General features: G+C 65.2%; 106 protein-coding genes (2 of these 106 only partly in view). 57 read left to right on the plus strand and 49 right to left on the minus strand.

Annotated elements, in window-relative coordinates; genetic code table 11:
- On the minus strand, positions 1–328 hold the beginning of the coding sequence (locus CS1BSM3_RS05570; RefSeq protein WP_072386035.1) for a tetratricopeptide repeat protein. The gene continues 809 nt to the left of window position 1, outside the view; 328 of the gene's 1,137 nt are visible here — the first part of the coding sequence; the start codon lies at positions 326–328; the stop codon falls past the left edge of the window.
- Complete coding sequence (locus CS1BSM3_RS05575; RefSeq protein WP_083528314.1) at positions 325–945, minus strand: thiamine phosphate synthase; 621 nt, start codon at positions 943–945, stop codon at positions 325–327. Before CS1BSM3_RS05575 ends, CS1BSM3_RS05570 begins: the two co-directional genes overlap by 4 nt.
- Positions 946–1,336: 391 nt before the next feature.
- Here CS1BSM3_RS05575 and miaB point away from each other — a divergent pair, with 391 nt between their 5' ends.
- The 7 genes from miaB to CS1BSM3_RS05610 all read left to right on the plus strand — a co-directional run bounded on the left by miaB (position 1,337) and on the right by CS1BSM3_RS05610 (position 7,885).
- A complete protein-coding gene (gene miaB, locus CS1BSM3_RS05580; protein WP_072386036.1) occupies positions 1,337–2,692 on the plus strand; it encodes a tRNA (N6-isopentenyl adenosine(37)-C2)-methylthiotransferase MiaB in 1,356 nt (451 codons plus the stop codon).
- Between the two features lie 182 nt (positions 2,693–2,874).
- Positions 2,875–3,861, plus strand: a complete 987-nt coding sequence (locus tag CS1BSM3_RS05585; RefSeq protein ID WP_244540464.1) for a PhoH family protein — start codon at positions 2,875–2,877, stop codon at positions 3,859–3,861.
- A gap of 94 nt (positions 3,862–3,955) precedes the next feature.
- Complete coding sequence (ybeY, locus tag CS1BSM3_RS05590) at positions 3,956–4,447, plus strand: rRNA maturation RNase YbeY (protein WP_244540429.1); 492 nt, start codon at positions 3,956–3,958, stop codon at positions 4,445–4,447.
- Positions 4,448–4,535: 88 nt separating this feature from the next.
- Positions 4,536–5,564 carry a hemolysin family protein gene (locus CS1BSM3_RS05595; protein ID WP_072386038.1) on the plus strand — a complete coding sequence of 343 codons (1,029 nt, stop codon included), beginning with the start codon at positions 4,536–4,538 and terminating at the stop codon, positions 5,562–5,564.
- A 106-nt stretch (positions 5,565–5,670) separates the two neighbouring features.
- Positions 5,671–6,348 (plus strand): CoA pyrophosphatase, encoded by a 678-nt coding sequence (locus CS1BSM3_RS05600; protein WP_072386039.1) that lies wholly within the window; start codon positions 5,671–5,673, stop codon positions 6,346–6,348.
- Complete coding sequence (locus tag CS1BSM3_RS05605) at positions 6,345–6,611, plus strand: DUF6111 family protein (protein ID WP_072386040.1); 267 nt, start codon at positions 6,345–6,347, stop codon at positions 6,609–6,611. Before CS1BSM3_RS05600 ends, CS1BSM3_RS05605 begins: the two co-directional genes overlap by 4 nt.
- A 14-nt stretch (positions 6,612–6,625) precedes the next feature.
- Complete coding sequence (locus CS1BSM3_RS05610; RefSeq protein WP_083528321.1) at positions 6,626–7,885, plus strand: CCA tRNA nucleotidyltransferase; 1,260 nt, start codon at positions 6,626–6,628, stop codon at positions 7,883–7,885.
- A gap of 293 nt (positions 7,886–8,178) precedes the next feature.
- Here the strand turns inward: CS1BSM3_RS05610 and CS1BSM3_RS05615 are convergent, their stop codons facing one another.
- Complete coding sequence (locus tag CS1BSM3_RS05615) at positions 8,179–8,877, minus strand: haloacid dehalogenase type II (protein WP_072386041.1); 699 nt, start codon at positions 8,875–8,877, stop codon at positions 8,179–8,181.
- A 140-nt stretch (positions 8,878–9,017) separates the two neighbouring features.
- Here CS1BSM3_RS05615 and CS1BSM3_RS05620 point away from each other — a divergent pair, with 140 nt between their 5' ends.
- From CS1BSM3_RS05620 to dnaE, 3 genes are all read left to right on the plus strand, one after another.
- Positions 9,018–9,533, plus strand: coding sequence for a YeeE/YedE thiosulfate transporter family protein (locus tag CS1BSM3_RS05620; protein WP_072386042.1), 516 nt, complete (start codon positions 9,018–9,020; stop codon positions 9,531–9,533).
- Between the two features lie 22 nt (positions 9,534–9,555).
- On the plus strand, positions 9,556–10,182 hold the full coding sequence (locus tag CS1BSM3_RS05625) for a YeeE/YedE thiosulfate transporter family protein (protein WP_072386043.1): 627 nt from the start codon (positions 9,556–9,558) through the stop codon (positions 10,180–10,182).
- Between the two features lie 146 nt (positions 10,183–10,328).
- On the plus strand, positions 10,329–14,048 hold the full coding sequence (gene dnaE, locus CS1BSM3_RS05630) for a DNA polymerase III subunit alpha (protein WP_072386044.1): 3,720 nt from the start codon (positions 10,329–10,331) through the stop codon (positions 14,046–14,048).
- 146 nt (positions 14,049–14,194) lie between these two features.
- Here dnaE and CS1BSM3_RS05635 read toward each other — a convergent pair whose 3' ends face one another.
- From CS1BSM3_RS05635 to CS1BSM3_RS05645, 3 genes are all read right to left on the minus strand, one after another.
- A complete protein-coding gene (locus tag CS1BSM3_RS05635) occupies positions 14,195–15,181 on the minus strand; it encodes a Bug family tripartite tricarboxylate transporter substrate binding protein (RefSeq protein ID WP_072386045.1) in 987 nt (328 codons plus the stop codon).
- A 94-nt stretch (positions 15,182–15,275) separates the two neighbouring features.
- Positions 15,276–16,775 carry a tripartite tricarboxylate transporter permease gene (locus CS1BSM3_RS05640; protein WP_072386703.1) on the minus strand — a complete coding sequence of 500 codons (1,500 nt, stop codon included), beginning with the start codon at positions 16,773–16,775 and terminating at the stop codon, positions 15,276–15,278.
- A 206-nt stretch (positions 16,776–16,981) separates the two neighbouring features.
- On the minus strand, positions 16,982–17,461 hold the full coding sequence (locus tag CS1BSM3_RS05645) for a tripartite tricarboxylate transporter TctB family protein (protein WP_072386046.1): 480 nt from the start codon (positions 17,459–17,461) through the stop codon (positions 16,982–16,984).
- A 231-nt stretch (positions 17,462–17,692) separates the two neighbouring features.
- Between CS1BSM3_RS05645 and CS1BSM3_RS05650 the strand changes: the two genes are divergently transcribed.
- Positions 17,693–18,466: an FkbM family methyltransferase gene (locus CS1BSM3_RS05650; protein WP_072386047.1), complete on the plus strand. Its 774-nt coding sequence runs from the start codon at positions 17,693–17,695 to the stop codon at positions 18,464–18,466.
- Between the two features lie 70 nt (positions 18,467–18,536).
- On the opposite strand, the gene CS1BSM3_RS05655 is transcribed toward CS1BSM3_RS05650, so the two are convergent.
- Complete coding sequence (locus CS1BSM3_RS05655; RefSeq protein ID WP_244540430.1) at positions 18,537–18,905, minus strand: DsrE family protein; 369 nt, start codon at positions 18,903–18,905, stop codon at positions 18,537–18,539.
- Positions 18,906–18,996: 91 nt separating this feature from the next.
- Here CS1BSM3_RS05655 and CS1BSM3_RS05660 point away from each other — a divergent pair, with 91 nt between their 5' ends.
- Entirely contained in the window at positions 18,997–19,992 is a 996-nt protein-coding gene (locus CS1BSM3_RS05660) for an AraC family transcriptional regulator (protein WP_244540431.1), read from the plus strand.
- Positions 19,993–20,000: 8 nt separating this feature from the next.
- Here CS1BSM3_RS05660 and CS1BSM3_RS05665 read toward each other — a convergent pair whose 3' ends face one another.
- From CS1BSM3_RS05665 to CS1BSM3_RS05675, 3 genes are all read right to left on the minus strand, one after another.
- Positions 20,001–22,175, minus strand: a complete 2,175-nt coding sequence (locus tag CS1BSM3_RS05665) for a TonB-dependent receptor (protein WP_072386050.1) — start codon at positions 22,173–22,175, stop codon at positions 20,001–20,003.
- Between the two features lie 171 nt (positions 22,176–22,346).
- On the minus strand, positions 22,347–22,946 hold the full coding sequence (locus tag CS1BSM3_RS05670) for a glutathione S-transferase family protein (RefSeq protein ID WP_072386051.1): 600 nt from the start codon (positions 22,944–22,946) through the stop codon (positions 22,347–22,349).
- Between the two features lie 36 nt (positions 22,947–22,982).
- Positions 22,983–23,555: a TetR/AcrR family transcriptional regulator gene (locus tag CS1BSM3_RS05675; RefSeq protein WP_072386052.1), complete on the minus strand. Its 573-nt coding sequence runs from the start codon at positions 23,553–23,555 to the stop codon at positions 22,983–22,985.
- Positions 23,556–23,729: 174 nt separating this feature from the next.
- On the opposite strand from CS1BSM3_RS05675, the gene CS1BSM3_RS05680 reads away from it, so the two are divergent.
- The 6 genes from CS1BSM3_RS05680 (at position 23,730) to CS1BSM3_RS05705 (ending at position 30,513) form a co-directional block, all read left to right on the plus strand.
- On the plus strand, positions 23,730–24,518 hold the full coding sequence (locus CS1BSM3_RS05680) for an oxygen-binding di-iron domain-containing protein (protein WP_072386053.1): 789 nt from the start codon (positions 23,730–23,732) through the stop codon (positions 24,516–24,518).
- A 248-nt stretch (positions 24,519–24,766) separates the two neighbouring features.
- Positions 24,767–25,261, plus strand: a complete 495-nt coding sequence (locus CS1BSM3_RS05685) for a c-type cytochrome (protein WP_072386704.1) — start codon at positions 24,767–24,769, stop codon at positions 25,259–25,261.
- Positions 25,262–25,500: 239 nt separating this feature from the next.
- Complete coding sequence (locus CS1BSM3_RS05690) at positions 25,501–26,478, plus strand: Bug family tripartite tricarboxylate transporter substrate binding protein (RefSeq protein WP_072386054.1); 978 nt, start codon at positions 25,501–25,503, stop codon at positions 26,476–26,478.
- Between the two features lie 77 nt (positions 26,479–26,555).
- On the plus strand, positions 26,556–27,035 hold the full coding sequence (locus CS1BSM3_RS05695; RefSeq protein ID WP_072386055.1) for a tripartite tricarboxylate transporter TctB family protein: 480 nt from the start codon (positions 26,556–26,558) through the stop codon (positions 27,033–27,035).
- Between the two features lie 10 nt (positions 27,036–27,045).
- On the plus strand, positions 27,046–28,548 hold the full coding sequence (locus tag CS1BSM3_RS05700; protein WP_072386056.1) for a tripartite tricarboxylate transporter permease: 1,503 nt from the start codon (positions 27,046–27,048) through the stop codon (positions 28,546–28,548).
- A gap of 357 nt (positions 28,549–28,905) precedes the next feature.
- A complete protein-coding gene (locus CS1BSM3_RS05705; RefSeq protein ID WP_072386057.1) occupies positions 28,906–30,513 on the plus strand; it encodes a DUF3300 domain-containing protein in 1,608 nt (535 codons plus the stop codon).
- Positions 30,514–30,554: 41 nt separating this feature from the next.
- Here CS1BSM3_RS05705 and mntR read toward each other — a convergent pair whose 3' ends face one another.
- Positions 30,555–30,998 (minus strand): manganese-binding transcriptional regulator MntR, encoded by a 444-nt coding sequence (gene mntR, locus CS1BSM3_RS05710; RefSeq protein ID WP_072386058.1) that lies wholly within the window; start codon positions 30,996–30,998, stop codon positions 30,555–30,557.
- Between the two features lie 177 nt (positions 30,999–31,175).
- On the opposite strand from mntR, the gene CS1BSM3_RS05715 reads away from it, so the two are divergent.
- Positions 31,176–32,471, plus strand: a complete 1,296-nt coding sequence (locus CS1BSM3_RS05715; protein ID WP_072386059.1) for an Nramp family divalent metal transporter — start codon at positions 31,176–31,178, stop codon at positions 32,469–32,471.
- A gap of 130 nt (positions 32,472–32,601) precedes the next feature.
- Positions 32,602–32,964 carry a hypothetical protein gene (locus tag CS1BSM3_RS05720; RefSeq protein WP_072386060.1) on the plus strand — a complete coding sequence of 121 codons (363 nt, stop codon included), beginning with the start codon at positions 32,602–32,604 and terminating at the stop codon, positions 32,962–32,964.
- Between the two features lie 91 nt (positions 32,965–33,055).
- Here CS1BSM3_RS05720 and CS1BSM3_RS05725 read toward each other — a convergent pair whose 3' ends face one another.
- Positions 33,056–33,376, minus strand: coding sequence for a hypothetical protein (locus CS1BSM3_RS05725; protein ID WP_244540432.1), 321 nt, complete (start codon positions 33,374–33,376; stop codon positions 33,056–33,058).
- Between the two features lie 282 nt (positions 33,377–33,658).
- On the opposite strand from CS1BSM3_RS05725, the gene CS1BSM3_RS05730 reads away from it, so the two are divergent.
- The 11 genes from CS1BSM3_RS05730 to CS1BSM3_RS05785 all read left to right on the plus strand — a co-directional run bounded on the left by CS1BSM3_RS05730 (position 33,659) and on the right by CS1BSM3_RS05785 (position 44,319).
- Positions 33,659–34,054 carry a VOC family protein gene (locus CS1BSM3_RS05730; protein ID WP_072386061.1) on the plus strand — a complete coding sequence of 132 codons (396 nt, stop codon included), beginning with the start codon at positions 33,659–33,661 and terminating at the stop codon, positions 34,052–34,054.
- A gap of 172 nt (positions 34,055–34,226) precedes the next feature.
- Positions 34,227–34,631 carry a hypothetical protein gene (locus CS1BSM3_RS05735; protein WP_083528329.1) on the plus strand — a complete coding sequence of 135 codons (405 nt, stop codon included), beginning with the start codon at positions 34,227–34,229 and terminating at the stop codon, positions 34,629–34,631.
- 131 nt (positions 34,632–34,762) lie between these two features.
- The gene (locus tag CS1BSM3_RS05740; RefSeq protein ID WP_072386062.1) at positions 34,763–35,572 is read left to right on the plus strand and encodes a class I SAM-dependent methyltransferase; all 810 of its coding nucleotides are present in this window, start codon (positions 34,763–34,765) and stop codon (positions 35,570–35,572) included.
- Between the two features lie 167 nt (positions 35,573–35,739).
- Positions 35,740–36,825: a hypothetical protein gene (locus CS1BSM3_RS05745; RefSeq protein ID WP_072386063.1), complete on the plus strand. Its 1,086-nt coding sequence runs from the start codon at positions 35,740–35,742 to the stop codon at positions 36,823–36,825.
- Positions 36,826–37,190: 365 nt separating this feature from the next.
- Positions 37,191–38,165 carry a hypothetical protein gene (locus CS1BSM3_RS05750; protein WP_072386064.1) on the plus strand — a complete coding sequence of 325 codons (975 nt, stop codon included), beginning with the start codon at positions 37,191–37,193 and terminating at the stop codon, positions 38,163–38,165.
- A 51-nt stretch (positions 38,166–38,216) separates the two neighbouring features.
- The gene (uvrA, locus tag CS1BSM3_RS05755) at positions 38,217–41,252 is read left to right on the plus strand and encodes an excinuclease ABC subunit UvrA (protein ID WP_083528331.1); all 3,036 of its coding nucleotides are present in this window, start codon (positions 38,217–38,219) and stop codon (positions 41,250–41,252) included.
- A 7-nt stretch (positions 41,253–41,259) separates the two neighbouring features.
- Entirely contained in the window at positions 41,260–41,586 is a 327-nt protein-coding gene (locus CS1BSM3_RS05760) for a DUF4258 domain-containing protein (RefSeq protein WP_072386065.1), read from the plus strand.
- Positions 41,583–41,798, plus strand: a complete 216-nt coding sequence (locus CS1BSM3_RS05765; protein WP_083528333.1) for a hypothetical protein — start codon at positions 41,583–41,585, stop codon at positions 41,796–41,798. The genes CS1BSM3_RS05760 and CS1BSM3_RS05765 overlap by 4 nt, the downstream gene beginning before the upstream one ends.
- Positions 41,799–41,801: 3 nt before the next feature.
- Positions 41,802–42,209 (plus strand): cupin domain-containing protein, encoded by a 408-nt coding sequence (locus CS1BSM3_RS05770; RefSeq protein ID WP_072386066.1) that lies wholly within the window; start codon positions 41,802–41,804, stop codon positions 42,207–42,209.
- Between the two features lie 114 nt (positions 42,210–42,323).
- Positions 42,324–42,680 (plus strand): hypothetical protein, encoded by a 357-nt coding sequence (locus tag CS1BSM3_RS05775; protein WP_143149087.1) that lies wholly within the window; start codon positions 42,324–42,326, stop codon positions 42,678–42,680.
- Between the two features lie 1,276 nt (positions 42,681–43,956).
- Positions 43,957–44,319, plus strand: coding sequence for a hypothetical protein (locus tag CS1BSM3_RS05785; RefSeq protein ID WP_143149088.1), 363 nt, complete (start codon positions 43,957–43,959; stop codon positions 44,317–44,319).
- Positions 44,320–44,330: 11 nt separating this feature from the next.
- Here CS1BSM3_RS05785 and CS1BSM3_RS05790 read toward each other — a convergent pair whose 3' ends face one another.
- The 7 genes from CS1BSM3_RS05790 to CS1BSM3_RS05820 all read right to left on the minus strand — a co-directional run bounded on the left by CS1BSM3_RS05790 (position 44,331) and on the right by CS1BSM3_RS05820 (position 48,509).
- Entirely contained in the window at positions 44,331–44,807 is a 477-nt protein-coding gene (locus CS1BSM3_RS05790) for a nuclear transport factor 2 family protein (protein WP_072386070.1), read from the minus strand.
- 62 nt (positions 44,808–44,869) lie between these two features.
- Positions 44,870–45,340 (minus strand): nuclear transport factor 2 family protein, encoded by a 471-nt coding sequence (locus CS1BSM3_RS05795; RefSeq protein ID WP_072386071.1) that lies wholly within the window; start codon positions 45,338–45,340, stop codon positions 44,870–44,872.
- Positions 45,341–45,512: 172 nt separating this feature from the next.
- Positions 45,513–46,127: a GNAT family N-acetyltransferase gene (locus tag CS1BSM3_RS05800; RefSeq protein ID WP_072386072.1), complete on the minus strand. Its 615-nt coding sequence runs from the start codon at positions 46,125–46,127 to the stop codon at positions 45,513–45,515.
- On the minus strand, positions 46,127–46,624 hold the full coding sequence (locus CS1BSM3_RS05805; protein WP_174263630.1) for a nuclear transport factor 2 family protein: 498 nt from the start codon (positions 46,622–46,624) through the stop codon (positions 46,127–46,129). The genes CS1BSM3_RS05800 and CS1BSM3_RS05805 overlap by 1 nt, the downstream gene beginning before the upstream one ends.
- Positions 46,625–46,720: 96 nt before the next feature.
- A complete protein-coding gene (locus CS1BSM3_RS05810) occupies positions 46,721–47,242 on the minus strand; it encodes a nuclear transport factor 2 family protein (protein WP_072386074.1) in 522 nt (173 codons plus the stop codon).
- Between the two features lie 30 nt (positions 47,243–47,272).
- The gene (locus CS1BSM3_RS05815; protein ID WP_072386075.1) at positions 47,273–47,800 is read right to left on the minus strand and encodes a nuclear transport factor 2 family protein; all 528 of its coding nucleotides are present in this window, start codon (positions 47,798–47,800) and stop codon (positions 47,273–47,275) included.
- A 190-nt stretch (positions 47,801–47,990) separates the two neighbouring features.
- The gene (locus CS1BSM3_RS05820; protein ID WP_072386076.1) at positions 47,991–48,509 is read right to left on the minus strand and encodes a nuclear transport factor 2 family protein; all 519 of its coding nucleotides are present in this window, start codon (positions 48,507–48,509) and stop codon (positions 47,991–47,993) included.
- Between the two features lie 170 nt (positions 48,510–48,679).
- Here CS1BSM3_RS05820 and CS1BSM3_RS05825 point away from each other — a divergent pair, with 170 nt between their 5' ends.
- Both CS1BSM3_RS05825 and CS1BSM3_RS05830 read left to right on the plus strand, forming a co-directional pair.
- Positions 48,680–49,459: an SDR family oxidoreductase gene (locus CS1BSM3_RS05825; protein WP_072386077.1), complete on the plus strand. Its 780-nt coding sequence runs from the start codon at positions 48,680–48,682 to the stop codon at positions 49,457–49,459.
- A gap of 453 nt (positions 49,460–49,912) precedes the next feature.
- Positions 49,913–50,368: a pentapeptide repeat-containing protein gene (locus CS1BSM3_RS05830; RefSeq protein ID WP_072386078.1), complete on the plus strand. Its 456-nt coding sequence runs from the start codon at positions 49,913–49,915 to the stop codon at positions 50,366–50,368.
- A gap of 325 nt (positions 50,369–50,693) precedes the next feature.
- Here the strand turns inward: CS1BSM3_RS05830 and tcuA are convergent, their stop codons facing one another.
- Positions 50,694–52,205, minus strand: a complete 1,512-nt coding sequence (gene tcuA, locus CS1BSM3_RS05835) for an FAD-dependent tricarballylate dehydrogenase TcuA (RefSeq protein WP_072386079.1) — start codon at positions 52,203–52,205, stop codon at positions 50,694–50,696.
- Positions 52,206–52,471: 266 nt separating this feature from the next.
- Positions 52,472–53,260 carry an SDR family oxidoreductase gene (locus CS1BSM3_RS05840; protein ID WP_072386080.1) on the minus strand — a complete coding sequence of 263 codons (789 nt, stop codon included), beginning with the start codon at positions 53,258–53,260 and terminating at the stop codon, positions 52,472–52,474.
- Positions 53,261–53,671: 411 nt separating this feature from the next.
- On the opposite strand from CS1BSM3_RS05840, the gene CS1BSM3_RS05845 reads away from it, so the two are divergent.
- From CS1BSM3_RS05845 to leuD, 3 genes are all read left to right on the plus strand, one after another.
- Positions 53,672–54,166: a hypothetical protein gene (locus CS1BSM3_RS05845; RefSeq protein WP_072386081.1), complete on the plus strand. Its 495-nt coding sequence runs from the start codon at positions 53,672–53,674 to the stop codon at positions 54,164–54,166.
- Positions 54,167–54,324: 158 nt separating this feature from the next.
- Entirely contained in the window at positions 54,325–55,746 is a 1,422-nt protein-coding gene (gene leuC / locus CS1BSM3_RS05850) for a 3-isopropylmalate dehydratase large subunit (protein ID WP_072386709.1), read from the plus strand.
- Positions 55,747–55,757: 11 nt separating this feature from the next.
- Positions 55,758–56,384 carry a 3-isopropylmalate dehydratase small subunit gene (leuD, locus tag CS1BSM3_RS05855; RefSeq protein WP_072386710.1) on the plus strand — a complete coding sequence of 209 codons (627 nt, stop codon included), beginning with the start codon at positions 55,758–55,760 and terminating at the stop codon, positions 56,382–56,384.
- Positions 56,385–56,469: 85 nt separating this feature from the next.
- Here leuD and CS1BSM3_RS05860 read toward each other — a convergent pair whose 3' ends face one another.
- Positions 56,470–57,090: an ABC transporter substrate-binding protein gene (locus tag CS1BSM3_RS05860; RefSeq protein WP_072386082.1), complete on the minus strand. Its 621-nt coding sequence runs from the start codon at positions 57,088–57,090 to the stop codon at positions 56,470–56,472.
- A gap of 439 nt (positions 57,091–57,529) precedes the next feature.
- On the opposite strand from CS1BSM3_RS05860, the gene CS1BSM3_RS05865 reads away from it, so the two are divergent.
- On the plus strand, positions 57,530–58,522 hold the full coding sequence (locus CS1BSM3_RS05865) for a polysaccharide deacetylase family protein (protein WP_072386083.1): 993 nt from the start codon (positions 57,530–57,532) through the stop codon (positions 58,520–58,522).
- A gap of 91 nt (positions 58,523–58,613) precedes the next feature.
- On the opposite strand, the gene CS1BSM3_RS05870 is transcribed toward CS1BSM3_RS05865, so the two are convergent.
- Both CS1BSM3_RS05870 and CS1BSM3_RS05875 read right to left on the minus strand, forming a co-directional pair.
- A complete protein-coding gene (locus CS1BSM3_RS05870; RefSeq protein WP_174263631.1) occupies positions 58,614–59,204 on the minus strand; it encodes a peroxidase-related enzyme in 591 nt (196 codons plus the stop codon).
- A 24-nt stretch (positions 59,205–59,228) separates the two neighbouring features.
- On the minus strand, positions 59,229–59,927 hold the full coding sequence (locus tag CS1BSM3_RS05875; protein WP_072386084.1) for a DsbA family protein: 699 nt from the start codon (positions 59,925–59,927) through the stop codon (positions 59,229–59,231).
- A gap of 341 nt (positions 59,928–60,268) precedes the next feature.
- On the opposite strand from CS1BSM3_RS05875, the gene CS1BSM3_RS05880 reads away from it, so the two are divergent.
- Entirely contained in the window at positions 60,269–60,544 is a 276-nt protein-coding gene (locus tag CS1BSM3_RS05880; protein ID WP_072386085.1) for a PilZ domain-containing protein, read from the plus strand.
- Here CS1BSM3_RS05880 and CS1BSM3_RS05885 read toward each other — a convergent pair.
- On the minus strand, positions 60,541–60,891 hold the full coding sequence (locus CS1BSM3_RS05885) for a GFA family protein (protein ID WP_072386086.1): 351 nt from the start codon (positions 60,889–60,891) through the stop codon (positions 60,541–60,543). The genes CS1BSM3_RS05880 and CS1BSM3_RS05885 overlap by 4 nt on opposite strands.
- 131 nt (positions 60,892–61,022) lie before the next feature.
- Here CS1BSM3_RS05885 and CS1BSM3_RS05890 point away from each other — a divergent pair, with 131 nt between their 5' ends.
- Together CS1BSM3_RS05890 and CS1BSM3_RS05895 are read left to right on the plus strand one after the other, a co-directional pair.
- Positions 61,023–61,277 (plus strand): hypothetical protein, encoded by a 255-nt coding sequence (locus CS1BSM3_RS05890; protein ID WP_072386087.1) that lies wholly within the window; start codon positions 61,023–61,025, stop codon positions 61,275–61,277.
- A gap of 181 nt (positions 61,278–61,458) precedes the next feature.
- Positions 61,459–62,718 carry an aminopeptidase gene (locus CS1BSM3_RS05895; RefSeq protein ID WP_072386088.1) on the plus strand — a complete coding sequence of 420 codons (1,260 nt, stop codon included), beginning with the start codon at positions 61,459–61,461 and terminating at the stop codon, positions 62,716–62,718.
- Positions 62,719–62,732: 14 nt separating this feature from the next.
- Here CS1BSM3_RS05895 and CS1BSM3_RS05900 read toward each other — a convergent pair whose 3' ends face one another.
- The 6 genes from CS1BSM3_RS05900 to CS1BSM3_RS05925 form a co-directional block, all read right to left on the minus strand.
- Complete coding sequence (locus CS1BSM3_RS05900) at positions 62,733–63,113, minus strand: phasin family protein (protein ID WP_072386089.1); 381 nt, start codon at positions 63,111–63,113, stop codon at positions 62,733–62,735.
- 183 nt (positions 63,114–63,296) lie between these two features.
- Positions 63,297–64,640 (minus strand): hypothetical protein, encoded by a 1,344-nt coding sequence (locus CS1BSM3_RS05905; protein ID WP_072386090.1) that lies wholly within the window; start codon positions 64,638–64,640, stop codon positions 63,297–63,299.
- A 738-nt stretch (positions 64,641–65,378) separates the two neighbouring features.
- Complete coding sequence (locus tag CS1BSM3_RS05910; RefSeq protein WP_072386091.1) at positions 65,379–65,696, minus strand: monooxygenase; 318 nt, start codon at positions 65,694–65,696, stop codon at positions 65,379–65,381.
- A gap of 49 nt (positions 65,697–65,745) precedes the next feature.
- On the minus strand, positions 65,746–66,348 hold the full coding sequence (locus CS1BSM3_RS05915; protein ID WP_072386092.1) for a glutathione S-transferase: 603 nt from the start codon (positions 66,346–66,348) through the stop codon (positions 65,746–65,748).
- Between the two features lie 287 nt (positions 66,349–66,635).
- Entirely contained in the window at positions 66,636–67,265 is a 630-nt protein-coding gene (locus CS1BSM3_RS05920; protein ID WP_072386093.1) for a class I SAM-dependent DNA methyltransferase, read from the minus strand.
- On the minus strand, positions 67,262–67,639 hold the full coding sequence (locus CS1BSM3_RS05925; RefSeq protein ID WP_072386094.1) for a VOC family protein: 378 nt from the start codon (positions 67,637–67,639) through the stop codon (positions 67,262–67,264). The genes CS1BSM3_RS05920 and CS1BSM3_RS05925 overlap by 4 nt, the downstream gene beginning before the upstream one ends.
- 150 nt (positions 67,640–67,789) lie before the next feature.
- On the opposite strand from CS1BSM3_RS05925, the gene CS1BSM3_RS05930 reads away from it, so the two are divergent.
- Positions 67,790–68,617 (plus strand): alpha/beta hydrolase, encoded by an 828-nt coding sequence (locus CS1BSM3_RS05930; protein WP_072386095.1) that lies wholly within the window; start codon positions 67,790–67,792, stop codon positions 68,615–68,617.
- 15 nt (positions 68,618–68,632) lie between these two features.
- Here the strand turns inward: CS1BSM3_RS05930 and CS1BSM3_RS05935 are convergent, their stop codons facing one another.
- Entirely contained in the window at positions 68,633–68,905 is a 273-nt protein-coding gene (locus CS1BSM3_RS05935; RefSeq protein WP_072386096.1) for a hypothetical protein, read from the minus strand.
- A 307-nt stretch (positions 68,906–69,212) separates the two neighbouring features.
- Between CS1BSM3_RS05935 and CS1BSM3_RS05940 the strand changes: the two genes are divergently transcribed.
- Positions 69,213–70,061: a metal-dependent hydrolase gene (locus tag CS1BSM3_RS05940; protein WP_072386097.1), complete on the plus strand. Its 849-nt coding sequence runs from the start codon at positions 69,213–69,215 to the stop codon at positions 70,059–70,061.
- Between the two features lie 86 nt (positions 70,062–70,147).
- Here CS1BSM3_RS05940 and CS1BSM3_RS05945 read toward each other — a convergent pair whose 3' ends face one another.
- The 6 genes from CS1BSM3_RS05945 to CS1BSM3_RS05970 all read right to left on the minus strand — a co-directional run bounded on the left by CS1BSM3_RS05945 (position 70,148) and on the right by CS1BSM3_RS05970 (position 76,876).
- Entirely contained in the window at positions 70,148–70,777 is a 630-nt protein-coding gene (locus CS1BSM3_RS05945; RefSeq protein ID WP_072386098.1) for a TetR/AcrR family transcriptional regulator, read from the minus strand.
- 295 nt (positions 70,778–71,072) lie between these two features.
- A complete protein-coding gene (pdxY, locus tag CS1BSM3_RS05950; protein WP_072386099.1) occupies positions 71,073–71,870 on the minus strand; it encodes a pyridoxal kinase in 798 nt (265 codons plus the stop codon).
- Positions 71,871–71,901: 31 nt separating this feature from the next.
- On the minus strand, positions 71,902–73,065 hold the full coding sequence (locus tag CS1BSM3_RS05955; protein WP_072386100.1) for an NAD(P)/FAD-dependent oxidoreductase: 1,164 nt from the start codon (positions 73,063–73,065) through the stop codon (positions 71,902–71,904).
- A gap of 24 nt (positions 73,066–73,089) precedes the next feature.
- Positions 73,090–75,186, minus strand: coding sequence for a molybdopterin-containing oxidoreductase family protein (locus CS1BSM3_RS05960; protein ID WP_072386101.1), 2,097 nt, complete (start codon positions 75,184–75,186; stop codon positions 73,090–73,092).
- 104 nt (positions 75,187–75,290) lie between these two features.
- Complete coding sequence (locus CS1BSM3_RS05965; protein WP_174263632.1) at positions 75,291–75,971, minus strand: outer membrane protein; 681 nt, start codon at positions 75,969–75,971, stop codon at positions 75,291–75,293.
- A 188-nt stretch (positions 75,972–76,159) separates the two neighbouring features.
- Positions 76,160–76,876: a Crp/Fnr family transcriptional regulator gene (locus CS1BSM3_RS05970; RefSeq protein WP_072386102.1), complete on the minus strand. Its 717-nt coding sequence runs from the start codon at positions 76,874–76,876 to the stop codon at positions 76,160–76,162.
- 218 nt (positions 76,877–77,094) lie between these two features.
- On the opposite strand from CS1BSM3_RS05970, the gene CS1BSM3_RS05975 reads away from it, so the two are divergent.
- Complete coding sequence (locus CS1BSM3_RS05975; RefSeq protein ID WP_072386103.1) at positions 77,095–77,832, plus strand: response regulator; 738 nt, start codon at positions 77,095–77,097, stop codon at positions 77,830–77,832.
- Between the two features lie 151 nt (positions 77,833–77,983).
- Here the strand turns inward: CS1BSM3_RS05975 and CS1BSM3_RS05980 are convergent, their stop codons facing one another.
- Together CS1BSM3_RS05980 and CS1BSM3_RS05985 are read right to left on the minus strand one after the other, a co-directional pair.
- A complete protein-coding gene (locus CS1BSM3_RS05980) occupies positions 77,984–79,828 on the minus strand; it encodes an ABC transporter transmembrane domain-containing protein (RefSeq protein ID WP_072386713.1) in 1,845 nt (614 codons plus the stop codon).
- A gap of 306 nt (positions 79,829–80,134) precedes the next feature.
- Positions 80,135–80,464, minus strand: coding sequence for a phasin family protein (locus tag CS1BSM3_RS05985; protein WP_072386104.1), 330 nt, complete (start codon positions 80,462–80,464; stop codon positions 80,135–80,137).
- Positions 80,465–80,920: 456 nt separating this feature from the next.
- Here CS1BSM3_RS05985 and CS1BSM3_RS05990 point away from each other — a divergent pair, with 456 nt between their 5' ends.
- From CS1BSM3_RS05990 to CS1BSM3_RS06015, 6 genes are all read left to right on the plus strand, one after another.
- Positions 80,921–82,387 (plus strand): D-alanyl-D-alanine carboxypeptidase family protein, encoded by a 1,467-nt coding sequence (locus CS1BSM3_RS05990; protein ID WP_244540433.1) that lies wholly within the window; start codon positions 80,921–80,923, stop codon positions 82,385–82,387.
- 20 nt (positions 82,388–82,407) lie between these two features.
- Positions 82,408–83,064 carry a hypothetical protein gene (locus tag CS1BSM3_RS05995; RefSeq protein ID WP_072386106.1) on the plus strand — a complete coding sequence of 219 codons (657 nt, stop codon included), beginning with the start codon at positions 82,408–82,410 and terminating at the stop codon, positions 83,062–83,064.
- 133 nt (positions 83,065–83,197) lie between these two features.
- Positions 83,198–84,043, plus strand: coding sequence for a lytic murein transglycosylase (locus CS1BSM3_RS06000; protein WP_072386107.1), 846 nt, complete (start codon positions 83,198–83,200; stop codon positions 84,041–84,043).
- 94 nt (positions 84,044–84,137) lie between these two features.
- A complete protein-coding gene (locus CS1BSM3_RS06005; RefSeq protein ID WP_072386108.1) occupies positions 84,138–85,652 on the plus strand; it encodes a DHA2 family efflux MFS transporter permease subunit in 1,515 nt (504 codons plus the stop codon).
- Positions 85,653–85,835: 183 nt separating this feature from the next.
- Positions 85,836–87,800, plus strand: coding sequence for a Clp protease N-terminal domain-containing protein (locus CS1BSM3_RS06010; RefSeq protein WP_072386109.1), 1,965 nt, complete (start codon positions 85,836–85,838; stop codon positions 87,798–87,800).
- A gap of 253 nt (positions 87,801–88,053) precedes the next feature.
- Positions 88,054–89,406 (plus strand): NAD(P)H-dependent oxidoreductase, encoded by a 1,353-nt coding sequence (locus tag CS1BSM3_RS06015; protein ID WP_072386110.1) that lies wholly within the window; start codon positions 88,054–88,056, stop codon positions 89,404–89,406.
- Between the two features lie 147 nt (positions 89,407–89,553).
- On the opposite strand, the gene uvrB is transcribed toward CS1BSM3_RS06015, so the two are convergent.
- Both uvrB and CS1BSM3_RS06025 read right to left on the minus strand, forming a co-directional pair.
- Entirely contained in the window at positions 89,554–92,403 is a 2,850-nt protein-coding gene (gene uvrB / locus CS1BSM3_RS06020) for an excinuclease ABC subunit UvrB (protein ID WP_072386111.1), read from the minus strand.
- A gap of 179 nt (positions 92,404–92,582) precedes the next feature.
- Complete coding sequence (locus tag CS1BSM3_RS06025) at positions 92,583–93,239, minus strand: glutathione S-transferase (RefSeq protein ID WP_072386112.1); 657 nt, start codon at positions 93,237–93,239, stop codon at positions 92,583–92,585.
- A gap of 154 nt (positions 93,240–93,393) precedes the next feature.
- Here CS1BSM3_RS06025 and phaZ point away from each other — a divergent pair, with 154 nt between their 5' ends.
- The gene (gene phaZ / locus CS1BSM3_RS06030) at positions 93,394–94,596 is read left to right on the plus strand and encodes a polyhydroxyalkanoate depolymerase (protein ID WP_072386113.1); all 1,203 of its coding nucleotides are present in this window, start codon (positions 93,394–93,396) and stop codon (positions 94,594–94,596) included.
- Between the two features lie 661 nt (positions 94,597–95,257).
- Positions 95,258–96,244 (plus strand): SDR family NAD(P)-dependent oxidoreductase, encoded by a 987-nt coding sequence (locus CS1BSM3_RS06035; protein WP_072386114.1) that lies wholly within the window; start codon positions 95,258–95,260, stop codon positions 96,242–96,244.
- Positions 96,245–96,584: 340 nt separating this feature from the next.
- Here CS1BSM3_RS06035 and CS1BSM3_RS06040 read toward each other — a convergent pair whose 3' ends face one another.
- The gene (locus CS1BSM3_RS06040; protein ID WP_072386714.1) at positions 96,585–98,000 is read right to left on the minus strand and encodes a short-chain fatty acyl-CoA regulator family protein; all 1,416 of its coding nucleotides are present in this window, start codon (positions 97,998–98,000) and stop codon (positions 96,585–96,587) included.
- Positions 98,001–98,124: 124 nt separating this feature from the next.
- Here CS1BSM3_RS06040 and CS1BSM3_RS06045 point away from each other — a divergent pair, with 124 nt between their 5' ends.
- From CS1BSM3_RS06045 to prpB, 4 genes are read left to right on the plus strand one after another with little or no spacing between them, the layout of a single operon-like run.
- Entirely contained in the window at positions 98,125–98,541 is a 417-nt protein-coding gene (locus tag CS1BSM3_RS06045) for an acyl-CoA thioesterase (RefSeq protein ID WP_072386715.1), read from the plus strand.
- On the plus strand, positions 98,538–100,046 hold the full coding sequence (locus CS1BSM3_RS06050) for an MmgE/PrpD family protein (RefSeq protein ID WP_072386115.1): 1,509 nt from the start codon (positions 98,538–98,540) through the stop codon (positions 100,044–100,046). Before CS1BSM3_RS06045 ends, CS1BSM3_RS06050 begins: the two co-directional genes overlap by 4 nt.
- 6 nt (positions 100,047–100,052) lie before the next feature.
- A complete protein-coding gene (gene prpC, locus CS1BSM3_RS06055; protein ID WP_072386116.1) occupies positions 100,053–101,219 on the plus strand; it encodes a bifunctional 2-methylcitrate synthase/citrate synthase in 1,167 nt (388 codons plus the stop codon).
- Positions 101,220–101,233: 14 nt separating this feature from the next.
- Complete coding sequence (gene prpB / locus CS1BSM3_RS06060) at positions 101,234–102,154, plus strand: methylisocitrate lyase (RefSeq protein ID WP_072386117.1); 921 nt, start codon at positions 101,234–101,236, stop codon at positions 102,152–102,154.
- Positions 102,155–102,233: 79 nt separating this feature from the next.
- On the opposite strand, the gene CS1BSM3_RS06065 is transcribed toward prpB, so the two are convergent.
- From CS1BSM3_RS06065 to CS1BSM3_RS06085, 5 genes are read right to left on the minus strand one after another with little or no spacing between them, the layout of a single operon-like run.
- Positions 102,234–104,555, minus strand: a complete 2,322-nt coding sequence (locus CS1BSM3_RS06065) for a xanthine dehydrogenase family protein molybdopterin-binding subunit (protein WP_072386118.1) — start codon at positions 104,553–104,555, stop codon at positions 102,234–102,236.
- A 6-nt stretch (positions 104,556–104,561) separates the two neighbouring features.
- The gene (locus tag CS1BSM3_RS06070) at positions 104,562–105,638 is read right to left on the minus strand and encodes an ABC transporter ATP-binding protein (protein WP_072386119.1); all 1,077 of its coding nucleotides are present in this window, start codon (positions 105,636–105,638) and stop codon (positions 104,562–104,564) included.
- A gap of 11 nt (positions 105,639–105,649) precedes the next feature.
- Positions 105,650–106,477: an ABC transporter permease gene (locus CS1BSM3_RS06075; RefSeq protein WP_244540434.1), complete on the minus strand. Its 828-nt coding sequence runs from the start codon at positions 106,475–106,477 to the stop codon at positions 105,650–105,652.
- A gap of 1 nt (position 106,478) precedes the next feature.
- Entirely contained in the window at positions 106,479–107,354 is an 876-nt protein-coding gene (locus CS1BSM3_RS06080; protein WP_210188745.1) for an ABC transporter permease, read from the minus strand.
- 36 nt (positions 107,355–107,390) lie between these two features.
- A complete protein-coding gene (locus CS1BSM3_RS06085) occupies positions 107,391–108,461 on the minus strand; it encodes an ABC transporter substrate-binding protein (protein WP_072386121.1) in 1,071 nt (356 codons plus the stop codon).
- A 159-nt stretch (positions 108,462–108,620) separates the two neighbouring features.
- On the opposite strand from CS1BSM3_RS06085, the gene CS1BSM3_RS06090 reads away from it, so the two are divergent.
- Positions 108,621–109,367, plus strand: a complete 747-nt coding sequence (locus CS1BSM3_RS06090; protein WP_072386122.1) for a response regulator transcription factor — start codon at positions 108,621–108,623, stop codon at positions 109,365–109,367.
- Here the strand turns inward: CS1BSM3_RS06090 and CS1BSM3_RS06095 are convergent.
- On the minus strand, positions 109,346–111,574 hold the full coding sequence (locus CS1BSM3_RS06095; RefSeq protein WP_072386123.1) for an ATP-binding protein: 2,229 nt from the start codon (positions 111,572–111,574) through the stop codon (positions 109,346–109,348). The genes CS1BSM3_RS06090 and CS1BSM3_RS06095 overlap by 22 nt on opposite strands.
- A 527-nt stretch (positions 111,575–112,101) precedes the next feature.
- Here CS1BSM3_RS06095 and CS1BSM3_RS06100 point away from each other — a divergent pair.
- Positions 112,102–112,530 carry the 5' end (the start) of a GNAT family N-acetyltransferase gene (locus CS1BSM3_RS06100; RefSeq protein WP_072386124.1) on the plus strand. The gene runs 471 nt beyond the window's last position, so 429 of the gene's 900 nt are visible here — the first part of the coding sequence; it begins with the start codon at positions 112,102–112,104; its stop codon lies off the right edge, out of view.

The raw sequence follows: 112,530 nt of genomic DNA on the forward strand, positions 1-112,530 counted from the left end.
CGAGCTCGAAAGCCGTATAGGCCGGATCGTTATCGGGCTTGCTCGGCTCGCTCGCGGCCTGCCCCATGGGCTTCAATTTGGTCGAAGGCCCCGGCGCTGCCGTCGTCTTCACGGATCGCGCCGGTCCCTTGCCGGCGCCGGTCTGAGCTGGCGCCGCGCGCGGTGCGGTGGCCGTCGGCGGCGCGCTTTTGGCCTTGGGTGTGCGCTTCTGGATGGGCTCGGGCGTGACCGTATGGCTCCAGCTACTCGTCTGCGCATTCACCGCGACGGGCGCGACGGCCCCAGCACAGAGTGCGGCACCAAGGATGTACGGCAGGCTCACTTTCATGCGACCGCCTCTGCAGCAATGGCAGCGCTCACCGCCCGCAGAAGCTCGCCGGAGACAGCCGGCGGCTCGCGCGACGGCAGTGTCAATGCAATGAAGTCCGCGCCGGCCGCAGCCAACTGGCCGGCTTCCTCGGGCGCCGTGACATCGAATGCGACCACGGGAATCTCGAAGATCTCCGACCACCAGGCAATGAGCTCGCAGCGGCGCCGATGCGCCTTCTCGCGGTCGTCGACGTGATCGGGAATGCCGAAGGCGACGTACTCGGCGCCGGCCTCGCCGGCCACCATCGCCTCATGGCGCGAGCGCCCCGCATCGACGCCGACAATGCCGCGGCTGCCGATGATCTCCCGTGCCTCGCCATAGGCCTTGCCGTTGCCGGCCGACAAATGGACGCCATCGGCCTTGAGGGTCCGCGCCAGGCGCGCATCATCGCGCACGAGGGCTGCGGCACCGGCCGCCTGAGCAGCGCCGATGAGCGCCTGCACGTCCGCGGCAGGCGTGCCTTCGGGAACGGTGATCACGACCGAGGTAATGGCGCCCGCGGCAAGCGCCGCGGCGAGCCGCGCGGGCGCGCCGGCACCCGTCTCGATCACGGCCATGATCTTGCAGTCTGCCACGAGGCCCCCTTTTCGCGTTTACCGGCAGCGTATCATGATTGAATGGGGCGGAAATCCGGCCCCGGCGGCGAGCTTCCCACGTCAGGCGACTGTGGCTCCATATTGCAACTCTTTAACCGATTGGTGCATTGCAGCAAGCGGCAGACATTGCCATAAAGGGCGGCCGTCCGCCGTGGCAGGAAGTTTGCAGGCCCGGCGGCGCTAGTGTGATGATCGAGAAATTCGCCATACCAGGCGGCACGGTACCGAGCGAATTTCCCGATCTGAATCACACTAACAAGGTTATGATTCTAGTGCCCCTTTTGCTTCCGAAGTTCGCTCGCGACGTCAGCATCAAGGTGGGCGAACTTCGGAAGCGGGGCACTAGTTAGGGTGCGGAGTAAGTTGAGACATGGCGCCGACGAAGAAGGTTTTCATCAAGACCTACGGCTGTCAGATGAACGTCTATGACAGCGAGCGCATGGCCGAGGCGCTGGCCGGCGGCGGCTACGCGCCGACCGACGCCCCCGACAACGCCGACCTCATCATCCTCAATACCTGCCATATTCGGGAAAAAGCTGCGGAGAAGGTTTATTCCGAGCTCGGCCGCCTGCGCTCGATCAAGGAGGAGCGCGCCCGCGCCGACCAGGAGACGGTCATCGCCGTCGCCGGCTGCGTCGCCCAGGCCGAGGGCGACGAGATCGTCCGCCGCGCCCCCGTCGTCGACCTCGTCGTCGGGCCCCAGAGCTATCACCAGCTCAACACGCTGATCGCCCGCAACCGCACGACCGCGCGCCCCGTCGTCGAGACCGAGTTTCCCGAGGACGACAAGTTCCGCCACCTCCCCGCCCGCGCCCCCGCACCAGCGCGGACACACACCGCGAGTGCCTTCCTCACGGTTCAGGAAGGCTGCGACAAATTCTGCACGTTCTGTGTCGTCCCCTACACGCGCGGCGCGGAGTATTCGCGCAGCGTCGCGGCCATCGAAGAGGAAGCGCGCCGCCTCGTTGCTGCCGGCGTGCGCGAGATCACGCTGCTCGGGCAGAACGTCAATGCTTATCACGGCGAGAACAGCAAGGGTGGGACGGCGTCTCTCGCCGACCTGCTGCGCCATCTGGCCGCGATCGAGGGCCTCGAGCGCCTGCGCTACACGACGAGCCATCCGCGCGATATGAGCGAGGACCTCATCGCCGCTCACCGCGATCTTGCGACGCTCATGCCCTACCTGCACCTGCCCTTCCAGGCCGGCGCGGACCGCGTGCTCGCGGCCATGAACCGCAAGCATACCGGCGCGGAATACCTCGACATTGTCGCCCGCATCCGCGCCGCCCGCGCCGACATCGCCCTCTCGACGGACATCATCGTCGGCTTTCCCGGCGAGACGGACGAGGAGTTCGAGGCGACGCTCGACATCGTACGCAAGGTGCGCTTCGCCCAGGCCTATTCCTTCAAGTACAGCCCTCGCCCGGGCACACCCGCCGCCACCATGGAGCGCCAGGTGCCCGAGCCGGTGAAGATCGCGCGCCTCGCCCGCCTCCAGGCCCTGCTCGAGGAGCAGCAATCCTCGTTCAATGCCGGGTGCGTCGGCCGCGTCCTGCCCGTCCTGTTCGAGCGCCAGGGCCGCCGCGAAGGCCAGCTCATCGGCCGCTCGCCCTATCTGCAGTCCGTGCACGCCGATGCGGCACCCGGCCTCATGGGGCGCATCATTCCGGTTGAAATCGCAAAGGCGGGTCCCAATAGTCTTTCTGGTGTGATCAGGGCGGCGTGATATGCTGCTAGGGACTCAGGCGCCGATCGGGTTGCATCGGCGCTAAGTCGACCGTCAACAGGCCAGGAGAGCCACATTTGACAACTGCGCGCGGGTCGGCGGCCGCACGGCCGTCCAAACCCGAGAGGTCCCCGGAGAGCGCGAGAGAGGCTCATCGTGAGGGAACCCGGGCCAAGCACCGCATCGTCGTGCCTTTCGACGACAACCGGCTGCTGGCCCATCTGCTCGGCGAGTATGATTCCCACCTCGCCCTCATCGAGAGCAGACTTGGCATCGAAGCCCATGCCCATGGCAACGTCGTCACGCTGACAGGACCGCAACCGGCCTGCGAGATCGGCCGCGAGGTTCTGAACGCCATTTATGATCGCGTGCGCAAGGGCGAGAGCGTCTCAGCCGGCGACATCGACGGCCTCATCCGCCATGCCCGCTCGGGCGCCCCGCGCAATGACGGTACGGCCCAGATTCGCACGCGCCGCCGTATAGTTACGGCCCGCACGCCGACCCAGAGCGACTATATCCGCGCCCTCGACCGCCACGATCTTGTGTTCGGCGTCGGCCCTGCCGGCACCGGCAAGACCTACCTCGCGGTCGCGCAGGCCGCCTCGTACCTGGAGCGCGGCCTCGTCGAGCGGATCGTGCTCTCGCGCCCGGCCGTCGAGGCCGGCGAGCGACTCGGCTTCCTGCCGGGCGACATGCGGGAGAAGGTGGACCCCTACCTCCGCCCCCTCTATGATGCGCTCTATGACGTTCTGCCGCCCGAAAAGGTCGAGCGGGATCTCGAATCCGGGATCATCGAGATTGCGCCCCTCGCATTCATGCGAGGCCGCACGCTCGCGCACTCGTTCGTCATCCTCGACGAGGCGCAGAACACCACGAGCATGCAAATGAAGATGTTCCTGACCCGCCACGGCGAGGGATCGCGCATGGTTGTGACCGGCGATCCCACCCAGATCGACCTGCCTCCTGGGCAGAAATCGGGTCTCGACGAGGCCGTGAGCCTCCTCGAGGGCGTCGAAGGCATCGAGGTGACGCACTTCACCGCCGCCGATGTCGTGCGTAGCGAGCTCGTCGCGCGCATTGTCGCGGCCTACGACGGCGCGCCGACGATGTCGGGGCTCGGCTCCGGCGTCGCCTCGACTCTCGCGCGGGGTCAGGCCCGCACGGAATAGGACAATGAATACGGTTTTGGATCAACCCGCAGTTCCCGGCGGCGATGCCGCCAGTGGCGAAGACCGATCTTGTGACGAGGAGCCTCCGTCGCGATTGCGACTCGTACTCGAACGTGTGGACGACGACGGCGATTGGGATACCTTCGGGCCCGTCGACGACTTGATTTTGGCTGTCGGCCGTGTGCTGGCCGAAGCCCCCGAGCTTGCCGACGGCCTGCCGGCCTCGGCGGCCGTCGCGCTGAGCAGCAATGCCGCCGTGCGCCAATTGAACGCCGCCTACCGTGGCAAGGACGCCCCGACGAACGTCCTTTCTTTTCCGGCGCCGGAGCTCCCGCCCGGCATGACCGCCGAGGATGCGCGCGAGCTCGGCGATGTCGTGCTCGCGCTCGAAACACTCATCGACGAAGCCAAGGCCGCAGGCATCCCGCCTGCACACCACTTCCAGCACCTGCTCGTCCACGGCGTCCTGCATCTCATGGGCTACGACCACGAGACCGATACCGAAGCCGAGCACATGGAGGCCCTCGAGACCGCGCTCCTCGCGCGTCTCGGCATTCCAGACCCTTATGCGGAGGCACGCCCATGACGCGCAAGCGGCCCCGACCCAAACCCATTGCGTTCACATCTACGACTTTATGAGCCCCAGACTCTTGAACCATGACAACTCTTGAACCATGACACTCGCTGACGATACCGGTCCCCGCCCTGAAGGCACTAATGGTGCCGAGACTACGAGGAATGCCGAAGGCTGGCTTTCCGCGCTGCGCAACCGTCTCGGCCTCGGCACGCAGCCGACGCTGCGCGATACGCTCGACGAGACATTGCGTGCGGAGGATCAGACCGGCACAGGCTTCTCGGCAGCCGAGCGGGAGATGCTCCTGCGCCTCCTCGAGTTCGGCACCGCCAAGGTCGAGGACGTCATGGTGCCGCGCGCGGACATCACCGCGATCGACGAGAGCGCGACGCTGGCCGAGCTGCTGCATCTTTTCGACACCTCCGGCGTCTCGCGCATTCCGCTCTTTCACGAGACGCTCGATGATCCGCGCGGCGTCATCCACATCAAGGATCTGATGGCCTACCTCACGCGCGGCGGTCTGCCCGCGCCGCGGCCGACGACGCCGCCCGCCGAAGATGCAACGGACGCTGCCCTGCCGCCGATCGATCTTGCCAAGGTCGATCTTTCGGTGACGATCGCCTCCGCCCAGCTTCGCCGCCGCGTGCTCTATGTGCCGCCCTCCATGCCGGCCGTGAACCTGCTCGTGCGCATGCAGGCGACGCATGTCCACATGGCCCTCGTCGTCGACGAGTACGGCGGCACCGACGGCCTCGTCACCATCGAGGACCTCATCGAGCAGGTCGTCGGCGAGATCGAGGACGAGCACGACGTCGCCGAGGCCGCGAACATCGTCGAGGACCCCAAGCAGGGCCTCATTGCCCAGGCGCGCACGCCCATCGAGGAGCTCGAAGCCCACCTCGGCGTGAAGCTCCTCAAGAATGGCGAGGAAGAGGATATCGATACGCTCGGCGGCCTCGTCTTCACGCTGGTTGGCCGCGTGCCGGCGCTCGGCGAGATCGTGCGCCATGAGAGCGGCATCGAGTTCGAGGTCATCGACGCCGACCCGCGGCGCGTGAAGAAAGTCCGCATCCTCCGCCCCGGCCCGAGCGACGACACCAGCACCCAGACGCCACCCGCCACAGGCTGAGCAGGCAACGCGGCCTCGTAGCCCCATCGGGCCGTGAGGCCGCCCGAACGCACACGCGAAACACGCGATTGCCAACGCACGCGAGTGGGGCCATATCTCGTGTGCCATGACCATCATTCACCCGGTGCCGCCGACCATCTACACGGAGCCCGAGTTCCGCGTACGGGCCACCTCGCGGCTGTTTCACAGCCCGAGCGAGAGCGTGTTCGATCCGCGCACGGGCCGCGCATGGTCGCGCAGCGACTGGGATCTCAATCCCGAGATGCTCGCCGATTTCGAGGTCATGGCGCCGCCGCGGCCGGCCGCCGTGCTCGTGCCCGTCATCGCGCGCCCCGAGCTGACCGTCCTGCTGACCGAGCGCACCGCGCATCTTTCGACTCATGCCGGCCAGGTTGCCTTTCCGGGCGGCAAGGTCGAGGCTTCGGACATCGACGCCGTCCACACGGCGCTGCGTGAAGCCGAGGAAGAGATCGGCCTCTCGCGCACGCTCGTCGAGCCACTCGGCTTTCTCGATGGCTACCGCACCGGCACCGGCTTTCTCGTGACGCCGGTCGTCGCGCTCGTGAAGCCTGATTTCGTCCTCGCGCTCGATCCCGGCGAGGTGGCGAGCACCTTCGAGGTGCCGCTCGCCTTCCTCATGGATCCGGCCAATCACAAGCATCATTCGCGCCCCTGGCGCGGCCGCGAGCGTCACTACTACGCCATGCCCTTCGGCGATCATTACATCTGGGGGGCGACGGCGGGCATGCTCAAGAACCTTCACGAAAGGCTCTACGGGGGATGATCCGCGTCGTCGTCGAGAACATCGTCCTATTTCTTCTGCCGACGGCAATCTACGTCATCTATGTGCTGCTGACGCGCAAACAGCACGAGAAGGCCGGCGTCCTGGACGACGCGCCGTTCTTCTGGCTCATGCTCGCCGGCACAGGGCTCGTTTTTCTCGTGCTCGTCGCGTTTGGCACGACGTCGGGCGGCAAGCCGGGGCAAGTCTATGTCCCGCCGCACCTCGGCACGGGCGGCAAGATCGAGCCTGGTGAATTGAAATAAGCTGGTCAGGTGACATGCCCCCTGCAGTCCCCGCCACGATCCCGACCTCACTCGCGGGCGCACCCTGGCTCGAGCGGCCGGAAACGCGCGCGGTTCTCTCCGCGCTCGCAGCCGCCGGCCACGAGGCGCGCATCGTCGGGGGCACCGTGCGCAATGCGCTTCTCGGCGAGCCCGTAACGGACATCGATATCGCGACCACGGCCACGCCCGACGAAACCATGGCGGCCGCGCGCGCGGCCGGGCTCGATGCGATCCCGACGGGCGTGAGCCACGGCACGGTCACCGTCGTCGCCCATCACGTGCCTTTCGAGGTCACGACTTTGCGCGAGGACGTCGAGACGTTCGGCCGCCACGCGCGTGTTGCCTTCACGGCCGACTGGGCTGCGGACGCGCGCCGCCGCGACTTCACGATCAACGCCCTCTACTGCGATGCCAATGGCACGATCAGCGATCCGCTCGGTGGCCTTGCCGACCTTGCTGCGCGGCGCGTCCGTTTCATCGGCGATGCCCGCGAGCGCATTCGCGAGGACGCGCTGCGCATCCTGCGCTTCTTCCGCTTTCACGCACGCTACAGCGCCGAGGCCATCGACGCGGAAGGCCTCGCCGCCTGCGCCGCCGAGCGCCATCTGCTCGCCAAGCTCTCCGCCGAGCGTGTACGCGCCGAGCTCCTGAAGCTACTCGAAGCGCCCGGCGCCGCGCGCGCGATCGCCGTCATGGCCGCGTACGGTTTCATCGTCGAGATCCTCGGCCGCGCGCCCCGCATCGGCCTCCTGGCGCGGCTCGTCGCGCTCGATGCCGATCACCGACGCGTGCCCGATCCGCTCCTGCGCCTCTCCGTGCTCGCCGTTGCCGTCGAGGAGGACCGCGATCATCTCGCCCAGCGCCTCCGCCTTTCACGCGAGGAGGCCCGCGACCTCCTGGTGATCGACCCGCGTCTCATGGCGCACATCGATCTCGACGCTGCCGGCCGCCGCCGCGCGCTCTATGCCGTCGGGCCGGAGCGCTGGCGCCGCATGGCCATCGTCGGCGCCGCAAGTGCCGAAACGCCCGATGAAATCGCCGCTTGGGACACACTCGGCGCGCTCGCCGAAACCTGGGAAATCCCGAAGTTCCCACTCGCCGGCCGCGACGTGCTCGCCCTCGGGCTGGCACCAGGCCCACGCATCGGCGCGCTCCTCGCCGAGATCGAAGCTGAGTGGATTGCCGGCGACTTCGCCGCCGACGCCGCGGCGCTCAAAGCCCGTCTCGCATCGCGAGCGCGCGAGTCGCATTGAGCGCGCCGGAGCAAAAGTCATGCATTGCGGAAGCTTATGAACTGCAAAGAAGATTCGGCCTGAACAGACGCCACGCGCCTATACGGAGCAGCGTATCGGCGCAACCTCTTCCTGACCGGCTAAGTCTGCAAACTGTGGATAACTCAATCTCGCCTTAGTCTGTTAATGGACGAAGGTCGTGGATAACCGTACAAGAGGATTACTGAATATCTCGTTCGGCAATTCCCCCTCTCCCCCTGAGCGCCAGCGAGATTAGAGCCCCGGCTTGCCACGCCGGGGCTTTTCTTTTTGTCTCAGCAGCTCATGCGCGCGGCCAGCTCCTCGAAGCCGTCGACGACGAGATCGCACGCCGGGTTCGGCGTCGGATCGGGCGGCCCCGCCGGCCCCCATTCCAGCGGCCGCTTCACGAAGCACGTCTTGAAGCCTTCCTTGCGCGCCGCATCGAGATCGAAGTTGTGGCACGCGACCATCAGGATCTCGGCCGGCTTCAACTGCAGCAGCTTCGCCGTTCCCTGATAGGCCTCGGGCCGCACCTTGTAGACGCCCAGCATCTCGCAACTGATGATGCAGTCCCACGTGATGCCATTGCGCCGCGAGACGTCGATCACGAGCCGTGGCGTCAGCAGCGTGAATGACACGCACGGATATTTCACGCGCAGCCGATCGAGCCCCGGCACGAAGTCCGGCCAGGCATCGAGCGCGAACCACGCCCGCCAGATCTCGTCGCGATCCTCTTTCGTCAGCGCGCCCAGGCCGAAGTCCGCCACCACGCGATCGAGCTGGTCGCGATGCACGTCGTCGAAATTGAAGCGCGGCCCGAGCTGATTGACGATCGCGCCAAGCGAACGGCGCCGGTACTCGTTCGTCGCAGCCGCCCAGTCGGCCTTCAAACCCCTCCGCCCCGCGACCTCTGCGAGCTTGCGCGAGATCCCGCCGTGCCAGTCGAGGATCGTGCCGCCCGTGTCGAACGTCAGTGCCTTGATGCCGTCCATGCTTCGCTCCTGCCGGCTCGGCGCCGTGCCTCGCGGCGCCCCGAAAGCACTCTCCCGCTCTGCTTGACCCAGATCAAATTATTACATTCGAATATTGGAATATAAGAGGCCATCCGCATCCCTCTCAAGGAGAGCTAGGCATGTGCCTCATGCATCGAAAAGCGTGGCCGCCCTATCTGGCGGGCATCGCGATCGGGCTTCTGCAGATCCCGACCTTCCTGCTCATGAACACGGCGCTCGGCGCCTCGTCCTCGTTCGTCACCGTCGCCGCCCATATCGCCGCCTTCTTCGATCCGGGCATCGCGACCATGAAGTACTTCGCGAGCCACATGTACGGCGCCAAGAACTGGTGGCAGGTCGCCGTCGTCGTCGGCATCGCGATCGGCGCCTTCATCTCCATGCGCCTGTCGGGTGCTCGCCGGCAGACGATCTCGCCCGTCTGGGAACGCGCCATGGGCGTCCGCTCGCTCGGCGCGCGCGCACCGATCGCCTTCGCTGCAGGCTTCATCATGCTGTTCGGCGCCCGCATTGCCGGCGGCTGCACGAGCGGCCACGGCATTTCCGGCATGGCCCAGCTTTCGGTCGGCTCGACGCTCGCGGTTGCCGCCATGTTCGCCGGCGGCATCCTCACTGCCATGCTCATGAAGCGCGCCTGATCTCATTCGACGGAGAAATCCCATGTCCCTGATCACTGCCGTCCTGATCGGTCTCGCGACCGGCATCGCCTTCGGCTTCGCGCTCGAGAAATCCCGCGTCTTCGAGCCGGGCATCATTGTCGGGCAGATGCAGCTCAGGAGCTTCATCATGCTCAAGGTCTTCCTTGCCGCCGTCATCACCGGCCTCGTCGTCCTCGCGGTCCTCAACGGCATCTTCGGCGTGCCGCTGCAGTTGAAGCCGCTGCTGCTGCGTGCCGACATCGTCGGCGGCCTCATTCTCGGTGCCGGCATCGCGCTCGCCGGCGCCTGCCCCGGCACGTCCATGGCTCAGCTCGGTGCCGGCTATAAGGATGCCTGGTTCATCGTCCTCGGCGGGATCTTCGGCGCCATGGCCTACGGCTATTTCTACGAGCCGATCATTGCGCTGCTGCCGGAGAAGGGGGACAAGATCAGCTTCGACCAGCTCCTCGGCCTGCCCTTCTGGATGGTTGCCCTGGCACTGGCGGCCGCTCTCGTCGTCTTCCTCGTCGTGCTCGAGCGCTTCACGCCATGGCAGGACGAGATCGGCGCCGACGTCGATGGCCTCGCGCCCCTACCGGCCGAAAGCCCCAAGCGCATGGACGCCGCCGCCACGGCCCGGCGCGCCTAGAGGCACTTTGAGCGAATCACCTGCCCGAGGGGCCGGCACCACCGGTCCCTCAATACGTTTGGCATCGTTTTGCGCCTTCTCCACCGCTCCTGCCCGCACGCCTTCGCCGCGTTGGTCGGCGCGGCGCGATGGAGTAGCCTTCGCGCATGACCCAAGCGATTCCCTCCGCCCCCGGCGCGCCTTCGTTCGTGCACCTCAAGGTGCATTCGGCCTACTCGCTGCTCGAAGGCGCGCTGCCGATCAGCGCGCTCGCCAAGCGCGCGGCCAAGCTCGGCTTTCCGGCCCTCGCGCTCACTGACACGAACAACCTCTTCGGCGCCCTCGAATTCTCCGACAAGCTCGCCGGCTCCGGCATCCAGCCGATCGTGGGCATCAGCCTCGCCGTCGATTTCGAGGAAGCGAACAAATCCGGCCCCGGCATCGCGGGTCTGCCCGCCCTGCCGCCCCCGCATCGCGATGGCCTGCTGGCACTGCTCGCCATGAGCGAGACCGGCTACGGCAATCTCATGAAGATCGCGAGCCGCGCCTACATGGGCACGAGCGATGGCGAGACGCCGCACGCCAAGATCAGCCACATTGCCGCCCACGCCGAAGGCCTGATCGCACTCACCGGCGGCCCCGACGGCCCGATCGACAAGACCATCGCCGACAACCACGGCGCGACCGCAACCGCGCGCGTGAAGACGCTCAAAGACATCTTCGGCGACCGCCTCTATGTCGAGCTTCAACGCCACGGCCTTCCCCAGGAAAAAGCCGTCGAGCCGCAGCTCATCGACCTCGCCTACGCCGAGGATCTGCCGCTCGTCGCGACCAACGAGTGCTACTTCGCCGAGCCCGAGGACTACGAGGCCCACGACGCACTCCTCTGCATTGCCGAAGGCCGCTACCTCAATGAGGACGACCGCCGCCGCCTCACGCCCGAGCACCACTTCAAGAGCGCCGAGGCCATGGCCAAGGTGTTCGCCGATCTGCCCGAGGCCCTTGCCAGCACCGTCGAGATCGCGCGCCGCTGTGCCTATCGCCCGCGCGGGCGCAAACCCATCCTGCCGAACTTCGTGCAGACCAAAGCCGACGCGACCGCCGAGGAGCGCGCCGAAGCCGAGGCCGCCGAGTTCGCACGTCAGGCGCAGGAAGGCCTCGTCAAGCGGCTCGCCGTCAATCCGCTCGCGCCCGGCTTCACCCAGGAGGACTACGAGAAGCGCCTCGCCTACGAGATCGACATCATCAAGGGCATGAAGTTCCCGGGCTACTTCCTGATCGTTGCGGACTTCATCAAATGGTCCAAGGCGAACGGCATTCCCGTCGGACCGGGCCGCGGCTCGGGCGCCGGCTCGCTCGTCGCCTGGGCGCTCACCATCACCGATCTCGATCCGCTCCGCTTCGGCCTGCTCTTCGAGCGCTTTCTCAATCCCGAGCGCGTCTCGATGCCGGACTTCGACGTCGACTTCTGCCAGGACCGGCGCGACGAGGTCATCCGCTACGTGCAGCAGAAATACGGCCACGATCGCGTCGCGCAGATCATCACGCACGGAAAGCTGCAGGCGCGCGCCGTGCTGCGCGACGTCGGCCGCGTGCTGCAGATGCCGTACGGCCAGGTCGACCGCCTCTGCAAGCTCGTGCCGAACAATCCGGCCAATCCGGTTTCGCTCCCCGATGCCATTGCCGGCGAGCCCAAGCTGCAGGAGGAGCGCGACAGCGAGCCCGTCGTCGCGCGCCTGCTCGAAATCGCGCAGAAGCTCGAAGGCCTCTACCGCCACGCTTCGACGCACGCCGCCGGCATGGTGATCGGCGACCGCCCGCTCGACCAGCTCGTGCCCGTCTATCGCGATCCGCGCTCGAACATGCCGGTCACGCAGTTCAACTGGAAGTTCGTCGAGGCGGCCGGCCTCGTGAAGTTCGACTTCCTCGGCCTGAAGACGCTCACCGTCATCCAGAAGGCACTGGAGCTCATCGAGCGCGGGCACGGCGTCAAGCTCGACCTCGCCACGCTCGCCGTCGACGACAAGAAGAGCTACGAGCTTCTCGCCAGGGCCGATACGGCCGGCGTGTTCCAGCTCGAAAGTACGGGCATGCGCGAGAGCTTGAAGCGCCTCAAGCCCGACCGTCTCGAGGACATCATCGCCATGGTGGCGCTCTATCGCCCCGGCCCCATGGACAACATCCCGACGTACATCAACCGCAAGCACGGCGACGAGCCCGTCGACTACCTGCATCCGATGCTCGAAGGCATCCTGAAAGAGACCTACGGCGTCATCATCTACCAGGAGCAGGTCATCCAGATCGCGCAGGTCATGGGCGGCTACTCGCTCGGTCAGGCCGACTTGCTCCGCCGCGCCATGGGCAAGAAGGACAAGGCCGAGATGGCGCGCCAGCAGGCGCGGTTCGTCGAGGGCGCGAAGTCCAAAGGCGTGAAAGAAAAGGACGCCGCCTACATCTTCGAGCTGGTCGACAAGTTCGCAGGCTACGGCTTCAACAAGAGCCACGCCGCCGCCTATGCGCTCGTCAGCTACCACACGGCCTATCTCAAGGCGAACTTCCGCGAGGAGTTCCTCGCCGCGTCCATGACGCTCGACATGGCCAACACCGACAAGCTCGCCATGTTCGTCGGCGAGGCGCGCAAGGCCGGCATTGCCGTGTTGCCTCCGTGCGTGAACGGCTCCGATGTCGAGTTCACGGTCGAGTTCGAGAAGAGGCCGGGCATCCCCTCCCCCCTTGTGGGGGAGGGCAAGGGAGGGGGGGATCGCAGAGCATCTGCGATTGAAGCTCCCTCTATCGGCGGGATTCCCCCCACCCCTAACCCCTCCCCACAAGGGGGAGGGGAATTGCCCTCCAATGCCGACGGCCCGCGCGGCGCGATCCGCTATGCCCTCGCCGGTCTCAAGAACCTCGGCCGCGGTGCCGTCGAAACGATCGTGGAGAGCCGGAGGGCAAAGGGTCCCTTCGCATCGCTTGCGGACTTTGCCGCCCGCCTCAACTCCAAGGCTGTCAACAAGCGCGGGCTCGAGACCCTCGCCGCCGGCGGCGCGTTCGACACGTTCGATCGCAACCGCGCGCTCGTCCACGCGAATGTCGAGCAGATCCTGAGGGAGGCCGGAAGCCGGGCCGACGACGAGCAGTTCGGGCAAGGCAGCCTGCTCGGCGGCATGCAGAACGAAGCCACGCCTGTCGTGCTGAACTTCAGGACGGCAAAATCCTGGACGCCGATCGAGCGCCTGCAGCACGAGTTCGGCGCCGTCGGCTTCTATCTCTCGGGCCATCCGCTCGATGCCTACGGACGCGTGCTCGGCAAGCTCGGCGTCAAGCGCTTCACGGACTTCGAGCATACGGTCGGCCTTGCCGCGGGCCGCCTCGCCGGCATCGTCATTTCCGCGCGCGAGCGCCGCTCGGCCAAGGGCAACAAGTTCGCCTTCGCCATGTTCTCGGACTCAAGCGGTCAGTTCGAAGCCGTGATCTTCTCGGATACGCTCGCGCGCTGCCGCGAGATCCTCGTCGCAGGCACGGCCGTGCTCATGTCCGTCGAGGCCGAGCGCGATGGCGAGACCGTCAAGCTGCGCGTGCAGAACCTCGAGCCGCTCGAGTCCGCCGCCGCCAACGTCCAGCAATCCCTGAAAATCGTGCTCGACCGGCGCACGGTCCAGGCGAGCAACGGCGGCGCCATGGCCGAGCTGCGTGCCCTGCTCGACAAAGCACCGGCGAACGGCAAGGGCGGCGAGATCCGCCTCGCCATGGAAGTGGAGAGCGTGCCCGGCCGCCGCGGCGCGCCGCGCGAGATCGAGTTCAAGCTGCCCGGCCGCTTCGACATCGGCCCGCGCCAGCAGGGTGAGCTGCTCACGATCCCCGGCGTTCTCGATGTGATGGAAGTTTAAGTCAGGGGAGCCCCCACTTCCCCTTCTCCCCGTGCTTACGGGGAGAAGGTCGGGATGAGGGCGGCCCACTTGCTGACGTCGGCGTCTGCCGCCGCCCCTCACCCTAACCCTCTCCCCGTGAAGGACGGGGAGAGGGGATCCTCGCATCACTTCTGCGGGCGGTTCTTCGCCCACTCGGTGTACTTCTTCGCCTTCTCGTGCGTCTCGTTGTAGTACTTCACGTACTCATCACCGACCATGATCTTGATCGCGAGGCCCGCATCCTCGAGGCGCTTCACGTGATCGGGATCCTTCATCGCCTGCGAGAACACATCCTGCAGCTTCTTGACCACGGCCGGGTCCATGCCCTTCGGGCCACCGATGCCGCGCGTCGAGCTCGAGATCACCGTCGGCATGCCGAGCTCCTTGGTCGTCGGCACGTCGGGCAGGAACTTCGAGCGCTCGGTGTCCATGACCGCGAGCGCACGGACCTGCCCGCTCTTCACCTGCGGAACGATGCCGCCGACATTGTCGAACGACACGTCGATATTGCCGCCGAGCGTCTCCTTCATCTGCGCCGCACCGCCGAGCAGATGCACGATGCGGAAGTTCACGCCCGGATTGACCTCCTCCACCATCAGGATGGCGAGGTGATCATCCGACAGAATGCCCGTCGTTGCCGCGCGGATCGTGCCCGGCTTGGCCTTGGCCGCGTCGAGAAGATCCTTCAGCGTCTTGTAGGGGCTGTTCGCCGCGACCCAGATCACGCCCGGATCGAGCACCTGGTTCGCGATCGGCGTGAAGCTCCCCTCGTTGAAGATCGCTTGGCGCTCGGGATCGAGGATCGTCGTGTTGGTCGCCGGCAGATTGAGGAAGCCGATGGTGTAGCCATCGGGTTTCGCGCGCGCGAGCTCCGTCCAGCCGACCTGGCCGCCGGCACCGCCGCGGTTCACGACGACGATCGGCTGGCCGAGGATCTTTTCAGCGAGCCCCGCGACGACGCGCGCGCCGATGTCCGTCGAGCCGCCGGCCGGGAATGAGACGATCATGTTGATCGGCCGCGTCGGATATTGCTGGGCCGAGGCCGGAGCCGAAACATGCGTTGCGACGAGCGCCACCGCCGTCACGGCCATTGCCAGTCTGAGCAGTCTCATGAGTGGTCCTCCGCTACAAATCGCCAACTGAATTGGCTCAGTTTAGCACGCCAACCAAGTTGGCTGGGCTAACACGCCAACGGCGCTGGCTGGGTTAATCGGCATTCGGATCCCTGATCTCTTTGGGTGCATACTGCATGGCCGCAAAGGCGAGAATGACGACGGCAAGCGCCAGCAGTGAGGCCGACAGCGGCCGCGTGACGAAGATCGAGAAATCGCCCGCCGACATCTCGAGCGACGTGCGCATGGACTTCTCGATCTGTGGTCCGAGAATGAGGCCGAGCACGAGCGGTGCAAGCGGGAAGTTCAGCTTGCGCAGGAGATAGCCGATGATGCCGCAGCCGAGCATGACCCAGAGATCGAAGATGCTCTGATTGATGCTGTAGGCGCCGATGATGCAGAACAGCAGCGTGCCGGCACAAATGTACTGGTACGGAATTTCCAGGATCTTCGCCCACAGCCCGACGAGCGGTAGATTGAGGATCAGTAGCAGGACATTCCCGATGAAGAAGCTCGCGATCACGGCCCACACGAGATCGGGGCGCTCCTGGAACAGCAGCGGTCCCGGCGTCAGACCATTGATGATGAAGGCCCCCATGAGCACCGCGATCGTCGGCGAGCTCGGAATGCCGAGCGTCAGCAGTGGCACCATGGAGCCATTGGCATAGCTGTTGTTGGCTGTCTCGGGTCCGGCGACGCCCTCGATCGCGCCGGTGCCGAATGTCTCGGGATGCTTCGAGAGACGCTTCTCCAGGATGTACGACATGAACGTCGGGATGATGGCGCCGACCCCCGGTATGAGGCCGAGGAAGAATCCGAGCCCCGTGCCGCGCCAGATGGCCCCCATGGAGCGGTGCCATTCGTCTCGCGATGGGATAAGCCCCCGCAAGTTCGTCTTGATGACCTCGCGATAAGGCTTCTCCGCCGTCGCCAGAATCTCGCCGACGCCGAACAGCCCCATGACCACCGGAATGAAGCCGAGCCCATCGAACAGCTCCGGCAGACCGAACGTGAAGCGCGGTGCGCCACGCACTGGATCGAGGCCGATCAGCGAGATGAGCAGCCCCGTGACCGTCATGAGAATGCCGGCGATGAGCGAGTTGCCGGCAAGGCTCGTCACGAGCACGAGCCCGACAATCATGAGCGCGAAGAACTCCGGCGGACCGAAGCTCAGCGCCAGCCGCGAGAGCGGTGTCGCGACGACCACGAGCAGCACGGTCGCGATCACGCCGCCGATGAACGAGCCGATGGCGGCAATGCCGAGCGCAGCACCAGCGCGCCCCTTCTTCGCCATCGCGTGGCCATCGAGACACGTGATCACGGACGCCGCCTCGCCCGGCACATTGATCAGCACGGACGTAATCGTGCCGCCGTACATCGCGCCGTAGTAGATGGCCGCGAGCATGATGATGGCGCCCGTGGCATCGAGCTGAAAGGTGAGCGGAATGAGGATCGCGGTGCCCGCCGCCGGACCGATGCCCGGCAGCACGCCGATGAGCGTGCCGAGAAAACATCCGATGAAGGCGAAGGTGAGGTTCGTCGGCGTCGCCGCCGCGGCAAAGCCCGCCATGAGGTAATGAAAGGTATCAACCATCGGCGCCATTCCCCCCTAGTGTGGTGGTTCCGAAGTCCGCCACCCCTTCGCGGCAGGTGTCGGAGGCGGACTTCGGAACCTGAACCACACCAGATCCATAGACTTGCTAGTGTCCTTTCGATCGCGAAGTTCGTTCGAGAGCCCGCCGCAGACGGCGACGAACTTCACGATCGGGGACACTAGCCCGGATGCAATGAGTTGCAGCTTCACAGCCCGAATGCTCCGATGGGCAATGGCACCTTCAGCCAGTAGTAGAAGCTGTGAAACACACCGAAGCTGAGTGCGAGCGCGACGAGCGCGATGGCGATGTAGTTCCGCACGCCGAGCACCAGCAGCAGGAGCGTGATGAAGACCAGTGCGGTCAGGCGATAGCCGAGCGGATCGAGAGCGGTGAAGGCCGCGAGCAGCAGGACGATGATGCCGGCGATGCGGAACATCGCCGAGCGATCCGGGACGAGATCATCGCCCGCATCGGGATCGGGTGCGCCCACCGTCGCATCCGGCTGGCGCACGAGCTGGACGAGCAGCACGAGCGAGAGCACTACGCCGAGCAACGCCAGGATCAGCGGAAAGAATCCGGGACCGGGTCCCAGTGCGTCCAACAGAGGTAGTTTGGACGACAAATAAATCGTGCCGGCAAACAGGACCAGAAAGGTCCCTGCCGCGACAAGCCACCCGCGCCTCAAGATCGCGTCCTCCCTTGACGCAATTTCTTTTTATGGGTCGAGGCTAGCACAGGATCGGGGGTGCGCAATGCCTTAAGTTCGCGGGCGTTCGCGCTCCGCGCGGCCGGACGTGGTTGACAACCTCCCGTCCGGGCCGCTCTTTTCCGGCTGTCCGGACGCGCCCATGGCGTTGCCGCAATGGTCGGTCATGACCCTCCCACCACTAACGCCGCCCGAGCCAATAGAGATGCCATGTCCCTTGCCGAACGCCTCGCCGGATTGAAGCGCGACCCCGCCCTCGAGAGCCTCAAGCGCTCTCTCGACGTCTACTACGGCGACACCGCGCGCGAGGCGGCCATGGACGCGCTCTATGCGCGGTTCGTGCAGCCCGGCGACCTCGCCTTCGACATCGGCTCGCACGTCGGCGACCGCATTGGTGCCTTCCGCCGCCTCGGCGCGCGCGTCGTCGCCCTCGAGCCGCAGCCGCTCTGTGCCCACGCCATTCGTGCGATCTACGCTGGCGACACCAACGTTACACTCGTCGAGAGCGCATGTGGCCCGGCCGCAGGAAAGATCAGCCTGCATGTGAACACGGCCAACCCGACGGTCACGACCGCCTCGCGCGATTTCGTCAAAGCCGCGGACGGCGCCGGTGGCTGGGAAGGCCAGGTCTGGGATCGCGAGATCGAAGTGCCCGTCACGACACTCGATGCGCTGATCGCGGCGCATGGCGCGCCGAACTTCGTGAAGATCGACGTCGAAGGCTTCGAGGCCGATGTGCTCGCGGGCTTGAGCCAGGCGCTCCCCGCGCTCTCCTTCGAGTTCACGACCATCCAGCGCGATGTGGCCTATGCCTGTCTCGCCCGCATTGCCGCGCTCGGCGACTACGGCTTCGACCTTGCGCTCGGCGAGAGCCAGACACTCGATCTCGGCCGCTGGGTCACGGCCGATGACATGCGCGCACACATCGCCGCGCTGCCGCACGCGGCAAACTCCGGCGATGTGTACGCTGTGCGGCGGAACTAAAGCGTCGGACCTTAAATGCGACCCACGCCTGTGCCGAACTCAAAATCGCATTTAAGGTCCCAAAGACGCTTTAGAACGAGAGCGTCGCCGCGCCGGCCTTGAGCTCGGCGTGCATGACGCTCGCACCCGTGATGACCACGCCCTCGATGAAATCGGCCTGCTCGTAGCCGCGCGACTTCACGCAAGGCGTACAAGCCCAGATCACGCCGCCGCGCGCCTGGAAGTCCTTGATCAGCGCAGCAAGCGAGTCGAGGGGCGCCACCTGTGTCATGGTCTGTCCGCCCTTGCGGACGAGGTCGATGCCCGTGCTGCTCAGAAAGATATAGACTTTCAGGCCGGCGGTAATGCCTCCGTTGGCTATGGTGAACGCCACCGACGAAAGTTCGCTTTCGATGCCTTTGGTTACCAGGATTACCAGCTTGTCCGTTACATTCGCCACGTTTGCCTCCATGCTCTATGATCAGTGAAAACGTCGCTTGACCTAATGCTGAAGCGTTCTTCCGTCATTGGCCGCAATGCCGAGATCCTTGATGCAGAATCCAGCCATCGAGAGCTCCGACGTCGGCGATCTGCTTTCGGAGGCGCTGCGCAGGATCCGCATTACCGGTTCTCTCCAGTACTGCTACATGCCGAGCGGCAACTGGATTACGGACGCGACGCCCTCCTCCTACAAGCCAGCCGATGCCATCGGCTTTCACATCGTGGCAGGCGGCACCTGCTGGCTGGAGATCGAAGGCCGAAGGACCACCCTCGAGAAAGGCGACATCGCGGCCTTCCCGTTCGGCACGCCGCATTGGATCGGTGTCGGCGTCGACGGCCGTCTCATCGATCCCGGTGTTGATCTGCCGCCCGCGCCGTGGCGTGAGATCCCCACTCTTCGCTATGGCGACTTCGAGAGCCGGATGCGCATCCTCTGCGGCTACATCCAGTGCGAAGCCATGAACTTCGCGCCTTTCCGGGATCTGCTGCCGAAGTTCATCCACGTGCGGACACTGAACGGCGAGCGGTCGGACTGGCTCGCCTCGACCATCGAGCAGATCGTCGTCGAGGTCGACAAGCCACAGCGTGGCGGATCATCGGTGCTCGAACGCCTGACCGAAGTGACTTTCATCGAGGTTCTGCGCCGCGAGTTCCTGCTCAACGAGCCGACCTCGACAGGTTGGCTCGCCGCAATCCGCGATCCGGCGCTCGGGCGATGCCTCGCGTGCCTCCACGCCGATCCGAAGCGCGAATGGACGATCGAGGCTCTCGCGAAGGCGTCGGGGCTTTCGCGAAGCGCCCTAGCCGGGCGCTTCACCGCGACCCTGCAGATCTCTCCCATCCGCTATCTACGCGACTGGCGCCTCTATCTCGCCAGCGTCGAATTGAAGACGAGAGACAAAGCCATCAGCACCATTGCTCTGGATGCGGGCTACAGTACAGAATCCGCCTTCAACCGCGCCTTTGCGCGCTACTTCGGAACACCGCCCGCCGAATGGCGCCGCACGGCGACGAAATCGACGCGGGGAGATTCCCCGCAGGAATAGCGCGTCGGCTACCACTGCATGGTCGCCGAGAGCCGGAACGAGCGCGGCTCCACGGGATGGAAATGCTTGTCCTCGACGCCGCCCGCCGGCTCGCCCGGCAATCGCGAGGCGTAGAAATAATCGATCTGGCTCGCTTTGGCGTCGAGCAGGTTGAAGCCGTCGAGGCGCACGATCAGGCCGCTCGCGAACTTGTAGCCGAGGCGTGCCGACACGGTCGTCGTGGCCTCCGAGCGCTCGCTGTTGTCCTCGATGAGCGGCCGCGGTCCGAAGTAGCGCACCTTCACGCCACCAAACCAGCCGCCGAGCACGTCGTTGAACGAGAGCCCCGCAGCCACGACGCCTTCGACGGCGCCCGGAATGTGCCGGCCCGGCGCATCGGGATCATCCTCGCGGAAACGCGCCTGCGTGTAGGCGGCGCTGAAGTCCGCCGTCAGCCAGGGCGCGAGCTTCGCGTTGAAGGTCAGCTCGCTGCCGAGACGGCGGCTCGGCCGGCTCGCCTCGGTATTTCCGGCATCGCCGACGAACACGATCTCGGAATCGAAATCGAGCACGAAGAATGAGAGCGTGCTGAGAAAGCCCTTCCAGGGTTGCGTGCGCAGGCCGACCTCAGCTCCCTTCGAGCGCACGAGGAACGGTGTGCGCGCGGCCGGGTCGCCGCTGACCGGATCGATGGTCGTCACGGTGCCGCGCGCGTCATTGCTGTGAAAGCCCGTGCCCGCATTCAGATAGAGCTCGGTCTTTGCCCAGGACCCGAGCACGAGACCCGCCTTCGGGCTCAGGATCGCATCGCTGTCGCGACCCGAGTTCGCCGCGATATTGCTCGCGACATCCGTCCAGTACACATCGCCGCGCAGCCCGACGGTCGTGCGCAGCCAGTCCGTCCAACGCAGCGTGTTCTCGCCGAAGACGCCCGCACTCGCCTCGCGCACGCGATCATCGCGCACCGTCGAGAGCATCACACGCTCGCGCGTATTGAAGAGGCCGACCGCGATGTCGTCGTAGCGCGTCTGGATGCCGACCGTCGTCTCGCTCCTGACGCCGAAGGCCGTACCAAAATATGTGCGGCTCGCGTTCGCACCGACAATCACGCGATCATCAGACTGCTTGAACTGGTCGCCGTTGACGGGATCATTCAGGAAGTACGTGAAATTATGAAAGAGCTTGAGATCGCTCTTGATGGCATAGGCATTGATCCGCGTCGCCGTCGTCGCCGTCGTCTCATGCCAGCGGCCCGAGAGACTGAAGCGCTGCGCCTCGCCATAGTCGGTCGGATCGAGATTGCCGAACCGTCCGATCAGCCCACCATCGACGGCGCGCAGCGGAATCTGGCTCGTCGCATTCCACTTGCCCGAGTACGCCATTGCCGTCAGCGCAAAGCCATTGTCGTATGTGCCGCGCGCAAAGCGCATCACGCCATTGAGCTTGCGCAGCTCGTCGGGGTGCTCCCACGGGCCATTGAAGTGCTGAAGCTCGCCCGCGACGAGCACTATGCCATCGACACCGACCGGCGCCGACATGCCCGTCACCGCGCGGCGATGGCCGAAGCTTCCGACCTCGACCTGCGCAAAATTCCGCTCCAGCTTGTCGACGATATCGAGGTGGACCGCGCCCGCCGAGGCGAAGTCACCTTCGGCCGCGAAGTACGGCCCCTTTCTGAAAGCAAGCCCGCGCATGATCTCCGGGATCATGAAGGCCGTATCTGCGTAGCCCTGCCCGTGGCCGTGCGTGCGCATGTTCACCGGCATCCCGTCGATCGTGATCGCGATATCCGTGCCATGGTCGAGATTGAAGCCGCGCAGGAAGTACTGGTTGGCTTTGCCTTCGCCACTGTGCTGCGTGACGATGAGACCGGGCACCGCCTCGAGCACTTCGCCCGTGCGGTAGGCCGGCGTCGCAAGCAGCACCTCGGCCGGCACAGTGCCCTGGCTCGCAGACTGCGCGATCCCGACGTCATTGGCGCGCGGATCGATCGCCAGCACGGCGCCGAACTCGGATGGGTCAGCAGGCGCGACCGCAGGTGCCGATGTCACCGGAGCAGCCTTGCTCGCCGCCGCTTTAGGCTTGGACTTTACCTTCGCCGCCGGGCTCGTGACGGTGATGCCCGGAAGCTGAACCTGCTGCGCGGCGAGCGGTCCCACTGACGCAATGCTCAGGGCAAGCGCGACGCCTGCTCTCTTCCCCATTTCCCCGGCCCAACCCTGACATCACCACCCCGCAATCCGAGGCTATTGAGGGCACAAGGGCAATGTCCAGCCTGATTGCTGACGATGGCGATCGAGTTTTCGCCTCATGAGGCCATCGCGCAACGCGGCGTGTTTTCGATAGCGGTCTCGCCGGAGGACTTTTCGGACTGACTACTGCGGGCAAGCCTTGAATTCGGGCCGCGCTTCACATGCCCCGCTCAACCGATCAAGCCATGAGTAGCGCGCGCCTGAAACGGCATCCGGCTCGACGCGCCTGATGTAGGCATACGCGCAAACGGCCGTGATCTCCGTCTGCATGAGGGGCTGCATATCCGCGAGTTCCAATCGGAAGGCCTCGAGCTCCTGAAGGGCAGCATCCAATTGCATCCGACACCGGTCAATCCAATCGGCATGGATCAAATGAGCCGGCCGACGCCGCTCGTAGTTGATGGCTATGGCCTTGTCGCAGGCGGCCGTCGCAGATCCCAATATCCTCAGGGCTCGCCTGCGCGGCGCGCCCATCGACGGGATAAGCGCCCGCGTATGTCCTGCGATTTCATCCAAATGATCTAGGATCGCGGCACTCTCGATGAGCGTCTCGCCGTCATCGAGTACAAGCGCCGGCATCCTGCCGACAGGGGCAAATCGCCGGAACTCAGCCGCCTGCGAGAATGGCGAAAGCGGCACATGCTCGAACGGCAGCGCCAGCACATGAAGCGCCACACCGACGCGGCGGACATACGGCGAGTCGTAGCGTCCAATCAGCTTCATAGCTCTCATCGCGGACGGTCGCAAAACCAGCCGCCCTCACTTCACGCCGTTGATCGCAAGCACCATCGTCTCCACGGCCGCGCTCGTCTTGAGGCCGCTCGCGCGCACCAGCGACCGCCATGTGTAGAAATCGAACGCGAGGTGCAGCATGGCCTTCTGCCGTTTGCCGAACCCGGCTGCGAGCACGCCCTCGCACGCCGCGATGGGCGCTCCAATGCGGAGCCCCGCAACCTCGCGGACGATCTCATTGACCTCGATGTCGCGCAGCACGCACCCGGCAAGAGCCTCATTGCGCGCGTACCAGCCGTACAGCGCCCCGATCCCCATGCGCAGCCGCTCGTCGCGATCTCCGATCGCGCGCCACGGCTCGGGATCGGGCAGCGGTTGGCGCTCAAGATGCAGACTCGAGCAGGCCATGAGCAGACTTCGCTCGTCCGGGAAGTGCGCATAGAGCGTATGGCGCTGCACGCCCGCGCGCTCGGCAACCATGCTGAAGCTCGAACGCGCCGGGCCGACGGTACCGTGAAGATCGATCGCGGCCTCGACGATGCGCAGGCGCGTTTCCGCCTGCTGATCGGCGCGCTTCGTCATATTATATGCGCGCGTCATGAAAATTCCACTGCACACATACGTGCAATCATATTGACAACAGCTCCCGGTTCCGCTACACGCCCCGCCTAATTTAGATACACATATGTGTATCACGAAATTGCCTGCACGTCCACCATCACGTCCGCGGCACACCGCTGCGGCGAACATCCCTACTTTGCCTGGAGAAAAGCGATGACCACGACAGTCAGCGAGATCGCAGACGGCATATTCCGGCTTTCGACCTTCGTGCCCGAGATCGGGCCGCCCGCCGGCTTCACGTTCAATCAGTTCCTGGTGCTCGGAGAAGAACCCCTCATGTTCCACACCGGCCTGCGCAAGATGTTCGCGCTGAACCGCGAGGCGCTGAGCCGCATCATCCCACCGGAGCGCCTGAGGTGGATAACGTTCGGTCATTTCGAGGCCGACGAGTGCGGCGCCATGAACGAGTGGCTCGCCATTGCGCCCAACGCTACTGCAGCCCACGGCCAGACCGGCTGCATGGTCTCGCTCAACGACTTCGCCGACCGTCCCTCGCGCGCGTTGAGCAACGGCGAAGTCATTGATCTCGGCCGCGGCAAGCGCGTGCGCTTTATCGATACACCGCACACGCCGCACGGCTGGGACGCCGGCGTTCTGTACGAGGAAGGTACGCGCACGCTCATGTGCGGCGACCTCTTCACGCAGCTCGGCAATGGCCCCGCACTTACGGACGGCGACATCGTCGGCCCGGCCATCGCGGGCGAGGACCTCTTCCAATATTCCTCCCTCAATCCTTGCATGGGCAGGACGCTGCGCGAGCTCGCCGCGCTCGCACCGCGCACACTCGCGCTCATGCACGGCCCATCGTTCATGGGCGATGGTGGTGCGGCGTTGCGCACACTGGCGGACGACTATGACCGGCGCGCTAGTGTGATGATCGAGAAATTCGCCACATCCCGGGGCCACGGCACCGAGCGAATTTCTCGATCTGAATCGCACTAGCAAGATTTCGATTCTAGTGTCCCCTCTGATTCCGACGTTCGCTCGCGACACCAGCATCGAGGTGGGGCGAACTTCGGAATCGGGACACTAGAGCGCGCGCCCCCAGCGCAACGCTGGGACAGGCAGCATAAAAATGAAGAGCGAACGGGGAAGCTCCAATGACACTCAAGGCAAGGTCTCACGCGACGAAAGGCGAGCCGCGTCCGTCGCGCGGCGCGCGCACCGCACTTCTGGCGGCGCTCGGAACCATGGCAGCCGTGCTGGCGATCGCACTGCCGCCGGGGCCCGTTGCGGCGCAAGATGCACAGATTGCCCGCGGCAAGTATCTTGCGGGTTTCTCGGGCTGCAATGACTGCCACACACCGGGCTACTTCTTCGGCAAGCCGGACATGCAGCGCTTTCTCTCGGGTTCCGAGGTCGGCTTCGAGATCCCGGGCCTTGGTGTGTTCCATGGTCCCAATCTCACGCCGGACAAAGAGACGGGCCTCGGCAAGTGGTCGGCGGAGCAGATCCGCGTCGCCCTCACCGAGGGCAAGCGGCCCGACGGCCGCGTGCTTGCGCCCATCATGCCGTGGCACGCCTTTGCGAGCCTCACGCGCGAGGACGCCGATGCGATCGTCGCCTACCTGCGGAGCCTGCCGGCGATCCAGAACAAGGTGCCGGGCCCCTTCGGCCCCAGCGAGGCGCCGACGTCCTTCGTGATGAAGGTCGTCCCGCCGGCTGCCGCGACGGCCAAAAAGTAAGGCCCGAGCCTCGATCATTGGCGGGCGTGGCTCCTTTTGGCGGCCACGCCCGATCCAATTGCCCGATCTAATTGAACACCTGCACACCACCCCGTTCGGTCGATTGTGTGGATCCCGTGCCTCTGGGCGACGCACGCAAACGCCGGCCCGGAGCGAGAGATCTTGACAGAAATCAAACGGCGCCCGAGAGACGAGCGGACCTGCCCGACCAGTCTCAAAGTTAACTCCCGGAGGAAACAATGCTAGGGAAGCTCACCGGCGCAATGGCTGCCGCGTGTACAGTGCTGCTCATCGGCTCGCCGGTCGTTGCGAAGCCTGGCAAGACCGAGTGCATTGTCGGCGCCAAGCCGGGCGGCGGCTTCGATCTGACCTGCCGGCTTCTCGGGGGCACGCTGCAGTCGGCGAACCTGGTCGAGACGCCGATGGCGTACACCTACATGGAAGGCGGCGTCGGCGCGACGGCATACAATCACATCATCGGCACGCGTCCCGGCGAGGCCGGCACGGTCGTCGCCGCATCCACCGGCTCGGCCCTTCTGCTCGCGCAGAAGAAGTTCGGCGCCCATGACGAGAACGCCGTCCGCTGGGTCGGGGCGCTCGGCGCCGAGTTCGGCTCGGTCATCGTGGCGCAGGACAGCCCGTACAAGTCGCTCAAGGACCTCATCGAAGGCATCAAAGCCAAGCCGCAGGACTTCTCGGTCGCAGGCGGCGGCGCCGTCGGCAGCCAGGACTGGATGAAGGCCGCGCTCATCTTCAAGGCGGCCGGCCAGGATCCGAAGAAGATGCGCTACATCGCGCTCGAGGGCGGCGGCCCCGTCGTCACGAACGTGCTCGGCGGGCACGTCAAGATCGGCTCGAGCGACGTCGCCGAGTTCATGCCGCACCACACGTCCGGCAAGGTTCGCATCCTCGCCGTCATGTCGCCGGAGCGCCTGACGGGCGATGCCAAGGACATCCCGACGGCGAAGGAGCAGGGCTACGACATCCTCTGGACCGTCTGGCGCGGTCTCTACGTCGGCCCCAAGGTGTCGGATGCGGACTACCAGTGGTGGGTCGAGACGCTCGAGAAGCTGAGCAAGACACCCGACTTCAAGAAGGAGCAGGAGGCGCGCGGCCTCTATCCCTTCCCGTCCTACGGCAAGGCCTTCGCGGATCACGTCAAAGCTGACGTTGCCCGCTTCAAGATCCTCGCCCAGGAAGCCGGCCTCATAAAATAAGCTCTCGTGCGCCTCTCTCCGCCCGGAGGGAGGCGCACGTTCCTCCATCGCGCTCACCCTCATTCCGGGAGGCAGCCTTGTCCGATTCTTCTCACGAGGATGGGCACCGGCAGGACGGACTCAGCGGCCGCGTGTCGGCTGCGGTCCTGCTGGTATTTGCCGCTGTCTTGGCCATTGCCACGGGCCAGATCGAGTACGCCTTCTCGTCCGATCCGCTCGGGCCCCAGGCCTTCCCCTACATTCTTTCGGCCTCGCTGGCGGTCTGCGGAACCTGGTACTTCCTCCGCCCCGGCAGTGCCGACCCGTGGCCGGGCTCCGAGCTGCTCCGGAGCGCGGTGGGCCTCATCGCGGTGACCGCGATCGCCATCGGGCTGATGGACTATATCGGCTTCCTTGCCACCGCCTTCATCGTCTGTGGTTGGGCCGCCTACCTCTTCGGCGCCTCCGCCATGTCGGCGATCGCCATAGGTGCTGCACAATCCGCCTTCTGGTTCCTCCTCTTCAAGTATGGCCTCGGGACTTATCTTCCCGCTGGCTCACTTCTCTTTCCCGGCTGAGGGGCTCTCCATGTCACTCGACTATCTGTGGACCGGCTTCGCCGTCGCCCTCACGCCGAGCAATCTTCTCCTTTCGCTCCTCGGCTGCTTCCTCGGCACGCTGATCGGCGCGCTCCCCGCGATCGGTCCGATCAACGGCATCGCGCTGATCCTGCCGATCGCCTACACCATGAAGCTGCCGCCCGAGAGCTGCATGATCCTGCTCGCAGCCATCTACTACGGCGCCGAGTACGGCGGGCGCATCACGTCGATCCTCATCAACGTTCCAGGTGACGCCGGCGCGGTCATGACGGCCTTGGACGGCTATCCGCTGGCGAAGCAGGGCCGCGGTGCCGAGGCTCTGACCATGAGCGCGCTGACGTCGTTCGTCGGCGGCATGCTGGCGGTCGTCGGCCTCACATTCTTTGCGCCACTCCTCGGCAGCTTCGCGGTCAGGTTCGGCCCTGCGGAGTACGTCGCGCTCATGATGTTCGCGTTCGCGACGCTGGCCTCCATGGTCGGCGCTGAGCCCGTGAAGACACTCATCGGCTGCCTGATCGGCCTTCTCCTCACGACCATCGGTCTCGATCCGACCTCCGGCGCCTATCGCTTCACGTTCGATCAGCCCGAGCTGCACGACGGCATCGAGTTCATCATCATCGTCATCGGCCTCTTCTCGATCAGCGAGATCCTGCTGATGCTGGAGCATCAATTCAAGGGCACTCTGAAGCCCATTCCGATCGGCAAGGGCTTCCCGAGCTGGTCGGACATAAAGGCCTGCTGGTGGCCGACGATCCGCAGCTCGGTCTCGGGCTTCATCATCGGCGTGCTGCCGGGCACTGGCGCCTCCGTTGCAAGCGCCGTCGCCTACACCACGGAGAAACGCCTCCTCGACAAGGGCACGTTCGGCAAAGGCGACATGCGCGGGCTCGCGGCGCCTGAGGCCGCGAACAATGCAGCAGCCGGCGGCGCATTCGTGCCAATGCTGACGCTTGGCGTGCCCGGGTCGGGCACGACAGCCGTGATGCTCGGCGCGCTCATGCTCTACAACATCACGCCGGGCCCGCAGCTCTTCACGGAACGGCCCGAGCTCGCAGGCGGCCTCATCGCGTCGATGTACATCGGCAACATCATGCTGCTGATCCTGAACATCCCGATGGTGCGCATCTTCGTGAAGATGCTGCAGGTGCCGAATACCTGGCTCATACCGGCGATCCTGCTCCTCTCCATCCTCGGCGTGTACACGGCCTACTCGAGCGTCATGAGCGTGCTGCTCATGCTGGCGATCGGTGTCGGGGGCTGGGCGCTCAGGAAACAGGGCTTCGACATGGCCCCGATCATCCTCGGCTTCGTTCTCGGCAAAGTTCTCGAGACGAACCTGCGCAACGCGCTCGCGCTCTCCGGCGGCGACATCTCGATCCTCTTCCAGAGCACCATCTCGAATTCGCTTTGGGTCATGGCCGTGCTGATCGTGCTGCTCCCCTGGTGGCTTGCCCGCCGGACCAAGGCACGCGCGAGCGCCGAAGGGGCTTAGGCGACGCGCCGAGCCCCCTCGCACCACAATCTTCTCCACACCTCGGCCTGTGGTTCCCGCGGGCACGACGCCCTTGCGTCATCCCTCTTGTCTGAGGGCGGACCGGGATGAGCTTGGGGGTTTGTCCCGATTGTGGGCGGATTGTTCGAGCGCGAATACCTAGACGGCTCAACGTGCTGACTTCGAAAGCCTGTTTCTAAAGCCCGCTCCTAGAGCCCAGAGCCTGTGCCAGACACGCCGGGGCTCGGGCCCGGTGGGCGCGACCATCCCCTGTGGCGCGCCCACTTATCTGCGCCGCTCGCGCTTGCGCGCGCGGCGTTGTCATCGAGTTCACTGTTGCCACAAGAGGGCGAACCAATGCCTGTCTTAGTGCTCTTGCTTCTCCTGGTCTTTCCCCTCAGTGCGCACGCGCAGACCACACCCCAGCCGGCACCCCCTCCAGCGGCAAGCCCACCACCGACGGCAAGTCCGCCAACAGCAAGTCCCGGCGAGGGCCTTCTGCGGCGCGAGCAGCTCGAGGCGCTCGTCGCGCCGATCGCGCTCTACCCGGATGCCCTGCTCGCGCAGGTTCTGATGGCGTCGACCTACCCGCTCGAGATCGTGCAGGCCGATCGCTGGGTCACGGAGAACAAGGATCTCAAGGGCGATGCTCTGAGTGCGGCGCTCGCAAAGCAGAGCTGGGACGATAGCGTCAAATCGCTCATCCCGACGCCGTCCGTACTGGCGATGATGAACAAGAAGCTGGATTGGACGCAGAGGCTCGGCGATGCCGTCCTCGCGCAGGAAGGGGACGTCATGGATGCCGTCCAGCGTCTGCGCGCAAGAGCCCAGGCGACGGACAAGCTCAAGACAACCAAGGAGCAGAACGTCACTGTCACGAAGGAGGGCGGGACGCAGATCATTGCGATCGACTCCGCGGACCCCAACACGGTCTACGTACCCTACTACGATCCCGCGGTCGTCTATGGAGCGTGGCCCTATCCGGACTATCCGCCGGACTACTACTACCCCGATGACTACTGGCTGCCCGGCGGCATCATCGCGACCGGCATAGCCTTCGGCACCGCCTACGCCCTCTGGCGATGGGCCTCAGGCGGCTGGTGGGGCCACATCGACTGGCGTGACCGCAACCTCGACTTCAGGCGCGGCGACCGCGTCGAGCACTGGCGGCACAATCCCCAGCATCGCCGCGGCGTTGCCTACAACAACCCCAAGGTTCGTCAGCAGTTCGCCGGTGCCACAGGGCGTCCCGGTGACCGCGCCAAGGGAGCCAAGGGGGCCGGCGATCGCGGCAAGCAGGCGGGCGGGCCCAAGGGCGGAGCCAGGCAGGCCGCCAAGGGCGGTGGCAAGCAGGCGGCCAAAGGCAAGGGCGCGGCCCAAGGCAAGCGTACGGCGCAAAAGGGTGCCGGCCAGGGCAAGCGCACAGCCCAGGGCAAGGGTACCCAGGCGAGGCGCACGGCGCAGACGAACCGGGCGAACCAGGCCAGGCGCACGACGCAAAATCGCTCGGCGCGGAACGTGCAGCAGCGCTCACGTAACGTCGCCCGTGTGCAGCGTCAGAGCTTCGGACCGCGGGGTGGCGGCAGATCCTTCGGCAGGAGCTTCGGCGGCGGTGGCCGCAGCTTCGGCGGTGGCTTCAGAGGCGGCGGAGGCTTCCGCGGCGGTGGTGGACGCGGCGGACGTCACTCCGACATCAGGGTCAAGCACGACATTGTGCTTCTGGGCCGCCTCGGCAATGGGCTCGGCTGGTATCGCTTCGCCTATACGGGCGGCACCAAGACCTATGTCGGCGTGATGGCGCAGGAGGTGCAGAAGATTGCGCCCTCGGCGGTCATGCGCGGCTCTGACGGCGTCCTCAGCGTCGACTACGGCAAGCTCGGACTGAAGTTCCAGTCCTATGACGAATGGATCGCCCGGGGCGGTCAGATTCCGGGGGCGGCGCGCGCCTTGCCCTCCGTTCGATGACATGCGGGGCGGCGCGCCGAGACCGACGCACCGCCCTGCGATCACGCCTTCTTCCGCAGGTACGCCTTGAAGGCTTTCAACGTCGCGTCGGACACGTGGTGCTCCATGCCCTCGGCATCCAGCTCGGCCGTCTCGCGCGGCACGCCGATCGCCACCAGCACATCCACGACAATGCGATGGCGCGCGCGCACGCGCTCGGCCAGTGCCGCCCCCGCATCGGTGAGAAAGACGCCGCGATAAGGGCGTGAGCTTGCGAGACCCTCCCGCTTCAGCCGCGCGATGGCCTTGGTGGCCGTCGGATGCGTGACGCCCACGCGCTGCGCAATATCCGCAATGCGCGCCTCTCCGAATTCGGCGATCAAATCGCTGATCAGCTCGACGTAGTCCTCCGTGAGCGCCATGGCCTGGGCGGCACGGGCGCGCCCGAAGCGCTCCGGCAATCGCGCTCCGTCGATCTTTCGACCTTCCTTGCCCTGGCGCGGCATTTCGGCTTCCTCCCCTGCACCTTGCTGAATGTCCACCCTGGCTGGCCCGCATCGTACAGCGGCGGCCCTTGTGTGAGAACCCATCCCATGCGTCCTATTGTCTCCGATTGAAAATAATGAAGCATAGGCTACATTTATTAGTCAGTGGATTAATAGCCCTGCCGGGGCGCGGCACCGATGGAACAATCTCTGACAGATCGCACACGAAGCCGGATCACGCTGGCTCTTTCGGGCGAAGTGCGCGGGCTGCGCTCGGCTCTGCTCTTCGCCGGCCCTGCGATCATCGCGTCCGTCGCCTACATGGACCCCGGCAACTACGCGACGAACATCCAGGCGGGCGCGGGCTACGGCTATGCCCTCCTGTGGGTCGTGGTGCTCGCCAATCTCATTGCCATGCTCTTCCAGGCCCTTTCTGCCCGCCTCGGCATCGTGACAGGCAAGAACCTGGCCGAGCTCTGCCGCGATCACTTTCCGAAACCGCTCGTGTGGGCCATGTGGGCGGCGAGCGAGATCGCCGCCATGGCGACGGACCTCGCCGAGTTTCTCGGCGGCGCGATCGGGCTCGCGCTCCTCTTCAAGATGCCCCTGCTCGCCGGCATGGGGATTACTGCGTTCCTGACCTACGGCTTGCTGATCTTCGAGCGCGGCGGCTTCCGGCCCATGGAGCTGATCATCACCTTTTTCGTCGCGGCGATCGGGCTCTGCTATCTCGTCGAGCTCGTCATCGCCCCCATCGATTGGGGCAGTGCTGCGCGCGGGATGGTCGCGCCCTCCATTCCCGATAACCGGGCCCTGATGATCGCGGTCGGCATCATCGGCGCCACCATCATGCCGCACGCCATCTATCTCCACTCTGGCCTCACGCAGAACCGGGCGCCGATCCGCAACGAGCGTGAACGGCGCGCGCTCGTGCGCTTCTCGGATATCGAGGTCGTCATTGCACTCGCCATCGCAGGGCTCATCAACATCGCGATGGTGATGATGGCGGCCGGCGCTTTCCACGCCGGGCACAAGGATGTTGCGGAGATCGAGAGCGCCTATCACATGCTGACGCCACTGCTCGGATCGGCAGCCGCCGGCGTGTTTCTCATCTCGCTCATCGCATCCGGCATCTCGAGCTCGGTCGTCGGCACCATGGCCGGCCAGCTCATCATGCAAGGCTTCCTGCACGTTCGCGTGCCCATATGGCTGCGGCGGCTGGTGACCATGGTTCCTGCCTTCGTCGTCGCCGCCATCGGCGTGAACGCCACTGACGCGCTCGTCCTGAGCCAGGTCGTTCTAAGCCTCGTGCTCCCCGTCCCCATGATCGCGCTCATCATCTTCACGAGCCGACGCGACATCATGGGTGCGTACCTCCCAGGTCCCGCGCTTCGTGCTCTGACCCTTGCCGGCGCGTCCGCGGTGCTGGGCCTGAACACAATTCTCATCCTGCTCTCGCTCGGCGTTCAAATTCCCGGCCTCGGCGCCAACTGACGCGCCGGCATCGCGAAAAGTTGAGGTTCGCTGACGCTCGTTCATGCAAAGCGAGGGTTAGAGTGCAGCAGGCTGCTTCTCACAGCGCCACAGGCCTTTGGGCAGTCTTGTTCAAGCGGCGAGGTAATTCATGGCGACCCCCACGAGCTCGAAACATTCCCAGCATTCCCATCATCCTCACGTGCACGGCCCCAAGTGCGGCCACACCGCCGTCCACCACGGCGATCACGTGGACTACCTGCACGACGGGCATCTTCATCACGTGCACGGCGACCACGTCGATGAGCACGTGATCGAAGTCACGGACAAGAACCCCGACCGGTGCACGCCGCACCATCGCTGCGCCGGGCACGCCCCGGATCATGTGCATGGGCCCGGCTGCGGACACGAAGCCGTGCCGCATGGCGATCATGTCGACTACCTCGTCGAAGGCCACCTGCACCATCCGCACGGCGATCACTGCGACGACCACGGGCCTCTGAAGAAGGCCTGATCCGCGCACGCCCGCCCTTCACGACGCGCCAGCTCGGCGATCGGGTCGGGGTTCGCGCGGTGTCAGCGCGGCTTCGGCTGAGGACGCGCTGCTATTTGATGACCTCGACGCGCGACTTCATGTCTGGAATGAGCGTCACGCGGTATCTGGCGTTTCCGCAGCTCAGGACCCAGACCGTCACATTCGGCTTCGACGCCTTTGCGTCACGCTCGGCGTTGCGAGGCTCGTCGCAGGCGAACCCCTGCATGCGAATGTGAGCCATGAGGATGCCCACGGGCGTCTCCTGGGCGAGACAGGCGCCTCCGGCTCCGAGGCCCAGGGCTAGACAGATGATCCCGCACCGCCACGTGCCCGCTTCCAGCGGGCGGCAGCCCGTGACGAACGCTCCGGCCACATGCTCATTGCTCGCCATGGGCAGCCCCTGCGCAAGCTCAATGTCCACAAATGCTGCACGATTGGGCGTCCACGGAGCTAGGTAAATCAGGAAAAATAATTAAGAGCCGGCGGTGCTTCACTAGCACGCATGATTATCCGTGAGCCACCCAGGCTTCGCCACGGGGATGCACCCCATGGAACTTGCCGCCTCGCACGCCCTTCTGGCGGGCCGTCTCACAATCGACCCTCTCCTCCCCTATGGTGCCGCGATCCTGCGCCGCGACGCGCGCCCACGCAGCAACGAAAAGGATCCCGACCCATGCCGCAATCGATCACGACGTTCCTGATGTTCGAGGGCCGGGCGGAAGAGGCCATGCGCTTCTACATGTCGCTCTTTCCCAATTCCGAGATGGTGCAGATGAGCAAATACGGCCCGCAGGGTCCGGGCCCGGAAGGTTCCGTCATCCACGCGATCTTCACGCTCAACGGCCGGCAGGTCATGGCGTCCGACAGCTACGTCAAGCACGCCTTCACGTTCACGCCCTCGACGTCGTTCTTCGTCCAGTGCGAGGACGCGGCGGAATTCGAGCGGCTGTACGCGGCGCTCTCGGAAGGCGGCTTGGATCTGATGCCGCCGAACAACTACGGCTTCTCGCAGCAGTTCGGCTGGTGCAATGACCGCTTCGGCGTGTCCTGGCAGATCAACCTGCCGTAGCGGGCCCGCAGCCGCCTCTGAGCCGAGTGGCGGGATGCCGTCTCTGCGACATCGCGGATCATTGCCGGTGCCGGCGCTTGTCTGGTTTCTAGCGCTTCCGAGCGCCCTCGCAAGCGCCGGCACTGCCGGCGGCAGTCGCAGGCAGTGATCCATCTCATCGACGGGGGATCACATGATGAGGTTTTTCAGCGTTACGCTGCCGCGCGTGGCAGTCGGTGCGCTCTTCCTGCTGAGCGCCGTCGACGGTTTCTATTTCATCGCGACGGGGCAGAACCTCATCCATCCGCCGAAAACGCCCCAAGCCGCGCAGTTCGAAGCGGCTCTCATTGCCAGCGGCTTTCTGTGGCCCTTGCTGAAGATGGTGAACCTGATCGGCGGGCTGAGCCTCCTTGCCAACCGCGCACCGGCCTTCGGCCTTGCACTGATCCTGCCGGTGATCACCGTCATCGTCGGCTTCCACCTGTTCCTGAACCCGCAGGGCCTGCCCATCGCAGTTCTCCTGGCCGTGTGCAGCCTCCTCCTGATCCGCGCCTACTGGCCGCAGTACTCCGGGCTGTTCGCGGCGGAGAGGGTGTGAGGCTGAATAACGAACGGATAGCCGTTTCATGAGTCAGTGAGCCCCCTACGGACGTTTGGATGCGTGAGCACCGCCAGCCTGCTATGCTTCGAGCCTTGGCGTATTCATTCAAACATTTCGCTGGAGCCGACATGGCAGCCTCTTCGACCTTCGTTGCGGCGGATGGCACTGGCTACGAGATACAGATGGGCCGATGGAGCCGCATTTTGGCGCCACGTTTCATCGCGTTCGCAGGTGTGGCGAGCGGCGACCGCGTGCTGGATGTCGGATGCGGCACGGGCAACCTCAGCTTCGCGCTCGCTGAAAACTCCCGCATCGGCGCCGTCGTCGGCGTCGATTTCTCGTCCGCTTATGTCGACTACGCCCGCAGCCGCAGCAATGATCCGCGGATCGCATTCCATCAGGGAGATGCCTGCGCACTCGCTTTCGCCGACGGCTCGTTCGACCATGCATTCTCGATGCTGGTCCTGCAGTTCATCCCTCAGCCCGAGCTGGCCGTGCGCGAGATGCGCCGCGTGACACGACCGGGCGGCACCGTAGCGGCGGCGACATGGGATGCGCGCGGCGGCTTCGTCGCCTACCGTCTGTTCTTCGATACGGCCGCTGCCATCGAACCGGGCGCGATGGAGCGCAGGAAGAGAATGTATACGCGGCCGATGTCCCGTCCCGGCGAGCTGGAGAGCGCCTGGAAGAGCGCCGGGCTCACCGATGTCGTCCAGGACATGGTGACCATCCGCATGGATTTCGCGTCGTTCGCCGATTTCTGGGCCCCCAATGAGGGCAAGGACGGGCCGATTGCCGAGTATGTCGGCACACTGTCTGCCAGCGACAGAGTCAGGGTCCGGGAAGGTGTCGAACGGGCCTACCTCGATGGCGAAGCCGACGGTCCCCGCTCCTATACCGCCACCGCGTGGGTCGTGAAGGGCAAGGTGCCGGGGTAGCTCACCCGATCCGCTGCGGAATCAATGGCGCCGCGCGGCGACTGCTTCCGCTTATGACCCGCTACAGACCTTCGGAAGGCCCGGGTCATGCAACGGGGTAAGTCGTTGCATTCTGAGTGCATCCGAAACAAAATCCACAGGCCGGTCGACCTGATGAGGGACAGAATTTGAGCATCACAGTCCACACGCTCGACGCCCGCAACAACGTCATGCTCGAAGTGATGCGCGACCACTTCAAGCTGTCGCCCGACATGATGCACCGGGAAATTCAGGAGGTCGCGCGCGCCACGTCGGCACTTTTGAGAAAGAAGGGCATCGATTACGGAGCCTTACGGTCCGCCCTCGTGCCGCAGCAAGACCGCCACGAGATGGCCCTGCTCTTCAACATCGATTTCAAGTCGTCGGGTTCGTACAGCTACCCCGTTCACCAACGGCTCCTGCGCCTGTTCAATCGTCAGAGCAGCCACTCTCTCCTCCATGGCGACGTCACTGACAAGGGCTGGGGAGCTTTCGAGGAGGCGGCCCGGAATCTGGTGCGCGTAGGAGAGCGCCGTTTCAAGAGCCCGATGCTGTACGCGGTCTACGTCAACAACCTCACCGATCAGATGCTGGCCGACATCCACCGGGGGATGGAGGATTACCCTCTCTATATCGGCTACGTGGACACGACCTACGGCTCGATGTTCAAGGCTCTGCTCTCGACGCAATTGATCCATGCCTACGTCCAGTACAGGGATATGACCATCGGCCAGCACGAGGACGACCGCCACGAGGACGAGAATGTTGACCTCGTTGGGCTGGGCCTGGACGAGCACGGCTACAAGATGCGCAGCGTGCCGGGCACGAACTTCATGCTGCTGCTGAGCTACAAGATTGAGCGGCCCGTCGTGGAGGGTTACGAGGCGGACACCGAGTTTTCGCTCAACGCCATCAGCCCCATCGCCCTGCCGCTGGAGAGCTGCGAGATCGAGATCGATCCTCGAAAGTTCGAGTACCTGTCGAGCAAGAAGGCGAAGAGCCTGGAAGGGCTGGGCCTCCTCGACGGCCACGTGGACCAGCTCAAGTTGATGATCCAGGAGCGCATCAGTGGCAACTACATCTACAGCATGACCCAAGACGACACCCACGGCGTCAGCCGCTTCAACATCATGATCGAAGCGAGGCCAGCGGATACGGGGCGGTGGTTTCGAGCGCTGGTGGGCTTGGAATACAAGCCCGAGGAAAAGCGCTTACGGCTCATCACCGTGATGTAGCTGAGGGACGGAGTGATGCCGCACCCCGTCCCTCAGCTAGATCGGGTGCAAGCGAAGCGGCGCCTTTGTGGGAAGCTGACGAAGAGGACGATAACGGCAAAGGCCCAGCGGACGGGAACTGGGACGATGAGGCGTCGTGGCAGCCTTAGCTCTGCCGGCCGGATTCCAGGGATGGCGAGCGTCCGGTCCCAACGTCCGCTCCTGGCCCATACCAGCCCGTGCTGCACCCCCTTTGCCCGTCTCCCCTTCATCTATAAAAGACGGGGGTCCGGGGGTGTCCCCCGGTCGGGGCGTGGGGCCGAGGCCCCACTCGCGCCGCAGGCGCGACCCGCAACCGCTGAACCATCCTCCACCCGGCGCAATCCATGCCAACTCAACTCGTCCGCGCCGGTCGTCTGTTCCTCCTGCTCACGGTGATGCTAATGACCGCCACCCTCGCCCGCGCCGGCAGCCACGACGATCTCGCCGTGAGCGTGACGAACGGCTCGGATCCGGTCCTGTGCGCGGAGAAAGACAACATCTCGATCGACTTCTCGTCGGACCTCGTCCGCAGCTTCCGCATCGAGGCGGCGCATCCGGCCTACATCACGTCCATCCAGCGCGACAGCTTCGAGGCGGACTGGACGGATTGCGACATGAGCGGCGATCCGGTGCACCACAGCGGCGTGAAGGTGCCGACGCGCAAGACCATCTACGAGGAGCCGGACATCTGGCTGGTCGGCTGGACCATGCCGACCTTCTGGCGCCCCTCGACGGCGACCGTGCGCATCGGCGACCGCGTGGAGAGCGGGCTGCACCTCGTGCAAGTCTGGATGATCCGTCCCATGGGCGGCGAGGAGGTGCTCGTCTTCTATCCGCAGGACGGGTACTGGCGCATGCGGCCCAAGGCGCCGGCCGGCCTAGCCCCCACGGCCTTCGGCTCGTCCATGCTGATCGGCCCCATCGAGATGGACGGACGGCCGATTGTCAGGATCAAAGAGATCGCCTTCGATCCCACGGCGCGGACCTTCACGCTGCAGTTCGCGCTCGGCGGGTCGGCGACCATCAAGCTCGCGCATATCGACCAGAACCGGCAGACGCTTGAAGTCTCCATGGACAAACCCATATCCGGGAGGCCCTTTGCCGGCCTGCGCTCCATGTACGTAACGGAGTTCAACAACGACGTGGCGCGGATCGCGGTGCGTGAGCCCGGCGCCAAGGGCTGGCGCGAGGGCCCGATCCTGGACTTCCAGACATCTACTGCCAGTGCTGTGTGGATGGGGCGCACCACCATCTCGCGACACAACACATCGTCCCCGGATATCGTTCTGAACGGGTTCTCGGCGGCGCCCCGTCCGTAGTAAGCTCGGGCTGGAAAGTGGCGCCCCTAACCGCCCGGCCGAGCCCAAATCATGAGCAAGACACCACGTAAAGCCGCCCCCGCGGCGGCCAAGTCCTCGTTTGAGCCCAAGACTGGGCAGCCCGTCGCCAGCTCGCCTGGCAGCGTACGACCGGACCTGCACAAGACGATCCACGTCCGCGGTGCGCGCGAGCACAACCTGAAGAACATCGATCTCGAGATTCCGCGCGACGCGCTCGTCGTGTTCACCGGGCTCTCGGGCTCGGGCAAGTCCTCGCTCGCGTTCGACACGATCTATGCCGAGGGCCAGCGGCGTTATGTCGAGAGCCTGTCCGCGTACGCGCGCCAGTTCCTCGAGATGATGCAGAAGCCCGACGTCGATCATATCGACGGGCTCTCGCCGGCCATCTCCATCGAGCAGAAGACGACCTCGCGCAATCCGCGCTCGACGGTCGGCACGGTGACGGAGATCTACGACTACCTCCGCCTCCTGTTCGCGCGCGTCGGCGTGCCGTACTCGCCGGCAACGGGCCTGCCCATCGAGAGCCAGACGGTTACGCAGATGGTGGACCGCGTGCTGGCGCTCGCCGAGGGCACGCGTCTCTATCTGCTGGCGCCGGTCGTGCGCGGGAGGAAGGGCGAGTTCCGCAAGGAGCTGGCCGAGTGGCAGAAACGCGGCTTCCAGCGCGTGAAGATCAACGGCACGTTCTATGAGATCCCGGACGCGCCGAAGCTCGACAAGAAATACAAGCACGACATCGATGTCGTGATCGACCGCCTCGTCGTGAGGAAGGACATCAAGACGCGCCTCGCCGACAGCTTCGAGACGGCACTCGCGCTCGCCGACGGCATCGCCGTCATCGAGTTCGCGGACAAGCCGCTGCCGAAGTCCGAGACGGAAGGCCCGAACAAGTCGAAGAACGAAACGCACGAGCGCACGGTGTTCTCGCAGCGCTTTGCGTGTCCGGTCTCCGGCTTCACCATCGAGGAAATCGAGCCGCGGCTCTTCTCGTTCAACGCACCTGCCGGCGCGTGCCCGACCTGCGATGGCCTCGGCACGGAGCTCAAGTTCGAGGCCGATCTCGTCGTGCCCGATCGCTCCGTCGCGATCGGCGACGGCGCCATCTGGCCCTGGGCGCGCACGGGCAATACCTCGCCCTACTACGAGCAGACGCTGCGCTCGCTCTCCAAGCACTACAAGTTCGACATGGCGACGCCGTGGGAAAAGCTCCCGCGCAAGATCCAGGACGCGATCCTCTTCGGCTCGAACGGCGAAGAGATCACTTTCACGTACGAGGACGGGCTGCGCACGTACAAGACCGTGAAGCCCTTCGAAGGCGTGATCCCGAACATCGAGCGGCGCTGGCGCGAGACGGACAGCGAGTGGGTGCGCGAGGAGCTTTCGCGCTATCAGGGCTCGCATCCGTGCCAGGCATGCGGCGGCTATCGCCTCAAGCCGCAGGCGCTGGCGGTGAAGATCGGCGGCAGGCACATCGGCGAAGTCACGGATCTCTCCATCCGCATCGCCAATGAATGGTTCGCCGAGATCCCTAAGACCTTCACGCCGCAGCAGACGGCCATCGCGACGCGCATCCTGAAAGAGATCCGCGACCGCCTGAAGTTCCTCAACGACGTGGGCCTCGACTATCTTACGCTCGCGCGCGGCTCGGGCTCGCTCTCGGGCGGCGAGAGCCAGCGCATTCGTCTTGCCTCGCAGATCGGCTCGGGCCTCACGGGCGTGCTCTATGTGCTCGACGAACCGTCGATCGGCCTGCATCAGCGCGACAACGCGCGGCTGCTCGACACGCTCAAGCACCTGCGTGACCTCGGCAATACCGTCCTCGTCGTCGAGCATGACGAGGATGCGATCCTGCACGCGGACTACGTCGTCGACATCGGTCCGGGTGCCGGGGTGCACGGCGGCCAGATCATCGCGCACGGCACGCCCGCCGAAGTCATGGCGACGCCGGGCAGCCTCACGGCCGAGTATCTGACGGGCGCGCGCGAGATCCAGATGCCCTCGCAGCGGCGCAAGATCGATCCCAAGCGCCAGCTCAAGGTCGTCGGCGCGCGCGCGAACAACCTGAAGGACGTGACCGCCGCGATCCCGCTCGGCGTGCTCACCTGTGTCACCGGCGTCTCGGGCGGCGGCAAGTCCACCTTCCTCATCGACACGGTCTACAAGGCCGCGGCGCGCAAGCTCAATGGTGCGCGCGAGGCACCGGGCCCGCATGAGCGCATCGACGGTCTCGAACTGCTCGACAAGGTCATCGACATCGACCAGTCGCCGATCGGCCGCACGCCGCGCTCCAATCCCGCGACCTACACGGGCGCCTTCACGCCCATTCGCGAGTGGTTCGCGAACCTGCCCGATGCGAAAGCACGCGGCTACGGCCCGGGCCGCTTCTCGTTCAACGTCAAGGGCGGGCGCTGCGAGGCCTGCCAGGGCGATGGCGTGATCAAGATCGAGATGCACTTCCTGCCGGACGTCTACGTCACGTGCGATCAGTGCAAGGGCAAGCGCTACAATCGCGAGACGCTCGAAATCCTCTTCCGCGAAAAATCGATCGCGGACGTGCTCGACATGACCGTCGAGGAGGGAGTCTCGTTCTTCAAGGCCGTGCCCGCCATCCGCGACAAGCTCGAGACGCTTTTCCGCGTCGGGCTCGGCTACATCAAGATCGGCCAGCAGGCGACGACGCTCTCGGGCGGCGAGGCCCAGCGCATCAAGCTCGCCAAGGAGCTGTCGCGCCGCGCGACCGGCCGCACGCTCTACATTCTCGACGAGCCGACGACGGGCCTGCACTTCCACGATGTGGCGAAGCTGCTCGAAGTGCTGCACGAGCTCGCCGACGCCGGGAACACGCTCGCCGTCATCGAGCACAATCTGGAGGTCATCAAGACGGCCGACTGGATCATCGACCTCGGCCCCGAGGGCGGCGACGGCGGCGGCAAGATCGTCGCGGAAGGCACGCCCGAGGACGTCGCGCGCGTCAAAGAGAGCTACACCGGGCAGTTCCTGAAAGAGCTGCTCGCGCGCCGCGCGAAGGGCAAGACCGGGAACGGCCGGCGTCAGGCGGCGGAGTAGTGAGCAAATGAGCGAGACGCTGACCAGGGTCCGGGAGCACGTCAGGGCCGGCAGTGTCCGCGTCTCGCAACATGCGATTGAAGAGCTGTTCGACGACGGGATTTCACTTGAAGCCGTCGTCGACGGGGTTGAATCGGCGTTGGTTGTGGAGGACTATCCGCAGCACGCGAGAGGCCCTTGCGTTCTGTGTCTCCAGCGGGTCGAGGCGGATCGGCCTGTGCATGTCTTATGGGGCATCGCGGCCCAAAACCCAGATATCGCAACGCTGATCACGGCGTACCGACCAGACCCCGAACGCTGGATGGACGATCTTTTGACGAGGAGGCCACGATGAGCCGCATGGTCAAGCGCCTGGTGCACGTTGGCAAATACGTTGCTGAGGTCGAGGTGGAGAACATCCCCGATGATGATGCATGGGGACCGTATCTCTCGCTTGCCGACGCCCTGAAGTTGGAGCGCGTCGAGAAGGCCCTGAAGGCCGGCGATCTCAAGGCGGTCGGCAGAGAGGCCCGTGTCTACGAACTAAAGCCAGTCGCGGCTGAATAATCGATGGGATCAGACAGGCTTCCACCACGCGCGATCTTCCTGCCGCCGGACGGCGGGCGCCGCTACGACATGAAGACCATGAGCGCGGTCTTCAAGGCCGATGGCGATGAGACCGCCAACCGCTACAGCATCTCCGAGTGGTGGCTCGATGCGATGAAGCCCGGGCCCGGCGCGCACAAGCACGACGACAATGACGAGGTCTTCTACGTGCTCGAAGGCCGTCCCTCGATCCTGCTCGGCGAGCGCTGGATCGACGCGCCGAAGGGCTCGTTCCTGCTCATTCCGGCAGGCGTGATGCACGACTTCGAAAACCGCACGGATCAGCGGATCGGCTTGCTCAACTTCTTCATGCCCGGCGGCTTCGAGCCCATGATGCCGATGATCGTGAAATGGTTCGATGAGAATAGGTGAGGGGGGACGGGTGGCAGGCGTCCCGAGCCGCGCTCTTGACATGCATGATACGGTGCCGACTGTAATTGCTATCTCTTATCTCGAACTGCGTCCCATTATGTCGGGGGTATGGATATGCAGCAGCGAGTGTCTTCAGTAGAAGTGTTTCCGAACCGCTCAGAACTCCAGCGCATGGGCAGCCAAGAGCTGTGGGATTTAGCTAAGAGCAACTGCCAAAACGAAGCGTTGCTCATGATCATTCGCGACATTCTTTATCCACGCAAGACGGGTCTTGCCGCGTCAGCGGTTCGCTCGGTCGATGCACAGTTAGTGCTGCTTAGGTCTTCTCGGCCGTGCGAACCGCCTAAGCCTCGGTGGAAACTCACGGCTCTGATCGCGGCCGGTGCAGTTGCCATTTTCGGCGGCATTGCTCACGGCGCTGGCGTTTCTATTTGGCACGCGCTGATCAAACCGCTTTTTCCTGGCAGCTAAGACACCGGAGGAATGCTGCAAGACAACGACGGCAAGCAAACATGCAGCCTGCCGCACGCCGTATTGGATCAACTCGTGTGGCAAGCTCGAGCACAAGTGTAGCAGCCATTAGCCGTCCGATATTTCCTCTTCGCGACGGTAACAGCGGCGTCGCAATTATTGTGATCGCCGAGGTAAGTTTTCCTTGAAGGCATGAATTGGCACCCCTCTTTGTGCACCTCATGATCACCGTTGGGTTGCGCAACGTCATTTACGTAGTAGTGGGCCATGGTGATATCTCCACGTAACAATTGGCAGGCAAGAACGCGTGGAACATATCAAGAACGTACGGCGTAATCAATACCACCACTCCCCCACGCTCACGTAGCGGTCCAAGCCGAAGGCTTGGCGCTGATGCGCGACGCGCGGCGCGCGCGCCGACCGCTACGTGAGCGTGGGGGCGTTCGGTGAAGGCACGGGCGTCTCTCGTTCAAGTTCGCGCCTGCGGCGCGAGCGGGGCTAGCCCCGCACCCCATCGGGAGGGACACCCTCCCGAACCCGCCCGTCTTTATGGACTTTGAGCGAGCCGCGAGTGCGACAGGTCCCTTCTCCCCGTCCCGACGGGGAGAAGGTTAGGATGAGGGGCAGCCACTTGCGTGACGCCGGCGTGTGCCGCCGCCCCCCACCCTAGCCCTCTCCCCGCGCGCGGGGAGAGGGGATCAAATGGCGCTCGCGGCTAGCTCCAAGTCATAAAAGACGGGGGCTCCGGGGGTGTCCCCCGGGCGGAGCGCGAGGCAGCAGCCTCGCTCGCACCGAAGGTGCGAAGCCGGCCGCCGCAGGTGCGACCACACAACTGTCCTGCACGCACCATCGCGCCCGCAACGCTCCCGCGCCGGGCTCTTACAACAACAAAGGGGACGGGGCGGCGACGCCAGTCCGATGTGCAAAAGGAAGCGGCGAGCACCGCCCCGTTCTGCCGCTCGCTTTCTCCACCTGGCATCGCCGGTCGGCTCCAGCTCGCGCACGTGCATCATGTGCGGAGGCAGCAGGCCGGAGGCGATGCTCCGGGAGCGGCGCTCAGCGGCGCGACTTCGGACGCCTCCGGAGGGCCCCCTTGGTGCCGCGAGCGCGATGAAGATACGGCCGGTCGATGCGGGCGGGGATAAGCGCGCCTCATGTCGGCGGCCACAGGTCGAACAACAACCGCTCCGGCGGGTCGCGTTCGAGGTGGCTCCGCCGATGCTCTCTGCGTATGCTGATCGCGGCAACAAATCACCACAGCAGATCGGGGGATCACATGCGCACACAGGTGGCTTTGGGTGCCGCGCTCGTCGTCGCCTCACTCTTTCTCGGCACGAGCTCGGCCTGGGCACAAGCCTATGTCGGCACTTGGGGCTCAAACGCGGTGCAGTGCGTGATCGACCAGAGCCTTCAGGGCGCGCCGATGATCGTGCGGCGCAATGGCTATGATCAGCACGAGACGCACTGCCGGTTCGCGAGCCTTCGCAAGACGGGGAAGGCGTCGTGGCGCGTGCGGGCGCGGTGCAGCGTGGAAGGCAATCGCCAGACGCACACGTTCACGATGTCCGTGCAGGACAACTACATGACCATGCGCGATGGCCGCGGGGCGCGGAACTTCGTGCGCTGCCCTCGGCCCTAGGCGCACCAGCCCTAGGCGCCAGCGCCCGACTTCAGCCGGCCGATGTGGAGATCGAAGGGATCGAGGACGTCGATCGGCGCCGGGGCCTCGCGGCTCATGCGCATGAAGGCCTCGAAACGGAGCGTGTCCTCGTAGCTGTCGATGCGATAGATGAGGCCGTCCTTGACCTCGAACACGAGGCGCCGCGAGCCTTCGATGACATTGCCGGTCGTGCGGTGGCGATAGCGGAAAAATACCTGCGCGCGCACGATGTTGTCCTCGACGCTGACGATCGTCGGCTCGTAGGTGAGGTAGTCGAACTCGGCGAGCATGGCATAGCCGAGATCGCGGCAGCTTTCGGGGCCGCGGTAGACGCCCGAAAGCGGCGCGGCGTCCTGGCCGTTATGAATTGTATAAACGACGTCCGGGTGACCGTGCGCGACGGCCATCTCGAGATCCTGCACGCTCCAGCACGCGAAGAACGAGGCAACGACCGACCGACTGTCCATCCCCCGCTCCTTCTCCGAGCTCGCGCCCCCACCGTCGTGAAGTCCGCGAGCCCCTTCGTGTGCTAGGCAGAGCCCTGCCGCTCGCGCCGCGGCAGTTGTGGTGCCTTGGCAAGTTGCTTGGTCGCCAACCTGTACTCGGTAAGGCGCATGAAAGCCTCGACGAGCTGCGCATCGTGATATCCGTTGACGCGCACGATGAGGCCGTTCTTCACATTGAACACGAGCCGCCGCGTGCCTTCGAGAATGCCGCCCGTGCGCCGGTGCTGATACCTGAAGCTGACCTGGGCGCGCACGACGCTGCCCCTGACGCTGATGATGGTCGGCTCGTAGCGCAGATAGTCGAATTCCTCGAGCAGCGAGAACAGCGCATCGCGGCAGGCGTCGACCCCGCGCCATTCCCCGCCGAAGGGCAACGTCGAGCTCGTGACGTGAAGCTTGTATGTAATGTTCTCGTGGAAGAGCGCGGCCGTCATTTCGACGTCCTGCACGCCCCAGCGCTCAAAGAAAGCCTCCACAACCTCGCGGCTGCTCATCTCTCAACCCCGCGTCCTTCCCCCAAATTGAACGTACATTACTCCGACTAAATATCAAACGCTGCGATGGTCGCAGATGCGCGGCGTATCCGCACGTACGCCGCCGGATGATCAGGCGCCCCTGCCCGGCTCAGCCGGGGCGCTTTTGCCTGAAAACATTAGGTCTGCAAAATCAAACAATTGGGATCTGGGGCGCTGCCTGTTTTGGCATCAGCCCCTCGAGGCGCGGGTCGGGGTAGCACTCGATGCCGCGCGCATAGGGAACGAAGCCGGAGCGGACGTAGAATGCCAAGGCATCTGGGTGATCGTTCGTGCAGGTATGGACCCAGAATCGGCTGATCCGCGGCGCGCGGCTCCAGGCCCGCTCGGTGGCCCGGTTCATCAGGTACCGCCCTGCACCGATGCCGATCGCTTCCGCCACAACGCCGAAGAACGCGAGCTCGCACGCTCCGGCACTCCGAAAGTCGAGCTGGAGGAGCCCGATCCCGTCCGCACCCGCATATAGCGTGTAGGTCTCCACGGCGTCCGAGGAAAGAACGGCGCCGAGCTCGGCATCGCTGCGGCGCAATTGCGAGGCCCACAGCCAGGGCTCACCGACGAGCCGGAAAATCCGCCGGTACTCGGCGACATCGGCGGGCATCCTCCTGAGCGCGAGCCCGCCGGCCGTATCGGGACGCGGCGGCGGAGGCGTCAGCATCTCGAGATAGGTGACGACCTCGGCGATCCACCCGGGCGGGAGCATCTGCGAGCGCTGCGGCGGGAGTTGCGTGGCACCATCCTCTGCCATCAGCTCTGCCCCTCCCTGTCCTGCGGCGTCGCGCATGTCCGGGCACGCCCTTTCGGCAGCTCCGGCGGCGCCTGCACCTCGTTCGCGGCCTCGCGCTGCTGCGTCAGGCGCATGAAGGCCTCGACCAGCCCCGCATCATGATGCTCGTCGACACGCGTGATCAAACCATCCTCGACCGCGAATACCATGCGCTTGGTGCCGGCCAGCAGGCCGCCCGTGCGCCGATGATGGTAGCGGAACTCGACCTGGGCGCGAACCACATCGCCGTCCTCGCCGACGATGGTCGGCGCGTAGTGCAGATAGTCGAAGTCGGCCAGCACCGCGTAGAGGACCTCGCGGCATCTTTCGCGCCCGCGGGTCTCGCCTCCATGAGGGACCGCTGAATTCGACAGATACAGGTTGTACACGACGTCCTCGGCAGCCAGCGAAAGCGCCATGTCCACATCCTGCGCCTTCCAGTACTCGAAGAACAACGCGACGACGTCTCGCCTATCCATGCCGCGCTCCATGGGGCTTCCCGCGACCTCGCCCCTCTGCCGGCTGCCTCGACCATCCCCGCGGCACCCGCCGCCACAAACGCCACACCAACACCTTTACCTGCACTCCTCCTTCTCGCACGGCCTCTTGCTGCCGGCCGTGGCCACAGGCTCCGGCCGCCGCTCGCCGAACCTCGGAATTTCCGGCGGCTGCACGACTTCGCCCGCGGCCTCGCGCTGTTGCGTGAGCCGCATGAAGGCTTCGACGAGCCCCTGGTCGAGGTACTCGTCGCACCGCACCACCATGCCATCCTTCACCCGGAAGACGGTCCGCATGGTGCCTTCGAGATTGCCGCCGGTCCGACGATGATGAAACTTGAATTGCGTCTGCACGCGCACGACGTCGTCGTCCACGCCGACGATCGCCCGGTCGAACCTCAGATAGTCGAACTGCTCCAGCATCATGTGGAGCGTGGCCCGCATCGCATCCTTGCCGACGGTCACGCCGCCGAACGGCACGGCATCTTCGGAAACATACAAGGCGTAGAACACATCATCGCTGCAGTGCGCGAGCGTCGTCTCGACGTCCTGCGTATTCCAAGACGCGATGAGGGATTCGATCACGGAGCGCGCATTCATCCAAACATCCCCGTCGCGCCAGCCCTCCAGCTATTCACAGTGCTTTTCATCGGGCGTCTCGGGGACAGAGGTCGGCCGCGCCGGTCCGCCGGCGCTCCCCTTCGGCGCCCGGGCCGGCAGGCTCGGCGGCACGAAGATGATGTTCTCGGCCTCGCGCTGGCGCACCAGACGCATGAAAGCCTCGACGAGGCTCTCGTCGAGGTACTCCTCGCAGCGTGCCACCAATCCGTTCCGCACCGTGAAGACCGAGCGCATCGAGCCTTCGAGATTGCTGCCCGTCCGCCGGTGATGGAGCTTGAATTGCGTCTGCACGCGCACGACGTCACCGGCAACGCCGACGACCACCTGGTCGAACTTCAGATAGTCGAACATCTCCAGCATCAGGTGGAGCGCGGCACGAACGGCGTCCTTTCCCTCCGAGGTGCCAGCGAAGGGGGCCGCCTCTGCCGCGATGTTCACCGAATAGACGACGTCGTCACTGCAGTGCGCGAGCGTCGACTCGACATCCTGCGTGCTCCAGCTCCTGATGACCTGCTCCACGACAACGCGCGGGCTCATGCCTGTGCTCCAACTACGGACTGCTACTCGTGTGATGATCGAGAAATTCGCCACATGTCGCGGCACGGTATCGAGCGAATTTCTCGATCTGAATCACACGAGCAAGTTTATGCTTCTAGTGTCCCTTTTTGATTCCGAAGTTCGCTCGGAACACCAGCATCGAGATATGGCGAACTTCGGAATTGGGACACTAGCAGCCCTCCTCATCATGAACCTTGGAGGCCATCGAAAGCGGTGGCCTCATGACTTCGACCGGCGGCCGCTTCGGAAATGCCGGCGGCGGCACGATGTCGTTTGCAGCTTCGCGCTGCCGCACCAACCGCATGAAGGCTTCGACGAGCCCTCTGTCGACGTACTCCTCGCAGCGGACGACCAGGCCATCCTTGACCGTGAAGACCGTACGGTAGGACCCTCCGATGTCCGATCCGGTGCGGCGATGCCGATACCGGTATCGCGTATGGACCCGCACCACATCACCTTCGACACCCATGATGGTGGGCTCGTACTCCAGATAGTCGAACTCCTCTATCATCTTGTAGAAAGCCGCCATCATCGCATCGCGGCCTTCTGTGACGCCGGCAAAAGGCGCCAGTTCCTCGGCAATATACAGCGCGTAGACGACATCCTCGGCCGTGAAAACGAACGTCGACGCGACATCCTGCGTTCGCCAGCGCTTGAGAACCTCCTCGATGACGGACCGCGGATCCACCAGAATGCTCCAAATACGGAATAATTTCCCTGGAGCGTATATTGACTGTCGCATTTGTCAAAAGCGCGGGCGGGAGCGGGCCGCACGGCCCCGCTTTCCGACCGCCGGCGCATGCGGTATCACCGCAGCAAGGGCATTGATCTCAAGCAAAACGACACAGGAGTGACGCCATGGATCTCGGCATCAAGGGCAGGACGGCGATCGTGTGCGCGGCCTCGAAGGGCCTCGGAAAGGGCGTCGCGACGGCGCTGGCCCAGGAGGGCGTGAACCTCTTCATCACCGCCCGCACCAAGGCCGACATCGAGGCCGCGGCCGACGAGATCCGCAAGGCCACGGGCGTCAAGGTGACCCCGGTCGTCGGCGACATCACCACCGAGGAGGGCCGCCAGCAGGTGCTCGCCGCCTGCCCCAATCCCGACATCCTGATCAACAATGCCGGGGGCCCGCCGCCCGGCGATTTCAAGGACTTCGACCTCGACGACTGGCGCAAGGCCGTCGAGTGGAACATGATCACGCCGATCGCGCTGATCAAGGCGACCGTCTACGGCATGATGGACCGCGGCTTCGGCCGCATCGTCAACATCACCTCGCAGTCCGTGAAGGCGCCGATCGCCTCGCTCGAGCTCTCGAACGGCGCGCGCACCGGCCTCACGGGCGCCATCGCCATCATCGCGCGCAAGGCCGTGCGCAACAACGTAACGATCAACAACATCCTGCCCGGTCCCTTCGACACCGACCGCCTGCGCGGGACGAGCAAGAAGATGGCCGAGGCCAGGGGCGTTTCGTTCGAGCAGATGTCCGAAGAGCGCAAGAAGGCCATTCCCGCCGGCCGCTTCGGCAATACCGTCGAGTTCGGCGCCGCGACGGCGTTCCTCTGCTCCGAGCATGCCGGCTTCATCACCGGTCAGAACCTGCTGCTCGACGGCGGCATCTACCCGGGCTCGATGTAACTGTTCGCGCCGTCGGCGCGACGGGCAAGGCTTTTGGTTGCGCGCCTCTGGCGCGACCGCCCCTGCTCCCAATCGGGGGGGACACCCTCCCGAACCCACCCGCCTTTATAGATTTCGACTTCGCCGCGAGCGCACCACTGTCCCCTCTCCCCGTGCTTACGGGGAGAGGGTTAGGGTGAGGGGCGGCGGCACGCACCAACGTCAGCGCAAGCGGTCGCCCCTCATCCCGACCTTCTCCCCATTGAAGGCAATGGGGAGAAGGGGAAGTGGGGCGCCTCATACGCTGCGCTGTCGCTATGGCCGCCGCGGGCATAGCACTACAGTGTGGTTGCGAAGCACCCCTTCCCAGCAGCCCACGGCACTCAAACAAACCACTGTCGCGGGCATGGCACCACAGTGTGATTGCAAAGCACCCTTTCCGGCAGCCCGCGGCACTAAAACCAGAGCGATCCCATGCTGATCGAGGATGCACTCTTCAACGAGGACCTTGCACCTCAGCCACCGCAGGAGTGGCGCGACTGCGTCGTCCGCCGCACGGTATTCGACGCACTCGAGCTTGAAGGGCTGAGCTTCGAGGGCGTCATGGAAGGCTGCGCCGTCACGAGCACCGAATTCTACTGGGGGCTCTTCAATTGCGCCCTGGTCGCCGGCACGCGCTTCGAAGCCTGTCGTTTCCGGAGCACATCGTTCCGCGGCTGCACGTTCGTCGATTGCGAGTTCGTCGATTGCCGCTTCGAGCTCGACAATCTCGGCGGCGATTGCACGATCGACGATTGCCTGATGGCCGCGTGCCGTTTCGTCGGCTGCACCTGGACGACGCGGGCGGGCGACGGCAAGCGCGACATCACGCGAACGCGCTGGCTCGGCTGCACGCACGAGCGCTGCGAAGGTTTCGATGGGATGTTTTGAGTTTGGCGCGTGTTTGGCGTGAGCGTCTGTTGAGCGCTTCACCGGCGCCGCAGGCACGACATGTCCCTTCTCCCCGTCTTATACGGGGAGAAGGTTAGGATGAGGGGCGGGAGCTTGCGCGACGTAAGCGTATGCCGCCGCCCCTCACCCCGACCCTCTCCCCATTGAAGACAATGGGGAGAGGGGGAAGTGGGGCGCGTCATAGGCCGCGCTGTCGCTCTGGCCGCCGCGGGCATGGCACTACAGTGCGATTGCGAAGCACCCCTTCCCGGCAGCCCGCGGCACTAAACAAACGCGGCACTAAACAAAATCGCGCTGCCCTTCCTCACCCCGCCCGCTGGCCCGCACCGAGCGCACAGGCAGCCGCACCTTCGCCCGCGATCTTGCCGAACACGGCACCCGACGTGAGGCCCGTGCCGCCCGGATAGTTGTGATAGAAGAGCCCGCCGACCAGTTCGCCCGCCGCATAAAGCCCCGGGATCGCCTGGCCGGCCGTATCCTCGACCTCGCAGCCCGTCGAGATCTTCAAGCCGCCGAACGTGAAGGTCAGCCCGCACGTGACCTGATAGGCCTCGAAGGGCGGCTCATCGAGCACGTTCGCCCAGTTCGACTTCGCGACCTTCAGACCCCGCGTGCCGCGCCCGTCCTTGACCGCAGGATTGAACGGCACGTCCGTCATGACCGCCGCGTTGTAGGCCTTCAGCTCCGCGAGGCACTTCTCCGCGTCCACGCCTTCGAGCTTCTTCACCAGATCCTCGAGCGTATCGGCCGAGACCTTCGTCACGCGGCGAATGCGATACTCGTCGCGCAGCAGGTGCAGCACCTTCTTGTCGAAGATCTGCCAGGCCATCATGTCGGGCTGGTCTTTGATCACGTGGCCGTAGCGCGCGTACGTGTAATTGCGGAAGTCGAAGCCTTCATCGACGAAGCGCTCGCCGCGCGCATTGACCATGATGCCGAGCGGATAGCTGTGCTTCTGGAAATTGTCGCCGACGGAAAGATCGCCGAAGGGCGGCGCGTTGTAGTCCCAGCCGACGGCATGGCCGCTCGACCAGTGACCCCACGGCATGGCACCGATGTCGAGGGCCATCTTGATGCCGCCGCCGGTGTTGTAGCGCGTGCCGCGTACCTTCGCGAGCTCCCAGCCCGGGCCCATGTAGCGCGCGCGCATTTCCGCATTCGACTCGAACCCGCCGCACGCCAGCACCACCGCGCCCGCACGCAGGTCGCTCGTCCGCCCCTTGTGGCGCACCTTCACGCCCGTGACGCGCCCCGTATCGTCCGTCAGCAGCGACACGCCCGATGTCTCGTAGCGGATGTCGATGCCCTTCTTCTGGCAGATGTCGTGCTCCATATCGACGAGGCCCGGCCCGCCGCCCCAGATCTCGACGCAGAGCCCGCCCCAGAACTTGAACTTGCCGTCGACCTTGAAGGCTTGGCGCCCCTGCGAGGTCTGGAACTTCACGCCCTGCTTCCTGAGCCACTGCCAGGTCGAGAGGCTGTTGTGCACGAGGATGTCGCAGAGCTCCGGGTCCGTGCGGTACCGCGTCATGCGGTACATGTCCTCGAAATACTGCTCCTCGGTGTACGTGCCGAAGTCCATGCTCGCGAGCTCGGCCTTGGAGAGATCGACGAGCGAGGTCACATCCTCGACGCTGTTGTAGACGAGGCGTGTCGCGCCGGCCGTATAGGTCGAGTTGCCGCCGCGCTCCTCGATGGTCGCGGCCTCGAGCATGATCACGCGCGCGCCCGCATCGCGCGCCGCCAGCGCCGCCGAGGCCGCTGCATTGCCCGCGCCCACAACGATCACGTCCGCATCAAGCGTCTCTTTCGACATTCCAGTCTGCTCCTCACTTGGGCGCACACAGGGCGCCCGTCAGTCATCATGGACGCCACCGGGCTAGTGTGATGATCGAGAAATTCGCCACCTCCCGCGGCGCCGCATCGAGCGAATTTCTCGATCTGAATCACACTAGCAAGTTTATGATTCTAGTGTCCCTTTTAATTCCGAAGTTCGCTCAGAACGCCGGCATCGAGGTGCGGCGAACTTCGGAATTGGGACACTAGCCGACGGCGCCTTCTGCTTCCAAAAATCTGCGCGGCCTATTTCTTCCGCGCGGCTTCCTGCTGCTGCTGGCGCGCGCGCATCTGGCCGATGTAGCCGCGATTGTGCGTCGGGCTGATCACCACCTCGTTGATGCACACGTGCTGTGGCTGCATCGCCAGATAGACAATGAGATTGCCGAGGTCCTCGGACTGCAGCATCCGCGCGAGCGCCTCGGGCGGCTCCGGCGGATCGCGCTGCTGCATGATCGGCGTCGCGACCTCGCCGGGGCACACGACCGTCGAGCGAATGCCGTGCTGGCACTCCTCGAGATTGATCGAATGGCTCATGGCGACCACGCCGTGCTTCGCCGCGATGTAGAGCGGCCCCGGCACCGGCCCGACATAGCGGCCGGCCCACGAAGCCGTGTGAATGATCAGCCCGTCCTTCTGCGCGCGCATGACCGGCAGCACGGCGCGCGCCACGTAGGCCGCGCTCGAGAGATTGCCGTGGATCAGCGTGTCGATGCCGTCGGGCGAGATGCGGTGCCAGCTCCGGTCGGGGATGTTCACGCCGGCATTGTTGACCAGGACGTCGATGCGCCCATGCTTCTGCTTGATGTTCGCAACGGCCTTCTCGACCTCGGACGCCTTCGTGAGATCGACCGCCAGCACCTCAGCCGAGCCGCCATCCTCAGCAATGCGCTTCGCCACCGTCTCGAGCGGCGCCGCCCGGCGCCCGCTCAGCACCACATGCGCGCCCTCCGCCGCAAGGCCGATCGCCCCTGCCTCGCCGATGCCCGTCCCCGCGCCCGTGACCCAGGCGACCTTTCCCTTCATGAGTTTCATGGAACGTTTCCTTTCCCTTCAGCCACGCTTCGGCGGGGCGTGCTCGGAAGCTCGTGTAATGATCGAGAAATTCGCCACCTGTCGCGGCCGGTATGGAGCGAATTTCTCGATCTGAATCACACGAGCAAAATTATGATTCTAGTGCCCCTTTTGTTTCCGAAGCTCGCTCGGAACGTCAGCATCGAGGTGGGGCGAACTTCGGAAACGGGACACTAGATCAAACGTCCGGACATGTCACCGTCCCCCCGCGCGCCCCGGCCTTGCGGCCCCGGTGTCACACCCCCATGCACCATCGCGCCATTCGCACCACGCCACGGGTATCACTGCCGGCAACGGCTCTCTATAGTCCTCAGTGGACGTGCCAACCACCGAGGCGCGCACGGGGAACCCAACCAGGAAGCCCAGGAAGTCATGAGCGAGAACCTCTCGCCCGAGGAGATGATCCGCGCCAATGCCGAGATGGTGCTCGCCGTCGCGCGCAACGAGTTCCAGCAGGACATCGGCTTCGATGCCGCGGGCGTGCGCTGGCTCGATAGCTACATCCAGGGTCTCGTCGACAAGGGCGAGGTCGATACGAGCGAGACGCTCTGCGACAACCTCGGCTCCTTTCTCGGCACCTGCATCATCGAGGCTTACGGCGGCAGATGGCAGGACACGGAGCACGGCTGGGCCGTCGTCCTCGACGGCGATCTCGCCGTCTTTCCCTTCAACAAGGTCCTCAAGCATCTGACCGAGGGCGCGGAAGACTCCGTGCTGAGCCTGTTCAACGGCATCCCTGCGCTGAGGGCGCACGCCAGCGGCGCGGGCGATGCGACACCGGCCGCGATCATCGAGCCCGCCGAGCCTCCCGAGCCTGGCCCCCAGTCCCTCATGAGCAGGATCGGCGGTCTCTTCCGCCGCCGTTGAAAGCTTCGTCCGGACACCGCATTGCACGCAGACCAGCCCGCGCCCGCCGCGGCTGGACGCCCCTGGCCCCTCGTGCCATCAATTAGAACAAGAACAAAATCCGCTCGGGCTCGGCATGACCGATCCCAAATCGCGGCCCAATGGAGGAGCGCAGCAGCATGGCTGAAGCACAGGGCGCCACAGCGGCGACCATGTTCGAGAAGATCTGGCGGCGTCACGTCGTCGTCGACCGCCCCGACGGCTACACCCTCCTCTATATCGACCGCCACCTCCTCCACGACGGCTCGTACAATGCCTTCCGGCGCCTCGCCGCCAACGGCATGAAGATCCGCCATCCCGAGCGCTCCTTCGCAACGCCCGACCACTACATGCCGACCAACACGCGCGACAAATCCACGATCGCGGATCCGAACCACAAGCGCATGGTCGTCGGCCTCGCCGAGCACGCCGCCTCGACCGGCGTGACCATCTTCGACATCGGCGACCGCCGGCAGGGCATCGTCCACGTCGTCGGCCCCGAGCAGGGCATCACGCTCCCCGGCATCACGCTCGTCTGCGGCGACAGCCACACGTCCACGCACGGCGCGCTCGGCTGTCTCGCCTTCGGCATCGGCTCCTCGGAAGTGACCCACGTCCTCGCCACGCAGTCGCTCTGGCAGCGCAAACCCAAGGCCATGCGCGTCAACATCGACGGTCCGCTCGGCTTCGGCATCACGGGGAAGGACGTCATCCTCGCCATCATCGCGCGGATCGGCGCCGCCGGCGGCACCGGCCACGTGCTCGAATATGCCGGCAGCGGCATTCGCCAGCTCTCGATCGAGGGCCGGCTCACGCTCTGCAACATGTCCATCGAGGGCGGCGGCCGCGCCGGCATGATCGCCCCCGACGACAAGACCTACGAGTTCATCGCCGGCCGGCCCTATGCCCCCAAAGGCGAGGCCTGGGACCGCGCGCTCGCCTTCTGGCGCACGCTGCCGACCGACGATGGCGCCACCTTCGACCGCGAGGTCACGCTCTCCGGCCCCGAGATCGCGCCCATGGTCACCTGGGGCACGAGCCCCGAGGATGCAGCCCCCGTCACCGAAGCCGTGCCCGATCCGGCCAGCGCATCCGACGCCGCCCGCCGCGACGGGCAAGCCCGCGCGCTCGCCTACATGGGCCTCGAGCCCGGCACGCCGATCGCCGAGATCCCCGTCGACCGCGTGTTCATCGGCTCGTGCACCAACAGCCGCATCGAGGACCTGCGCATGGCCGCCGCCGTCGCCAAGGGCCGCAAGGCGCAGATACCGAGCTGGATCGTTCCCGGCTCCGGCATCATCAAGGAGCAGGCCGAGGCCGAGGGCCTCGACAAGATCTTCACCGAAGCGGGCTTCGAGTGGCGCGAAGCGGGCTGCTCCATGTGCGTCGGCATGAACGGCGAGATCGGCAGGCCCGGCGAGCGCATTGCCTCGACCTCGAACCGCAATTTCGTCGGTCGGCAGGGCAAGGGCGTGCGCACGCACCTCGTCAGTCCCGCCATGGCTGCCGCGGCTGCCGTCACCGGCCGCTTCACCGACGTCCGCCGTCTGCTGCCGGCCTAGGAGACATGAACATGAGCACCGAGCACAAGCAGCAGTCTCGCCCCTTCGACCGGCTGACCGCGACGGCCGTCGCCATCGACCAGCCGAACGTCGATACCGACCAGATCATCCCGGCGCGCTTCCTCGCGCTCCCGCGTGCCGAGCAGGTGCCGCATCTCTTCAATGACGTGCGCTATCGCGAGGACGGCTCGCCGCGCGAGGGGTTCGCGCTCAATGCGCCGACGGCCAAGGGCGCGCAGATCCTCATTGCCGAGCGCAATTTCGGCTGCGGATCGAGCCGCGAGCACGCCGTCACCGTGCTCGTCGACAACGGCTTTCGCGTCTTCATCGCGCCGAGCTTCGGCGACATCTTCCACAACAACAGCTTCCAGAACGGCGCCCTGCCGATCCGCCTCCCCGCCGAGCGCATCCGCGAAATGCTCGACCACCTCGCGCGGCGCCCGGATGCCAGCATCACCGTCGATCTCGAATCCCAGACCGTCACCGGCCCCGACAACTGGACGCAGAGCTTCGAGATCGACAGCTTCCGCAAGCAGTGCCTCCTGCAAGGCACCGACGACATCTCGCTGACGCTCACCTACGCCGATGCCATCGCCGCTCACGAGCGCCGCGCCGCCGCGGAATGCGACTGGCTCTGAGCCCCGCGCGCACAAAATCAAAAGCGCCGGTCCCATATGAGGGCCGGCGCTCTTTCTTTGTCGGCTGCGCGTCGGTGTGGTGGAACTACCGGTTCAACACCACCACCAGTGCCTTCACGTCGCCGCCCTGCTCACCGATGTAGGTCTCGAAGAGCTGCTTCAGGAACGGCGTGACCCAGAAGCCATAGACCATGGCATCGCGCACGCGATACGTGTTGCCGACCTTCACCAGCAGCCAGCGCACGTCGTACTGCGAGCCGTCGCGCAGCGTGATCTTGCTGTCGACCATGATGCCGGAGCCGCCCTGAATGCTCGGGCTCATGAGCTCGTACTTCACGACCGGGTACTTCGGCACCTGGGTCGCGGCATAGCGGCCGATGAAGCGGACCATGCCGTTGAGGTAGATCGGGCGATCGGCCTGCGAGAGCTTGGCCCGGTACGTGCCGAGCGAGTACGAGCCGATGTAGTTGACGTCGCCGTACCGCTTGACCGCATTCGACAGCAGGATCGGCGACTGGGTCCGCGCGCCCGCCAGCAGATCACGCGCGACCTGCTCCATGAAAGCGACCGCCGGATCGGCCGGCTTGCCGGAGGACGGCCGGGCATCGGCCGGCGCCTTGACCAGCGACAGGGCCACGAGGGCCGCCAGAGCCATCCCGGCCCAAGCCTTCGCCGGCAGGCATGATCGATTGAACCACGTGCGCATCCCTCGGCCTCGCAACTGGTCGGGTTGTATTCGGATGGGCGGATACTAGTCCCGAAAATGTGGATAATAGGTGACCGGCCGTCCCGCTCCGCCACATATGCCGCGCGCCGCGCAGCGCGGTCAAAGGTCCCCGCTCCACATGATGAATAGGCCCGGCCATACCGTGGCACCGGCGCAACGCCCGCGCGTTTCTGCCCCGATCCCGCCTCTTTTGGCCCGATCGAGGGCCACCCGCGGCATCCCGGTCATTGGATATTCATGCGCCGTATGATCAAAGTCCTGCTGTTATGCGTCGTGCGAGGGCTCGATTCTCGCACCGTACGGGGACACGAACGTGGCCGCACCCGAATCGGCATGAACGGTGCACTGTGGTGCCGAAATGAAAAACGGCGCCGGAACGAAGAACACCGGTTCGGCAAGCGGTACCTGGAGAGACGGCATGATAAGGGCGGGGCTAGTCACGCGGTGGGCCGTCGCGGTCATAGCAATCGGAAGCATCGCGGCGATCCAGTCGGGGGTATCACCGCTCGCGGCGCAGCAGGATGCGCAGCCACAGTCCAAGTGCAAGGCCGGTCCCAATACGCTCGGTGTCTCGCGCACGGTCGAGATCGATACGACCGGCGGCCCCCGCTTCGGGCGGCTGCAGTACCGCGATCATGACTTCCTCCAGGAAGGCGAAGTCGTCCTGACGTTCGACGACGGCCCCCATCCGTCGTTCACGCCCATGATCCTGGATGCGCTCGACGAGCAGTGCACCAAGGCGACGTTCTTCGTCCTCGGGCAGCGCGCACTGAGCTTCCCCGCGCAGTTGCGCGAGGTCGGCCGGCGCGGTCACACGATCGGCACGCACACCTGGGCGCACGCCAATCTCGGTCGGAGCAGTGCGGCACAGGTCGAATCCCAGATCGAGCTCGGCATCAGCGCCGCCCAGCTCGCGCTCGACGGCCCGACCGCCCCCTTCTTCCGCTTTCCCTACTTGAGCGATCCCGGCGCGGGACAGCGCCATCTGCAGAGCCGCGACATCGCCAACATCTCGATCGACGTCGATTCGCACGACTTTCGCACCAAGAGCCCGTCGCGCATGATCGCCAACGTGCTGCGCGGCCTTCAGGAAAAGAAGAAGGGCATCATCCTCTTCCACGACATCCAGCCTTCGACGGCGCACGGCATTCGCCAGATGCTCGTCGAGCTGAAGTCGCGCGGCTATCGCATCGTGCACATCAAGCCGAAGCAGAGCCAGTCGACGGTCGCGGAGTACGATCAGCGGCTCGAGCGCGATCGTCATGCGCGCCCGCCGCGCGTTGCCGCCGTGCGCCCGAGCTCGGCCCCGGCGGCGAGGCCGGCGCCTCAGCAGGCGGAGGCGCCCGCCGCCTCGCAGCAGCGCATCCGCGATACGCGCGACTGGCGCGACACGATCTTCGGGCGCTGGTGAGCTGACGTCGCGCTGCTATTGCGCGGCATTTCCTGAGATCAATGGACTCCCCTTCCCCTTCTCCCCGTAAGAACGGGGAGAGGGGAAAGCCTTACCGCCCCAGCTTGTAGAACTCGTCGTTCGGGCGCATGGCCGTGAGATTGGCCATGCGGTTCGAGAGCGCGAAGAACGCCGCGATCGCGCCGATATCCCAGACCTCGTCGTCGCTGAAGCCCTGCTTCTTGAGCCCCTTGAAATCCTCGTCCCCGACCGTCTCCGCCTCGAGCGCGACCTTCATGGCGAAGTCGAGCATGGCGCGCTGGCGCGGCGTGATGTCCGCCTTGCGGTAGTTGATCGCGATCTGATCGGCAACGAGCGGGTTCTTCGCGCGGATGCGCAGGATGGCCCCGTGCGCGATCACGCAGTACTGGCACTGGTTGGCCGCACTCGTCGCGACGACGATCATCTCGCGCTCGGCCTTGGTGAGCCCCTCGCTCTTGTCCATGAGCGTGTCGTGGTAGGCCATGAAGGCGCGGAACTCGTCCGGGCGATGGGCCAGCACCAGAAACACGTTCGGAATGAAGCCGGACTTCTCCTGCACGGTCTCGATGCGCGTGCGGATGTCCTCCGGCAGATCCTTGAGCTTCGGCACGGGGAAGCGGCTGATGGGCAGCATGTTGCTGGCGGGCGATTGCTTGTTCATGGCCTCGAGTGATCTCTGCTGGAATTACTGCTCTTGCTTCGCCGCGTGAACGGGCGCGCCGGCCGCGAGCCACGACTCGATCGCCTCGGGCAAGCCATCGAGCGGACGAAAGCCGCTCGTTACGAGCGCATAGCCGCCGGCCTCGGTGCCGGCCGCGAGCAGCGGGAAGCCCTGCACGCCCGCCTGTTGGCTCGTGAGAAAATCGCGGAAGGTCTCGTTGCGCGCCTCGGCCGAGAGCATCTCGAGCTCGAAGCGTTCCGCATCGATGCCGAACTCGGGCGCGAGCGCGGCCAGCACCTTCACGTCGGTCGTGTCTCGGTTCTCGCCGTAGAAGGCGCGCGAGACGCGGGCCTTGAAGGCGAGCGCGTTCTCCGGCGCGAGGCGCCGCATGGTGACGACGGCGCGGCACGCGGGCTCGGTGTCGTAGACGAAGTGCTCGCGCTCGAAGAACGAGAAGTCGAAGGGCTGGCCCGAGGCCTCGCCGACGCGCGTCCACGCCCCGCGGATGTACTCGCGATCCTTCTCCGTCATCTCCTTCGTGTTGCCGGCTCTGAGACCGCCCATGACCATGCGCACGGGCAAGCGCCCTTCGAACTGCTGCGCGAGCGCGCGGATCACCGGCGCGAAGCCATAGCACCACGAGCACATGGGATCGGCGAAGTAGATGAAGTGCAGCCCTTCGCGGCCGCTGCCGTCCGCCGACGGAATTGCCGTATCGGTCATTTTGGGACCTTTCCCGGGGCGCTCGACAGCCCCGTTGCATCACGCTAAAGCGTCGGACCCTCAAATGCGACCCACGGTTCGGATCGGGCTCGATATCGCATTTGAGGTCCAAAGACGCTTTAGAGTCAAACAGTCCTAAAGCAACTTTGGACTTGAAATTCGCTCCCTGCCCGCCGTCGACGTGAGGCGAATTTCAAGTCCGTTGCTTTAGTGAGCGAGCAAGACCAAGTCAAACAAGCGCCCGCGTACGCTCACGCCGGCCTCACGATCGGACGCCCACACCCCGGAACCATCAGCCGCCTCGCTCGTATCACCATCAGGCGATCGAGCATTCAAAAAGCATGACAGAAGAAAAGCGAATCATCAGGCGCCAGCGCGTCCTCAAGAGCGGCAAGATCATCTTCGCGGAAGGCAACTCCGTCGTGGACTGCATCATCCGCAATCTCTCCGTGACGGGCGCGCGGCTCGAAGTGCCGACGACCGTCGGCCTCCCGAGTGAATTCACGCTTCTCGACGCTCACGCCAACCGGCAGTACGCCGCGAAGGTCGTGTGGCGGCGTGGGGAGACCATGGGCGTCGAGTTCACCGACCCGCCCGAGGACGCGGACGAGGACTAGCGGCTCGCGCCGTCGAAGCTCTGCACCGTCAGGCTGTCGAGATCGATCGAGGGGACGCAGCGCAGATTGACCGCGCGCACCGGCGAGCCGTCGGGATTGGCGCCGTAGGCGAACGCCTCGGTGCCGCATGTCGCGCAGAACTGATGCTCGATCTTGTGAGTATTGAAGGTGTAGGGCCGTAGCGCGTCCGCACCGCTGATCAGCGTGAAAGCCTCCGCCGGGTAGAACGCGAGCAGGAAGCCCTTGCGGCGGCAATGAGAGCAATTGCAGCTCACGGCATTGGCCGGCGGATCCGCATCGACTGCGAAGCGGACGGCGCCGCAGTGACAGCTACCTTCGAATGCCATGGCACATGCTCCCGAATGAACTTTTCCGCGCATCACCGCGACAGATGATTGGCAGTCCCCGACACTGCCGGCCGGCGCCGGTCCCCGATCCTCGGAGCTACCCGATCTTTCGAGCTGAATGAGACAAGACCATGATGCGTGCCGCTCCCATCGCGCTCGCGCTTTCATTCCTCTCGCCCGCTTCGCCCGGCTTCGCCAAGGGCGGCCCGCGGACGCTCTCGGACTACAATATCCAGAAAGAATATCTCGGGTCCGGTCCGACGCTGCGCGCCAGATACTTCAACGGCATGACAACGCGCATCCAAATCGGCGCGCGCAGCAAGGGCCGCGGCTTCTTTCCCGGCCAGACCCGATATCCGACCGTCAGAATGCAGCGCGCGCGCTGAAACGCGGCGTGCACGGGCCGATTGCCGCAGCGCGCGGCAGGCAGGTGGCGGGTGTGTATGCTGCGGATCAGAGAGTTTTGAAGCTGGCAGGGGCGGCGGACTTCGGAATCACCACACGAGGCGCCGCCGGGCCGGCTATAGTCGCCGACAGTCATCATTCCCAACTCGTCAGGCTTTGCGCATGCCCACACCTCCGAGGAACGACGCCACCGCCATCGATCCCGTCAAGCTCGACCGCCTCGCCGAGGTGGCCGTGAAAGTCGGCCTGCAGCTCCGGCCGGGCCAGGATCTCTTCTTGACCGCCCCGGTCACCGCGCTTCCGCTCGTGCGCCGCATTGCCGAGCACGCCTACAAGGCCGGCGCGGGCCTCGTCACCACGCTGCTCTCCGACGAGGAGATCACGCTCGCGCGCTACCGCAATGCGCCCGACGCGAGCTTCGACCGCGCCGCCGGCTGGCTCTACGAGGGCATTGCCAAGGCCTTCGACAACAACACAGCGCGCCTCGCCGTGGTCGGCGACAACCCCATGCTGCTCGCCGGCGAAGATCCTTCGAAGGTCGCGCGCGCGAGCAAGGCGAACTCGATGGCCTATCAGCCGGCGCTGGAAAAGATCGCCGGCTTCGACATCAACTGGAACATCGTCGCCTATCCCGGTCCGTCCTGGGCCAAGCTCGTCTTTCCAGGCGAGGCGGAGGATGTCGCCGTCACCAGGCTCGCCGATGCGATCTTCTCAGCCTCGCGCGTCGATGGCACCGATCCCGTCACCGCCTGGGCCAAGCACAATGCCGCGCTCCAGAGCCGCACGGCATGGCTCAACGGCCAGCACTTCTCGGCCCTCCACTTCACCGGCCCCGGCACGGACCTGATCGTCGGCCTCGCCGATGGCCACGAGTGGCAGGGCGGCTCGTCGACGGCCAAGAACGGCATCACGTGCAATCCGAACATCCCGACCGAGGAAGTCTTCACGACGCCGCACGCGCGCCGCGTCAGCGGCCACGTCTCGAGCACGAAGCCGCTCTCCTATCAGGGCACGCTGATCGACAACATCGCCGTGCGCTTCGAGGCAGGCCGCATCGTCGAGGCCAAGGCCTCCAAGGGCGAGGAAGTGCTCAACAAGGTTCTGGATACGGACGACGGCGCGCGCCGTCTCGGCGAGGTGGCGCTCGTGCCCCATTCCTCACCGATCTCGAAGAGCGGGCTGCTCTTCTACAATACGCTCTTCGACGAGAATGCCGCCTGCCACATCGCGCTCGGGCAGTGCTACTCGAAATGCTTCATCGATGGCAGCAAGCTTAGTCCCGAGCAGATCGCGGCGCAGGGCGGCAACAAGAGCTTCATCCACATCGACTGGATGATCGGCTCGGACAAGATCGATATCGACGGCGTGCACGCAGACGGCCGCCGCGTGCCGGTCTTCCGCAAGGGCGAGTGGGCGTCCTGAGCGACGCCGCCGCTTCAGCGCTTCGGCGTCATGCCCTGCTGCATGGCGCCGGCCATCATCTTGCCGAGCTCCTGCGCCTGCGAGGCAAAGGTCTGGATCTGCGATTGCGCGAACTGCGTCTGCAGCGTCAGCACCTCCTGCACGTCCTTCGCCGCCGCCAGATCGCTCGCGAGCGCGAAGCTCGCCTCGGCATTTTCCTTGGCGAAGCCGATCGCCCGCTCCTGGACGGCCTGGAACCCGTTCGTGAGCTCATTGGCGGGCAGGCCCTTCGTCCACATGCCGACGGCCTGCGCCATGGCATCCATGAACTGGCCATAGGTCGCGCGGGCCTGCTCGACATTCTTCTCGGCGAGCTCGCGCATCTGCTGAGGGAACTCGAAGGGATTTTGGGCCATGAACGCCTCCTCTGAATGATCCGCGTCTGTATCAGACTAGTGTGACGATCGGGACACTAGGCTCTGTAGGCTCTGCTTCCGCATTCAGTCTATCAGGCTTCTGACAGACGGATAACCCTGAACGCCAGGCGATCGCAAGATGCCGGGTGCACGCGGGATCAGGCGGGACGCAGGCGCTCGCGCTCAACTCGTTGGCTGATCGAGCTTTCGGGTAAGACTCTCGAACTCGCGCCGCAGTTCCTCGTTGCGGAAGATCTGCTCGAATGTCGGCGCCTCGATCTTCTGGAGCGCTTCGAAAGTCGTCGCGCTCTCGCGCATGAGCACACGGAGCTGGAAGCTCGCCTCGACCGTCTCGTAGGTATTGTCCGCGATCTTCAGATCGTGCGTCGCGCGCGACCGCGCCCGCGCAATCTGCTCGCGCTGCTGGAGGAGGTAGCGCCGATAGCCCTTGGCTGCATCCTCGGCGAGGCGCTGGCTCTCCCGGTTCGCCTCGAGCGCGCGGCGCTGATCGGGCCGGTTCTCGGCGCGCAGTAGCTGGTTGGTCTTGGTGCGCGCCTGCTCGACGTCCTTCATGATGGCTTCGAGCTTCGGCATGTACTGCTTGTCGATCTTGTCGATCATCGAGTCCTGGGCGTGCACCAGGATGGCGAAGAGCGCCGCGTGCATGGCGAAGTACTTGCGCGCCGCGCCGATATTCTCGCCGGACGCCGCGAGCAGCTTGCCGAGCTGCCCGTCAATCAGTTTCGCCGAATTGAACACCGCGACGAGACGCACGATGTCGCCTGAGAGCACGCCGTCGAGCAGCAGGTCGATCTGGTCATTGCCGAGCTCGATGCCGCTCTTTGCGAGCGCCGCGCGGATCTCCTCCTTGGCCGCCGCGATCTGATCGCGATTGAGATCGATGCGCGTCTTCGAATCCGCGATATCGCGCTCGAGGCTGTCGACCGTGTCCGCTGTCACGCCAGGAATGAGCGCGCTCTTCGGCGCCGTGAGCTGCTTCTCGCGCAGCTTCACGATCCGGTCCTCGATCTCGCGGATGTTCTTGCGCAGGCCCTCGATCTTCTTCTGGCTCTCGACCACGGGAACATCGGTCACGATCCCGAGCGCGGCATCGAGCAGGTCGCGGATCTTGCGCTCGCGATCCTCGCGCGTCTCCGTCCAGAGCGGCTTCACGATGAAATCGCTGCTCGAGGGGAGCTTGCGCGCCTCGCCGCGATTGCGCGCGGTGTCGCTGAGGATGGCGTCGATCGCCTTCATGAGGCGCTGCGCCTGCTCGTACAGCGGATCGCCCTCGCGCGGGTCGCGCGTCATGGGCTCGGCCTGGGTTGTATCCGTCGGCTGCACCGCAGACGGCGGCGCTTTGCTCTGGCCCGGTGCGCCTTGGACGGTGCCCTGGACGCGATGAACGCTCGCGCCACTCTGCCTGATCACATCGGCAATGCCGTCACGCGACGGCTCCGCCGCCACGGCCAGCGACCCGAAACCGGCCGTCGCCGCCACAACGCACCCGAAAATCACCCCGCGCATGGCCGTACCTCCGCACACGTACATAGGGTGCGGATTGGGGCGTTACCATGGTCCGGGCATGAATATCGTTGACAGATTGGGTCCCCGCCTGCGCTGCGCGACCTCGGCGCGCGCCAATGAGCGCCCCAAAATGCAGCGAGGCGGGCTGGTCCATTCCTTTGGGCCCGCCTGCGCTGCGCGATGTCGGCGCCCACGAACTTCGGTCCCAAAATGCAGCGAGGCGGGCTGGTCCGTTCCTTTGGGCCCGCCTGCGCTGCGCGACCTCGGCGCCCACGAACCGCGATCCCAAAATGCAGCGAGGCGGGCCCGGGCGCCCGCCTCGCAACGGACAGGTGCACGCACCCGCCCGGGCCTCTCGGCCTCTACCAGTTGTCGATGCTGACGCCGACTGTGGATTTGGCGCGCAGCGGCTCCCCTGCGCCGGCGCGCCAACTCATCGAGCTCGGGCTCCGGGCCTCCGCTCTTCTCACGGGCAGGACGACGCCAGCACTAGGCCTCGCGCGCCGCCCCACCGATCCAATTGCCGGTGCACAGAAAACCGCGTTCCCCCCGCGCTTCCCGCGCCCGCCATGTTCATGCAGCCAGCCCTCTCGGAGCGGCGCACGGACACGCGATCCGGCATGACCTCAGAATAGCGGCGAACCACTTAACAAAACCTTAAACGGCGTGCCGCACGCGGTCGTCGGCCGACGGCAGCAAGCCGCTCGGCCCCCTCGCGTCCCGGGCTTTCAGTTGCCCCTACTCCGCCGCGTCGACCTGGATTTCGTCGAGCGCGTTGTCGACCACGACGGGCGTCTCGTAGAAGCTGATCTCCGGCTCCGCGCCGTAGCGGTCCGCGATCATCTTCTTCCACTCGGGCGTATAGACGCGCCCGGCCGCGGCCCGGCTCTCCCAGAGATAGACACCGCCGCCGATCCCGCTCTCGCTGTAGAGGTAGTATTTCCGCACGAGCCCGGCGAGACCGCGGTACTTGGGCGCCGAGCCCTTGAAGAGCTCGGCCGCGTCCTCGATCTTGACGCTCGGTGGAAGCTTGAAGCGCACGATGGCTGTAATCATCGCTTTCCTCCTCACGCTACGCACACGCGCGCCACGACGGCGCGCTCAGCTACTGCGGCCGCGTCGCCTCGAAGGCCGGCACGGCGGCCGCAAACTCGTCGAGCCACTTCACGAGCTTCGGATGGCCCGCGCGCCACTTCCCACCATGGCGGAAATCCAGATAGCCGAGCGCGCAGGCGAGCGTCAGATGGCCGTAGTCGGGACTTCCCTTCCACGCGGGCGGCGCCGCCTCGAGCTGCTCGAGCGCACGATCGACTTTCGCCTGCTGGCGATCGACCCAGGCCTGCACCTTCATGTTCTCGGGCCGAAAGCGCCCCTCGTACACGAGCAGCAGTGCTGCATCGAGTATGCCGTCGGCCAGCGCGCCGAGCGTCAGCGTGCGCCAGCGCTCCGCTCCGCTCTTCGGAAAGAGCACGGGCGCGCCGCTGAGCGTGTCGAAATACTCGCAGATCACGTGGCTGTCGAAGACCGCCTCGCCCTCATCCGTGATCAGACACGGGATCTTGCCGAGTGGGTTCAGCTTGTTGAGCGCATCGTCGCCCTTGTTCGTGTCCGTCGGCAGGATCTCGATCTTTGCGGCGAGGCCCTTCATGCCCGCGGCAATCTTCACCTTGCGTCCGTAGGGCGACAGCGGCGACGACATCAACTTCATGGTGAGCGGTTCCTCGGCGTTCTTCTTGAGATTACGGGCACATCGCGATCGTGCCGCGCCAATAGCCTGGCCGCAACCGGATTCGTGCAAAGCATTATGTGAGATTTGGAGAGCTGGCCGGCGTCCCGAGACTTTTGCCGTCGGCCTGGCACCCCGCCACACCAGCGCCAGCCAGCTCCCGTGAGACCTTCATACCGGGATCCTCACGGGCACGCCGCACAACTCTTCCGGTTATGCACGATCATGTCCCGAGTGTGGAGGAGGCGTCGGTCGGCGTTGCCTGTGGCTTATGTGCCCTCGTGGGCGAACTGGGCGAGCCAGACCGTGCGGCCGCCGCACGTTGCGTCCTCGACGACGTGCGCGACAACCTCGAAGCCGTTCGCCTTCAGAAGCGCGGCGTATTCGTCCGCATCGAGACTCGCATGATAGAGCGGCTCGCCGCAATAGCTGCCGATGGCTTCGCCGTGCGCCGGTCCGCTCGTGAACATGAGTGCGGCCCCCGGCGCCGCGTGCGCACGGAAAATGGCGAACATCGCGCGCTGATCCTCGACGGTCAGATGAAAGAAGCTGTCCCACGCGAGGATGCCGGCGAACCTCACTCCGAGCGCAAGCTTGCGCATGTCCGCCACGATCCACGTCTGCTCGGGAAAACGCGCCGCGCAGATCTGTATGAGCGAAGGCGCGCTATCAACGCCCGTCACGGCATGTCCGCTCTCGATGAGATAGCGCGCGATCGGCTCGCCGGAACCGCAACCCATATCGAGGACCGTCGCGCCGGGCGCGATCAGCGCGCGAAAGCGATCGAGCCAGCCCCGCTCGAACAGCGAGCGCCCACGATCGGCATCGAATGACTTCGCATGACGCTCGTAGAGATCGATGATCTGCTTCGACGATGGATGGACAGCGTCTCGCGTCATGTCTTCTGACCGACGTCGATGCGATTGCCATCCGGATCCGCGAACACGAAGGCGCGCTGGCCGTAGTCCTTGTCCTTGAGCGACTTGATGATGCGCACGCCGGCGGACTCGCAAATGGCGTAGAGCCCGGCCACGTCATCGACAAACATATGAAAGACATTCACCGTGGTTGGACGGTGGTCGCGAGCCTGGTTCAGGTGAATCTCCGCGCCGTCCTTCTTGAGAACCATGAAGCCGACGGGATCGCCGTTCTCGAACACCTTCTGGAACCCGAAAACACTCGAGTAGAAGGCATAAGCCGCCTGTATATCGCGAACCGAGATCCCGGGCGCCGCACGGCCGAATTTGATGTTCTGGACTGAAGTCTGGACCATCGCCGTCTCCGATCATAGCTGGCAGAGGCGGCGGTGCGCGTACCGGATTGAGGAGCGGTGTCCCTGCGGCAAGACTTGCACGACCGCGCGCAAAAGTGAAGTCTACGGCCTCATCGATGGGCTTCGGCCGCAGCTTTGGAATGCACGCACATGACGAAGATCGACTACGAGGCCGAATACAACAACCGCCGCCGCGTCCCCGAGCACGAGACGATCGCCGCCCGCTGGGCCGCCGCCTCGGCCAAGTGGCGCGAGGAAGCCGACCTCCTCGCCGACCAGTCCTATGGACCCGGCGAGCGTCAGCGCTATGACCTCTTCCGTGCGCGCAACGCCGCCAATGCACCGCTCGTCGTCTACATTCACGGCGGCTACTGGCAGCGCGGCGATCGCAAGGCCCAAAGTTTTCTTGCCAAGGAATTCAACACACGCGGCATCGACGTCGCACTGCCGTCGTACTCACTCGCGCCGACAGTCACCGTCGCCGCGATCGTCACGGAGCTGCGCCAGTGCCTCAAGACGCTTTATCAGCGCACGAAGAAGCGCCCCGTGGTCATCGGACACTCCGCGGGTGGCCACCTTGCCGCAACCATGCTGGCGACCGACTGGTCCACGGTCGGCGATGTCCCGAATGATCTCGTGCGCGCCGCCTATGCGCTGAGCGGCGCCTTCGATCCCGAGCCGCTCATCCCGACCTCACTCAACGCGGCCCTGAAGCTCGATGTCGCGAGCGCCCGCGCCGCAAATGCCATTGCCGGCCGTAAGCCCTCGCCCTCGGCGATCATGGTTGCTGCCGTCGGCGGTGATGAAAGTCAGGAGTTCATCCGCCAGAGCCTTGCTCTTGCCGCAGCCTGGAGTGCGGCCGGCGTGAAGGCGGAGTGCGTCGTGGTTCCGAATGCCAACCACTTCACCATGCTGGACGAGCTGGCACGCCCCGAGAGTGCCGTTCTGGCACGCGTCGTCTCATTGGCGAACAGTTAGCGGGAGCGGCGGCGATCAGGTGCGCTTGGTGGTCCAGGGTAAATAACGGGACGGACCGAGGTCCTCGGCAGTAATGGCCCTCGTATCCCGCTGAGCCCGGTCGAGCTCCAAAAGCGCGATTGCAAGCGCATTGCGCACGCGGCCGAGCTGCGGCTTTTGTGCGAGCTCATCGTGCATGTGCTCGATGGTCCAGCGCACGGTGGCGAGATCGATGCGTCCATCCGCCATGGTCCTCGGCCGGAGCTCGACGGGCTCGCTTTCCGTCGTGGCCGTTTCGTTCTTGATCATGGCGTTCCCTTACGCAGCACAGAGCCGTTTCGGCACATTTACCTTTGACCATGCCGCATCCGTAGCGGCCTCGCCTCCATAGAAGCATGGGCCGTGCCAGCGCGGCGGTCCGGGCATAGTGCAGCGCATCTGGGCAATCTTGCGGCCTGCGGCATTCCCCCGTCACCCCGTCCCAACGCGCGCCCACCCCACAGCTTTTTGGTGCGCAAGGCTTTCCTCGTCAAAGCGAATCTGGTCGGTCTCGCGCAGCGGAACGACGCTCGGGCATTTGGCTTTCGGGCACCAGGATTCCGGACAGGGGGCGGCAATGGCCAACTTCGCCACACATATCGGTGTCGGCACTGTCGCCAGCGGCATGCTTGCGACGCTCACCCTCGCCGCCGACGTTGTCGCGCCGGAAAACCTCGTCGCCGTCACGCTCGCCGGCGTGCTCGGCAGCGTCCTCCCCGACATCGACCTCAAGGATTCGCGCGCCGGTCGCGCCATGTTCGCCGGGCTCGCCGCCTTCTTCTCGTTCGCGGTTCTGTTCGCCTTCGCGGAGAAATTCTCGATCGCCGAGCTATGGCTGCTCTCGATCGGCACATTCCTCTTCTTCCGCTTTGTCGTGCACGCGATCTTCCATCGCATGTCCTACCACCGCGGCATCTATCACTCGATCCTCGCGGGCTTCTTCTTCGCGTTCGTCACCGCGATCGCCTACTATTACGTACTCGGACGGCATGAGGGGGTCGCCTGGCTCGCCGGCGGCTTCATGTTCATCGGCTATATGGTCCATCTCGTGCTCGACGAGATCTACAGCGTCGATGTGCTCGGCACGCGCGTGAAGCGCTCCTTCGGCACGGCGGTCAAGTTCTATGACGGGCGGCGCATCGACCATTCGATCGCCATGGCCGTCGCGACCGTTGCCGCGCTCATGCTGACCCCGCCGACCAAGACGTTCGTCGACGGCATGACATCCAAGAACATGTGGTCGGGCCTGCGCCAGCGCCTGCTGCCCCACGATCACAACTGGTTCGGCGTGACGGGGAACGTCGTGAGCTATGCCGGCAAGAGGACGCCCGCTGCCTCGCCGGACAGCGCCGCGCCCATTGCCACGGGCTCGATCCCCAAGGCCGAGGAAGCGGCTCCCGCGAGCGACACGCCCGCGAAACAGTAGGACCGGCCACTGTGACGCTTTCAAGCGCTAACAGGGCTGCCGCCCTGCCGTCCGAGCCGCTGCCGTCATTTTGAAGCTGGGAATGCTCAGTTGGCTGCGGCCCGCGCGGCGCCCGCGCCTGCGGCGACACCCGCGAGGTAGTTGCTGACCAGGTCATTGACCAGCAGCGCCGCCGCATCGCTCGTCACATTGGAGAGCTTGTTCGCTGTCGAGAGCGACGTGATGCCGTGCACGCCGGCCCACAGCACGCGCGCCGCGCGCTGGCGCTCGACGACGGCATCCGGCGGATAGAGCGGCGCGACCGCCGTCTCGACGCGGCCCATGAGCCGCTCGAGCTTCTCCTGATACCAGGGCGGCGTGTCGGCGCCGTTCGGCATGTAGTGCTCGAACAGCAGGTTCCACAGCTTCGGCCGCTCGTGCGTGAACGCGAGATAGGTCTGCGCGAGCTGCAGCACCTGGGCCTTCTGGTCACCGCCCTTGCCGAGCTCCGCCACGAGGCGCTCGTCGAGCGAGTCGAGCACGCGCCCCTCGACGTTCAGCACGACATCGTCCAGATTCTCGAACATGTTGTAGATGGTGCCGGGGGAATAGCCGATCCGGCGGGCAATCTCGCGAGCGGAAAGCCCCGCAAGCCCATGCGCCTCGATGATCGCTGCGGCAGCGTCCAGAATGAGCTGGCGCAATTGTTCCGGGGTGTGAATTGATCGGCGGCCCATGGAGACCTCTGACGAGATTGTCAGCGCACGGCAAGACAATGCTTCTATTACAGCCATCCTGAACAGGGCTAACTCGGGCCCTGACTTGAGTAGTGGCTAGGGAGAGTATTCAAACGGGCCGGGCAAGCCGGACCGCCGGAACATCTCTCTTTCCGCATCCCGTTAGGTATCTGCATCGTGAGGGCGTGTGCGATTTGTGCACTGAACGCCAAATTTCAAGACGCGCCACGATGCAATTTGGTTCCCTCTGGGACGCGGACTATCGTTACTCCAAAGGCCCCCTCGGAGGCGACACCTAGCGTCTAAATCCCTTCAAAATGGCAATCAAATTGAGCTCATCTCGTCCCGCACTGGCACAAATTGCCTCTTGAACACCGATCACGGATCTTTTCAGGGCAATCGGAGCGGCGCAGGCGTTAACCATATGCCCCGTGAACAGGGCGGCGAGCAAGTCACCCGTCCCATTTGGAACGCCGTTCATCCGCACAACTGTCCGTGTCCAGGCCTCCTCGGCCGTCACCGCCATCGTCGCGAGCCCGTCATCTCCAGCGGGTATTGAGGTCGCGACGGTCACTGATGTTCCGAGTGCGCGCCCCGCCATCGCCGCGCTTGCGGCATCAGTGACCGGTTGGCTTGCGAGCCATTGAAGCTCGAAACGATTTGGAAAGATCACGTCCGCGAGCGGCACCAGCCGCTCCGCGAGGGATCGTGCGGCGTCCTCTGCAATATAGAGGCCCTTGGGGTCGTCCCCGAGCACGGGATCGCAGAAGAAAGGCGCCGTGGCCCTGTGCGCCCGCACGAGGCCGACCGCTTCCGCCACGACCGCCACATGCTCCGGCGTCGGCAGGTAGCCGCTCAGCACCGCATCGACGCCCGCGAGCCATCCATGGGCGTCCAGCGTCGCGAGCATCCGGCTCAGCAGCGCCGGCTCCATGCGCTGGCCGGCGACGGCGCCGTGGCCCGGATGGTTCGAGAGCATGATGGTCGGCAGCGCGATCACCTCGTGCCCGAGCGCCTGGAGCGCCGGCACGACCGCGCTCAGGCCCACGTGCCCGCGCGCGACCTGAGATGAAATCGCGAGGATCGTACCCATGTGTCGTTCCCGGCGTGATCCTGGCTGGCTCTCAGAATACGTTGGCTTCCGCGAGCGGCGCGTTCGCCGCGATCCGCGCCCAGCCAAACCGCGTGAGGTCGATCGTCCGGTAGGCGCCGTGCACGATCAGCTCGGCCATGGCCTGGCCGATCCCCGGCGAGTGCTGCAGGCCGTGCCCCGAGAAGCCGCACGCGAGCAGGAAGCCCGCCACGTCCGGATGCGGCCCGAGAATGGCATTGTGGTCGAGCGTGCTCAGATCGTAGTGGCAGCACCAGGCATTCATGACCTTCAGCGTCTCGAAGGCCGGCACGCGATGCGCGAGCGTCGGCCAGACGAGGCGCTCGAAGAAACCATCCTCGATATCGAAGTCCTCGGCATCGGGATCCTCGTCCTCGGGCGGGGCGACGCCGGTGATGTGATAGCGCCCCTCCGGGCGGAAATAGACGCCGCTCGGATCGATCATCAGGCCCGCACCCGGAATGGGCGTCGGACAATCGATCACGAACACGTAGCGCTTTCTCGGCCGCACGGGGAGGTCGATGCCGGCCATGGCCGCGACCTTGCGCGAATGCCAGCCTGCCGCGCACACGACCGTGCGCGTCGCGATCCTGGCGCCCGAGGCAAGGCGCACGCCCGCAATCGCGCCGCGCTCCACATCGATGCCCACGACCTCGTCGGCGAGGTAGGTCACGCCCTCCGCGATCGCGCGCTTGCGCATGAGTGCGAGATGCGCGTGCGGGTCCACCCAGCCTTCGCCAGATCGTCCCCATCCCGCGCCAGCCAGATCATCCATATTGAGCCAGGAAAAGTGCGCCTTCAGCGCATCCGGCGCCAGCAGCTCGACATCCGCGCCCAAGCCTTGCTGAAGCGCGATGTTGGCGCGGAGCACACCCGCCCCCTCGGGACTCGCCATGATGGCATAGCCGCGCTCGACGAGGCTGACATGGGCCTCCGGCCCGTATTCCTCTTTGATCCTGCTGAAGTACTGCCAGCCGAACGTCGAGAGCTCGATGTTCTCGCGCGTCGAGAACTGCCGCCGTATGGAAGCGACCGACCGGCCCGTCGCGCACCACTGGTAGCTCGGATCCTTCTCGACGACGACGACGCGGCCCTTGAAGCCTTCGCGGCAGAGGAAGGCGGCCGTCGCGCTGCCGACCGCAGCCCCGCCGATGATCACGACATCCGCGCTCTGCATCAGGGCGCGCTCCTCGGGCTTCGATCAGTCACGCAGCGCCCGCCGTATCCAGACGTGATTGTCGTGGAAAGCCGCGCCGCCGAACGGCGCGATGCGGTCGGCGCCCGTCAGCGTGTTGAGGCCCACCTCGCCCTCGAACTGATCGTTCGGCGGGATGGCCTCGACGATCACGACGCCGCGCTGCACGCCATCGTAGGCTTCGGCCTTGATCCTGATCTCACCGCGCTCGTTGCCCATGGCAATGCGGTCGCCGTCCTCGATGCCGAGCTCTGCAAGATCATCCGGGTGGATCTTGGCGCGCGGCACGCCCTCCTGCTTGCGGCTCGTCGGCATCTCGTTGAACGAGGAATTGAGGTAGTTGCGTGCCGGGCTCGTCGCGAGACGGAAAGGATGGCGTGCATCGGCCTTCTCGATGACGTCCCAGTGGTCCGGCAGGCGCGGCATGAGATGGGCAATGCCCCAGTCCCACTTGCGTGAGGCGGGCACCTCCGGCCAGTCCGGCTTGAACTTGAACTTGCCATCGGGATAGGCGAAGCCGCCGATGTAGTGCGAGGTCTCGAAGTCCGGCTGCGCATCGATCCAGCGCTTGGCCTCGAGATTTTCGAGCGTGCCCCAGCCCGAGTTCTGCAGCGTCCAGTCGACGATCTCGCGCGCCGTCATGTCGAAGCCGCGATGCTCCGCGCCGACGCGCTTGGCGAGCGCACAGATCACATCGTGATTGGACCAGCACTCGCCCGGCGGCTCGACGAGCTTCGGCCCGAACAGAATGCTCTGCTGCCCGCCCGCCTGATAGAGATCGTCGTGCTCGAGAAACATCGTCGCCGGCAGCACGATATCGGCGACCTTCGCCGTCGCCGTCATGAACTGCTCGTGCACGCAGATGAACAGATCCTCGCGTGCAAAACCCTTCTTGACCTTGCTCTGGTCGGGCGCGACCTGCACCGGGTTCTGGTTCTGGATGAAGAGCGCGTGCACCTCGGGCCCGTCGCCGAGATCGCTGCGGTCGCCCGTCAGGATCGGGCCGATGCGGCTCATGTCCAGCATTCGGATCGAGGGATCGAGCACATCCGAGCCCTCGATCAGCGACTTGTTCCACTTGAAGATCGCGCCGCTGTTGTGGAAGGCGCCACCACCTTCGTGCAGCCAGGATCCCGTCACGGTCGCGATGCACGAGGCCGCGTGCATGTTCACGGTGCCATTGCGCGAGCGCGAGAAGCCATAGCCGAGGCGCAGATACGTCCGCGGTGTCTTCCCGATGAGCCGCGCGAAGCTCTCGATCTCCTCGACCGTGAGCCCCGTGATGGCGCTCGCCCACTCGGGCGTCTTGTCCGCGAGATGGGCTTCGAGCTCCTCGGGGCAGTCGGCGTACTTGGCCATGTACTCCCGGTTTGCGAGCCCATCGCGGAACAGCACGTGCATGATCGCGCACGCGAACGCGCCGTCCGTGCCGGGCCTCAGGCAGATGCCGATGTCGGCCTGCTGCATGGTCGCGTTGCGGTAGATATCGATGACCGCGATCTTCGCCCCGCGCTCGCGCCGCGCGCGGACGGCGTGCGTCATCACATTGACCTGCGTGTGCACGGGGTTCGTGCCCCAGATCACGACGAGGTCGGACTTCGCCATCTCGCGCGGATCGGGCCCCGCGAGCCGCCCCGTGCCTGCGACGAAGCCCGTCCAGGCCGCCGTCGTGCAGATGGTCGAGAACTGGCGCGAGTACTTCTTCGCGTGCCGCAGACGCTCGATGCCGTCGCGCATGACGAGGCCCATGGTGCCCGCGAAGAAATAGGGCCACACGGCCTCGCTGCCGTGGCGGCGCTCAGCCTCGAGCAGCCCCTCGGCCGTGATGTCCAGTGCCTCGTCCCAGGAGATCTGCACGTACTGCCCCGAGCCCCGCGGCCCGACGCGCTTCAGCGGATGGAGCAGCCGCTCCTCGTGATGAATGCGCTCGGCGTAGCGCGCGACCTTGGCGCAGATGACGCCGGCCGTGTAGTCGTTCTCCTTGGTCCCGCGCACGCGGCCGATGCGGCCATTGCCGAGCAGCTCGACATCGAGCGCGCAGGTCGAGGGGCAATCATGAGGGCAGGCCGAATGGCCGATCTTCAGGTCGACGCGCTGCTGCATCCGCCCTCTCCCGCAAGGCCGCGCCCGCCGGCCAGGAATCGGCCGGCGCGGTTCTTTGCAGCCATTCTAGCGGGAAAAGACCTTCCGCCAAGCGCGGTCGCGCCTCAGAAGCGGTAGGAAAGCCCAAGGGCCAGGTGCGGCGACCAGAGATCGGTCTTGACGTGGCCGCCGCCGTCGAGATTGCCGTTGATGTGCGTATAGGAGAGCTTGGCCTCGGCGAAGCCCGACCAGTGGGCCGTGAACGGAAACTCGAGGCCGACCAGACCCTGCGCGGCGACCCCGGCGAGCTGATACTCGAAGGTGCCGTTCGAAGCGCCGACCACCTGCACCTCGACGTGCGGGATGGCCACGCCGATGCCGAACCCGGCGTAGGGGCGAATGCCGTAAAACTGCCAGGGCTCGAACCGATAGAGCAGGTTGCCCGTGACGATGTTGTTGCCGTCGGTGAACTCGAGCTTCTCGTAGAGCGCGCCGACGTCACCCTTGAGCTTGGCGTAGGCCTTGGCGTGGGTGAACTCGACGGCCACACCCCAATTGGGGCTGTTCTGAAACCAGTAGATGCCGCGCGCGCCCCAGTAGGGCGGCATTTCGAAGGACTTGCCGTCCCAATCGACCTTGCGCGTCTCTGTGGGTACGCCCGGGCGATGCAGCGACACATCGCTCGAGAAATTGGCGTTCATGCCGCCATAAACCTGGATCTGCACTTGCGCGCTGGCTGGTGTCGCCCCTGCCGCAGCCGCTGCTGCCAAACCAAGCGCCAGTGCGCCCACGCGTGCGGCGCTCACGAGCCGCCCCCATGCTCCGCCACTCTGCATTGCACCCGAGCCCCGTTCAATCCGATGGCTGCCGAATCTTGCAGCTCTTCTAAATTTACCGGCTATCAGAACGGACGTGTGAGTCCTAGAACGAAACCCCTTTGGGGCCGCAATTCCTTAGGATTTTCGTAACCACTGTTGCTCTTGCGCACAGGTTATCAAGCGGCCCCGGCCAGCTCGGCCAGGCGGTCCGTGCTGCGCACAATGACCTGGGTCGTGCGCGGCAGGTCGATGACGCCCGTCCGCCGCATTTTGCTGATCGTCCGGCTCACCGTCTCGATGGTCAGCCCGAGATAGTCCCCGATATCCGTCCGCGTCATCGGCAGGTTGACGACCACCGCGCCACCGGCCCGGGCCGTGCTGCGCTCGGCCAGCATGAGCAGGAAGTCCGCCACCTTGGCCTCGGCCGACTTCGAGGCGAGGCACGTCAGGTGATCGCGCATGGCGTTCAATTCGGCGGTCGCCATTCTGAGCAACTTGCGGGCGAAATCGGCGCGTTCGTCGATCATGCGCTCGAGGCCGGCCCGCGAGATCCGGCGAAGACGGGTATCGCCGACCGCCTGGGCGTTGTAGCCGTAGGTCGCCGGGCTGCAGAGCCCGACGATGTCGCCCGGGAAGCGGAACGCCAGTATGTGGCGGTTGCCGTCGGGCATGATCCGGTAGAGGCAGACGACGCCGTCGGTCACCTCGTAGACGTGGGTCGCATCGTCCCCTTCGAGGAAGAGATCCTCGCGGCCGCCGAGATGGATAACGCCGGCGTGATCGCCGGCGCCCGAGGCAAGGTTGCGGTCGGCAGCAGTCTTGAAGAGGCCGGGCTCGAAGACCCCAGCCTCGTGGCGGGTGAAGAGCACATGGTTTCCTGCTGCCGCTGTCATTTCCTAACCTCCAGCTCTTGCCTTCGACCTTGAGCTGGAACAAACGACCCCGACGTCACGACCATACCGGCCGCTGGTCATGAAATGTAACGATTTGTAATATGGGTGTGCTATCGACTAAATCAATTGTAGCGCCTGTGACTTGCTGTGGCCCACGAGATCCTGGCTCCGATTGCGGCGTGGAGCGGGGTCCCATCGGATACCGAATTGCCCACAACATGCAACGGACGAGCAAGACGAGCATTCTCGTCGTCGACGACGACCCCAAGATCCGCACCCTGCTCCGGCGGCTTTTCGAGGGCGAAGGCTGGCAGGTCTCGGAGGCATCGTCGCGTGACGAGGTCCGCAATCAGCTTGCCGGCGGCCGGCCCGATCTGATCACGCTCGATCTCGTGCTCGGCGGCGAGGATGGCCTGACGATCGCGCGCGAGCTGCGCCAGGAATCCAACATTCCGATCATCATGGTCTCGGGCAAGGGTGACACGATCGACCGCGTCGTCGGCCTCGAGATCGGCGCCGACGACTACATCACCAAGCCTTTCCATCTCCGCGAGGTTCTCGCGCGCGTCCGCGCCGTCCTCCGGCGCACCGAGGAAGCCTCGGCGGGGCCGAGCCTTTCCCCGTCCGTACGCGAAGCCTTCTGCTTCGGCGGCTTCACCGTCGATCTCTCGAAGCGCGAGCTGCACGGCCCCGACGGCACGCTCATCCCGCTGACGACCGCCGAGTTCGCGCTGCTCGAGGTGTTCGTGCGCAACGTCAATCGCGTGCTCTCGCGCGACCGCATCATGGACCTGACCAAGGGCCACGAGTGGAACCCGCTCGATCGCACGATCGACAATCATGTCGCGCGCCTGCGCAAGAAGATCGAGCACGATCCCGAAAGCCCGTTGCTCATCAAGACCGTGCGCGGCGTCGGCTACAGCTTCACTGCGGATGTGGTGCCGGCGAGGGCTTGACCGGCTTTTGCCGCGGGCTGCTGGGAAGAGGTGCTGTCGCCCTCCTTAGTAGTGCTATGCCCGCGGCCGCCAGAGCGAGGGCGCTCGCGTGTGATGCCGTTCTTCCCCTTCTCCCCGTCCTTACGGGGAGAGGGGAACAATCTGCGCCGCCCTACTTCGCCGCCTCGATGGCGTGCGGCGCGACGAACTGCAGGTGGGCCAGACGGGCATAGAGCCCGCCCTGCGAGATGAGCTCGCGGTGCGTGCCTTCCTCGACAATGCGGCCCTCGTCCAGCACCACGATCCGATCGGCCTTCTGAATGGTCGCGAGCCGATGGGCAACGACGATCGTCGTGCGCCCGCGCATAGCCGCATCGAGGGCGCGCTGCACGGCGACCTCGCTTTCGGCATCGAGGGCACTCGTCGCCTCATCGAGCAGCAGGATCGGCGCCTCGCGCAGCAGCGCACGGGCGATGGCAATGCGCTGGCGCTGACCGCCGGAGAGCGTGATGCCCCGCTCGCCGATGCGCGTCTCGTAGCCCTCGGGCAGCGCCCGGATGAAGGCATCGGCCTGGGCGGCGGCAGCGGCGCGCTCGACCTCGGCCATGCTCGCATTCTCGTCCCCGAAACGGATGTTCTCGGCGACCGTGCCGGCGAGCAGCGCGATGTCCTGCGGGACGAGCGCCATGCGCCGGCGCAGCGTCCCGAGATCTGCCTCCCGCGCCGGCACGCCGTCGATGAGCACACGCCCCGCGGTCGGATCGCGCAGGCGCTGCACAAGCGCGAGCAGCGTGCTTTTGCCCGAGCCGGAGGGACCGACCAGCGCGACACGCTCGCCGGGCGCTATCCTGAGCGACAGGTCGATGAGAGCCGGGCTCTCGGCACGCCCCGGATAGACGAAGCCCACGCGCTCGAGCTCGATGCGGCCTTGGGCCGGCTCCGGCAAAGGAACGGGATGAGCCGGGGAGACGATCTCGGGCTTGGTATCGAGCAGCTCGGTGAGCCGCTCGGCCGCGCCGGCCGCCTGCGTGACCTCACCCCAGACTTCGGAGAGCTCTGCGAGCGCGCCGGCCGCGAACAGCGCATAGAGGACGAACTGCCCGAGCCGGCCGCCCGTCATCTCGCCGGCCACGACGAGCGCGGCCCCGTACCACAGGATCCCGACGACACTGCCGACGACCAGCAGAATGACGACCGCGGTCAGTCCCGCCCGCGCCTTGAGGCGCGCATCCGCCGCACTAAAAGCCCCTTCGACCGCACTGGCAAAGCGCGTGGCAAGCGCCTTCTCGGCGACGAACGCCTGCACCGTGCGAATGCCCGCGAGTGTCTCGGCAGCGAGCGACGAAGCTTCCGCGAGCGCATCCTGGGCCCGGCGCGAGCGCCGCCGCACGATGCGGCCATAGGCGACGAGCGGCAGCACGATCAGCGGGATGGCCACCAGCACCAGCGCCGATAGCCGCGGGCTCGTCACGAGCATCATGCCGAGCGCACCGACCAGCATGATGGCATTGCGCGCGGCTTGCGAGAGCGCGCTCCCCGCGGCGCCTTTGATCTGCGTCGTATCGGCGGAAAGGCGGCTCATCAGCTCGCCCGAGTGCACTTTCTCGTGGAACGCCGGCCCGAGCGTCATGAGGTGGCGGAAGACGTCGGCACGCACGTCCGCGACAACCCGCTCGCCGAGCCAGTTCACGCAATAGAAGCGCGCTGCGCTCGCTACGGCCAGCACGGCGCCGATCAGCACCAGCACGGCAAAGTAGCGATCGATGAAGCCGCCATCCCCGCCCGAGAAGCCGAAATCGATCATGCGGCGCACAGCAAGCGGCACCGACAGCATCGCCAGCGCGGAAACCACCATGGCGAGGCCGGCCAACGCCAGCATCGTGGGATAGCGGACGATGTAGGGCCTCAGCGCCAGGAGCGGCCGCAAGGAGCGGCGCGCTTGCGCACCGGACGGGCTCGCCTCGTCCGATACCTCGTCCACCGGCTGCTCTTCTGCCGTCCTTCTCGCCACGCTCATTCCCTTTGCACTCAGGCGCGACCAGGCGCGACGCGCCATCGCCGCAAGCCATAGGCCCGTTCCGCGGCGCGCTCTTGATGCGCCGCAAGCCGATGTTGCCGTGTCCTCAGTGTCATGAATGCCCCAGCCGCGGGCGGTGAACAAGCGGCGCTGAATGACGCGGCCGGCAGGACGTCATTCAGTCGCAAGCCGGCTGCCGCGCCTCGGCGGGCGAATTATTGAATGCATCCAAATAAAAAGCCCACGACGATGAGGGCATCGTCATGGGCACTAATCGGGGGAAAATGCGTACGGGGCCGAAACGAATTAGCGGCGCGCAGCGAACGCCTTCTCGACCGGCTTGTAGGCTTCCTTGGCGAACTCCGAGTACAGACCGCCCATCTTCGTGAGCTGCTGCACGTAGTCCTCGTACGCCCGCTTGGCGTAGCTCGACTGGATCTCGAAAGCCTGCTCGATGGTCTTGGCCGAGAGCAGCTTCTCGAACGTGGCCGTGCCGTCCTCGAACGAACGCTTCGAGTAATCGGTCATCTCGGTAGCAATCGTCTGCCAGCCCTTGCTCCACTCGCCAACGAGGCGCATGGCCGTATCGGTGTTGGCTTGGCCGAGCTTCTGGAGGTCTTCAAATGACTTGATCATGGGAGTTGGTCCTTCGAACCAGCGGGGGATGCTGCTTTGGTGATTGCTCTAACGCAGAGGCGGCGCGTTCGTCTCTCGCGATGCGCCAGATTTAGGTGCGCTGCACAAATATGTCAACCACAATATTGCGATGCAGCATGAATGGGCGGTCATGTTCGCCGCAGGGGTCGATAAAACTTCGATAAAATTTTCATCGTCTGCTTCACGGGACGCAAGGGCGACTGCGTTAATCTCCCCTCGAATGGTCGTGGAACGCGCGCCCAATTGGCGCCCTAAGACGGTGTTCTCATAGAGACTTCCGTACGAGGGGCGGCCATCCAGCGGGCGGTCGGCAAGCGACCGGGGAGGCCAGAACGCGCGTCTTTCAGGCGCGAAAATTCGGGTTTAGCGGCTATGCGAGCGGGCTCAAGCTGGCGAGGTCACCTCGCCGGTGCAGCACTTTTGATCTTCTGCCTCGTGGCAGCCGGTGCGACAGATGCGCGCGCCGACAGCCGCCATGCCGCCTTTGTTGTTGATGCAAACACGGGCCGCGTCCTGCATGCGGCCAATGCCAACGACCGGCGCTTCCCGGCCTCGCTCACCAAGATGATGACGCTCTATCTGGTCTTCGAGCAGATCGAGGCCGGCCGCCTCAATGCCTCGACGCCGATCAGGATCTCCGCCCAGGCCGCCGCCGTGCCGCCCTCCAAGCTCGATCTGGATCCCGGCGACACCATCCCGCTCGGTGCCGCCATCCGTGCGCTGGTGACCAAGTCCGCGAACGATGTCTCCGTCGCCATTGCCGAGCACATCTCGGGCAGCGAAGCCGCCTTCGCCCGCGCCATGACGGCCAAGGCGCGCCAGCTCGGCATGCGCGCGACCGTCTATCGCAATGCGCATGGCCTGCCCGATCCCGAGCAGGTCACCACGGCCCGCGACATCCTCACGCTGTCGCTGGCCCTCTACGACCACTTCCCCCAGCACGCCCGCGTCTTTGCCACGCGCCAGTTCAGCTACGCCGGCGCCGCCTATCGCAATCACAACACCATGCTCGGCAGCTTCGAGGGCATGGAGGGCATCAAGACCGGCTACACGCGCGCCTCGGGCTTCAATCTCTCGGCCTCCGTCCGCCGCGATGGCAAGCACGTGGTCGCCGTCGTCATGGGCGGGCGCACGGCTGCTGCCCGCAATGCCGAGATGCGCATGCTGCTCAACCGCAGCCTCGCCCGCGCGAGCACCAGCAAGTCGCGCCGCCCCGCACTGATCGCGCGTGCCGAGCCGGCCGCCGTGTCCAGGCCGCGCCCCGCTTCGCGGCCAGCCCGGACCGCACCGCAGGAAACCGCAGCCGCGCCGCAGGCCGCCCCGCGCCTCGTCGAGCCGATCCGTCCCGCCGCGCCGCCTGCGGGCGCCGGCAACGAGCCGCCCATCCAGATGGCGCGCGTGCGTACGGTCCCTGTCGTGCAGTCTCCGGGCGCCAGCCAGTCCGATGCTCCCGCCGCAGCCGATGTGCCGCAGCGCCAGTTCATGATGCCGGACGACGGCCGCGGCGCGCGTCCCTCGACACTCGACGCCCAGGCGCGCCGCCTCGATAGCGGCCATCCGGCCGTCTATGCCGCGCGCTACGACCAGCCCTCGAATTCGATTGCCGATGCGCCGCAGTCTCAGGCGGCACCGTCCTACACCGCTGCAGCCAACCACGGCGACTATGCCGTCCAGGTCGGCGCGTTTGCCACGGCCCTGGAGGCCCAGGCGCGTCTGCGCGAAGTGCGCCAGAGCGTCGGCGGCCTCCTCTCCTCGGCGACCGATCTCACGGAGCCCGTCGCGCAAGGCTCCCGCACGCTCTATCGCGCCCGTTTTGCCGGCCTCGATGCCGGACCTGCCGCCCAGACATGCACCGCGCTTCGGCGCCAGCGTGTTGATTGTTTCGTCACGCGCTTGCGCTGAGACACACGGAAGAAACGTCTATGAATATCGTCGGTCCATCACTCTCTGCAGGTCTCGCCGCGCTCCAGGCGCTGACGCCGCCGTCGCCGCAAGCCAAAGCCGCATCGGCCGCGCCGACATCGGCGCAGGTCCTCACCGGCGGCTCGCGCACGGTGATGTCGGCCTCCACGGGTGATGCCCTCCTCGGCCTCAATTCACGCGCGCCGACGGCCGTTCCCGGCACGAGCAAGTTCAGCGACGGCTTTGCGCGCGCCGGCATCCCGGCAGAGAAGGCCGCCTGGCTCGAGTCGCTCGGCGCCGACAACTGGGCGCTCCGCAAGCCGACACAGCTCGACGATGCCGCCTTCGAGCAGCAGGCCCTCGCGAGCCTGAAGCGCAGCGGCACCTTCAAGCTCCCGGGCTTCGCCGAAGCGCGCGAGGCCGGGACGCTCAGGATCCTGCGCTCCGGCGACATGCCCGAGCTCGGCTACCGGTCCTTCCAGGTCGTGCTCTACAAGGACGGGGCGGAGTTCGGCGGCGTCGGCTTCGGCACCATGAACAACGACCGCTGGATGGAGCTGCGCCGGGGCGGCACGTTCGCCGTGACGGGCTCGGTGCGCGGCAATGACTACGTCGCGACATGGCCGCTCGCCTGGGAAGACGAGGGCGCGCCCGCAGATGAGGCCAAGGCCGCCTGATCCGGCGCCAGCAGCGCCCCTGCCCGATCCGCTGCGTTACGTGAAATTTGCCCTGTCGGAAAGGCGTGCTAAGCACGCGCCCTGATGTGCGGATAATCTATCCGCGCGCCAACAATCAGGGAGCGACGACAGGATGACGGATCGCACCACCGTCGCGGGCAGGGCTGCTGCCTGCGGCCTGCTGCTGATGAGCCTCCTCATCGCCGTGCCAGGCATAGCCAGCGCGCAATCGTGCGGCAATGGCCCCGAAGGCTTCGGCCGCTGGCTCGAGGCCATGAAGGGGCAGGCCGCGCGGCAAGGCATCTCGCAAAGCGCCATCGACCGCGCCCTCGCCGGCGTTTCCTATGACCCGACCGTCATTCGCCTCGACCGCAGTCAGCGATCCTTCAAGCTGAGCTTCGAGCAGTTCTATGCCCGCCGCGTCGGCAGCGCCCTCATGCGCCGCGCCCAGGAGCGCCTCGCGCGCCACCGGGCCGTCTTCGACCGCATCGAGAAACAGTACGGGGTCCCACGCGAGATCGTCGTCGCAATCTGGGGCCTCGAGACAAACTTCGGCGCCGACACCTCGGGGCGCTTCTCGATCGTCCGCTCGCTCGCCACGCTCGCCTACGACTGCCGGCGCTCCGCGTTCTTCACGCCGCAGTTCCTCGACTCCATCCGCATCGTCCAGCGCGGCGACATGGCGCCCGCGCAGCTCCGCGGCGGCTGGGCCGGCGAGATCGGCCAGACCCAGTTCCTGCCGAGCCCCTACATCAAGTATGCCGTCGACTTCGACGGCGACGGGCGGCGCGACCTCGTCAGCTCGGTGCCCGACATCCTCGCCTCGACAGCGAACTTCCTCAGAGGGCACGGCTGGCAGCGCGGCGGCTCCTGGGAGCCCGGCTCCGCCAACTACCGCGTCATCCGCGACTGGAACCGCGCCGAGGTCTACCAGCGCACCATTTCGGTGATGGCGACGCGCCTGAAGTCCGGCCGTTGAAGCCGCGCCCGAGCACCCTACACATCACGCCGGTGCGTAGTGTAGGGTGCCGCCACCATTGAACCCGCGACACCGAGCGCGTCCCAAAGCCGCCATGGACACCACCGTCACCGCGCATTCTGGACTGACGCCGGTGCGGCGGAACCTGATCCTCGTCATGGTCGTGCTGGCGACGACGCTCTACGGCACGACGCTGCTCGTCGTCTCGACCATCCTGCCGCAGATGCAGGGCTCGTTCGCGGCCACCGCCGACGAGATCGCCTGGGCGATGACCTTCAACATCCTCGCCACGGCCATCGTGACGCCCATGTCCGGCTGGCTCGCGGGCCGCTTCGGCACGCGGCGCGTGATGGTCTGGTCGCTCGCGGGCTTCACGTTCGCGACCTTCATGTGCGGGGCGGCGGAATCGCTCGAGGGCCTCGTTTTCTGGCGCATCATGCAAGGCGGTTTCGGCGCCCCCTCCACGCCGCTCACACAGTCCATCCTGCTCACCGTCTTCCCGCGCAATCAGCAGACGCGCGTCATGGGCATCTTCGGGTTCGGCGTCGTCCTCGGCCCCATCTTCGGCCCGGCCCTCGGGGGCATCATGGCCGAAAGCTACAACTGGCGTTGGGCCTTCTATGCGCTCGTACCGGTCGGCATCGCGGCGACGGTCGGCCTGCGAGCCGTCCTCCCCGAGGATGAGAACATGACCGATCGCCCGCTCGACTGGATCGGCTTCATCGCGCTCTCCATCGCGCTCGGCGCGACGCAGCTCGTGCTCGCGCGCGGCCAGCGCCTCGACTGGTTCGATTCCTACGAGATCATCATCGCGGCGATCGTGGCGGTCATCTGCTTCTGGATATTCGCCGCCCACTGCCTGACCAGCCCGCGTCCCTTCCTCGATCCGCGCCTGCTCCTCGACCGCAACTACGCGCTCGGCCTGATCCTGGTGACGATCTACGGAATGCTCAACTTCACGCCCATGGTCCTGCTGCCGCCCCTGCTCACGGGACCGGCCGGCTACACCGACAGCCTCGTCGGCCTCGTCGTCGGCGCCCGCGGTGCGGGGGGCTGCATCGGCTTTCTCATTGCCGGCTTTGCCGGTCGCCTCGATGCGCGCGTCAGCATGATCATCGGCTTCACCATGCTGCTGTGGGCCGGTCTCTGGCTCATGCACATCGATCTCAACGTCACCTATCTGAACCTCGCCTTGAATGCCGGCCTCCAGGGGCTCGCGATCGGCCTCATCTGGGTGCCGCTCACGACCGTCACCTTCTCGACCCTGCCCAAGCACCAGATGGGCGAAGCGACGGCCGTCTATCACCTGCTGCGCAATCTCGGCTCGTCGTTCTTCATCTCGGTCTGCGTGGCCGAGATCGTGCGCTCGACCGGCATGAACTACGCCCATCTCGCGGAGCTGCTGACGCCGTACAACAAGGTGCTGGACATGCCCCAGGTGCTCGGCCGTTGGGATACGGAAAGCCTCAAGGGCCTGGCCTCGCTCTCCAAGGAAATGACGCGCCAGGCGACGCTCATCGCCTATCTCAATGCTTTCGGGCTGTTCACAACGGCCTGTGCGATGACCCTGCCGCTGATCCTGCTCATGCGCGGGAAACAGCCCAAGTAATTGCGGCACCTTGGCAACTCTGTTTTCCCACAGCGTCTACAGCGACGCCTCGAAGCCCTTGTCGGATGACGCTATTGTGCAACAAGCGCCGAATCACATCGGAAGCACCCTTTACGATCCTGATCTGTCCGTGCACACACTGGGAGGCGCGAAGGGGCACCGGGTCGGGTAGGAGTTTGGGGCATGTCCTACAGGGGGAATGATCTCGATCTGAAAGTGCCGGCTGGGCGCGTGCGCAGCGCATCCGGCAGCACCGGCGATACGACCTTATGGGTCGATGAGACGCTGCTGGCCTGCTGCAACAACGCCTTCGACCTGGCGCTCGCCTATGGGGCCGGCGAGGTCCGCCTCGCCCATCTCATTCACGCCCTCACGCGGGTCGAAGCCGCCGTACGCATCCTCGAGCAGCGCGCCATCAGCGCCGCGCGCCTGCGCCACGAGAGCGCTGCCTTGATCGTCAACGAGAGCCCCGTCCCGCTGACGAGCGAGCGCCAATCGCCGCGCCGCTCGGTCGAGTTCGAGGATGTCCTGCGGCGCGCTGTGGACACCGCCCGGCGCCGCGGCTCGGCCGCCGGCATCGAGGATGTGCTCCACGCCCTGCTGACCGGCAACCGCGCCAATCCCGCCGTCGACCTGCTGCAGCGGCTCGCGCCCGAGCTTCCCGAGGTGCCCGTGCTGGCCGAGCCCACGGCCCGTCTCGCCCTGATCGAGGACACGCTGCGCGGCATCCACGCCGAGCTTGCCGGCGACCGCCGCCTGCTCTCGGACATCGTGCGTGACCTTCAGCGCGAAGTCGCGGGCCACCGCGGCGAGAGCGCCAGCCATTCGACGGCCCTCGTCGGACGCCTCGCCGAGCTCGAGCGCCATCTCGGCACGGCGCCAGAAATCGGCGAGAAGCTGCAATCCATCGAGCAGGCCGTCCAGGGCGGCATGGGCGAAGGCGCCCGCACCTGGGCCGCCATCGAGCAACGCCTCGAAAGCCTCGAAGCCGCCGTCCGCGCGACCGATCTCCTCGAGCCGATCACGCGGCGGCTCACGGCCGTCGAGCAGACGCTGCAGGATCGCACGAACGACTCGGTCCGTAGCTGGGTCGCGCTCGCCGATCGCGTCCAGTCGCTCGAAAAGCTCTATCAGGCCGGCTCTACCGAGGCCGTTCGCCAGTGGAGCGCGCTCTCGCAAGGCAATGCCGAGATCCTGAAGTCGCTCACGCAGCATCAGGGGGCGCCCATCGATGGCGGCGTGCTCACCGAGCGGCTGGAGCTGATCGAGCGCACTGTCCGCAGCGGCTTCGGCGATACCGTGCGCTCCAATGCGCTGCTCGCGGACCGCGTCGGCGTCGTCGAGCGCGTCATCGGCACGCGCAACGATACCGACACCGGCATGCAGCTCGACGAGCGCCTGCGCGCGCTCGAAACCTCGCTCGACGGCCGGGCCCGCGAGACCGGCGGCCGTTGGCTCGAGCTGGTCGACCGTCTCGCCGCGATCGAGGGTCGCATCAGCGGCATCGCGGAAAAGCCGGCGACCGCGGTCACGGCCCTCGCGCCGCTGCCCTCCGCTGAAGACCTCGCGAAGCCCGTGGTCGGCTATCTGTCGAAGGTCGCTGTCACCACAGCCGAGCGCGACGACAATCACGCCCGCGCTCAGGCTCGTGCCATGGCCGAGATCGGCGGTCGCGTCGCCGCCCTGGAGCACGTCGTCCAGGCCAACAACGCCGCCGTGAATGCCGCCGCGCGCGTCTACGACCGCAACACCGACGAGCTGCACGAGGGCTTCGTGCGCTTGAGCGAGAACCAGCACACGCTCGCCTCCGCCATCGGCGACTGGCGCGACGACAGCACCAGCGAGCTGCGCCGCATTGCCGGCAGCCTCGATCGCCTCAAGGCCGTCGAGGACCGGCTCGAAAGCCTGAGCCGGTACTTCACGGCGCCACCAGCCCGCGCCCTGCCCGCGACGAGCGAAGCCTACGCGCCGCCCGAGCGGTCCGCCGCGGGCCCAGCCCTCGGCACGCCGCTCGCAAGTGTCGCCGGTTTCCGCCGCTGGCTGTTCGGCACGGACGACGTGGGTCGCGCCAATGCCAGTGCCGATCTGCGCTGGCAGCGCATGCGCGACGAGGTCCGCTCCGCCGCCGACCGCCTGCGCAAGCGGTAGTTGCCCGCCATTCGAACACGCCCCGGCGTTCCCCTCCCCCTTGTGAGGAGGGGTTAGGGGTGGGGGGAATCCCTGCCGCTAGTGTTCTGCAATCCCCCTCCTAGCCTCCCCCACGTCGCGCCGAAGGCGCGCCTTCAGCGCTGAGTGGGAGGAACCTGACGGCGTGATTTGCGCGGGCGAGCTTCGTCCGCTTGCCCGCGCCCTCCGCCTGTGCTGCTGTCCGCGAAACAACAGCATCAGCCGGAGGACGCCGATGAATCTCTCATTCATGCTCAAGGAGCGCGCCGCGCAGGGAAAGCCCGTGCGCATCGGCCAGATCGGCGCCGGCAAGTTCGGCACCATGCACCTCGCACAGACGCGCCTCACGACGGGCATGCACCTCGTCGGCCTCGCCGACCTCTATCCCGATCGCGCGCGCAAGCGCATGAGCGAAGTCGGCTGGCCCGCCGAGCAGACCCAGGCCAAATCCCTCGGCGACGCGCTCAAGTCCGGCGCCACTTGTGTCACCGACGACGCCATGTCGCTCATCGCCTGCCCCGACATCGACGTCATCGTCGAAGCGACCGGCGATCCTGCAACCGGCATCAAGCTCTGCCTCGCCGCCATCGAGCACGGCAAGCACATCGTCATGGTCAACGTCGAGGCGGACAGCGTCGCCGGCCCACTGCTCGCACAGAAAGCCCGCGCTGCCGGCGTCGTCTACTCGCTGGCCTGGGGCGACCAACCCGCGCTCGTCTGCGAGCACGTCGACTGGGCGCGTGCCTGCGGCTTCGAGGTCGTCGCCGCCGGCAAGGGCACGCGCTACCACCCGACCTACCACCAGTCGAACCCCGACACCGTCTGGGACATCCTCTCGAAGTACCTGAAGATCGAGGATCGCAGCCACATCAACCCGAAGATGTTCAACTCGTTCGTCGACGGCACGAAGTCCGGCATCGAGATGACCGCGATCTGCAATGCCACGGGCCTCGTCCCGCAGACCGACGGTCTCGCCTTCCCGCCCGCCTCGCGCTTCGAGCTCGCCGAGGTCTGCAAGCCGAAAAGCGACGGCGGCACGCTCGAAAAGAAAGGCGTCACGGAAGTCGTCTCATCGATCACACGCAACGACAAGGACGTGCCGCACCATCTGGCCATGGGCACCTACGTCGTGATCACCTCCGAGAGCGCCTACAGCCGCGAGTGCTTCAAGGAGTACAACATGCTGCCCGATAGCAGCGGCACCTACGCGGCGCTCTATCGCCCGACGCACATGATCGGCCTCGAGCTTGGGTTGTCGATCGCCTCCGCGGCGCTACGCAAAGAGCCGACCGGATCGCCGATCTGCTTCAACTCCGATGTCGTCGCGACGGCCAAGCGCGATCTCAAGAGGGGCGAGATGCTCGACGGCGAGGGCGGCTTCTGCGTCTGGGGCAAGCAGACGCCCGCCGAGATGTCGCTGAAGGAGGGGTATCTCCCGCTCGGTCTCGCGCACAACGTCGCACTCAAGCGCGACATCAAGCTCGGCGAGCGCCTCAAGTGGGACGACGTCACCTACGACGCCACCGACAACGCCGTCAAAGTCCGCCGCGAGATGGAAGCAGTGTTTGGGAGACGCAACGCGACGTAGCACTCTCGGGCAGCAGATCGAGGGGCCTTGCCCCTCGAACTCCCCACCAAGGGCGAGGCCCTTGGAACCCATTATATAAGGGTGCAGGGGCGAGCCCCTGCCGCGGGAGGGTGAGGGCCGCGCAGGCCCTCACTTGCCGCAGGCAAATCACATCCCCGGCCGCCCGGTCTTTCGCGGCCGACCACGCCGCCCTTTCTTCTCGGCTTTCGTCGGCACATCGATCGTGCGCGTCGGCTTCGGCGGCGGCGTACCACCCACTGGCACTTCCGTTCGCCCGACCGTCATCTCGTCGAGCGTCGGCTTGCGCACGCGCGAGGTCGATTGCGCGTAGGTGGGTTGTACGGGCTGATAGTCTTTGTTGATCCGCGACTCCGTCGCGGCGCCCGCTCGGGCGCTCGCCGCTTCGCCACGCTCCGGCGGCATATTCGCGCTGGCGCCGTACTTGCGCGCACCCTTGAACGCACCGGCGCGATCCTCGACATCCGACTGCCGCGCCAATGGATCATCAGCGACCGCAAGCTCCGTCTCGCGCAGGCGCTTGATCTCGTCGCGCAGCCGCGCCGCGTCCTCGAACTCGAGATCGGCCGCCGCATCGCGCATGCGCCGCTCCATGTCCTCGATGACCTTCGCGAGGTTGTGGCCGACGAGCGGCTGATCCGCGAGGCCGAGATCCACCGTCACGTGATCCTGCTCGTAGACCGATGCCATCGCATCGCCGATCGACTTGCGCACGCTCTCCGGCGTGATGCCGTTCGCCGCGTTCCACGCCATCTGCTTCTCGCGGCGCCGATCGGTCTCGCTCATCGCGCGATCCATCGAGCCGGTGATCTGGTCGGCGTAGAGGATCACCTTGCCGTCGACGTTGCGCGCCGCGCGGCCGATCGTCTGGATCAGCGACGTCTCCGAGCGGAGAAAACCTTCCTTGTCGGCATCGAGGATCGCGACGAGACCGCACTCGGGAATGTCGAGGCCCTCGCGCAGCAGGTTGATGCCGATCAGCACATCGAACGCGCCGAGCCGCAGGTCGCGAATGATCTCGATGCGCTCCAGCGTCTCGATATCCGAGTGCATGTAGCGCACGCGAATGCCGTTCTCGTGCATGTACTCGGTGAGATCCTCGGCCATGCGCTTCGTGAGCACCGTCACGAGCGTGCGGTAGCCCGCGCGCGTCACCTGCCGCACTTCGTCGAGCAGATCATCCACCTGCGACTTCGCGGGCCGCACCTCGACGACCGGATCGACGAGCCCCGTCGGCCGGATCACCTGCTCGACGAACGTGCCGCCGGATTGTTCCATCTCCCAGCCGCCCGGCGTTGCCGAGACGTACGTCGTCTGCGGCCGCATGGCGTCCCATTCCTCGAAGCGCAGCGGACGATTGTCCATGCACGAGGGCAGGCGGAAGCCGAACTCGGCGAGCGTCGCCTTGCGCCGGTAATCGCCGCGGAACATGCCGCCGATCTGCGGCACGGTCACGTGGCTCTCGTCGGCGAACACGAGCGCATTGTCCGGCAAATACTCGAACAGCGTCGGCGGCGGCTCGCCGGGATTGCGGCCCGTCAGATAGCGCGAGTAGTTCTCGATGCCTGCGCACGAGCCCGTCGCTTCCATCATCTCGATATCGAAGAGTGTGCGCTGCTCGAGTCGCTGCGCCTCCAGCAGCTTGCCGGCGGCGTACAGCTCCTCGAGCCGCTGCTTGAGCTCGACCTTGATGGACGCCACGGCCTGCTGCAGCGTCGGCTTCGGCGTCACGTAGTGCGAGTTGGCGTAGACCTTCACGAGCTTGAGCTCGTCGGTCTTCTGTCCCGTCAGCGGATCGAACTCGGTGATCGCCTCGATCTCGTCGCCGAACAGCGAGATCCGCCACGCGCGATCTTCCAAATGCGCCGGGAACACTTCCACCGTATCGCCGCGCACCCGAAAGGCGCCGCGCTGGAAAGACGCGTCATTGCGCCGGTAGTGCAGCGCCACGAGATCCGCGAGGAGCTGATCGCGCGAGATCTGATCGCCGACCTGCACCTGCAGCGTCATGGCCGTGTAGGTCTCGACCGAGCCGATACCGTAGATGCACGACACCGACGCCACGATGATGACGTCGTCACGTTCGAGCAGCGCGCGCGTCGCGGCGTGGCGCATCCGGTCGATCTGCTCGTTCACCGAGGCTTCCTTCTCGATGTACGTGTCCGTTCGCGGCACGTACGCCTCGGGCTGGTAGTAGTCGTAGTACGAGACAAAGTACTCGACCGCATTCGACGGGAAGAAGCTCTTGAACTCGCCGTAGAGCTGCGCCGCGAGCGTCTTGTTCGGCGCGAGGATGAGCGCCGGTCGCTGCGTCCGCGCGATCACGTGCGCCATCGTGAAGGTCTTGCCCGAACCGGTGACGCCGAGCAGCACCTGATTGCGCTCGTGCTGGGTCACACCTTCGACAAGCTCCGCGATCGCCTGCGGCTGGTCGCCGCGCGGCTCGAACTCGGATTCGAGCTTGAAGGCGACGCCGCCCTCGGATTTCTCCGGCCGCTCCGGGCGGTGCGGCATGAACATCGGCATGTTGCCGGCGACCAGCGGATGCGCCGCGATCATCGGCTGCTGCGCGATCAGCGCCTTTGCGCGCTCGGATCGTTCCTCGGGCCGCGCGAGGATCGCGTTCAGCGTCGCCGATGGCGAGAAGTCCTCCGGCCGCGGCTTCACCTGGCGAAGCGCAGGCAAGACCGCTTTTCCCCCTCCCCCTTGTGGGGAGGGGTCAGGGGTGGGGGGAACCCCTACCGCTGATGTTCTGCCATCCCCCCCTCCCTGGCCCTCCCCCACCAGGGGGGAGGAAATAACCCACGGCGTGCTCGGCAAAAACGGCGCCTGTGGCGCTTCGCCGAAGCCGGGCGTCCCGGCGCCGGTCTCGACGGGCGGCCCGACAGGCTTGCCCGAACGGCCGCGCGACGGGCGCGGGCGCGGCGTCGTATCGGCGTCCTTGGTCTTTTTCGGGGGTGACTTGGGGGATTTGGCCATCGCCCGGAATATGGCGCCGCGCGTCCGGCGACACAATGGCGGCCTCCTGACAACAGGCGGTCAGGAACCTGATCAATCAACAGAAACGGGCGAGTCCGGGAGGGTGTCCCTCGTCGTGTCGAAGACCCGCCTCCGGCACGGCGGAGTGCTGGGCAAAAGCCCTGCTCGCGAAGCGACCTCTAAAACTCCACCTCGAGCTCGATGATCTCGTCGGGCTCGGCGAGCGCCCCCTCGGTCCACTCCTGCAAGAGCGGCCAGGCAAAGATCGCCTCGCAGTACGCATTGAGCAGCGGATCAAGCTCGACGGCATAGGTGCGGAAACGCGTGCAGACCGGCGCATACATGGCGTCAGCCACTGTCACCTTGTCGCCGAAAAGATAGGGCCCGCCGTACTTTTCCAGGCACTCCGTCCAGATGGTGCGCACGCGCTCCACGTCCGGTCGCGCGCCGGAAAAAATCTTGAACTTCTTGTGCTGCGTCTTGAGATTCATCGGCAGCGCCGAGCGCAGATTGTGGAACCCCGAGTGCATCTCGCCGGAGACCGCCCGGCAGTGCGCCCGCGCCACCCGATCGGCCGGAAAAAGCCCCGCCAGCGGGGCCACCTCGTTGACGTACTCGGCAATGGCGAGCGTATCCCAGACCGTCACGCCGTCATGGACGAGCCGCGGCACCAGCACCGAGGGCGACAGCAGCAGCAGCTCCTGGCGGTTCTCCGGGGCATCGATGTCGACCCGCTCCTCAACGACGTCGAGGCCCCCCATGCGGCACAGCAGCCACCCCCGCAGGGACCAGGACGAGTAGTTCTTGGACGAAATCGTCAGTCTTGCCTGCGCCATCTCTGCAAACCTGTCCTGCTTGCCTGTGCTGCTTGCCTGTGCTGCTTGCCTGCCTTGGGCCGTGCATTGCACAAATTTAATTCTCGCGCCGCACAATAGAGTGCAATAGTTTTAATCTGTCACGCAAGCCCAAGCGCTTAGGAGCCCGGCACCTATGCTTTATCAGGCCTACCAGTTTCAGGATGACCTGGTGTCGGTATTCCGATCGAGCGCCCGCTGGACGCTGGGCTATGCCCCGAGCCTCCCCGGTCCGCTCGGCGGCCACCTCATGGCCGCCCTCGCGATGGTCTCGCGCTTTCAGCTCACCCACACGCGGCCGGCGTTCAACATCGACAGCGTCCGCGTCGGCAATCGCGACGTCCCTGTGACGGAGGAGGTCGCGCTCGACCTGCCCTTCGGCAAGCTCCTCCACTTCGCCAAGGATGTCGACACGCCACAGCCGCGCATCCTGATCGTGGCGCCGCTGTCGGGACACTTCTCGACGCTGCTCGCCGGCACGGTCCGCACCATGCTCGTCGATCACGACGTCTATCTCACCGACTGGGCGAACGCGCGCGACGTGCCGCTGGACGCGGGCACGTTCGGCGTTGACGACTATCTCGACTATCTCATCAAGTTCTTCGACGTGATCGGCCCGCGCAGCCACGTCCTCGCCGTCTGCCAGCCGTGCGTGCAGACATTGGCTGCCGTCGCCGTCATGTCGCAGGCGAACCATCCTGCGACGCCGATCTCGATGACGCTGATGGCAGGACCGATCGATCCGCGCGAAAGCCCGACCGAGGTCAATGAGCTCGCCGTCGCCAAATCGCTCTCGTGGTTCGAGAACTCGGTCATTCACGCCGTTCCGCGCCGCTATGCGGGCGGCGGGCGGCGCGTCTACCCGGGCTTCATCCAGCTCGTCGCCTTCATGGCCATGAACATGCCGCGCCACACGGCCGCGCACCGCAAGCTCTATCATCACCTCGCCAATGGCGAGGAGAAGGAAGCCGCGAAGATCAAGGACTTTTACGACGAGTACTTCGCCGTCCTCGACATGACGGAGGAGTTCTACATGGAGACCATCGACCGGGTCTTCCAGAGAGCCGAGCTGGCGCAGGGGCAGTTCACCTACCGCGGCCACAAAGTCGATCCGGGCGCCATCCGCAAGACCGCGCTGCTGACCGTCGAGGGCGGGCGCGACGACATCTGCGCGCTCGGACAAACCGCCGCAGCGCACGATCTGTGCAATTCACTGCGTCCACATCTGAAGCGCCATCACCTGCAGGCGAACGTCGGTCACTACGGCGTGTTCAACGGCAAGCGTTGGGAGAAGGAAATCTATCCCGTCGTCCGCAACATGATCCTGGCGATGGAGTAGCGCACCTATCGCCGGCATCTCGTGTGTCCGGAAACGCGCGTGCCGTCCTTGCGTGTGTACGGACGCACATAGGCGCAGCGCGAGCCAGCAGAGATTTTACGCGGCGCGCTATGCTTGGGGCCAGCGGCTGGTCTCGGAACCTTTGCGACAATGATGGGCCTCTCGACCGTCCGGGTCTCCACGATCACAGGCTTTTCAATAATCACCGGTTTCTCGATCACCACCTGCCTTTCGACGACGATGGGAGGCGGCGGAGTTGGAGGCAGAACGGCAGTCTGGATCGGGGGGTTCTGTGCGCAAGCCGCGCACAGCAGCACCGTCGCAATGAGGTAAAGGGCAGGCCACATATCGCCTCGCAAATTGCTCAATAAAACGCAGGTCAACATGGCTGGCAGAGTAGCGACAGGCCGCGCGAGTCGCTGTGGCGGTCACATCACAATTCACAGCACCGCGGCGCCGCATCGGTCGCCGCGGTCTCGCAGCCTTCCTGCGGCATCTGCATATCATCCCTGCACACGGCGGAGTTGTAGTATGATCGCGCTAATCGCCACATGCGGCGGGAGCCGATACTCAATTTGACGCCGCGACACCACTGCTAGCCACCGGCCCTATTTGCGGCCTCCTACCAGCTCGGGCACCCCGCGCTCTGGAGACACAAACAATGACAACGAGCCGCGTCCTCGTAATGACGGGGGGCAGCAGAGGCTTTGGCCGGCGCATGGTCGAGCGTCTGTTGTCCGAGCATGATGATTGGCGCGTGATCCTGCTCGCGCGCGCCTCCCCACATCTTTCTGAGCTCAAGGCCGCCATCGCCGATCCGAGCCGCATCAGTGTCGTCGAGACCGATCTCGCGAGCCTGGCCTCGGTCACGGAGAGCATCCACGATATCGAGCTGCTGCTGCAGGGCCAGCCGATCGATGCGGTCCTTCTGAACGCGGGCGTGCAGATCGTCGAAGGTGACCGGACCTCGCCTGATGGCCTCGAGATGACGTTTGCCGTCAATCATCTCGCGCACTTCCTCCTCGCCGACAGCCTCGCGCCGCACATCAAGACCGGCGGTCGCCTGATCTTCACCTCGAGCGAGGTCCACGATCCCGATGCCTTCTGCCTCATCGGCATTGCGCGCGCGACGTGGCAATCGCCGGACACCCTGGCCGACAGCACACGATCTCAAATGGACCAGCCGGAAGGCGTCGAGCGCGGCGAGGCGCGCTACAGCGCGTCGAAGCTGCTCAACCTGATGTCGGCACGCCACTTCGCGGCGATCGAGCCGCGCTTCTCGACGTTCGCCTTCAATCCGAGCGTCGTGCCGGGGACAGACATCGCGCGCGAGCGCAACATCTTCCAGATCCTCGCCTGGAAGTATCTGCTGCCGGCTCTGGCGCCGATCCTGCCGGGCGCGAGGTCTCTGTCACGCACGGCCGGTGATCTGCTCTGGCTGGTGACAGAAGCGGATGCCGAGGCGTTGCGCGGCGCGTACGTCGATGGACGCACCGTGGAGCCGGGCTCGGAAGAGTCCCGCGACGCGGCCAAGATCGAGGCCGTCGTGTCGACGTCGCGCGGGTTGATTGCCAGGCATCGACCCGTACAGCCGCACGTGATCGCTGCGTCGCTGCAGGCGTCAGACCCGAGGCAAGCCTCGGCCTGACCACCACGCCCAGCCCTTGGTTATCCGGCCAACTGCCGGGCTATATGCGGTCGCGTGCTGCCCAGATGGTGCCGCAGAGGAAGCCACAAGAGAACACGACCGAGATCAGTAGAGCAGTCCAAATCATCGCTTTTTTTCTCGCCGCGTCCCTCCAGGGTCAGCGGCTGACTTCCGGTGAGCGTACCCCCCGCCCTCCGCGTCGGTGATCAGTGCACTGTCTCTATTACGCGCGCGCTGCGCAAGTGCCTGCCGGCAACAGGTTGCTGAACACGCGCATCAGGCCATGTTTTCCACAGGCTATTCGCAAACCATCCGCCCTCAGCAGCATCGCCCGATGGCTTCAGGCAACGGAGTAAGGTGCAAAGCGGCTGCGGGTCTCGTCGACCGCGAGCGGTCGTCCGATCGCCGGAAAGGCCCTCTGCGGACAGGCTTCGCGCTCGCACACCTTGCAGCCCACGCCGATAGGCGTACGCGCCTCCCGGCTCTTCAGGTCGAGGCCCTTGGCGTACACGAGCCGGTGCGCGTGCCGGATGTCGCAGCCGAGCGCCACGGCAAACGTCTTGTTCGGCGTGCCGTAGCCGCCCTGCCCCGTCGTCACGGTGCGGGCGATGCAAAGATAGGTCCGGCCGTCCGGCATCTCTGCGAGCTGAACCAGAATGCGTCCCGGATGGGCGAAGGCATCGTACACGTTCCACAGCGGGCAGGTGCCGCCGATCCGCGAGAAATGAAAATCCGTCGCGGACTGACGCTTGCTCATGTTACCGGCGCGGTCGACACGCACGAAGAAGAAGGGCACGCCCCGAGCGCTCTGGCGCTGCAAAGTGCTGAGGCGATGACAGACCGTCTCGAACCCCACTCCGAACTGCCGTCCGAGCTGATCGATGTCATAGTGCAGGCTCTCGGCCGCGGAGAGGAACGGCCCATAGGGCAGGACCAGTGCGCCCGCAAAGTAGTTGGCAAGGCCGATGCGGGCGAGGGCAAGTGTCTCGGGGTGAGCGAAAGCGGCTTTCGCAGTCAGGCTATCGATCAACTCGCCGCACTCGATGAAGGCGAGCTGGGTCGCGAGCTGAAATGCCTGTTGGCCCGGTCGTAGATTGCGACCGATGGTGAGCGTACGCGTCCGCGCATCGTAGCGCCGTTGCAGCGGAGCACTTTCCCTATCCCCCGGTTCGACGATGACCTCGATGCCATGCCTGTCACGAAGCCGGGCCACGAGCGCCGCACTCATCTCACCGATCGCACCGCCGGTCTCCTCGAAGATGCGCTCGGCTTTGCGGTCGAGCACGTCGATGTGGTTGCGCCGTGCATAGAAGAAGTCACGAACCTCCTCGAACGGCATTTGCGCTGCGGTCACGCCGTCGCCTTCGCCAAGGCGGGCCGCGAGCTCATCCGTGCGCTCCACAGCTTCGCGATACCGTCGATGCAGGGTCAGGAACGCGCGCGCGACGACCGGCATGCCGGACACCAACTCGCGAACCTCGGCGAGCGCCACGTGTCCGTCCGTCGGCAGTTCCGACAGCACATCGCGCAACTCGGCGACAAGCCGGGCCTCCTCGTCCTCGGAGAAGAGTTGTACGTCGACGCCAAACGCCGCGTTGATCTTGAGCAGGATCGGCACCGTCAGCGGACGCTGGTTCTGCTCGAGCTGATTGACGTAGCTCGGCGAGAGCGAGAGCGCCTTGGCGAGCGCCGCCTGAGTGAGCCCCTTCTCTTCGCGCAGGCGCCGCAAGCGGACGCCCAGGAAAGCCTTTCGCATATTCGCAACCTTCGCAAATTCGCTGCGATTGCCTCGCAATTATCCGCTCATTCGCATGTTCTGCAACGAGCTCGTCTTGTGGATATTGCGAATTGCCAAGTCCTGCAACAGCCATGGGCTGAAAATGATCGCCACGCCCAATTCAGCCGCGACGCGCTTCATCGAGATGATCTTTCCCGAGCACGCCAACCACTACGGCACGCTGTTCGGCGGCAATGCGCTGAGCCTCATGGGCAAGGCGGCCTTCGTCGCTGCCACGCGGCGCGCCCGCACGGCCGTGGTCATGGCCTCGTCGGACAAGATCGATTTCCACGTGCCTGTCCGTGTCGGCGAGCTCGTCGAGCTCGATGCGCGCGTGGCCCGCGTCGGCCGGGCCTCGATGACCGTCGAGGTCGAGGTGACGGCCGAGGCATTGCTCACGGGTGAGCGCCGCCTCGCCATGCGCGGCTCATTCGAAATGGTCGCCGTCGACGCCAGCGGCAAGCCGATCGCCATCCCATCACCTGAACTTCTGTCTGCAAACGAGGAACGTCCGACGTGAAGCTGCATACTGTCCGCACCCACAAGTCCTCCGAGATGCTGCCGCGCGCCGCGCAGCTCGCCTGGAAGATCGCCAGCGTTGCCTCCGATGACGTGCCGCTCGACGATGATGTCGTCGAGATGATCGGTAACCGCATTATCGACAATGCCGCGGTCGCCGCCGCGTCGCTGGCGCGCCATCCGATCGTCAGCGCGCGCGGACAGGCCACCGCGCACCGCATGCAGCCGGGCGCCACCATCTTCGGCCTCTCGCCGCAGCGTCGCTTCTCGCCGGAATGGGCGGCCTGGGCCAACGGCGTCGCCGTGCGCGAGCTGGACTTCCACGACACGTTCCTCGCCGCGGACTACTCGCATCCCGGCGACAACATCCCGCCGATCCTGGCCGTGGCTCAGCACTGCGGGCTCAATGGCGAAGATCTCCTGCGCGGCATTGCCGTCGGCTACGAGATTCACGTCAATCTCGTGAAGGGTATCTGCCTGCACGAGCACAAGATCGACCACATCGCGCACCTCGGCCCTGCCGCCGCTGCCGGCATCGGCGCCGCCCTCAAGCTGCCGACGGAGGTCATCTATCAGGCCGTGCAGCAGGCGCTGCATGTGACGACGACCACGCGCCAGTCGCGCAAGGGCGAGATCTCGAGCTGGAAAGCCTATGCACCGGCCTTCGCCGGCAAGATGGCCGTGGAAGCCGTCGATCGCTGTATGCGCGGCGAAGGTGCACCCTCGCCGGCCTGGGAGGGTGAGGACGGTTTCATCGCGTGGCTGCTGAGCGGGCCCAAGGCCGAGTATCAGGTGCCGCTGCCCGAGAAGGGCGAGCGCAAGCGCGCGATCATGGACACTTACACCAAGGAGCACTCCGCCGAGTATCAGAGCCAGGCGCTGATCGATCTCGCGCGACGCATGGGACCGAAGGTCGGCGACACGGCGCGCGTGAAGAGCATCGTCATCCACACGAGCCATCACACGCACTACGTGATCGGCACTGGCGCCAATGATCCGCAGAAGATGGACCCGAAGGCCAGCCGCGAGACGCTCGATCACTCCATCATGTACATCTTCGCGGTCGCCTTGCAGGACGGCGGCTGGCATCACGAGCGTTCTTATGCTCCCGAACGCGCGCAGCGCCCGGACACGGTTGCTCTCTGGCGCAAGATCTCGACGGCGGAAGATCCGGCCTGGACGCGCCGCTATCACAGCACTGATCCGGCCGAGAAAGCCTTCGGCGGCCGTGTGGCCGTGACGCTCGAAGACGGCACCGTCATCGAGGACGAGCTGGCCGTTGCCGACGCGCATCCGCTCGGCGCCGGGCCGTTCGCACGCCCAGACTACGTGAAGAAGTTCCGCACGCTCGCCGAGGGCATCGTCCCCGCCGCGGCACAGGACGCCTTCCTCGGCGCGGTGGAGCGTCTGCCGCGCCTGACGGCAGAAGGGCTCGCAGGTCTCACCTTCACCGTCGATCCGGCCCAACTCGGCACGGGCAGCAAGCCCGGCATCTTCAGGGAGTAAGCGACCATGGCAGAGGCAACGCCCAACAAGGTCAAGAAGTCGGTCGCGCTTTCGGGCGTCACCGCGGGCAATACCGCACTGTGCACGGTCGGCCGCAGCGGCAATGACCTGCACTATCGCGGCTATGACATCCTCGACATTGCCGACAAGTGCGAATTCGAGGAGATCGCCCATCTGCTCGTCCATGGCGATCTGCCGACCAAAGCCGAGCTCGCCGCCTACAAAACCAAGCTGAAGTCGCTGCGTGGCCTGCCAGCAGCAGTGAAGGCAGCACTAGAGGCCATCCCGGCGGCGGCCCATCCCATGGATGTCATGCGCAGCGGCGTCTCGGCCCTCGGCTGCGTGCTTCCCGAGGCCCACGACCACAATCATGCCGGCGCGCGCGATATTGCCGATCGGCTCATGGCCTCGCTCGGCTCCATGCTGCTCTATTGGCATCACTATTCTCAGAACGGCCGCCGCATCGAGGTCGAGACCGATGATGACACCATCGGCGCGCACTTCCTGCATCTCCTGCATGGCCATCCGCCGTCAGAGAGCTGGACGCGCGCCATGCACACCTCGCTCAATCTCTACGCCGAGCACGAGTTCAATGCCTCGACCTTCACCGCGCGCTCGATCGCGGGAACAGGTGCCGATATCTACTCGGCGGTAACGGGGGCCATCGGTGCCCTGCGTGGTCCCAAGCACGGTGGCGCCAACGAGGTCGCCTTCGAGATCCAGAAGCGCTATGCCTCGCCGGATGAAGCCGAGGAAGATATTCGCCGCCGCGTGACCGCCAAGGAGGTGATCATCGGTTTCGGCCATCCTGTGTACACGATCGCCGACCCGCGCAACGAGATCATCAAGAAGGTGGCGCGGGATCTGTCCGAGGAAGCGAGCTCCCTGCGCATGTTCGAGATTGCCGATCGCATCGAGGCGGTCATGGCCGAGACCAAGCGCATGTTCGCCAATCTCGACTGGTTCAGCGCCGTGTCCTATCACATGATGGGCGTGCCGACGGCCATGTTCACGCCGCTGTTCGTCATCGCCCGCACTTCCGGGTGGTGCGCGCATATCATCGAGCAGCGCCAGGACAACCGCATCATCCGCCCGTCGGCGAACTACATCGGCCCGGAGAACCGCACGTTCGTGCCGCTCGACGCGCGCAACGGGCCACCGCGGGCTGCTTAAATCAAGGAAGAGAAATGCCCTATCTTGTTGCCGCCGATGTCGCCACTGATCCCGCGGGCGTGCGCTTCCGCAAGCTCCTCGCGCGTCCCGGCATTCTTTCGCTGCCGGGCGCGCACAACGGCATGGCGGCCATCCAAGCGCGCAATGCCGGCTTCGAGGGCCTGTATCTTTCGGGCGCGGCCATGACCGCTTCGATGGGGCTACCCGACCTCGGCATCATCACGGTCGATGAGGTCGCCTTCTTCATTCGTCAGCTCGCGCGGGCCAGCGGTCTGCCTGTCCTCGTCGATGGCGATACCGGCTACGGCGAAGCCCTCAACGTCATGCACATGGTGCGCACGTTCGAGGATGCCGGTGCGGCGGCCGTGCACGTCGAGGATCAGCTCCTGCCGAAGAAGTGCGGGCACCTCAATGACAAGAAGCTCGCCGACGCGCAGGACATGGCGGCCAAGGTCGCCGCTGCCGCCAAGGCGCGCCGCCATCTCTATCTGATCGCGCGCACGGATGCCGCGGCGAGCGAAGGGATCGACGGTGCCGTCGCGCGGGCGAGGCTCTATATCGAAGCCGGCGCCGATGCGATCTTCCCCGAAGCGCTCAACACGGCCGAGATGTTCCGCGCCTTCGCCAAGGCTTTGCCCGGCGTGCCGCTGCTCGCCAACATGACCGAGTTCGGCAAGACGCCGTTCTTCACGGCCTCCGAGTTCGAGGCCATGGGCTACAAGATGGTCATCTGGCCGGTGAGCTCGTTGCGCGTCGCCAACAAGGCGCAGGAGCGCCTTTATGCGGCCATGGCGCGCGACGGTGGCGCCCACAATATGGTCGAGCGCATGCAGACCCGCGCCGAGCTCTATGCCGCCATCGGCCTGCACGACTACGAGGCGCTCGATGCCTCGATCGTCCAGACGATCATTCCGACGGACATGCCGCAGGGGTAGTCTGAGCTAGGGAGGCGAAGGATACGCGATCGGCGACGATCCGATCGCTGACCTCACGTCCGCTTGCTACGGTGGGGCCTCAAGAGCGAACAGCGTGGATCCAAGACCACACGCGGCCTGGCAGAGCCGGCATTTGAACCATGTCGCAGGGAACCAGATCAGAGAGCGCGTCGGCAATAGCGTTCATGACCGCGGGTGGCGCCGCACTCGCGCCGGCCTCGGCGCACCCCTTTATGCCGAGGGGATTGGTCGCGCACACCGTTCCAGCGTGGAGCCATTCGAGAAGCGGAATGTGAGCGCTCGTTGGCAGCGCATACTCCATGAATGAGCCCGCGAGCTGCCGGCCGCTGACAGCGTCATACATCACATGCTCGAGCAGTGCCTGGCCAATACCCTGTGCGACGCCGCCGATCACCTGCGCCTCGACCTCCGCCGCGTCGAGCAATACACCGAAGTCGTCGGCAGCGACGTAGCGCAGGATCTGCACGGCTCCGGTTTCCGGATCGATCTCGACTTCGCAGATATGACAACCGCTGCCGAAAGTGCCCGCAGTCACCTCGATCCTGGCCTCGCAATCCAGAATACCCGAGAATTGCGCCGCAATCTCAGGGATCGTCATCGTCAGATTGCGTTCGGACAGGCGGAACATTCCATCCTCATAGACGATGTCTCCGGACGAACAGCTCCAGAGCTCGGCAATCTTCCGGCGCGCGATATCGATGACTTTGTCGCCGAGCGCCAGGATCGCCAGACTGGACGTAAGCGTGGACTTGGAGCCGCCCGTGCCGCCGCCTTCCGCGACGTCGCTCGTATCGCCCTCCGCGAAAAGAATGCTCTCCAAATCCAGCCCGAGCTTTTCCGCGAACGGTTTCGCCACGGCGCTGTGCCGCTGTCCGGTGGACTGCGTGCCGGTATGAAGAAAGACGTAGCCGTCGGAGGTAAAACGCGCCCGGGCCGATTCGACAGGACGCTTGCCTGGCTCGATCTGCCGGGCGGCGGCCAGGCCCCCATTGGCCTCCAGATAGTTCGCGATCCCCAATCCGCGCAGAAGACCGCGCGCGCTACTATCAGCGCGGCGCGCATCGAAACGAACGTAGTCGATGTGCTGGAGCGCACGTGACATGTTTGCCGGGAAATCACCGCTGTCCAGGGATAGGCCGCTCGCGGTCGTCGTCGGCTTATCGACGCGCGGGATGAGATTGCGGCGACGCAGCTCGGCGCGATCCATGCCCATTTCTCGAGCCGCCTTATCGATCAGGCGCTCGAGAATGTAGTTGGCTTCCGGCCTTCCTGCGCCGCGATACGCATCGACGGGCACGGTGTGCGTGAAGACCCCGCGCACACGATTGAAAATGTGACCAATCCCGTAGACACCTGAGAGCACCGGAGATCCGCACTCGGTCGGGACGAACGGCGCATACTGGGAGAGATAGGCGCCGACATTCGCCAGAGCATCGACGCGAATGGCCAGGATGTTGCCCTGCTTGTCCAGCGCAAGGGCGCCCGTGGAGATATTGTCGCGTGCTTGCGTGTCGCTGCGGAACCCTTCGCTGCGCGTCGCGATCCATCGCACGGGGACGCCAAGGCGGCGCGAGCTCCATAGTGCCAGCGCATACTCCGGATACGTGAAGATCTTCGTTCCGAAGCCGCCGCCGGTGCGTGGCGACTGCACGCGCAGACGATCTCGCGGTATTTGCAGCACGGAATCCGCCAGGATGCGCCGGACGAGATGGACGCCCTGCGTGCCCGCAATCAGCGTGAACGCGTCGTCCTCTCGGCTGTACATGCCGATCGCGCCGCGCGTCTCCATGGGCGTCGGCGCGACGCGGTTGTTGACGATCTCGAGTGTGACGTTGCGGTGCGCGCGCGCAAATATGGCGTCGCTCTTCGCGCGATCCCCGAACTCCCAATCAAAAACGACGTTGTCTGGCGTCTGACCCCACACCAGTGGCGCGTTGCAGGTGGCCGATGCGAGATCGACGGCGCACGGCAGCACCTCGTAGGTTACATCGATCCGGGCCGCGGCAGCGACGGCCTGCTCCGCAGTCTCCGCCACAATCCACGCCACGCCTTCTCCCTCATAGCGCACCCGGTCCGCGGCGAGTATCGACCATGGCGCATCCGCGCGCGGCGTGCCATCGGCGGAGTTCAGCTTGATCAGGCAGGGTATCGGCTGAAGATCGGCGATGTGGGAGGCGAGGAAGATGCCGGCAACGCCCGGCATACGCTCGGCCGCTGCGGTCGAGATACTGATGATGCGGGCGTGCGCGTGCGGTGAGCGCAGCATGACGGCATGGTGCATGCCGGCGATGGAAATATCAGCGAGATATCGCGCGTTTCCGACCAGAGGCGCGAGCTCTCCGTCGGCGCTCTCAAACGCCCTGTTCGATCGATCCTGCATGTCGAGCTATTCGCTTGTGTCGCTGACGACGACTGTTGCTTCCGACGGCCACGTTATTGTCACGGCATGGCCCGGTGTCAGATCGCCGCGCCGCGCCTCGCTGTTTTGCCGGGTCACAATGATCGTTTCGCCCGATGCCAGCCGGACGCTGACCTCCGTCGAGGAGCCGGAGTAGAGCGTGTCGACGATATGCCCGGAGAGCGCATTGGCTGCCTCGCCTGCACTTCCATTTGGGGAGATCGTGACCTTCTCCGGGCGGAATGCCAGCAGCGCTTTCGTATTCGGCGCCTGCCATCCGCTGCGGAACGCGAGGCGCGTGCCATCCCGCGCAGTGAACACGCCTGCCTCGGTGACATCGCCCGCAAGAAAATTCGAGCGCCCGAGAAAATCGGCGACGAAGCGCGTCTGCGGACTTTCGTACACGTCCTCGGGCGTCCCGATCTGCTCCACCCTGCCGCGGTTCATCACGACCAGGCGGTCGGCCATGGTCAGTGCTTCGTCCTGGTCGTGCGTGACGAACAATGTCGTCACCTTCTGCTCCTGCTGGAGCTTGCGTATCTCCTTGCGCACGTCGAGGCGAAGCTTCGCATCGAGCGCCGACAGAGGCTCGTCGAGAAGAAGAACGTCGGGGCGAATGACCATCGCACGCGCCAGCGCGATGCGTTGCTGCTGGCCTCCAGAGAGCTGCCGAGGCAGGCGATCGCCGAACTCACCCATGTGCACCATCGCGAGGGCTTCACGCACACGGGCCTGCACTTCGGCACGCGCAACGCCGCGGCGCTCCAAACCGAAGGCGACGTTCTGCGCGACCGACATATGCGGGAAGAGGGCGTAGCCTTGAAAGACCATCCCGGTATTGCGACGGTACGATGGGAGCCGCGTGACATCGCGCTCGCCAAAGAAGATTTGGCCGGATGTGACATCCACGAAGCCGGCAAGCATTCGCAAGGTCGTCGTCTTGCCGCAGCCGCTCGGGCCGAGCAGGGCGAGGAGCTCGCCGTCATGAATGGTCAGATCGAGATCCTTGACGACCTGGACGTCGCCGTAGGCCTTGCTGACGGAATTGAAGTTGATTGCGGACATCGAGTGGACCGTCAGAAGGAGCGACTGAGTTTGAAGTAGCGGTCGGAGACCAGCAGGGCGGCAGCGATTACGAGGATCTGCATGGTGGCGACCGCAGCGATCGTCGAGTCAAGGTTCCACTCGAGATAGTTCACGATGGCGATCGGGAGCGTCACGCGGCCAGGACCGACGAGAAACAGCGACTTTTCGAGGTCGATGAACGAGACGATGAAGCTGAACATGGCGCCCGCCACGATCCCCGGACGGACGAGCGGCAGGGTCACCTTGAAGAAGGTGACAAGCGGGTTGGCGCCCAGGCTCAGGGCGGCTTCTTCGATCTGGCGATCGACGCCCACCATGGACGCCGTCACCAGGCGCACAGTCCAGGGCAATCCGATCAGTATGTGCGCGATCGACAGCCCCGGCAGACTGCCCACGAGCGGGATCTCGGTTCGGATCTCCACTTCGATGAAGAAGATATAGACGGCGGCACCAGCGACGATGCCGGGCACCATCATGGGCGCCATGAGGATGGCATTGATCGCTTCGCGGCCGGGGAAGCTATAGCGCGCCAGGGCAAGCGCGGCTGGCACGCCGAGCAGCAGGCTCCACAGCGTCGCCATCACACCTAGCTGCAGACTGAGCAGGAAGCCCTGCCGGAAGACATCCTGCTGCCAGGCGCGAATGAACCAGTCGATCGTATAGCCCTGCGGTGGAAACGACAGGATCTTGTTCGAGAAGAAGCTCGCCCAGACAACGACCACAAGAGGTGCGAGAACGAATGCCAGGGTCGCCAGAGCGACGACGCGATAGAGCGTCCGTCCCAGCATGTCCTTCCAAAGGCGGCTGCTTTCGTTCATTTCACATCCGCCCGTAGCGACGCTGAACCGTGATGCTGGAAAGGATGGTCAGCACGGCGGTGACAGCGGTCAGGACGAAGGCGAGCGCCGAGCCGAAGGGCCAATTGCTGACCTTCGTAATCTGCTCGTAGACCTTGGGGCCCATCATGTGGAACTCGGGGCCACCGATGAGGACGGGGGTGGCATAGGCGTTCATCGCGAGGATGAAGCAGATGGCGCTGCCGACATATACGCCCGGCATCGCCATCGGCACGATCACGAGCCGCATGACTTCACTCGGTCGCGCGCCGAGACTGGAAGCGGCCTCTTCGTAGACGCGGTCGATGCCCTCGATAATGCTGTAGAGCGTGATGATCATATAGGGGAGGAGCACGGCGACGATGCCGATCAGGACGGCTGTCTCGGTATAGAGGATCTTGATCGGCTCAGTAGTGAGCGACACCATCTGCAGGAGCATGTTGACGACGCCGCGATCGCCGAGCAGGACCATCCAGCCGGCCGTGCGCACCGCATTGCCCATGAGCAGAGGGATCACGACGAGCAGGATCATAATGTTTTTCGTTCGTGCGGACCGCGCCCGCGCGATCATGTAGGCGAGCGGGAAGCCGAAAATCAGCGACAGGATCGTCGATACGAGCGCCACGCGAATGGTTGTGTAGAGGACGCCGCGATAGAACTCGTCGCTGATGAACTTCTGGTAATTCTCGAGGACAAGAGCCTCGACCATGAACTGGCCCGGTACGAACTTGTTCAGGCTGAACCTGAACATGATCGCAAGCGGCAGGAACAGGAAGACGATCACCAGCAGCACAGCCGCCGTGAGCAATGGCGCAGCCCGGGCCGTATCCGAGCTGCGCCCCCCATGAGAAAGTGCCACGAACGACGTCATCTCCTGTTCAATCGCGATGATGCGTCAAGTCGACTTGAACTCCTTGTTCCACCATTCGAGCCACGCCGCTGAGTTCTTGGCTGCGTATGGATAGTCGACAAAGTGGAGCTTGCTCACCTGTTCGGGCGTGAAGTCGATACGCTTGCTGAGTTCCGGCGTGAGGGTCGCGTTGTCAACGGCGGGCGCATAGTAGGTGACCTTGGCCATCTCGGCCATCACGCCCGGATCCAGCATCGCATCCAGGTACGCATAGGCCGCATCCTTGTTGCGCGCCTTGCGCGGAATGCCGACGCCGAAGGTGATCGCAATCGCACCTTCCTTCGGATGCGCCAACTTCACCGGCAGGCCGTCATTCTCCCACTGGAGTGCGCGCGCCGTGTAGTTGGCCGAGATCCAGATCTCCTCCGAGGCGAATGCAGCCGCGAGCTGCTGATGCGCCGGATAGATGCGCGGCTTGCTGTCGACCTTGAGCTGTTTCAACTTCTCGAGGCCAGGCTTCACGTCCTTGAGCGTGCCGCCGGCAGCGAGCGCCGCAAGATAGATGTAGTTGAAATAGATCTGGTCGATCACCCCGACCCGGCCGGCGTACTTGGGATTCCACAAATCGGCAAAAGAGGTCGGCGGCTCTGAAATCTTCTTCGGATTGTAAAGTATGACCACACCGCCGTAGACCCACGGCATGAAGTAGGGTGAGCGCAGGTTCTCGCGCACGTGCTTGAAGTTCGGCATCTTGGAGGTATCGAGTTTCTCGAGGACCTCCTGCTGATCCATCTCGTAGGCATCAGCGTCCGTGAGATGCGCGATATCGAGCGTGCCGCGCGGCAGGCGCTTTTCAGCAACGAGCTTGGTCTTCCGCTCTGGCGCCTGGCTCAGCTCGCGAACGATTTTATATCCCTTGTCCTCGAGCAGCGGCTTCTCGAAGGCGCGAACGACGCGATCGTTCCAATCTCCGCCCCAGTTTCCGACGACGAGGTCCTTGCTCTGCGCCAAGGCCGGGAGAGCCGGTAGTGCGGCTGCGGCAACGCCGGCTGCTGTCGTTCCCAGAAAGCGGCGTCTGCTGAGCTGCAAGGTATTGGAATCGCGTGATTTTGTCATTGGTTCCCCGGATGATTCGAGTTGTGCGCTTCAACCGGCGGCCATCGTCGGGCTCGTGTGCGGTCACGCAATACCCTCGGGCCTGGGTATTTCTTGATTGTTTCCACTATATTTCTATATTCGTTCGCATTCGCGCACGAGGGTCGAGATCCAGCCGCTATGCAGTCTGCGTCGAGGAAGACCGTTGCGATCGTCGACGATGATGCCGCATTCGGCTCGATCCTCGACGGCTATCTGCAGACGGCGAAGTTCCGCACGCTTCGGCTCGGAACGGGGAGCGAGCTGTTCGCGCTGCTCGCGTCACGCCCTCCGGATGTCATCATCCTCGATCTCACGCTCCCGGATGAGGACGGCCTCGCCATCACGCGACGCGTGCGCGCCCGTTCGAGCGTCCCGATCATCATCGTCACCGGACGCCAAAACTCCGACGATCGCCTGGCCGGCCTCGAGATGGGCGCCGATGACTATCTGACCAAGCCCTTCAATCCCCGGGAACTGGTGCTCCGAGTGCGCCGCCTTCTCGAGCGAAGCGCGCGAAGCAAGACGCCCCCCGCGGACCGCTACCAGCTCGGAGACTGGATCATCGATCCGGAACGTCGCACGATCGAGCGGCGAGGGAAGGGCGCCGAGCTGACGCGCATGGAGTACGATGTCCTGCAAGTGCTGCTGCGCGCGCACGGACGCGTTCAGACCCGTGCCCAGCTTCTGGATGCGACGACGCGCCGGGATGGGCCCGAGTCGGAGCGCTCGATCGACATTCTCATCAGCAGGCTGCGCCGTAAGCTCGAGCCATCCAAAGGCAAGCCGACGCTCCTGCTCACGGTGGCTGGACACGGCTATCGCATCAATGATGCCGCGCTTTCGGTCGTGCGGCGGCCGGAGGGCTACGACAGGGACTTTACCTGACGCTCCAGCTCCACAAGCGCGTCGCTCAGCGCGACCATCGTGCCGCGACGGCCCTGCGCCGTGACCTCCCCCGCCGCTTCGGCCTTGGCAAGAAGTTCGGATAAGGCCCCCAAACCCAGCATCGCTGCCGTGGATCGCATCGAATGCACGGCGTGCATGGTCCGTTGATCCAGGGGAACACCGGGAAGGGCCTGCTCAAATCGCTGGCGCAGCTCGGCAATCGCCGCTGCGGCCTGCTCGATGATGCGCCTGGTCTGCACAGGGCCGAGGTCTGCCAAGATGTTTATCATTTCGATCTTGTCCGTCGATGGCGTGTGCTGCCGCAATATCTCGCCGAGGACGTCCAAGCTCAGAGGCTTCGGCAAGATGTGCTGGAAGCCGAGACATCGATACTCCGCTATCTGATCCGACATCAGATTGGCCGTCATGGCGACAATCGGCAGGCTCGCACCGTGTGTCGCGCGGATGTGCCGGAGAACGTCGATGCCGCCCATCCGCGGCATCGTGATATCGAGTAGAACCAGATCGAAACTTCGCTCCGAGAGCGTCGCCAATCCTTCTTCACCGCCAGGACATGTCGTCACCCGATGCCCGAGCTTCTCGATGAGCAGGCCCGCGACCAGACGATTGACGCCGTCATCATCGATCACGAGGACATTCAGACAAGCCTCGCCACAAGGGTCCATCAGCGCGCGCAATTGGGTCGCGGCCGCCGCGGTCGGCGATACGCCGGCCCTCAACGGAAGATCGACCCAGAATGTCGCGCCGTGTCCCGGCACGCTGTCCACGCCGACGCGCCCGTTCATGGCTTCAGCCAGGTCGCGGCAGATCGAGAGGCCGAGCCCAAGGCCCTCAGGGACGTCCGACCAGCTACTTTCGGCACGTTCGAAGGGTCGAAACAAGCGCTCCGCGTCCTCGGCGGGAATGCCAGGCCCGTTGTCGCTTATCTCGATGCGCAGGAGGTCCCCATCCGCTCCGGCCTCCGTACGCTTCCTCGCGGCGAGCTGCACCTCGCCCGGCATGGAATAGCGGATGGCGTTGGATAGGAAGTTCAAGATGATCTGACGCAACCGCAGAAGATCGACGATCAGGCAATCGGGCAAGTCCGACGCCACACTCGACCGGATCACGATGCCGCTAAGCTCCGCCTGAGGGCAGACGACGGTGGCAATCTCATCAATGAAGTCGCGCAGAATGATCGGTCCTGGCTTGATCTCGAGGCGTCCGGCTTCGATCCGGGAGATATCGAGCATGTCGTCCAGAAGGGCGGTCAGCACGCGCGCCGATCCGAGCACGATTTCAAGGCGCGTTCTCTGATCCGGCTTCATGTTTTCGAGCAGAAGCGATTGGACAATGCCGAGTATGCCATTCATCGGCGTCCGCAGCTCGTGGCTCACCGCGCTCAGAAAGCGTGATTTGGCTATGGTGGAAGCCTCGAGCTGCCGATTGAGCGCGTTGAGCTCCTCCTCGCGGCGCTTGAGCAGAGTTATGTCGGCCCTGATACTGGTGGTTCCGCCCGAGGGCGTCGCGCGCTCGCTAACCTGAATCCAACGCCCGTCCGCAAGATGCTGCTCGAACAGCCCCTCGCGGCGGACATGAAACTCCATGCGCCTCCGCGTCCATTCCTCTGCGTCGTCCCCGGTCTGGAACTGGCCCCGTTCGACGCTCTTCAGAAGGATCTCCTCGTAGGTCACGCCCGGCCGGACGATGTCCGCAATCGTGCCGTACAGTTCGGCATACGCGGAATTCGAGAGCATCAACCGGTCGTCTGCATCATAGAGAACGAACGCTTCCGGCAAGCTCTCGATGCCGTCGATGAAGGCCTGAAGCTGCTCTTCCGTATCCGAGCGGGCGTGGGCCATGTCAGGCCAGAGGAAGCCTGCAACTATGGTCCTGCTCTGCGCATGGCGCGAAGCCTGTCCTCGGATCCTTGCTCCGAGCATCCGATAACGCTGCGTGCTCTGTCGCGTCTCGAGATAGCCATCGATCTGGTGCGCGAACGGCGCCGCTGGAAAGCGGCGGAGCACGTCCCGAAAAGCAAGGGACGGATGGCGTGCTCCCATGCTCGGACGATAGATGGACTGTCCGATCAGAAACTGAGTGCGACGACGCGGCAGCTTCTGGGGGAAAAGGGTGATCTTGTCCCCTCCCGACCACTGCCAGAAAGCTGGCTCACGCAGGAAACCGGCACCGAATAGCGGAGTCATCTTGGCCCACTGACGTGGTTTTCACTTTGCCGCACTATGTGATGCTCCCGGCTCTTTGGCCAAGAGAGAAGACGCGCGGAGCGAGATGACTGCTGCGGAGTGAGAACCCGGTGCGAGATGTCGCGGCACGGAGGATGGCACACTACCTGCCCCATCCCCTGCGGCGGAGATCGTGGCAGCGCCGGCTTGGTGGACGGTGGCAGACATCAACGTGCGCGGCACTCTCTCCCATTTAAGCGGCGAGATCGGATGATTGCCTTCAGTCCCCCAATAATTGATATAACGCGCTGATATTATTATAATATTTTCCTCGACGCAAAAGCGAAAGTCTGACTGCCACAGCATCCGTTTGCAGATGGCGAAGCAGATGAAGAGCAACCCTTTCGACAGAAAGCGAAGCCGAAACCCCAGGGGGCTTCCGCCTGTAGCGCTTTGCTTCACTCATGCGCGGATGTTGCTTTTGCAATATCGACCTCACTATGTTCGACCGCCCTGTCTTGACAGCGTCTGCGATGGAGATCGCGTCAATGCCCATCATCATCCGGCCCGCACGCGCTGAAGAATTGCAGAGGGCGGAAGAGCTCGTCATTCGGAGCATCAACGACCTGACCGAGCGCCACGGATTTGGGCGCATGGCCACATCGCGCCCTCCCGATTTTCAATTGTTTTGCCTGCAGGATGATGCCGATGGCTTGTGGTTGGCCGAGGCCGATGGAGAGATCGTTGGCTTCGCGCTGAGTTGGGTGTCCGGTGATCTTTGGTTTCTGGCAGAGCTGTTTGTTGCCCCTGGTCTGCAAGGCCGCGGTGTCGGCCAGGAGCTGTTGGCGCGAACTTTCGAGCACGCCAGGAAGGCAGGCGCGACCAACAAAAGCCTCATCACCTTCACTTTCAATGTCGTGTCGCAAGGGCTGTACATTCGGCACGGCTTGTTGCCACGGTTGCCGCTCTATCTCCAC

The sequence above is a fragment of the Hyphomicrobium sp. CS1BSMeth3 genome, assembly GCF_900117415.1.
Classification (GTDB): domain Bacteria; phylum Pseudomonadota; class Alphaproteobacteria; order Rhizobiales; family Hyphomicrobiaceae.

What these genes read in the sequence shown, in the direction of transcription:
- CS1BSM3_RS05975 (WP_072386103.1), top strand. Translation starts at nt 77,095, where the DNA reads ATGCAACGGACGAGCAAGACGAGCATTCTCGTCGTCGACGACGACCCC.
- CS1BSM3_RS06045 (WP_072386715.1), top strand. Translation starts at nt 98,125, where the DNA reads ATGATCGCCACGCCCAATTCAGCCGCGACGCGCTTCATCGAGATGATC.
- CS1BSM3_RS05935 (WP_072386096.1), bottom strand. Translation starts at nt 68,905, where the DNA reads ATGATCAAGAACGAAACGGCCACGACGGAAAGCGAGCCCGTCGAGCTC.
- miaB (WP_072386036.1), top strand. Translation starts at nt 1,337, where the DNA reads ATGGCGCCGACGAAGAAGGTTTTCATCAAGACCTACGGCTGTCAGATG.
- mntR (WP_072386058.1), bottom strand. Translation starts at nt 30,998, where the DNA reads ATGCCGCGCCAGGGCAAGGAAGGTCGAAAGATCGACGGAGCGCGATTG.
- CS1BSM3_RS05665 (WP_072386050.1), bottom strand. Translation starts at nt 22,175, where the DNA reads ATGGGGAAGAGAGCAGGCGTCGCGCTTGCCCTGAGCATTGCGTCAGTG.
- CS1BSM3_RS05690 (WP_072386054.1), top strand. Translation starts at nt 25,501, where the DNA reads ATGCTAGGGAAGCTCACCGGCGCAATGGCTGCCGCGTGTACAGTGCTG.
- CS1BSM3_RS05610 (WP_083528321.1), top strand. Translation starts at nt 6,626, where the DNA reads ATGCCCCCTGCAGTCCCCGCCACGATCCCGACCTCACTCGCGGGCGCA.
- CS1BSM3_RS05970 (WP_072386102.1), bottom strand. Translation starts at nt 76,876, where the DNA reads ATGACAGCGGCAGCAGGAAACCATGTGCTCTTCACCCGCCACGAGGCT.
- CS1BSM3_RS05845 (WP_072386081.1), top strand. Translation starts at nt 53,672, where the DNA reads ATGAGCGAGAACCTCTCGCCCGAGGAGATGATCCGCGCCAATGCCGAG.
- CS1BSM3_RS05640 (WP_072386703.1), bottom strand. Translation starts at nt 16,775, where the DNA reads ATGGTTGATACCTTTCATTACCTCATGGCGGGCTTTGCCGCGGCGGCG.
- CS1BSM3_RS05925 (WP_072386094.1), bottom strand. Translation starts at nt 67,639, where the DNA reads ATGGTCCAGACTTCAGTCCAGAACATCAAATTCGGCCGTGCGGCGCCC.
- CS1BSM3_RS05720 (WP_072386060.1), top strand. Translation starts at nt 32,602, where the DNA reads ATGGCGACCCCCACGAGCTCGAAACATTCCCAGCATTCCCATCATCCT.
- CS1BSM3_RS05620 (WP_072386042.1), top strand. Translation starts at nt 9,018, where the DNA reads ATGTGCCTCATGCATCGAAAAGCGTGGCCGCCCTATCTGGCGGGCATC.
- CS1BSM3_RS05700 (WP_072386056.1), top strand. Translation starts at nt 27,046, where the DNA reads ATGTCACTCGACTATCTGTGGACCGGCTTCGCCGTCGCCCTCACGCCG.
- CS1BSM3_RS05885 (WP_072386086.1), bottom strand. Translation starts at nt 60,891, where the DNA reads ATGGCATTCGAAGGTAGCTGTCACTGCGGCGCCGTCCGCTTCGCAGTC.
- CS1BSM3_RS06075 (WP_244540434.1), bottom strand. Translation starts at nt 106,477, where the DNA reads ATGAACGAAAGCAGCCGCCTTTGGAAGGACATGCTGGGACGGACGCTC.
- tcuA (WP_072386079.1), bottom strand. Translation starts at nt 52,205, where the DNA reads ATGTCGAAAGAGACGCTTGATGCGGACGTGATCGTTGTGGGCGCGGGC.
- prpC (WP_072386116.1), top strand. Translation starts at nt 100,053, where the DNA reads ATGGCAGAGGCAACGCCCAACAAGGTCAAGAAGTCGGTCGCGCTTTCG.
- CS1BSM3_RS05800 (WP_072386072.1), bottom strand. Translation starts at nt 46,127, where the DNA reads ATGGCAGAGGATGGTGCCACGCAACTCCCGCCGCAGCGCTCGCAGATG.
- prpB (WP_072386117.1), top strand. Translation starts at nt 101,234, where the DNA reads ATGCCCTATCTTGTTGCCGCCGATGTCGCCACTGATCCCGCGGGCGTG.
- CS1BSM3_RS05625 (WP_072386043.1), top strand. Translation starts at nt 9,556, where the DNA reads ATGTCCCTGATCACTGCCGTCCTGATCGGTCTCGCGACCGGCATCGCC.
- CS1BSM3_RS05615 (WP_072386041.1), bottom strand. Translation starts at nt 8,877, where the DNA reads ATGGACGGCATCAAGGCACTGACGTTCGACACGGGCGGCACGATCCTC.
- CS1BSM3_RS05600 (WP_072386039.1), top strand. Translation starts at nt 5,671, where the DNA reads ATGACCATCATTCACCCGGTGCCGCCGACCATCTACACGGAGCCCGAG.
- CS1BSM3_RS05725 (WP_244540432.1), bottom strand. Translation starts at nt 33,376, where the DNA reads ATGGCGAGCAATGAGCATGTGGCCGGAGCGTTCGTCACGGGCTGCCGC.
- CS1BSM3_RS05960 (WP_072386101.1), bottom strand. Translation starts at nt 75,186, where the DNA reads ATGCAGCAGCGCGTCGACCTGAAGATCGGCCATTCGGCCTGCCCTCAT.
- CS1BSM3_RS05875 (WP_072386084.1), bottom strand. Translation starts at nt 59,927, where the DNA reads ATGACCGATACGGCAATTCCGTCGGCGGACGGCAGCGGCCGCGAAGGG.
- leuD (WP_072386710.1), top strand. Translation starts at nt 55,758, where the DNA reads ATGAGCACCGAGCACAAGCAGCAGTCTCGCCCCTTCGACCGGCTGACC.
- CS1BSM3_RS05900 (WP_072386089.1), bottom strand. Translation starts at nt 63,113, where the DNA reads ATGGCCCAAAATCCCTTCGAGTTCCCTCAGCAGATGCGCGAGCTCGCC.
- CS1BSM3_RS05945 (WP_072386098.1), bottom strand. Translation starts at nt 70,777, where the DNA reads ATGGGCCGCCGATCAATTCACACCCCGGAACAATTGCGCCAGCTCATT.
- dnaE (WP_072386044.1), top strand. Translation starts at nt 10,329, where the DNA reads ATGACCCAAGCGATTCCCTCCGCCCCCGGCGCGCCTTCGTTCGTGCAC.
- CS1BSM3_RS05715 (WP_072386059.1), top strand. Translation starts at nt 31,176, where the DNA reads ATGGAACAATCTCTGACAGATCGCACACGAAGCCGGATCACGCTGGCT.
- CS1BSM3_RS06005 (WP_072386108.1), top strand. Translation starts at nt 84,138, where the DNA reads ATGGACACCACCGTCACCGCGCATTCTGGACTGACGCCGGTGCGGCGG.
- CS1BSM3_RS05865 (WP_072386083.1), top strand. Translation starts at nt 57,530, where the DNA reads ATGATAAGGGCGGGGCTAGTCACGCGGTGGGCCGTCGCGGTCATAGCA.
- CS1BSM3_RS05995 (WP_072386106.1), top strand. Translation starts at nt 82,408, where the DNA reads ATGAATATCGTCGGTCCATCACTCTCTGCAGGTCTCGCCGCGCTCCAG.
- CS1BSM3_RS05815 (WP_072386075.1), bottom strand. Translation starts at nt 47,800, where the DNA reads ATGAGCCCGCGCGTTGTCGTGGAGCAGGTCATCAGGAGCTGGAGCACG.
- uvrB (WP_072386111.1), bottom strand. Translation starts at nt 92,403, where the DNA reads ATGGCCAAATCCCCCAAGTCACCCCCGAAAAAGACCAAGGACGCCGAT.
- CS1BSM3_RS05905 (WP_072386090.1), bottom strand. Translation starts at nt 64,640, where the DNA reads ATGCGCGGGGTGATTTTCGGGTGCGTTGTGGCGGCGACGGCCGGTTTC.
- CS1BSM3_RS05940 (WP_072386097.1), top strand. Translation starts at nt 69,213, where the DNA reads ATGGCCAACTTCGCCACACATATCGGTGTCGGCACTGTCGCCAGCGGC.
- CS1BSM3_RS05840 (WP_072386080.1), bottom strand. Translation starts at nt 53,260, where the DNA reads ATGAAACTCATGAAGGGAAAGGTCGCCTGGGTCACGGGCGCGGGGACG.
- CS1BSM3_RS05955 (WP_072386100.1), bottom strand. Translation starts at nt 73,065, where the DNA reads ATGCAGAGCGCGGATGTCGTGATCATCGGCGGGGCTGCGGTCGGCAGC.
- CS1BSM3_RS05810 (WP_072386074.1), bottom strand. Translation starts at nt 47,242, where the DNA reads ATGAATGCGCGCTCCGTGATCGAATCCCTCATCGCGTCTTGGAATACG.
- CS1BSM3_RS05825 (WP_072386077.1), top strand. Translation starts at nt 48,680, where the DNA reads ATGGATCTCGGCATCAAGGGCAGGACGGCGATCGTGTGCGCGGCCTCG.
- CS1BSM3_RS05705 (WP_072386057.1), top strand. Translation starts at nt 28,906, where the DNA reads ATGCCTGTCTTAGTGCTCTTGCTTCTCCTGGTCTTTCCCCTCAGTGCG.
- CS1BSM3_RS06035 (WP_072386114.1), top strand. Translation starts at nt 95,258, where the DNA reads ATGACAACGAGCCGCGTCCTCGTAATGACGGGGGGCAGCAGAGGCTTT.
- CS1BSM3_RS05980 (WP_072386713.1), bottom strand. Translation starts at nt 79,828, where the DNA reads ATGAGCGTGGCGAGAAGGACGGCAGAAGAGCAGCCGGTGGACGAGGTA.
- CS1BSM3_RS05775 (WP_143149087.1), top strand. Translation starts at nt 42,324, where the DNA reads ATGCAGCAGCGAGTGTCTTCAGTAGAAGTGTTTCCGAACCGCTCAGAA.
- CS1BSM3_RS06015 (WP_072386110.1), top strand. Translation starts at nt 88,054, where the DNA reads ATGAATCTCTCATTCATGCTCAAGGAGCGCGCCGCGCAGGGAAAGCCC.
- CS1BSM3_RS06000 (WP_072386107.1), top strand. Translation starts at nt 83,198, where the DNA reads ATGACGGATCGCACCACCGTCGCGGGCAGGGCTGCTGCCTGCGGCCTG.
- CS1BSM3_RS05765 (WP_083528333.1), top strand. Translation starts at nt 41,583, where the DNA reads ATGAGCCGCATGGTCAAGCGCCTGGTGCACGTTGGCAAATACGTTGCT.
- uvrA (WP_083528331.1), top strand. Translation starts at nt 38,217, where the DNA reads ATGAGCAAGACACCACGTAAAGCCGCCCCCGCGGCGGCCAAGTCCTCG.
- CS1BSM3_RS05930 (WP_072386095.1), top strand. Translation starts at nt 67,790, where the DNA reads ATGACGAAGATCGACTACGAGGCCGAATACAACAACCGCCGCCGCGTC.
- CS1BSM3_RS05985 (WP_072386104.1), bottom strand. Translation starts at nt 80,464, where the DNA reads ATGATCAAGTCATTTGAAGACCTCCAGAAGCTCGGCCAAGCCAACACC.
- CS1BSM3_RS05735 (WP_083528329.1), top strand. Translation starts at nt 34,227, where the DNA reads ATGATGAGGTTTTTCAGCGTTACGCTGCCGCGCGTGGCAGTCGGTGCG.
- CS1BSM3_RS05860 (WP_072386082.1), bottom strand. Translation starts at nt 57,090, where the DNA reads ATGCGCACGTGGTTCAATCGATCATGCCTGCCGGCGAAGGCTTGGGCC.
- CS1BSM3_RS05805 (WP_174263630.1), bottom strand. Translation starts at nt 46,624, where the DNA reads ATGGATAGGCGAGACGTCGTCGCGTTGTTCTTCGAGTACTGGAAGGCG.
- CS1BSM3_RS05670 (WP_072386051.1), bottom strand. Translation starts at nt 22,946, where the DNA reads ATGAAGCTGATTGGACGCTACGACTCGCCGTATGTCCGCCGCGTCGGT.
- CS1BSM3_RS05870 (WP_174263631.1), bottom strand. Translation starts at nt 59,204, where the DNA reads ATGAACAAGCAATCGCCCGCCAGCAACATGCTGCCCATCAGCCGCTTC.
- CS1BSM3_RS05760 (WP_072386065.1), top strand. Translation starts at nt 41,260, where the DNA reads ATGAGCGAGACGCTGACCAGGGTCCGGGAGCACGTCAGGGCCGGCAGT.
- CS1BSM3_RS06065 (WP_072386118.1), bottom strand. Translation starts at nt 104,555, where the DNA reads ATGCAGGATCGATCGAACAGGGCGTTTGAGAGCGCCGACGGAGAGCTC.
- CS1BSM3_RS05830 (WP_072386078.1), top strand. Translation starts at nt 49,913, where the DNA reads ATGCTGATCGAGGATGCACTCTTCAACGAGGACCTTGCACCTCAGCCA.
- CS1BSM3_RS05675 (WP_072386052.1), bottom strand. Translation starts at nt 23,555, where the DNA reads ATGACGCGCGCATATAATATGACGAAGCGCGCCGATCAGCAGGCGGAA.
- CS1BSM3_RS05635 (WP_072386045.1), bottom strand. Translation starts at nt 15,181, where the DNA reads ATGAGACTGCTCAGACTGGCAATGGCCGTGACGGCGGTGGCGCTCGTC.
- CS1BSM3_RS05910 (WP_072386091.1), bottom strand. Translation starts at nt 65,696, where the DNA reads ATGATTACAGCCATCGTGCGCTTCAAGCTTCCACCGAGCGTCAAGATC.
- CS1BSM3_RS06085 (WP_072386121.1), bottom strand. Translation starts at nt 108,461, where the DNA reads ATGACAAAATCACGCGATTCCAATACCTTGCAGCTCAGCAGACGCCGC.
- CS1BSM3_RS05740 (WP_072386062.1), top strand. Translation starts at nt 34,763, where the DNA reads ATGGCAGCCTCTTCGACCTTCGTTGCGGCGGATGGCACTGGCTACGAG.
- CS1BSM3_RS05880 (WP_072386085.1), top strand. Translation starts at nt 60,269, where the DNA reads ATGACAGAAGAAAAGCGAATCATCAGGCGCCAGCGCGTCCTCAAGAGC.
- CS1BSM3_RS05680 (WP_072386053.1), top strand. Translation starts at nt 23,730, where the DNA reads ATGACCACGACAGTCAGCGAGATCGCAGACGGCATATTCCGGCTTTCG.
- CS1BSM3_RS05890 (WP_072386087.1), top strand. Translation starts at nt 61,023, where the DNA reads ATGATGCGTGCCGCTCCCATCGCGCTCGCGCTTTCATTCCTCTCGCCC.
- CS1BSM3_RS06010 (WP_072386109.1), top strand. Translation starts at nt 85,836, where the DNA reads ATGTCCTACAGGGGGAATGATCTCGATCTGAAAGTGCCGGCTGGGCGC.
- CS1BSM3_RS05605 (WP_072386040.1), top strand. Translation starts at nt 6,345, where the DNA reads ATGATCCGCGTCGTCGTCGAGAACATCGTCCTATTTCTTCTGCCGACG.
- CS1BSM3_RS05595 (WP_072386038.1), top strand. Translation starts at nt 4,536, where the DNA reads ATGACACTCGCTGACGATACCGGTCCCCGCCCTGAAGGCACTAATGGT.
- CS1BSM3_RS06040 (WP_072386714.1), bottom strand. Translation starts at nt 98,000, where the DNA reads ATGCGAAAGGCTTTCCTGGGCGTCCGCTTGCGGCGCCTGCGCGAAGAG.
- CS1BSM3_RS05750 (WP_072386064.1), top strand. Translation starts at nt 37,191, where the DNA reads ATGCCAACTCAACTCGTCCGCGCCGGTCGTCTGTTCCTCCTGCTCACG.
- phaZ (WP_072386113.1), top strand. Translation starts at nt 93,394, where the DNA reads ATGCTTTATCAGGCCTACCAGTTTCAGGATGACCTGGTGTCGGTATTC.
- CS1BSM3_RS05795 (WP_072386071.1), bottom strand. Translation starts at nt 45,340, where the DNA reads ATGAGCAGCCGCGAGGTTGTGGAGGCTTTCTTTGAGCGCTGGGGCGTG.
- CS1BSM3_RS05920 (WP_072386093.1), bottom strand. Translation starts at nt 67,265, where the DNA reads ATGACGCGAGACGCTGTCCATCCATCGTCGAAGCAGATCATCGATCTC.
- CS1BSM3_RS05915 (WP_072386092.1), bottom strand. Translation starts at nt 66,348, where the DNA reads ATGAAGTTGATGTCGTCGCCGCTGTCGCCCTACGGACGCAAGGTGAAG.
- CS1BSM3_RS05730 (WP_072386061.1), top strand. Translation starts at nt 33,659, where the DNA reads ATGCCGCAATCGATCACGACGTTCCTGATGTTCGAGGGCCGGGCGGAA.
- CS1BSM3_RS05660 (WP_244540431.1), top strand. Translation starts at nt 18,997, where the DNA reads ATGCAGAATCCAGCCATCGAGAGCTCCGACGTCGGCGATCTGCTTTCG.
- CS1BSM3_RS05895 (WP_072386088.1), top strand. Translation starts at nt 61,459, where the DNA reads ATGCCCACACCTCCGAGGAACGACGCCACCGCCATCGATCCCGTCAAG.
- pdxY (WP_072386099.1), bottom strand. Translation starts at nt 71,870, where the DNA reads ATGGGTACGATCCTCGCGATTTCATCTCAGGTCGCGCGCGGGCACGTG.
- CS1BSM3_RS05685 (WP_072386704.1), top strand. Translation starts at nt 24,767, where the DNA reads ATGGCAGCCGTGCTGGCGATCGCACTGCCGCCGGGGCCCGTTGCGGCG.
- CS1BSM3_RS05785 (WP_143149088.1), top strand. Translation starts at nt 43,957, where the DNA reads ATGCGCACACAGGTGGCTTTGGGTGCCGCGCTCGTCGTCGCCTCACTC.
- CS1BSM3_RS06025 (WP_072386112.1), bottom strand. Translation starts at nt 93,239, where the DNA reads ATGGCGCAGGCAAGACTGACGATTTCGTCCAAGAACTACTCGTCCTGG.
- CS1BSM3_RS06090 (WP_072386122.1), top strand. Translation starts at nt 108,621, where the DNA reads ATGCAGTCTGCGTCGAGGAAGACCGTTGCGATCGTCGACGATGATGCC.
- CS1BSM3_RS05770 (WP_072386066.1), top strand. Translation starts at nt 41,802, where the DNA reads ATGGGATCAGACAGGCTTCCACCACGCGCGATCTTCCTGCCGCCGGAC.
- CS1BSM3_RS05790 (WP_072386070.1), bottom strand. Translation starts at nt 44,807, where the DNA reads ATGGACAGTCGGTCGGTCGTTGCCTCGTTCTTCGCGTGCTGGAGCGTG.
- leuC (WP_072386709.1), top strand. Translation starts at nt 54,325, where the DNA reads ATGGCTGAAGCACAGGGCGCCACAGCGGCGACCATGTTCGAGAAGATC.
- CS1BSM3_RS06070 (WP_072386119.1), bottom strand. Translation starts at nt 105,638, where the DNA reads ATGTCCGCAATCAACTTCAATTCCGTCAGCAAGGCCTACGGCGACGTC.
- CS1BSM3_RS05650 (WP_072386047.1), top strand. Translation starts at nt 17,693, where the DNA reads ATGTCCCTTGCCGAACGCCTCGCCGGATTGAAGCGCGACCCCGCCCTC.
- CS1BSM3_RS06095 (WP_072386123.1), bottom strand. Translation starts at nt 111,574, where the DNA reads ATGACTCCGCTATTCGGTGCCGGTTTCCTGCGTGAGCCAGCTTTCTGG.